The sequence below is a fragment of the Aquabacter spiritensis genome (assembly GCF_004346185.1).
Taxonomy (GTDB): domain Bacteria; phylum Pseudomonadota; class Alphaproteobacteria; order Rhizobiales; family Xanthobacteraceae; genus Aquabacter; species Aquabacter spiritensis.
On sequence record NZ_SMAI01000008.1, the window covers coordinates 113,150 to 225,535 of the forward strand.

The following is a 112,386-nucleotide window of genomic DNA, read 5'->3' on the forward strand; positions in this document are numbered from 1 at the left end:
TCGGGCGTGACGGTGACGCGGCGCGTCGTGCGGTTCAGCAGCTTGGTGCGCAGATGGGCTTCCAGCGTCTGCACATGCTTGGTGAGCGTGGGCTTGGGGATCGCCATGAGGTCCGCCGCCCGCGTGAAGGTCCCCGCCTCCACCACCCGCACAAAGGCACGCATCGCAGCAAGCTGGTCCATAATCCTGGCCTCGCCGGGGGTCCGCAGTGACTTATTATTTCCATACGTGAACAATGAAGTCACATTTGGCGGCTTTATTGTCAAAATTAGCAGAGCTATCCATGACGCACCGCACAAGGAAACGGCCTTCCCGACAGGTGTGACGATGGACATGGCATGGCGCGAGACACAGGTGGCGACAAGGCATTCCGGCCTCATGCCGCTGCGCGTCTATGGCGAAGGCGCAAGCGGGCCCGCCCGTGGCGCCGCGCGCCCCGTCGTGCTGCACCTGCATGGCGGTGCGTTCACCGGCGGCTCGCTCGATACGGGCGCTCTGATCGCCGAAATGCTCGTCGCCGCCGGTGCGGTGGTGGTGGCCGCGGCCTATCCCTGCGGGCCGGACCATCCCTTTCCCGCCCCGCTCGAAGCCGCCTATGACGCGCTCCTGTGGAGCTTCGCCGCGCGCGGGACCCTCGCGTCCAAGACGTCGCGGATCTATGTCGCCGGCGCGGAAGCGGGCGGCAACCTCGCCGCCGCGCTCGCGATGATGGCGCGCGACCAGCAGGCCCCGCCGCTGGCCGGCCAGATTCTCATCTCCCCCATGCTCGACCCGTGCCTCGCGACGCCGTCCTTGCGGATGGCGGAGGCCGGGCCGGTCGGCTGCAAATGGGCCGACGGCTGGCACGCTTATCTCGGCTCGGCGGACAAAGCGGGGCATCCCTACGCTTCGCCCGCCGCCGCGACCCGCCTCGGCCAGCTCGCTCCGGCACTGGTCATCACATCGGACGACGATCCGCTGCGCGACGAGGCGCTGGCCTATGCCACCCGGCTGCGCGCCGCCGGCACCGCCGCCCTGACGCATGTGGTGCCGGCCCCGACGGGCTGGCCCGACACGATGGAGGAGGACGGCACCTGTCCGTGCGTCACCGCCCTCCCCCCCGTGATCCGCGCCTTCTTCAGCCAAACACGAACCGGGCCTGCCAAGCGTCCGGCACCGTCCCCGACCCCCTGATCCCAGGATCGACCGCCATGACCGCCCAGACCCCATCCCCCTCCAAGCTGCGCCGGCTGATCGTTCCGGCCACCCTCGTTCTCCTGATCGGCGGGGGCCTCTCTTTGCCTTATCTTCTCCCGCTGACCCGCGCCGAAGCCGCCGACCCGGCGGCCCAGGCCGCCCCCGCCGCGGTGCCGGTCTCGGTCGCGACCGTGGAGGCGCGCGAGGCGCCGGTGTTCGACGACTTTTCGGGCCGGCTCGAAGCGGTGGAGCGCGTCGAGGTGCGCGCCCGCGTCGCCGGGGCGATCCAGTCGGTGCATTTCCGGGAAGGCGACCTGGTCCAGGCCGGCGCCCTTCTGATCACCGTCGATCCCGCGCCCTATCAGGCCGAGGTCGACCGCCTCCAGGCGCAGGTCGCCGCAGCGGAGGCGCGCCTCGCTCTGGCCAAAGCGGATCTCGACCGCGGCCAGCGCCTGTTCGACAGCCGCACCGTCTCCCAGCGCGACCTCGACGAACGGCTGAACGCCAGCAAGGAAGCGGCGGCGAACCTGAAGGCGGCCGAGGCCGCGCTCCGGGCCGCCGATCTCAGCCTGTCTTATACCGAGGTGCGTGCGCCGGTCGCCGGCCGGGTGGGCCGCCTCGAAATCACCGCCGGCAATCTGATCTCCGCCGGCCCCGGATCCCTGCCGCTGACCACCCTGGTCTCGGTGGACCCGGTCTATGCGGCCTTCAGCGCCGACGAGCAGGTGGTCACCCGCGCCCTCCGCAGCCTCGCCTCCCGCCCCGGCAAGTCCCTGCCGGTGGAGCGGATCCCGGTCGAGATGACGACCGCGATCGACGAGGACATGAGCGCCGGCCGCACCTATCAGGGTCAACTCCAGCTGATCGACAACCAGGTCGATCCCCGCACCGGCACCGTGCGGGTGCGCGCCGTGTTCGCGAATGTCGACGGGCGCCTGATCCCGGGCCAGTTCGTGCGGCTGCGCATGGGGCGCACCGATACCGCCAAAGCGCTGCTGATCACGGAACGCGCCGTCGGCACCGATCAGGACAAGAAGTTCGTCCTCGTCGTCGACGGCGACAACAAGGCCGCCTATCGCGAGGTTTCGCTGGGCGCCACGGTGAACGGGCTGCGCATCGTCAAAGCCGGCCTGCGGGCCGGTGAGCGGATCGTCGTCAACGGACTGCACCGGGTCAAGCCGGGTGCCACCCTCGATCCGCAGATGGTGGCGATGGAACCGATCCGCACCGCCGACGCGGCGCGCTGATCCCCCGCATTCCCCCGCTTTCGCGCGCCGCGCCGACCGCGCGCTTCGATCGCCTTCCCGCCGCGCCCGGATTGGGGCGCGGGCCTGTCTGCGCGCGCCGGGCGACCCATGGGGGCGTCGGGCGGGCCCGGCCCCACATGCCCCGCGAGGGGAGGATGCCATGAACATTTCGCGTTTCTTCATCGACCGGCCGATCTTTGCCGGTGTTCTCTCGACCCTGATCTTCCTCGCCGGCCTGTTGGCGCTGCGCATCATGCCGATCTCGGAATATCCGGAAGTCGTGCCGCCCCAGATCGTGGTGCGGGCGCAATATCCCGGCGCCAATCCCAAGGTCATCGCCGAGACGCTGGCGACGCCGATCGAGGAAGCGATCAACGGCGTCGAGGGCATGCTCTACATGTCGAGCCAGGCCACAACCGATGGCCTGATGACGCTCACCGTCACCTTCCGCCTCGGCACCGATCCGGACAAGGCCCAGCAACTGGTCCAGAACCGCGTCTCGCAGGCCGAGCCGCGTTTGCCCGAGGCGACCCGCCAGCTCGGCGTGACCACCGTGAAGTCGTCGCCCGACCTCATGCTGGTGGTCCACCTGCTCTCGCCCAATGGGCGTTACGACATGACCTATCTGCGCAATTACGCGGTCCTCAACGTCCGCGACCGGCTGGCGCGCATCGACGGGGTCGGACAGGTGCAGCTGTTCGGTTCGGGCGATTATTCCATGCGCGTCTGGCTCGACCCCCAGAAGGTCGCCGAGCACGGCCTCTCCGCCGCCGACGTGGTGAGCGAGATCCGCGCGCAGAACGTCCAGGCCGCGGCCGGCGTGGTCGGCGCCTCTCCCGGGCTTCCCGGCGTCGACCTCCAGCTCTCGGTGAACGCCCAAGGGCGGCTCCAGAGCGAGGAGGAGTTCGGCGACATCGTCGTCAAGAGCGGCGCCAATGGCGAAGTGGTGCGTCTGCGCGACGTCGCGCGGATCGAGCTCGGCGCGGCGGACTATGCGCTGCGTTCGCTGCTCGACAACAAATCGGCGGTCGCCGTTCCGGTGTTCCAGGCGCCCGGCTCCAACGCCATCCGCATCGCCGACGAAGTCCGCAGCGTGATGGCCGAGATCAAGCAGAACATGCCGGAGGGGGTCGATTACGAGATCGTCTACGACACCACCCAGTTCGTGCGCGCCTCGATCGACGCCGTCGTCCACACCTTGCTGGAGGCGGTCCTGCTGGTCGTCCTGGTGGTGATCCTATTCCTCCAGACCTGGCGCGCCTCGATCATCCCGCTTCTCGCCGTCCCGGTCTCGGTCGTCGGCACGTTCGCGGTGATGTATGTGTTCGGCTTCTCGATCAATGCTTTGACCTTGTTCGGTCTGGTCCTCGCCATCGGCATCGTGGTCGACGACGCGATCGTCGTGGTCGAGAATGTCGAGCGCAACATCGAGGGCGGGCTCTCGGCGCGCGACGCCACCTACAAGGCCATGCAGGAGGTGTCGGGGCCGATCGTCGCGATCGCTCTGGTGCTGGTCGCGGTGTTCGTGCCGCTCGCCTTCATCAGCGGCCTGACCGGCCAGTTCTACCGCCAATTCGCCCTCACCATCGCCATTTCCACGGTGATTTCGGCGATCAATTCTCTCACCTTGTCCCCCGCTTTGGCCGCGCTCCTCCTGAAGGGGCACGACGCGCCCAAGGACCGGCTGACCCGCGCCATGGACTTCAGCCTCGGCTGGCTGTTCCGCGGCTTCAATGCCGGCTTCGGCCTGGGCACCGCGGTTTATAGCGCCGGCCTGAAGGGCGTGGTCGGCCGCAAGGCGATGATGATGGTGGTCTATGTCGGCTTGCTGGCGCTGACCGGGGTCCTGTTCCGCAACGTGCCGCCGGGCTTCGTGCCGGCGCAGGACAAGCAATATCTGGTCGGCTTCGCACAATTGCCGGACGGCGCGACCCTCGACCGTACCGAGGCGGTGATCCGCCGGATGAGCGAGATCGCCCTCAAGCAGGAGGGCGTCGCCACCGCCATCGCCTTCCCCGGTTTGTCGATCAACGGCTTCACCAATTCCTCCAATTCCGGAATCGTCTTCGTCACGCTGAAGCCGTTCGAGGAGCGCACCCGCCCCGACCTCGCCGGCGGCGCCATCGCCATGCAGCTGAACGGCAAGTTCGCCGCGATCGAGGATGCGATGATCGCCATGTTCCCGCCGCCGCCGGTCCAGGGGCTCGGCACGATCGGCGGCTTCAAGCTGCAGATCGAGGACCGCGCCGGCCTCGGCTACGACGCGCTGAACGAGGCCACCCGCGCCTTCCTCGCCAAAGCGGCCCAGGCGCCGGAGCTCGCGGGCCTGTTCTCATCCTATCAGGTGAACGTGCCGCAGCTTTATGCCGATATCGACCGCACCAAAGCGCGCCAGCTCGGGGTTGCGGTGACCGACGTCTTCGACACGATGCAGATCTATCTCGGATCGATATATGTCAACGATTTCAATAAGTTCGGTCGCACCTACACGGTGCGGGTCCAGGCCGATGCGCCCTACCGCGCGCGCGCCGAGGATGTCGGCGTGCTCCAGGTCCGCTCAAGCAGCGGGGAAATGGTGCCGCTCTCCGCGCTGCTGAAGGTGCGGGAGGTGGCGGGGCCGGAACGCGCCATGCGCTATAATGGCTTTCTCACCGCGGACGTGAATGGCGGACCGGCGCCGGGCTATTCCTCCGGCGAGGCGCAGGCGGCGGTCGAACGCGTGGCCGCCGAAAGCCTGCCCAAGGGCTTCGCCTTCGAATGGACCGAGCTGACCTATCAGGACATTCTGGCGGGGAATTCGGGGGTGTGGGTCTTCCCGCTCGCGCTGTTCCTGGTCTTCCTGGTTCTGGCGGCACTCTATGAGAGCCTCGTTTTGCCGCTGTCGATCATCATGATCGTGCCCATGGGCCTTTTGGCGGCGATGACCGGCGTCTGGCTCACCGGCGGGGACAACAACGTCTTCACCCAGATCGGGCTCGTCGTGCTGGTCGGGCTCTCCGCCAAGAACGCCATCCTGATCGTGGAATTTGCACGCGAACTGGAATTCGCCGGCCGGACGCCGCTTCAGGCGGCGCTCGAGGCGAGCCGGCTGCGCCTGCGGCCGATCCTCATGACCTCGCTCGCCTTCATCATGGGCGTGGTGCCCCTGGTCGTGTCCGAGGGCGCCGGTGCCGAGATGCGCCACGCCATGGGCGTCGCCGTGTTTGCCGGCATGCTCGGCGTGACCGCCTTCGGCATCTTCCTGACGCCGGTCTTCTATGTCCTGCTGCGCCAGCTCTCGGGCAACCGGCCGCTGGCCCAGCACGGGGCACACGCCGCCACACCGGAGGCGGCGCGGCCCGACGTCGCGTGACGGGCGGACCCCGGCGCGGTCAGCGGACCGCGCCGGACGGCGGAGCCATGAACGGCAGGCGGGACAGGCGGCGCGGCGCGCCGCCGGTGCGCGAGGCCGCCGCGGCGCGGAGCACCGCGCTCAACGCGTCGCGATCGGCCGCTCCATCGCCGGATGCCAAGGCGGCGAGCGGCGCAAGGGGATCGGTCGCCGACCGTCCGGCCGCGGCGAACGCGGTCACGCCCGCGATCACCTGCGCACCGAAGCCAGCCGGATCCGCTTCCGCCCAGATCAAAGCAACCGTGCCGCGGGGGTCTTCATCATAGCCCGTCACCTCCGCCTTGCGGGGCGACAGGAGCAGATCCAGCACGGGGCGATGCGCCGCCAAGTCCGAGAGGCTCGGCCGACCTTTCGAACCGCGCCCCACGAAGCCCTTCAGAACAAGGTTGGACGGGCGCGGCGACGCGTCCGGTGCATCGAGAACGAAGGAGAGGCCGACGCAGTCCGCCCGGAAAAGGGTGTCCAAGAGGCCGGCGAGGATGGCGATGAGCGATCCGTCCCACCCCATGTCCACAAGGCCGACGCGAATGCCGGGCCGGACGCCCATACGATCCAGCCCCCGCATCAGGGCCCCGCGCGCGGCTTGACCCGATCGCAGGATCTGCCACCGGCAGACATGCAGCAGGCGATGCAGAAGGGCTCGATCCTGGAGCGTCAGCGCGCGGTCGTCCGGCAGGCCGAGATCGGCCATCACATGTTCGGCCGGGACCGGCACATTCAAGCGGAGAAGCACGTCCGCCGCACTCAGCCCTTCGAAATGGCCGGCAAAGGCATCGAGCCGCCGCGCGACGGTTCGGAAGTCGACCTCGGCGAGCGCACCGGTCATGCCGGTGACCGGGAGCTGGGCGTGGCGCGCGGCGGACCGCGGGGCGCCGGTCCGCAGCAGCGGCTCCAGGAGCGTGCAGGCCGGCGTCAGGAACAGAAGGAGATCCAGCGAGTCCCTGCGCGCCTCCTCCTCGATCCAGCGCAGATACGCGTCGGCGGCCGGACCAGCACAGGTTTCGCCGAGCCGAAACCCGAGCGCCCGCACGGCCTCCGCGTCCAGCGTTCCCGGGGGAGGAGCGTGCCCGCCGGCGTCGCCGTCCTGCATCGTCCGGCTCATCCCGGCACCCGGAACGTCATGTCGTTGGGATGCAGGTTCGGGCTGTAGAAAGGATCGCGCAGGTAGAAGTTCGGATGGGCCAGATCGAGGCGGCGCTTCTCCGCCTTCAGACGCGCGAATTTCTCGGCGCTCTTCAAATCGTCGCCCCGGCTCAGCGATTCGTGGTGCAGCAGTTCGACCGAGGAGCACACGACGTTGAACAGGCCCACTTCGACGAGGCGGAAGCACAGTTCAACATCGTTATAGGCCACCGGGAATGTTTCGTCGAAGCCGCCGATCCGCTCGAACTTCGCACGTTCGATCATCAGGCAGGCACCGGTCACGGCAATCCAGTTGTGCTCGACGAGATTGCGGGCGAAATAACCCGGCTCCCGCGCCTCGCAGTTCAAGAACGCATGGTTCGGGCCATCCGAGAGATTGAGCACACCACCGTGCTGGACCCGCAGCGTATCGGGATAGAGAAGTTTGGCACCGACCGCCCCGATATGGTCGCGCTGCGCGAATCCGCCCATGCGCTCCAGCCAGTCCGGCGAACGAACCTCGGTGTCGTCGTTCAGAAACAGCAGCAGCTCACCCTCGGCGTGGCGCACGCCGACATTGTTCAGCTCGGAGAAATTGAACGGCTTGTCGTGCCGGACCACCGTGATGCCCGGCAGGCGCCGCATCCGTTCGAGCGCGGAAAGCGTCGCCGGCTGCGAGGATCCGTTGTCGAGAATGACGATTTCGTAGCGGCGATAGGTGCTGCGGCCCCGGATTGATGCGATGCAGCGATCGAGCACCGCCTCATTGTCCTTCGTGGGAATGATGATGGAGACGAGCGGGGTGCCGACGAGGTCGTAGCGGACCCGGAAATAGCCCGGCAGGTCTTCGACCGGCTCGAGATCGCCGGCAAGCCCGCGACGTCTGAGGGCATCGAGACGCAGGGCGCGCGAGGCGGTCAGCGCGGCCGGCTTGGCATTGAAATCGGCCGCGGCCGAACTCGGAATCATCCGCCAGTGATACAGGATCTTCGGAATGTGCGCGATTTTGCGCGCCTGTTCGGTGATCCGGAGCACGAGATCCCAATCCTGCGACCCGTCATATTCGGATCGCAGCAGGCCGACTTCGTCCAGCAAGGCCCGCCGCACGCAGGAGACGTGGCACGTATACATCGTGCTCATCATCGTGTCGGGCGACCAGTCCGGCTTGAACAAGGGGGACACGAAGGCGCCGTCGGGGGCGATCTTGTCTTCGTCGCTATAGAGATAATCGGGGGACTCGCGGTGGATGCAGCGGGCGAGTTCGTAGAGACAATCCTCGGTCAGTTCGTCGTCATGGTCCAGAAAGACCACGTAATCGCCCTGCGCCACGGCGATGCCGGCATTGGTCGCGCCGGCAATGCCGCGATTGTCGTCGAGTTGGAGCTTAAGGATGCGCGGGTCGGAAAGCCGCGCCATCTCCGTCCGGACCTCGGGCTGCGGGCTCTTGTCGTCGACGAGGATCAGTTCCCAGTCGGGATACCATTGCGCATCGACCGAGGCGACGAGGCGACGGAACAGGTCCGGCGGCGTGTTGTAGAGCGGCACCACGATCGAAAACCGCGGCGGCGACGCCAGGTCCGCGCGCCAATCGTCGAAATCCTGCGGCTTGCGCGGTGGAACATAGGTATAGCCGGCGGGATCGATGGCGATTTCGTACCGTCCTGCCCGTGACGCCAAAGGCGCTCCCTCGGAGCGTGGAGAGGGTCGGAACGCCAGATAGCTGTCTGCGAACGCGCCGCGGCTCAGTGCGAAATAAGTCGCTGCGGCCCGGCGCACGGCTTGCGTATCTGCCGTCGCGCTGGTCCCGACCAGTCGGCGCAAGGTCCGCGTCCAGCGCGGACCGTCCGCACGCATGCGCGCCTTCCCGGCACCGGCTTGCGCCGCGAGGAAGTGCGCGAGCGGGGAGCCATCTGCTTCCAGATCCGGGTGGGCGGCCCGATAGGCGGCCGGGTCAAAGGCCGCATTGGGGCGGCGCCCCTCGGCCTCGCCGGCGAGGATATAATGCACCAGAGGGTTTTCTCCGCCGCGCGCAATGTCCTCGTACGTGCGCAGATAGAACCCGGAATCGAAGAACGGGTTCGGCTTGCATCCCTCGAACCCACCACGCAGCAGATAGTCGACGACCGGCTCGACCTGGGGGTTGTCGGGATGCTCGCGCCGGTAAAAGTCGCGGTCAAAAAAGCCCGACGCCTCCAAGAGGCGGCAGCGGATCGCCAGTTCGTCCGTGCTGTAACGGCGCAGGAGAAGGGCAAAAATGCCGCGCAAGCCGCGCCGAGCGGCGAGGAAGCGATGTTGCGCGAACCGCGTGACCACCGCGCGCCGGGCACGCTCCGTACTGGCCTCGGCGACGGCTTGGGCGAGCCGGCGCGACAGCGCCTCGCGTTCGGCCAGGTGCCAGGCATCGAAGGCCGCGCGCTCGGCCGCAAACTGTTCTTCCGCCGCGCGCAGGCCCTCCCGCAGCGCGGACAAGTCCTCTGCTGCCGAGGACGCGGACATTTCCGTCCCGTTTTGCGGCTTATCGAGCGCGCCCGCCGGTTGTTTCGAAGTCGTCGCCATCGCCCCCGCACCCGCCCGTCAACAACCGCCGGCCCGGAGAAGCCTGCCCGGGCGGTGCGGGGCGCGCAAAGAGAGGGCGCCGATGCGGAACGCGGTCGTCCCGGCCCTGTCCGCGCGACAGATGCGGTCTGTCACGCGGCGGCGGTGCCCTGCGAGTCGCATTTGTCGGCCCGTCGAATGCGATCCGCACTCATCCGCGGTGGTCATGTGTCCCGCCCATCCGGCAACAGATGCTCATAGTCATTCCGCAAAAACATTAACGCCCGCCGAAGCGGGCGTCTGCCGAATGGGTGCTGCGCCGCGTCACGCCTGGGGCTGAGGCTCGATGCTGCCGGCCGGACCGCCGGGGCGCGGCCGGTTCTTGCCGGCGGTGGGGATCGCGGAGCCCCGCGGATTGGCCGGCTCGATCACCGTGTCGCGCACCGGCGGCTTGCCGCCGAGCAGGTCGACGATCTCGTCACCGGACAGGGTCTCGTATTCCAGCAGACCGCGGGCCAGGGCCTCGAGCTCCTCGCGCTTCTCGTTGAGAATGCGGGTGGCCTCGGCATAGCCCTCGTCGACCAGGCGGCGGACCTCCTTGTCGATCATCTGCGCGGTCGATTCCGACACGTTCTGGTGGCGCTGCACCGACATGCCGAGGAACACCTCGTCCTGGTTCTCGCCATAGGCGACCGTGCCGAGCTCGGACGAGAAGCCCCAGCGCGTCACCATCATCCGGGCCAGGCGCGTGGCCTGCTCGATGTCGGAGGCGGCGCCGGAGGTCACCTTGTCATGGCCGAACACCAGTTCCTCGGCGACCCGCCCGCCCATCATGATGGCGAGGCGGGACGTCATCTGCTCGTAGGACATGCTGAGCTTGTCCCGCTCGGGCAGCTGCATGACCATGCCCAGCGCGCGGCCGCGCGGGATGATCGTCGCCTTGTGCACCGGATCGGTCGCCGGAACGCTGAGGGCGACGATGGCATGGCCGCCCTCGTGATAGGCGGTCAGCATCTTCTCTTCCTCGGTCATGACCAGGGAACGGCGCTCCGCCCCCATCATGACCTTGTCCTTGGCGTCCTCGAACTCGCTCATGGTGACCATGCGCTTGTTGCGCCGGGCGGCCATGAGCGCGGCCTCGTTGCAGAGATTGGCGAGGTCGGCACCGGAGAAGCCGGGCGTGCCGCGGGCGATCACCTTCAGATTGACGTCCGGGGCGATCGGGATCTTGCGGGCATGGACCTTCAGGATCTGCTCGCGGCCGACCACGTCGGGATTCGGCACGATCACCTGCCGGTCGAACCGGCCGGGACGCAGCAGAGCGGGATCGAGCACGTCCGGGCGGTTGGTCGCGGCGATGAGGATGATGCCCTCGTTCGCCTCGAAGCCGTCCATCTCGACCAGCAATTGGTTGAGGGTCTGTTCGCGCTCGTCATTGCCGCCGCCGAGGCCGGCGCCGCGATGGCGGCCGACCGCGTCGATTTCGTCGATGAAGATGATGCAGGGCGCATTCTTCTTCGCCTGCTCGAACATGTCGCGCACCCGGCTCGCGCCGACGCCCACGAACATCTCGACGAAGTCGGAGCCCGAGATCGTGAAGAAGGGCACGTTGGCCTCGCCGGCGATGGCGCGCGCCAGCAGGGTCTTACCCGTGCCGGGCGGGCCGACCAGCAGCACACCGCGCGGGATCCGGCCGCCGAGCCGCTGGAACTTCTGCGGATCGCGCAGGAATTCCACGATCTCGGTCAGATCGCTCTTGGCTTCGTCGATGCCGGCCACGTCCTCGAAGGTGACGCGGCCATGGGCCTCGGTGAGCAGCTTGGCGCGGCTCTTGCCGAACCCCATCGCCTTGCCGCCCGCGCCCTGCATCTGCCGCGAGAGAAAGATCCAGACGCCGATCAGGGCGATGAAGGGCAGCCAGGAAACCAAGAGGCTCACGAACCAGGGCACATTGTCGGACGGGGCGCGCGCGGTGATCGCGACGCCCTTGCCGTAGAGACGCTGCACCAGCGACGGATCGTTGGGCGCATAGGTCTGGAACTGCCGGCCGTCGGTGAAGGTGCCGGAAATGTTGGGGCCCTCGATCAACACGTCCCGCACCCGCCCCTGGTCGACGTCCGACAGGAGCTGAGAGAAGGAGATTTCGTTCGCGCTGGTGCGCTGCCCCGGGCTCTGGAAGAGCGAGAACAGCGCGAGAAGCAGCAGAACGATGATCACCCAGAGGGCGAAATTGCGTAAATTGGCGTTCATTGATCCCTCACGGGGACCACATCGGCCGCGCCTTCGTTCGATTTCCGCCGTCCTCGGCGGGTTTCGCGCGATGCCGCTCCCGTTGCGTCCGTGGCCTAATCTAGGTGCCGGGTGGTTGCTTGCCAAGGATGCGTGTCGACATCACGGCGAATTTGAGAGCCGGAGCATTTTTCGCGCGGCGGCGCCGGCCGCACCCGGATCGTGCCGGCGGCATGGGTGATCTGCGCCCCCGCGAGGGTTCGACCGAACCGCGCGCCCCGGCCGAGGGCCGCCAGCAGCCCGGCATGCAGGCGTTCGGCCTTGCCCAGCTCAGGCTCGCCTTCGGTCGCCTGGGCGCGAACGGCATCTAGAAGCACGCGCAGGGAAATCTCCTCCGGGAGCGCGGCAAAACCGGCGCCGTCGAAGGCGAGCGTGCCGTCGGGCCGCATCGCGCGGCAGCGTGCGGCCGCCTCTTCGGCGAGGGTGGCGAGGGCGGCGTCGGCCCGTGCGGCGCGGCGCGCGAACGCCGCCAGCCGCGGGGCGTCGAGCCCTTCCGCCGCCAGAGCCGCGGCAATCGCCCGCAGGCGCGGCCGCGTGAACCGCGGATCGCGATTGCCGGGATCCTCCGCGAAATCGACCCCGGCGCGCCGGACCTCCGCCACCAGCCGGGCCTTGGGAATGTCCAGGAAGGGTCGCACCAGAGCGAGCGCCCCCATGCGGGACACGGGGCGCATCGCCGCGAGGCCGGCGAGGCCGGAGCCCCGTGCCAGGCGCAGCAGCACCGTCTCGGCCTGATCGTCGCGGGTATGGGCCAAGGCCAGCGCCGTGGCGCCGCGCGACGCGGCATGGCGCGCGAGGAGGCCGTACCGCGCCGCCCGCGCCGCCGCCGGGATGCCGCTGCGCGGCTTTTCGCCCATCCAGTCCAGCACCGCGTGAGACAGGCCCAAACGGCGGCACACCGCGCCCACAGATCGCGCCTCCGCAGCGGATTCGGGGCGCAGGCGATGGTCGACGGTCGCGACGCTCAAGTCCGGCCCCGCCGCCCGGCCGGCGCGCCAGGCATGCGCGAGAAGCAGCAAGGCCGTGGAATCCGGGCCGCCGGAGACTGCGAGAAGAACGCGCGCGTGACATTGGAAGGGCAGAAAGAGCCGGTCCAGCTCCTCGCCCCCAAAGGGCAGCTGTGCGTCAGCAGCCCGCACGCTTCTGCTCGCGCTCGACCGCCTGGCGCAGCGAGGAACTGGCGCGGGGATATTTGCGGTCGACTTCGCCGAGCGTCGCGCAGGCGGCCTCGCGCTCGTTCAGCGCCGCGAGCGACTGGCCAAGACGCAGCAGCGCCTCGGGGGCGCGGGGGGCATTGGGGAATTTGGTCGAGACCTGGAGAAAATTCTCGGCGGCGTCCTTGTAGTTCTGCCGCATGAACTGGCTCTCGCCGAGCAGATAGGTCGCCTCCGGCACCAGGCGGTCGCTGGGATAGGTCTGCAGAAACTGCCGGAAGGTCTGGTCCGCCGCGCCGTAATCCTGGCGCTGGATATAGCCGTTGCCGAGGTCGAACAGGTCCCGCGGCGTGTTGGCGGGCGGCAGGGCGGCCACCTGACTGCCCGCGCGCGCGCCGCCAGGCGGGGCGATGTCGGTCGGCGCGCCAATCGATGCGGCCCCGCTGGTCGGCGAGCCGAGCGGCTGGGGCGCGCCGGGCGCCTCGGGGGCGGCGTTGGGATCGAAGGAATCGGAGCGCCGGCTCGGCGCTGCGGTGGTGCCGGGCGGGGGGGCGAGCGGCGCGCTCGCCGGGACGGAGACCGGCGCACGGTTCGCGGTCGGCGGCGGCATGGTGCCAGCGGCCGGAGCGCCGGAGCGCCCGCCGCCCGCCTCGAGCTGCTGAACGCGAAACTGCAATTGCTCGACCTGGCCGGTGAGCTGGCGCACCGTATTTTCCAGCCGGTCCATCCGCAGGACCATTTCGGACAACGCGGCCGCGGCCGGATCCGGCTGCTGCGGCACCGCGCCCGGCGGCTTGAACAGATCGGTGAAGATGTTGCCGCTCGACTGCGCCAGCGCCGGCCCGGCAAAAAGCAGGCCGAGCAGGCAGGCGATCAGGCGGCCGCGCCGCATCGCAAGCCGCGGGACCGGCAGGAATGAGATCGGAAGGGAAAAGATCGGACGGGGCATGATCCGCTTCGGCCGGGGGGAGGGGCGCTGCCGGCCCGCCGAAGCGGCCCGGCTCGGCACGCACCTTAGGGGAGGGAACGCGTCCAAAGTGTGACCCGCCGCCGCCGCGTGCCCCGTCGCAGGGTAGGAGAAGCCGGCCCGCCGGGCGCCGTGCGGCGCCGGCGGGCCGAAGGCGGAATTCAGGCCCCGCCGGTGTTCAGGACGGTGACCGCCCGGCGGTTCTGCGACCAGCACGAAATGTCGTTGCACACCGCCACCGGCCGTTCTTTGCCGTAGGAAATGGTGCGCATGCGGGCCGGATCGATGCCCCGCGACGCCAGATAGTCCCGCACGTTCTGGGCGCGCCTGGCGCCGAGCGCGATGTTGTATTCGCGCGTGCCCCGCTCGTCCGCATGGCCTTCGATGGTGAAGGTGTAGCGGTTGTACTGCTGGAGCCACTGCGCCTGCCGTTCGAGCGTCGCCTGGGCCTGCGGCGAGAGGTCGGTCTGGTCGGTATCGAAGAATACGCGGTCGCCCACCGCAACGACGAATTCCTGGGGCGACCCCGGCGGCCCACCGGCGCCTGCCCCTGCCGTATTGGGATCGGGCGTGGCGGCGCAAGCCGCCAGCAAGAACGCGAACCCAAACAGGGCGGCGAACCGGAAGCCGCGCACTGAATCAAAGTTGAGCATCCGGCACTCCCTTCTCGACGCGAACCGGAGAGGACTTTTAGCAGGGGCTTCGTTAAGCGAACGTTCCGGAAGCCGAAGGCCCGGTCGCCGCCCTCCCCGCTTGCCCGTTCCAGTCCCGAACTCGCGCCATCTATGGTTTACGAATGGTGAATGTGCGGACTTTGTGCTGACGGCCGGTGGCGGCATGATGGCGAAGAGGTGGGCGGGGAAAGGCGGCCGCACGCCGGCGCCCATTGTGGCCGAATGGCAACAGGGGCCGCACCCCGCTGCCGGAAACCGGGTCAGTTGCGCTGGAAATGGCCGGGCCTATAGGTCCAGACCGTCAAGCCCGTGATCGTCCATTTGCGCGCCACCCAGCGCGGATTGAACGGCGCGGCCGCGTCGGCGGCCGGCGCCTTGGCCCCCGCCTTCGACATATCCGCCTCGGACAGATCCGACTTGGCGGCCGGCGCGGGCCGCGCCGCGGTCTCGCGCGTCGGATCGGCCAGAGCGGCGCCCGGGGCCGCGATCGCCGCCAAGACCGCGATTAAGGTCATCGTCCGCATATGAGGTCTCCCCAACCCGCCGTCGCGCCGCAATCCTACCCGCGCATCCGCGCCAGCGCCGCCGAAAACGGCGGACGGCGCGCGATCGTGACCTCACCCGTCCTTTCCGGGCTCCCGCACCCCGGAAATCAGCATTATGCCGAGCGCGAAGAAAACGAGCAGAACTGCGACGCCGGCCTTCTGGCTGCCGGAGAGTGTGGTGACGATGGCGACCAGCGTCGGCGCGGCGAACGACGTCAGTTTGCCGGACAGAGCGAACAGGCCGAAATATTCCGCGATGCTCTCGGCCGGCGCGAGCCGCACCAGCAAACTGCGCGAGGCCGCCTGGAGCGGACCCGCCACGCTGCCGATGAAGATGCCGAGCCCGAGATAGATCTTTTCGGGAAGGGTCGCGAAGAGCCCCTGTGCGGGCGCCGTCGGCACCAGGCCGAACAGGAGGCTGTCGCGGTCCAGGCCGAGAATGCCGAGGCTGGCGAGAAACAGCACCGCGAGCGACCCGGTAATGACGGCCCGCGCACCGAACGCGTCGTCGAGACGCCCGCCGACCAGCGCGCCCACCGTCCCGAAAATGGTGAGCAGGATGCCGAAAATACCGATCTCCAGCGATCCCCACCCGAACGTGCCGGCGGCATAGATGCCGCCGAAGGCGAACAGGGCGACCAAACCGTCGGCATAGACCATGTTGGCGATCAGGAAGCGGGCGAGGTTGCGCCGCGTCCGCAGGCGGCCGAACAGACCGGACACCTCTTTCAAACCGACCCGCATCGCCGCCCGCAGCGGGAGCTTGGCCGGCGTGTCCGGAACGAAGAAAAACAGCGGCGCGGCAAACAGCAGGAACCAAAGCGCCGTGAAGGGGCCGCTGATCCGGTCCCCCTCCCGCGCCGCCGCATCGAGCCCGAGCGCCGGGGGCGTGCCGAGCAGCGTGAGGCCGGTCTCCGGGCTGGTGGAGAAGAACACCAGCATGATGGCGAGCGAAATCAGCCCGCCGGCATAGCCGCACCCCCACCCGGCCCCCGAGAGCCGGCCCATATGGCTCGGCGGGACCAGGCTCGGCATCATCGCATTGTTGAAGACCGTGGCGAACTCGGCGCCGATCGTGGCGATGGCAAAGGCGAGGAGGATCAGCGGAATGCGGCTCTCTTCGCCCGGGGCCGCGAACCAGAGCAGCGCCGATCCCAGGACGAGCATGGCGCCGAAGCCGGCGATCCAGGGCTTGCGCTGGCCCGCGGCGTCCGCCACCGCGCCGAGAAGCGGCGAGCAAAGTGCGATGAAGAGGCCGGCCGCCCCCGTCGCATAGCCCCACAAGGCCTGCCCCCGCGCCGGATCGCCCACCACCGCCGACACGAAATAGGGCGCGAAGATGAAGGTCGTGACGAGGGTGAAGAAAGGCTGGCAGGCCGGGTCGAACAGGACCCAGGCGACGAGGGCGCGGCGCGGGGCGCGGGGGGAATCGGCGGTGACCATCGGCGGCCACCATCGCACCCGCGCCGCGCCCTGGAAAGGCCGCCCCACGGCGCCCGCGGGCAGACCGCTGCGAATTCGCCGCCACTTACCGTTGCGGTATCTTAACGCCGCCCAAGGGAGAGGCTAAGCTGGGTTGTGGGCGCGCTCGGGGGTGTGAGGCGGGGACCATGGTGAGTTTGTCTCGGAAGACGTCTCGGGCGCTGGCTGTGCTGCGCTGGCGCTATTTGGCGCGCGGCGCCCCTCGCGCCGAATCCGGCGCGGAGCGTTGTTTTCTCGGGCCCGTCGGTGGCTGCGACGCCCATGGCCTTCGCCCCGCCATCATGGTGCATGCCCATCGCCGCTCGGGCACGCATTTTCTCATCGATACGCTGCGCAGCCGGTTCGACGTCGACCGGGACTGGTTTCATCTGGAAGAGGACTTCTTCGCGCGGCTCGTCCGCGCGCCCGTGGTGATCAAGGGACACGAGCGCTTCTGGGGCGAGAAGATCCGCGGGCGCGACTGTTGGCACTCTTATCTGCACTGGGTCGCCGCGGCCGCCTGCTATTCCGGGGCGCGCCACATCCACATCCTGCGCGACCCGCGCGCGGTCCTGCGCTCGCAATTCTATTTCGATCTCAAGGGGCACGAGCCCGCCTTCCGGCTGAAACCGGGCACCAGTTTTCAATCCTATCTGCGCGCGCCGTCCGCCCGCGACCCGGACCGGCGCGTGAACCAGATTGCCTATTGGTGCGCCCATGTCGCGGCCTGGCTCGAGCGGGACGATGTGCTGCATCTGCGCTACGAGGATCTGCTCGCGGCACCCGAGGCCGAACTTGCGCGCATCGGCGGGTTTCTCGGCATGCCGGTCCGCCCGGCGCAGCGGCGCGCGAGTTCGGCCATCGGGCGCAAGACCAGCACCCGCCAGGCTGCGGTGGCGCCCGCGGTCTGGAGCGAGCGCGAGGAGGCTCTGCTCATGGAAGTGTGGCGGGCGTTCGGCTTGCCCGATCTCGGCTATGAGATCGGCCGCGTGCCCGCTTTCGGCGCGGCGCCTGATCCGGATCGAAGCTGGGAGGCCGAGGAGGCAGCCGAAGACCCAATCGACGCGCCGCGGGCGCTGGGCGCTTTTTGAAGGGCGCCCGGCCCGGCGCACCGCCGGGCCGGGCGCTGTCGGTCACGCCCGCGCGATGTCCGAAAGCAGGCTCGCCGCCAGCGTCAGCTTGGAGAGCGTGAGGCCGGAGGCGACGATGTCCTGCACCGTCGCGCGCGTGCGCTCCACTTCCTTGCGCCGGCCGGCGACCCAGGCTTCCACCGCCTCCGTCCCGCTGGCCGGGCCATTCAGCATCTCGACGCTCACCTGCCGGACGAAGCTCTCGATCTGGCCGAGCGCCCGGTCCATGGCGAGCCGGTCGTAATAATCCGGCGCCAGGATCGACCCCGCCGCGGACAGCACGCTGTCCACCCCGAAATAAAGGCCCGCGGCAAAGAAAGTCCGCGCCGCCTCCGGAACCGACCGGCCGGTGGTCTGCGACAGCAAAGCGATATCGGTGCCCGCCGCGAGCGGCCGAAGCCCGGCGATCTTGAGCGCCAGCGGTGCGGGCACCCCGGCATCCGTGAATTCGGCGGCCTTGCGGTCGCGCCAGGCCCGCCAATTCTCCGGCAGGCTGTCATCGAGCACTTCGGCGAGCGCCTCGATGTCGGTGCGATAGCGCGCCACGACCGGCCCGATTCCGGACTGGAGGCTGACATTGCGCAGGAACCAGATGGTGCGCGCGAGGCTGAGATTCTGAACCTCGGCATAGAGCCGCAACTGCATGTCGCCGGGAATTTTGCTGTCCAGCGCATCGATCGCGGCATTGAGGGCCGGCAGGCCGAAACTGTCCCGCACCGCCGCGAAGGCCCGCACGATCGCCGCCGCGTCGGCGCCGGACTGGTCGGCGATGCGGGCGATGGTGGCCGGGCCGCCTTGGTTGATGACGGCATTGGCGAGACCGGTGGCGATGATCTCGCGCCGCAGCCGGTGCGCCTGGATGGCATCGGGGAAGCGGCTCTGGAGCGCGTGCGGGAAATAATGCACCAGCTCGTCGGCGAGATAAATGTCGTCCGGGACGTCCGTGGTCAGCATCTCGGCATAGAGCGAGAGCTTCGCATAAGCGAGCAGCACCGCCAGTTCCGGCCGGGTCAGGGCTTCCCCGCGCGAGCGGCGCTCCTGGATCTCGGCGTCGCTCGGCAGATATTCCACCGCCCGGTCCAGTTCGCCGCGCAGTTCCAGCATCTGCATCAGCCGTTGCTGGAAGGCCATGTCCTCGGTGCCGCTGCGCTGGGCGAGCGAGAGCGCGAGGGTCTGGAGATAATTGTTGCGCAGGACGAGATGCGCGACCTCGTCGGTCATGGTGCCGAGCAGCGCCGCCCGGTCCGGCGCGGAGAGCACGCCCTCCGCCACCGGGATCGACAGGGCGATCTTGATGTTCACCTCGACGTCCGACGTGTTCACGCCGGCCGAATTGTCGATCGCGTCGGTGTTGAGGCGCACCCCGCGGCGCGCCGCCTCGATGCGGCCGCGCTGGGTCATGCCGAGATTGGCCCCCTCGCCCACCACCTTCACCCGAAGGTCGCCGGCGGGAATGCGGATCGCGTCATTGGCGCGGTCGCCCGCCTGCGCGTCGGTCTCGGTCGAGGCGCGCACATAGGTGCCGATGCCGCCGAACCAGAGCAGGTCCACCTGGGCCTTCAGGATCGCGTTCATCACCTCGTTCGGCGTCGCCTCGAGCTTTTCGAGGCCGATCACGGCGCGCACTTCCGGGGAGAGCGGAATGCTCTTGGCGGTGCGCGAGAATACCCCGCCGCCCTTGGAGATGAGCGCGGCGTCGTAGTCGGCCCAGGAGGAGCGCGGCAAAGCGAACAGACGCTGGCGCTCGGCGAAGGCCGCGGCCGGATCGGGATCGGGATCGAGGAAGATGTGGCGATGGTCGAACGCCGCCACCAGCTTCAGGACGGTCGACAGCAGCATGCCATTGCCGAACACGTCGCCCGACATGTCGCCCACCCCGACCACCTGGATCGGCGTGGTCTGGATGTCGATGTCGATCTCGCGGAAATGCCGCTTCACGGCCTCCCAGGCGCCGCGCGCGGTGATGCCCATGGCCTTGTGGTCGTAGCCGACCGAGCCGCCGGAGGCGAAGGCGTCGTCGAGCCAGAAGCCGTGCTCCTGCGAGATGCCGTTCGCGGTGTCGGAGAAGGTCGCGGTGCCCTTGTCCGCCGCCACGACCAGATACGGATCGTCGCCGTCGATCCGGACCACGTTCGGCGGATAGACGAGCTGTCCGGCCTTCAGATTGTCGGTGATGTCGAGCAGGCTGGAGACGAAGAGCTTATAGGCCGCGATGCCCTCGGCCATGAAGGCCTCGCGGTTGCCGCCTGACGGCAGGCGCTTGGGGACGAAGCCGCCCTTCGCGCCGACCGGCACGATCACCGCATTCTTCACCTGCTGCGCCTTGACGAGGCCGAGGACCTCGGTACGGAAGTCCTGCGGCCGGTCCGACCAGCGCAGGCCGCCGCGCGCGACATGGCCGAAGCGCAGATGCACGCCCTCGACCCGCGGCGAATAGACGAACACCTCGTAGAGCGGACGCGGCAGCGGCAGACCCTCGACCTTGGCGCTCTCATACTTGATCGAGATCGCGCCCTTCGGCCGTCCGTCCGCCTCCACTTGATAGAAGGTGGTGCGCAGCGCGGCGTCGACGAGGTTCACGAAGCGCCGCAGGATGGTGTCCTCGTCGAGCGACGACACCTCCGCGAGCGCGGCCTCGATCTCGCGGCGCAGCGGCTCCTCCCGCGCGGCACGCGCCTGCGCTGCGGGATCGAGACGGGGATCGAAGCGCATGTGGAACAATTGGACGATGTGGGCGGCGACATCCGCATGGCCGACCAGCGTCGCCCAGAGATAATCCTGGCTGTAGGGAATGCCGGCCTGGCGCAGATAGCGGGCGAGAGCGCGAGCCAGCGCGACGTCGCGCCAGGCGAGGCCGGTATCGAGCACGAGCGCGTTGAAGCCGTCATTCTCGGCCTCCCCGCGCAGCACCGCCGTCAGCAGATCCTCCATCCGCTCGGCCGCGCCGGACACTTCGATCGTGCCGCCGGTGCAGCGCTCGAGCGTCATGTCGTGGATCCAGGCGAGGCTGGTCTCGGCGCGGTCCGGGGCGATCCGGTAGGTGCGCTCGTTGATCGCCTTCAGGCCCATATTCTCCAGCATCGGCACCCGCTCCGAGAGCGGCAGCGGCCGGCCGTAGGACAGCAGCCGCAGCGAGATGCGGGTCGCGAGGTCGTCCTCGCGGCGATAGAAGTCGAGCGCGATCGGCCGATCCGCCGAAAGCCGCTCCAGCCGCTCGATGTCGGCCACCGCCGTCTGCACCCCATAGGCCGCCGAATAGCCCGCGCCGAACGCGCTGCCATAGCGCTCGAACAGCACCAAAGCGTCATGGGCGCCATGCGCGGCCCGCAGCGCGTCGCGCAGCCGGTCGCTCCAGGACAGCACGTCGTCCGCCACCGCCCGCTCCAGCTCCGGACGGTCGACGGCCGGAACCCGGCCGCCGCTGCGGCCGATGGTGAAATGAACGCGGGTCAGCGGAACGTCGGCGAGGAAGGCCGGCGTGAAAGAGGCGACGCGGCCGTCGAACGTCGCGGCGAGCCGGCGCCCGATGCGCTCGCGCAGCGCGCTGTCGAACCGCTCGCGCGGCACATAGACCAGCACGGACACGAACCGCCCGAACAGATCGGGGCGCGGCAGGACGCGCACCCGCGGCCGGTCGTAAAGCGAGAGAATGTCGAGGGCGTAGGTGGCGAGCGTGTCGACGTCGATCTGGAACAAGTCGTCGCGCGGATAGGTCTCGAGCACCGTCGAGAGCGCCTTGCCGGAATGGCTTTCCCGCTCGAAGCCGGCGCGCGCGGCGACCGCTTCGGCCTTCAGGCGCAGATAGGGGATTTCGCGCACCGAATGGGTATAGGCCGTGGATGTGAACAGGCCGATGATGCGCAGTTCGCCAGCCGGGGCGCCGTCGGCATCGTGCAGCGTCAGGCCGACGAAATCCATATAGGCGCGGCGGTGCACGCGCGACCACAGGCTCGATTTGGCGATCAGGAGCGGCTTGTCGCCCGGCACGGCGGGAGCGCCGTCGGCCGCCAGCGTGCTCTCGGCAAATTCCCGCACGGCGGGGTCGCGCAGCACGCCGAGACCGGTCTCGGCCTCCAGCAGGCCGTCGCCGGCGCGCCGATAGCGCCGCACGCCGAGAAAGATGAAATTGTTGCCCACGAGCCAGGAGATGAAGTCGGCGGCCTCGTCCCGGTCGGTCTCGGCATAAGGCAGAGCGGCGCCCGGCCAGGCCTTGGCGAGCCCGTCGACCGCATCGCGCATCGCGATGAAATCGCCGGTGGCGGCGCGCACGTCGTCGAGCGTCCGGTCGAGCGCCTGCTTCAGCGCCGCGCGCGCTTCCTCGCTCTCCAGCGGCTGAATGTGGAGATGGATCAGGCTCTCATGCGGCAGGCCGCGGGTCGCGGCGCCGTGCAGGTCGCCCGATACCGATTCGATCGCGCCCGACGCATCGCGCTTCACCGCCAGGATCGGGTGGGAGGTGAGCTTCAGTTCGAGATTGCGGTCGGCCAGTTCACCGGCCACCGAGTCGAACAGGAAGGCCATGTCGTCGTTCGCCGCCTCGATCACGGTGATCGCAGGGGCGCCGGGCCATTCGGGATTGTAGACGCGCACGTCGTGCCGGCCGGGCGGGCGGGCGGCCAGATGGGCGAACGCCTCTTCGGTCAGCCGCGCGAGCGCGTCCGGAAACAGGGTCTCGACGTCCTCGGGCGCCGCGCCGGTCAGCAAGGCACGGGAGAACGCCTCCGGCACCGGTCCGGCCTTCAGCAGATCGAGGGCCGCATCGATCCGCGCATGCGCATCGAAATCCGCCTCGCCGCCTTGCACTCCGTGAACATTCATGGCCTTTCCCCCCTATCGGCCCAGCGCGTCGGCGCGCAAGAGCCTCATTATCGTCCGTCTGCATCTGCGGTTTCGCACACAGGCACGTTGAAACGATGACGAGATCCGAACGAGGGCACACCATGACTTCGGCAAAGAAGACAGGCAAGCCAAAGAAGACGGCCCGCAAGGCGCCCCCGGACGTCGCCGCGGGGTTGAGAGAGGCCGCGCACGGCCCCCCCGAAATGTCCTCCGAAGCTCCGCCGCGACGCGACGACGCGCCCGTGATCGCGCTCGACCTCCCGGCCGCCCAGCTCGACCCGCCGACCAAGGCCTATTTCGGCAAGTGCCTGGAAAAGATCGGTTTCGTTCCCAATGTGCTGCAAGCCTACGGGTTCGACCTCGCCAAATTCGGCGCCTTCGCCACCATGTACAACGATTTGATGCTCGCCCCGTCCGGCCTTTCCAAGCTGGAGCGGGAAATGATCGCGGTGGCGGTGTCGAGCGTGAACCGCTGCTATTATTGCCTGACCGCCCATGGTGCCGCGGTGCGCCAGCTGTCGGGGGATCCGATCCTGGGCGAGCAGATGGTCATGAACTATCGCGCCGCCCGCCTCGACCCGCGGCAGCGGGCCGTCCTCGACTTCGCGGTCAAGCTGACCGAACGCCCGCACGAGGTCGAGGAGGCCGACCGCGCCGAGCTGCGCGCCGTCGGCCTGTCGGACCGCGACATCTGGGACGTCGCGGCGGTCACTGCCTTTTTCAACATGTCCAATCGCATCGCCGCCGCCACCGACATGCGCCCGAACATCGAATACCACGCCCAGGCCCGCTGAACGGCGCCTCGGGCAGCCGGAGATCGCAGCCGGACTGGCAGCCGGACTTGCCAGCCGGACTTGGCGGTGATCGCGGCCTGCGACGGGCGTAGGGTTCGACGTGCAACCCGGCCCGTTCGCGTCGCGCGCGGCGATACCGCCAGCCGGCGCCTCGGCCGCCGCGTCACCCGGCGCCGATGCGCGCATTTTCCGCCGTTCGCAGGCGGCAGGTGGGGACGGAATCTATCAAGCGTTCAAATTTGCCTTTCGACCATATTGACGTCGGGCGCGGCTGCCGTGATACCGTGCCGGCAAGATCAAAAAGCGTCGAACGATGATCGCTCATCGGATGAGATGCGGTCCGGAGGATTGCCGGGGGCGGTTCGAGCTCCCCTCGGCGAACAGCGAGGGTTTGAAGCGCGATCATGGACACCGTCTCCGACGTGCCCTACATCGTTGAAGCGCGTGGTCTCACCAAGGAATTCAAAGGTTTCGCGGCGGTCAAAGACGTCGACCTGAGAATTCGGCGCCACACCATTCACGCCCTGATCGGGCCGAACGGTGCCGGCAAGACCACCTGCTTCAACCTGATAACCAAATTCCTGGAGCCGACGCGCGGCACCATCCGGCTGAACGGGCGGGACATCACCCGCGCGCAGCCCGCCGACGTGGCGCGGCTCGGCATGGTGCGCTCGTTCCAGATCTCCGCGACGTTCGGCCATCTGAGCGTGCTGGAAAATGTGCGGGTGGCGCTGCAGCGCCCGCTCGGCACGTCGTTCCACTTCTGGTCCTCCGAGACGTCGCTCGACGTGCTGAACGACCGGGCCATGCTGCTGCTCGAAGAGGTCGGGCTGTCCTCTTATGCGCAGAACCTGGCGGTCGAGCTGCCGTACGGCCGCAAGCGGGCACTGGAGATCGCGACCACTTTGGCGCTCGATCCGGAAATGCTGCTGCTCGACGAGCCGACCTCCGGAATGGGGCGCGAGGACATCGCCCGCACCTCGGACCTGATCCGGCGCGTCTCGGAAAACCGCACCATCCTGATGGTCGAGCATAATCTCTCGGTGGTCGCGAACCTCTCCGACACGATCACCGTTCTGGCCCGCGGCGAGATCCTCACGGAGGGTCCCTACGCCGAGGTGTCGAAGAACCCGCAAGTCATCGAGGCCTATATGGGAACGGGGCACGGTCATGGCTGATGCGCTGCTCAGCGTGAGCGACCTGCACGGCCATTATGGCGAAAGCCATGTCCTGCACGGCATGACGTTCGAGGTGAAGGCCGGCGAAGTGGTCACCCTGCTCGGGCGCAACGGCGCCGGCAAGACCACCACCATGCGGGCGATCATGGGCCTGCTGCAGAAGCGGGCCGGCTCGATCCGGTATGAAGGCAAGGAGACGGTGGCGCTGGCACCGAACCAGATCGCGCGGCTCGGGATCGCCTATTGCCCCGAAGAGCGCGGCATTTTCGCCAGCCTCAACGTGCGGGAAAATCTCCTTCTGCCGCCGGTGGTGAAGCCGGGCGGCCTGTCGCTCGACGAGGTCCACGCTTTGTTCCCGCGCCTGGAAGAGCGGCGCTACAGCCAGGGCACCAAGCTGTCGGGCGGCGAGCAGCAGATGCTCGCGATCGCGCGCATTCTGCGAACCGGGGCGAAACTCCTGCTGCTCGACGAACCCACCGAAGGCCTCGCCCCGGTGATCGTCCAGCACATCGGGGCGATCATCCGGACGCTGAAGACCAAGGGTTTCACCGTGCTGCTCGTCGAGCAGAACTTCCATTTCGCCTCCACCGTGGCCGACCGCCATTACGTGGTCGAGCACGGTCGCGTGGTGGACATGGTGGAGAACGACAAGATCGCGGAGAACGCGGCGCGTCTTGAAACACTCCTCGGTGTCTGAGCCGAGGCTTTCGTGACATCGCGGCCGGCCGCGCCGGCAGGAGGAAACACATGCGTTTCGCAGCCATGCTCATGGCGGCAGCCAGCGTCTTCGCTGTCACCGCCGCCAACGCCCAATCGCCCGTCAAGGTGAAGATCGGCGTGCTCAACGACATGTCGAGCCTGTATTCGGACCTGTCCGGACCCGGCTCGGTGTGGGCCGCCAAGAAGGCCGTCGAGGATTTCGGCGCTGCGGCGAAAGGCCTGCAGGTCGAAGTGATCGCCGCCGACCATCAGAACAAGGCCGATGTCGGCACCTCCGTCGCCCGTCAATGGTATGACGTCGAGGGCGTCGACATGATCGTCGACACGCCGAATTCCGGCGTCGCCCTCGCGGTGAACACCGTGACGCGCGAAAAGAACAAGGTGTTCATCAATTCCGGCGCGGCGACCTCGGATCTGACCGGCAAGGCCTGCTCGCCCAACACGGTCCATTGGACCTACGACACCTGGGCGCTCGCCAACGGTACCGGCAAGGCGGTGACCAAGAATGGCGGCGACACCTGGTTCTTCCTCACCGCGGACTATGCGTTCGGCCACGCGCTCGAACGCGACACGTCGGAAGTGGTGAAGGCGAACGGCGGCAAAGTGGTCGGCACGGTCCGCGTGCCGCTCAACACGTCGGACTTCTCGTCCTTCCTGCTTCAGGCGCAGGGCTCCAAGGCCAAGATCATCGGTCTCGCCAATGCCGGCGGCGACACGATCAACTCGATCAAGCAGGCCTCGGAATACGGCATCACATCGAGCGGCCAGAAGCTCGCCGGGCTGCTGATCTTCCTGACCGACATCAATTCGATCGGCCTGAAGACCGCGCAGGGGCTGAACCTGACCTCCGCCTGGTACTGGGACATGACGGACGCCAACCGCGCCTTCGCCAAGGAATTCTCGGCGGCGAACGGCGGCAAGTATCCGACCATGGTGCAGGCCGGCGTCTATTCCGGCGTGACGCATTACCTGAAGTCGGTCGCGGCGCTGAAGTCCGCCAAGGACGGCGCGGCCGTGGTCGCCGAAATGAAGAAGATGCCCACCGACGACAAGCTGTTCGGCAAGGGCGAGGTCCGCGCGGACGGACGCCAGATCCATCCGATGTTCCTGTTCGAGGTCAAGAAGCCCTCCGAATCCAAGGGGCCCTACGACTTCTACACCCTGAAGGCGACCATCCCCGCGAACGAGGCGTTCCGCCCGATCGGCGAGGGTGACTGCCCGCTGGTCAAGAAGACCTGATCCCACCGGGTCCGGCCGGGGCGCGCCCGGCCGGACCCGCCTTTTCTCTCAGAGACACGGCTGCCATGTTCGAGCTCCTGGGCATTTCGCCACCGGCCTTGTTCGGCCAGCTTCTGCTGGGCCTCATCAACGGCGCGTTCTACGCCATGCTGAGCCTCGGGCTGGCGGTCATATTCGGGCTGCTCAACGTCATCAATTTCACCCACGGCGCGCAATATATGATGGGCGCGTTCGGCGCCTGGATGCTGCTGAACTATGCCGGCATTCCGTTCTGGGGCGCGCTGATCCTCTCGCCCATCGTGGTCGCCGCGATCGGCATGGTGATCGAGCGGACCCTGCTGCGGCGGCTCTACCATCTCGACCATCTCTACGGCCTGCTGCTCACCTTCGGCCTCGCGCTGATCATCGAGGGCCTGTTCCGGCGGCAATACGGCGCCTCCGGCCTGCCCTACAACAATCCCCTGCCGGGCGGCACCAATCTCGGCTTCATGTTCCTGCCGAATTATCGCGGCTTCATCGTCGTCGCCTCACTTGTGGTGTGCTTCGCCACCTGGTTCGTGATCGAGCGCACCAAGCTCGGCTCCTATCTGCGCGCCGCGACCGAGAAGCCGGACCTGGTGCAGGCGTTCGGGATCGACGTGCCGCGCATGATCACCCTCACCTACGGCTTCGGCGTCGGCCTCGCCGCGCTCGCCGGGGTGCTCGCCGCCCCCGCCTATCAGGTGAGCCCGACCATGGGCTCGAACCTCATCATCGTGGTGTTCGCCGTGGTGGTGATCGGCGGCATGGGATCGATCATGGGCGCGATCGTCACCGGCTTCGGGCTCGGCGTCGTCGAGGGCCTCACCAAGGTCTTCTATCCCGAGGCGTCCTCAACCGTGATCTTCGTCATCATGGCCATCGTGCTCATGGTGAAGCCCGCCGGCCTGTTCGGCACGGCCAAGTGAACTCCGCGAAATGAGAAGGGCGACACCATGACAAGCGCCACGTCCCCCATGGCCGCCCCCCGGGAAGGCTACTCGCCGCTCCGCCTCCTCATCGCCCTGGTGGTGCTGGCGGCGCTGATCGCGGCCCCGTTCCTGGTCTATCCCATCTTCCTCATGAAGGTGCTGTGCTTCGCGCTGTTCGCCTGCGCCTTCAACCTCCTGCTCGGCTATGCCGGGCTGCTCTCCTTCGGCCACGCGATGTTCTTCGGCGGCGCCGCTTATATCAGCGCGCACACCGTCAAGGTGCTCGGCTTCACGCCCGAGATCGGCATCATCGCCGGCACCCTCTCCGCCGCGCTGCTCGGCCTCGTCACCGGGCTCCTCGCGATCCGCCGGCTCGGCATTTATTTCGCCATGGTGACGCTGGCCCTGGCGCAGATGTTCTTCTTCTTCTGCCTCCAGGCGCCGTTCACCGGCGGCGAGGACGGGCTCCAGGCGGTGCCGCGCCGCGCCTTTTTCGGCATCATCGACATCACCAAGGACGTGAACCTCTATTACGTCGTGCTCGCCATCTTCGTGATCGGCTTCGCGATCATCTACCGGGCGGTGCATTCGCCGTTCGGGCAGGTGCTGAAGGCGATTCGCGAGAACGAGCCGCGCGCGGTCTCGCTCGGCTATCGGGTGAACCAGTACAAGCTGCTGGCCTTCGTCCTGTCGGCGGCGCTGGCGGGTCTCGCCGGCGCGACGAAATCGATCGTGTTCCAGCTCGCCTCGCTCACCGACGTCGCCTGGCAGATGTCCGGCGAGGTGATCCTGATGACCCTGGTCGGCGGCATGGGCACCATGCTCGGCCCGATCGTCGGCGCGGCGATCATCGTCACGATGCAGAATTATCTCGCCTCGCTCGGCGAATGGGTGCTGGTCATCCAGGGCGTGATCTTTGTCCTCGCCGTCTCGCTGTTCCGCCGCGGCGTGGTCGGCGAAGTCCTCGCCTTCGTCCAGGCGCGCAAGGAAAAGGCGGCGGCGCGCGACGCCGCGCCCTGATCCTTCCTCCCCGACCCGCGCCCGCCGACCCGGCGCGGCGCGCCTGTGCGGCACGCACGGAGACGGCCATGTCCGGCGAGACCGAAGCGGAACGTGAAGGTGTGGCGGAGCGCGCGGATCTGGCGGAGCGCGGCCCGGCCCCGCTGATGGCCGGATTCCGGCTCGTCGACGTCGCCGTCGGCGGCCTCACCCTGCGCGCCGCGATCGCCGGCGACGGCCCGCCCCTCCTTCTGCTGCACGGCCACCCCCAGACCCATGTCACGTGGCGCAAGATCGCGCCCGCGCTCGCCCGCCGCTTCACCGTGGTGGCGGCGGATCTGCGCGGCTATGGCGACAGTTCCAAGCCCGCCGGCGGCCCCGACCACATCGCTTATTCCAAGCGCGAAATGGCCAAGGACCAGGTGGCCCTGATGGCCCGGCTGGGGTTCGACCGTTTCGCTCTGGTCGGGCACGACCGCGGCGGGCGGGTGGCGCACCGGCTCGCGCTCGATTGGCCGGAGGCGGTGGAAAAGCTCTGCGTCATCGACATCGCGCCCACCGCGACCATGTATGCGATGACCGACAAGGCGTTCGCGACCCGCTATTTCTGGTGGTTCTTCCTGATCCAGCCTTATCCCCTGCCGGAGCGCATGATCGGCGCGGACCCGGATTATTTCCTGCGCCATCACCTCGCTGGACAGACCCGCACCCCCGGGGCGACCGAGCCGGAGGCGTTCGCCGAATATCTGCGCTGCTATCTCGATCCGGCGGCGCGCCACGCCATCTGCGAGGATTATCGCGCCGCCGCCGGCATCGACCTCGTCCACGACGCAGCCGACCGCGAGACCCGGATCGCCGCGCCTTTGCTCGCTTTGTGGGGGGCAAAGGGCGTGGTCGGCGATCTCTACGACGTGCTCGAAACCTGGCGCGAAAAGGCCCGCGACGTGCGCGGGCACGCCCTCGATTGCGGCCATCTGGTCCAGGAAGAGCGGCCCGAGGAGACTTTGGCGGCGCTGCTGGCCTTCCTCTGATCAGATCGGACCGTCGAAGGCCGTCTGCACCGCCTCCGGGCTGCTAATGCCATTGGCGAGCAGGACCTGGAGCAGCACCCGCGCCTTGGCCGGATTCGCGAAGCCCGCGGCGGCGAAGCCGCAGGCGTCGTCCGCCACCTCGATGTTGCGCATCACCGGTCCTGAGCCCGTCCGGCTGGCCCGCACCACGGCGACCCCCTGCATAACGGCGTCCGCCAGCGCCGCGATCGCGTCCCGGGACGCATTGCCGTCGCCCACGCCGGCGAGCACGATGCCTTTCGCGCCGGCCGCGACGGCGGCGCGGACGTCGGTCGCGTCCATGCCCGCATGGGCATAGATGATCGCGACGCGCGGCAGCGGCGGGGCGGGCGGCAGTTTGTAGGCCGGCGCGCGCGGCCCCGCGGGGCGGAAGAACACGACGCCGTTGGGCGAGACGAAGCCGGCGGGTCCGAAATTCGGCGAGCGGAAGGCCTGAACCTCGGTCGTGCTGGTCTTGGTCACGTCCCGCGCCCCGTGGATCGTGTCGTTCAGCACCACGAGGGGGCCACGCCCGGCCGCCTCGGGCGACAGCGCGACCAGGACCGCTTCGAGCAGATTGAGCGGGCCGTCCGCGCTCATCGCCGTCGCCGGGCGCATCGCGCCGACCAGGACCACCGGCTTCGAAGTGCCGACGATCAGATCCAGGAAGAACGCAGTCTCCTCCATCGTATCGGTGCCGTGGGTCACGACAATCCCGTCGACGTCGCCGTCGACATCGCCCTGGGCGGCGAGCGCGTCGATGCGCTCTGCCAGCTTGAACCAGACCGCCTCGTTCATGTCCTGGCTGCCGATCGCGGCAATCTGCTCCGTGCCGATCCGGGCCAGCGTTTCGAGCCCCGGCACGGCCGCCACCAGCTGCGCGGCCGAAATCTGGCCGGCATTGTATCCGGCGTGCGAGCGGGCATCGGCCGCGCCCGCAATGGTGCCACCGGTGGCCAGAATGACGATGCGCGGCAAGGCGGCGGCTCCGAGGGGCGTGAGGAGAAGGGCAGGACCGGCGAGACCGCCGGTCACGGCGATGGCGAAACCATGCCGCAGGCGAAGCGGTCGGTGCAAGCAAAGTGATGCCATGCGGGGAACTCGCTGCAGTCGAAGGGGTTTTTACCCGTCTCGCAAGAGCCGGTCCGCGGCCGGATCCGGGTTGGCCTCGCGCAATGGCGCCGCCTTGACGTTACGCGCCCGCGGCCGGACCATGCGGCCAGCTCAAAAGACAGGCAATTCATGTTTGATTCCATGAAGATCGAGCGTCGACTCGCCAAATCGGACTTCAAGGCGCTGGAGCCGAAGCTCCATGAGGACCTGCTCGATCGGCAGGCCGAGTTGATCGCCGGCCGCGCCCGCAGCATCCTTGTCCTTGTGAACGGCGCCGACGGGGCCGGCAAGGGTGCGGTGCTGAATCAGCTCTATGGCTGGCTCGACGTCCGCAAGCTGCGGACCCTCACCTATGGCGCGCCGACCGACGAGGAGCGCGCCCGCCCGGGCATTTGGCGCTATTGGCGCGACATGCCGGCGGCGGGCGAGATCGGCATCGTGCTCGGCTCCTGGTATCACGACGTGCTCGCAGACCATGTTTTGAACGGCGAGACCGACGCGCTCTTCACCCAGCGGCTCGATGAGATCCGACGGTTGGAAGCGATGCTCAGGCGCGAGGGCGTCTTCCTCCTCAAGCTCTGGCTCTATCTGGAGCCGCAAGAGGCGCTGGCGCGGTTGAAAGCTTTGAAGCGCAACCCGTTCGACCGGCCGCTGGTGCGCGAATGGTCGGCGATCAAGAGCAAAAAGCAGCGGCGCCATTTGGAGGAATCGGCCGTGGAGGCGTTCCGGCTCACCTCGACGCCCGAGGCGCCGTGGATCGTCGTCCCCTCGGAGGACGGGCGCTTTCGGGACGCCATGGTGGGCGGCGCACTCCTCGAAACCCTCGGACGCGCCATCGCCTCGCAGCCGCGGGCGGGCGCCGAAGCCGACGCGTCCGCGGGCGCGGCTCCACCGCGCGAGACGGAGACGGACGAGACCATCGCGTCCCTGCTGCCAAAGGCCAGCATCCTGTCCACGGTCGATCTTACGCGCACCCTGGAGGAAGAGGACTACCGCGCGGAGCTGGAGACCCAGCAGACCCGCATCAGCCGCCTTACCCAGTCCAGCGCCTTCCAGCGCCGGGGACTGGTCTGCGTATTCGAAGGCAGCGACGCCGCCGGCAAGAGCAGCACCATCATGCGCCTGCGGCAGGCGCTCGACCCGCGCTGCTTCCGCGTCCATCCGATCGCCGCGCCGACCGACGAAGAGCGGGCGCGGCCCTATCTCTGGCGGTTCTGGCGCTCCGTCCCCGCCCGCGGGCACATCGCCGTGTTCGACCGGTCCTGGTATGGACGGGTGCTCGTGGAGCGGGTGGAAAAGCTGGCGCAGCCGGAGGATTGGGGCCGCGCCTATGACGAAATCAACGATTTCGAACACCGCCTCGACGAAGCCGGCTACATCGTCGTGAAATTCTGGCTCGCGATCAGCCAGGAGGAGCAGGCACGCCGCTTCGAGGCGCGTGAGCGCGTGGCCTACAAGAGGTTCAAGCTGACCCCGGAAGACTGGCGCAATCGCGAGAAATGGCCGCTCTATGAAGAGGCCGTCACCGATATGGTCGACCGAACCAGCACCTTCTATGCGCCCTGGACCTTGGTCTCGGCCGAGGACAAGAGATGGTGCCGGGTGGCGGTGCTCTCCACCATCGCCGATCGGCTCGACGCCGCGCTGAAGTGAATCCGGAGCGCGCGGCGGGTCCGCGTGTCCCTCTTTCTCCCGCTTGCAACCCCTCTGCGCCACGCTAAGGTGCAGCCCCCGCATCGCCGGAGGCGTCCGCCCGAGGCCGCGCAGGACAAGCGCGGCGCGGCCCGCGCGACCGGACGGAGAGACCCATGCCACGCTACCGGATTGCGACGATTCCCGGGGACGGGATCGGCATGGAGGTGGTGCCGGAGGGAATCCGGGTTCTGGAGGCGGTGGGCCGGCGCTTCGACATCGAATTCCAATGGGATCATTTCGACTGGAGCTGCGCCCATTACCGCACCCATGGCGAGATGATGCCGGATGACGGCCTCGCGCGCATCCGCCACCACGATGCGATCTTTCTCGGCGCGGTCGGCTTTCCCGGCGTGCCGGACCACGTGTCGCTCTGGGGCCTGCTCATCCCGATCCGCCGGCAGTTCCGGCAATATATTGCGTTGCGCCCGGTGCGGCTGCTGCGCGGCATGACTAGCCCGCTGGCGGGGCGCACCGCCAAGGACATCGATTTCTACGTCGTGCGGGAGAACAACGAGGGCGAATATTCCGAGGTCGGTGGACGGCTGTTCCGCGGCACCGAACGCGAGATGGCGATGCAGGAGGCGGTGTTCACCCGGACCGGCACCGACGCCGTCATGCGCTACGCCTTCGAACTGGCGCGCAAGCGGCCCCGCAAGCACGTCACCTCGGCCACCAAGTCGAACGGCATCGTCCATACCATGCCGTTCTGGGACGAACGGTTCGCGTCGGTCAAGCAGGCCTATCCGGACGTCTCGGCGGACCAGTATCACATCGACATTCTCGCCGCGCATTTCGTGATGAATCCCGACCGGTTCGACGTGGTCGTGGCCTCCAATCTGTTCGGCGACATCCTGTCGGACCTCGGTCCTGCGGTGGCCGGCTCGCTCGGCATCGCGCCCGGCGCCAACATCAATCCGGAGCGCGAATTCCCCTCCATGTTCGAGCCGGTCCACGGCTCCGCGCCGGACATTGCCGGCCAGGGCATCGCCAATCCGATCGGCCAGATCTGGTCGGGCGCCATGATGCTGGAGCATCTCGGCCACGCAGACGCCGCCAAAGCGGTGGTCGATGCGATCGAAACCGTGCTCGGCGATCCCGCTTCGTGCACCCGCGATCTCGGTGGAACGGCGAGCACGCGGGAGTGCGGCGCCGCGATCGCCATCGCGGCCGCCGCGTGACGCGACCCGCCGTGGCCTGAAAAGCCGGCGCGCTCATGATCGTCACCCGGCTCGCCGGCGGACTCGGCAATCAGATGTTCCAATATGCCGCCGGGCGTGCCCTCGCTTTGCGGCGGGGAACCGAGCTGCGGCTCGACCTCTCCGGCCTCGATGCGCCGGGCGCGCGCGCCTATGGCCTTGGCGCCTTCCGACTGACGGCCCCGGCGGCGGCGGCCGGCGATCTGCCCCCCGCACGACGGTCCTGGGCCGATCGCCTTCTGGGCCGGCCCCGGAGGCGGCTGGTCGAGGCCTCGCTGCGCTTCGATCCTGCGGTGATCGCGGCCCCCGATGGCACCTGTCTCGACGGCTATTGGCAGAGCGAACGCTATTTTCTCGACCAGGACGCGCCGATCCGCGCCGACTTCACCCTGCGCGCGCCCCCCGACGAAGCCAATGCCGCGCTCCTCGACCGGATCGCCGGCACGACCGGCATCTGCGTCCATGTGCGGCGCGGCGACTATGCCGCCGATCCGCAGGTGCGGGCGGTTCACGGCACCTGCGGCCCCGATTATTACCGCGCCGCGCTCGGCCTTTTGATCGACCGGCTCGGCGGCGATCTCACCGCCTTCGTGTTTTCGGACGATCCCGACTGGACGCGCGCGCACATCGCGCTGCCGGTCCCGACGGTCTATGTCACGCACAATGCCGCCGACCGGCCGCACGAGGACCTGCGGCTGATGCAGGCCTGCCGGCATCATGTGATCGCGAACAGCACCCTGTCCTGGTGGGGCGCATGGCTGGGGGAAAAGCCGGGCACTCTCGCGGTCGCGCCGACGCGCTGGTTCGCATCGCCCGACCGCGACGCCCGCGACATCGTCCCGGAGCGCTGGCTCAGGATCTGAACAGCGCGTGGCGGATCGGCCGCCAGACCTCGCGCAGGCGGTCCGGGACGAAATCCGCGAGCCGCCGCCGCTCGCTGCGCGGCGGGTGGGCGAACAGCGTCTTGAAATAGGCCGCGACGGCCGGCGACGGCGCGCCGAGCCGTCCGATCTGCCGGGCACTGCGGATCCGGTTCGCCCGCAGCGTCCGCCACCAGAACACCGCCACGTCGGGATCATCGGCGAGCTGGTCGAGCGCCTTCTCGAACATCAGCAGCGCCTCGCGGGCCTGGAGGGCGGTGTCGTGGCGCAACGTCGCCGAAATCTGGTGCGGCCCGTTCGAGGTGACCACGAGCGGCTCGGCGGCGAAGGCGACGCGGGGATTCTGGCGCAGCGCCCGCATGTAGAAATCGACGTCCACGAGCCAGCGCAGGCGCGGGTCGTAGTCCAGGGCCAGCGCGCGCCGGTAGATCGTCGCGCTCGGCCCGCCCACGACATTGCCGAGCAGCAGGCGCTCGGGCCGGCGCTTCAGATCGGCGAGCTGCGCGGCATCGGCGGCATGGACCCATTCCCGCCCGCCGGGCAGATCCTCCACCCGGCTCGCGCAGAAGCCGAAGGCGCAGTCCGGATGGGCCTGCATGAGCGCGACGAAGCGGCCGAGGGCGTCGGCATGGGCGAACCGGTCGTCCTGGTGCAGCAGCTTGACCAGCGGGGCGCGCGCGCTCGCCACCGCCTCGTTCCAGTTTCGCGGCGCGCCCAGGGCATGGGGATTGCGGAAATAATGCATCCGGCCACCGAAATCATAGGACCGGATCAGGTCCTCGACGGCGGCGTCCGGGGTGTCGTCGGCGACGATCACCTCATAATCCGTGAAGCGCTGCATCACGACCGAATCGAGCGCCTTTTCGAGCAAGGCGATCTCGCGATAGGCCGGAATGCAGATCGAAACGGCAAGCAAAGCAGGGGCCCCTACAAATCCGAAAGCGCCATTCTCGCGGCCCGGCGCCGCGCGATCAAGGCGGGCGATCCCGCCCTTTCGGGCGCTATTCCCGGGCCGCGCGCGCCAGCAGATCGTGCCAGCGGGCGAGCGCGATGCGCCGGTCGAACCGCGCGTCGAACGCCGTCCGCGCCGCCGCCCCCATCTTGAGACACAGATCGGGCTGCAAGGCGAGCCGGGAAATCGCGGCGGCGAGCGCCGCACCGTCGCCGGCGGCGACCGTCAGCCCGCAGGCATGCCGGGCCAGAAGCCGGGCGATCTCCCCGTCCGGCGCGCCGATGAACACAGTCGGCCGGCCGGCCGCGGCGATGCCGTAGAATTTGCTCGGGACGATGAGGCCTTCGAGTTCAGGGCGCAGCGAGACGAGGTGCACGTCCGGCACCGAGAGGCTCTGCGCCAGCCGCGCACGCGGCTGATAGGGCTGGAAGCGGGCGCAGGACAGGCCGCGCCGCGCCACCTCCGCCTTCAGACCGGCATGATGCGCACCGCCGCCGACGAACAGAAACCGCACCGCGCACGTCCCTCCCGCCGGCGACCCCAGCCGCTCCATCGCCTCCAAGAGCGTCTCGACCTCGTGCGCCCGGCCGAGATTGCCGGAATAGCCCACGACGAACGCCGCTTCGAGATCCCAGTCGCGGCGCAGCGGGTTCGCGCTGGGCGCCACGGGGTGGATCAGCGCCCCGTCCGCCCAGTTGGGCACGATCGCGATCCGCCCGGCCGGCACCCCCATGGCCGCGACCCGCGCCGCCATCCCCTCGCCCAGCACCACATTCTGCCGCGCCCCGCGCACGGAGCGGTCGCGCAGCCAACGCAGCGCCGCGAAGGCCGGCGCGGCGCCGCCCGCGCCCAGCCCCAGCGCCTGCGCGGTCTCCGGGAAGATGTCCTGGTGCCAGTTGACCAAACGTGCCCCGCGCAGCCGGCAGACCGGCCCCGCCATCACCGAGAGCATCGGCGGATCGGTCTTGGCGACCACCACGTCGCCGCGCCGCGCCGTGCGCCACAGCTGCCAGGCGGCCGAGACGTAGAAGGTCAGATAGTCCACCGCGCGGCCGGCCAACCCCGCGCGGCCGAAGCGGGACGTCCAGACCCGCGATACGGCGACGCCGTTGACGATCTCCCGCGGCGGGAGCGCGGCCGCGGCCGCGTCATAGCGCAGGCGGCTCGCGATCACCGCCACCGCCTCGCCCCGCGCCGCGAGGTCGAAGGCGAGGTCCGAGAGCATCTGGCTGGTCGCCGAATGGTCGGGATGGAAGAAGCGGTTGAGGAAGATCAGCGCCATCAGCGCCGGCATCCGGCCGGTTGCGGCATGCGGGTGCTCATCGGCCGCCGCGCGCCATTGCCATCTTGGCGTCGATCATCACCTCATAGGACATGCGCATCAACGCATAGAGATAGCCGGCTCTGCCGTCGAGAAAGCCCATCCTGAGGACATAGAGATAGACGAAGACGACCAGGGGGCGCGCCGGCATTCGGTAAAGCCAAGCCTTCAAAACCCTCCGGCGGGCCGCCGGGTCGCGCGTGAAGGCCAATCCCAGCGGCGGGAGGGAAACCGCTTGCTCCGCCATCAATCGGTGCGCCTCCATGGCAGAATAGCGGTTGTGCCGCTCGAACCACCAATCGATTCCCTTGGCGAAGGGGTGGTGAAGAATGTGCCCGGATAAGTGCACCACCTCGCCGTCGGCAATATAGTCCTCATTGATCTCCCGCTCGACACGGACGCGTCCGCGGCGGATCAAACGAGGAAACCAAGTGGGATAGCCGGAGGACCGGCGGAGCCAGCGATCAAATAAAATGTCTTTGCGGCGAACCCGTGCCATCGCGACACCGGCTCCCACCTCGGCGAGAAGCCCGTCGATTTCCTCTGCCAACTCTGGCGTCACCCGCTCGTCGGCGTCGAGCATGACCACCCAGTCATGACGGAAGGGCAGTGCGAGTCCGGCCATGCGTTGGTCCGCATAGTTCGTGAACGCGCGCTCGTGCACGGCGGCGCCCAAATCCTCAGCGAGGCGGCGGGTTTGATCCGTGCTGAGAGAATCGAGGACGTGAACGTCATCGCGCCACTTCAGCGAGCGGATGCAGTCGGCAATATTTGCTTCCTCGTTGTAGGTTAGGATCAAGACGGAGCAAGACATAACGACACCTTACCCTCGATGGCTTCAGCGTCGGCTTACAACACGGGCCGGATTGCCCGCGACGACGGTCGCCGCCGCCACGTCTTTCACGACCACTGCGCGGGCGCCCACGACCGCGCGCGTGCCGATTGTCACGCCAGGCCCCACGAACGCGTCCGCCGCCACCCAGGCGCCGGCCGCGATGCGAATTTCACCTGTCACAAGCGGAAAGGCGGGATCCCGGAAGTCGTGCGACGCCGCGCACAGATGCGCCCCCTGGCTGACGACGGCGTCGGCGCCCAGCGTCACGCGCACCACATTGTAGCAGACGACCCGCGGTCCGAGACAGGCATTGGAGCCGGCTTCGAGATTCCACGGCGCCCAGATGCGCGCAGTCGGATAGGAGTGAAACCCGGCCCCCACGCGGGCCCCGAACAGCCGCAGGATCTGCCGGCGCCATCCGTGGAAGAGGGTCGGAGACCAGCGATAGAGCGTGCCTTCAACCGCTGCCCATAGCAGCCGCGAGAGCTTGTTCCTCACGCCGGGAGGCGACACCTTCGACAATTTCGCCCGCTCGCTCACTCCGGCACCTCGAACGCCGTTAGAGCCCGCGCCGATCGGTCTGCATCATGCGGCTGATCGGATCAGGCTCTGGTTTCTAAAGTATCACACTGGCCGGCCTGTCACCGGCGCCGGCGCACCAGCGATAGACCGCGATCAGATCGCGCGCGGTCCGGTCCCAGGAAAAATCCGCCGCCATCCAGCGGCGCCCGCGCGCGCCCATTTCCGCCAGCGCCGCGGGCGGCATCCCCATCGCATCCTCCAGCGCGGCGACGAGCGGCGCAACGCCGTGATCGATCCACCAGCCGCAGCCGTGCTCCGCGAGGCCCGGCCAGGGCGCGCCCCTGGTGCAGACCACCGGCACGCCGCACGCCAATGCCTCGGCGACGACGAAACCGAAATTCTCGTTCAAGCTCGGCAGAACGAACACATCGGCCGCGGCATAGGCCGCAAGCTTGTCGGCGCCGTAGAGACCGTCCTCGAACGCGATCCGACGGGCGCCGAGCGCCTGCGCCTGGCGCCTCAATTCCTCCGCATGCCCGCGCTCCGACGGCCCGGTGATGCGCAGGTCCCAGTCGGGATGCCGATCCTCCACCTGCGCCCAGGCCGCGACAAGCCGGTCGAGGCCCTTCTTGGGATGCACCCGGCCCAGGCTGAGCAAGGTTCGGCGGGGTCCGGCGAGATAGGGTGCAGCCGGCGGCACGTCGATCCCGAGCGGCACGAGCGCAATGGGCGCAGCAATTCCGAAATCCCGTAGCTCCTCGAATTCCTGCGTGCTGGTGACATGCCAGCAGGCCGCACGCGAGAGAGCCGGTCCTTGCGCGAGCGCCCAGAACACCTGCTTCTTCCTCGAGGAAAAACGCAGCGCCGCCGGAGCGAGCATGCCGTGGGGGGAGACGACGAGCGGGCTTCGATGCCGGCGCGCGCTCCACCCCGCATAGAGATTGCAGGCGAGCCAGAGGCCGTGGGTGTGGAGCACGGTCCCCTCCCGCGCCAGGACGTCCACCGCCCGTGCGAGCCCCTGCGAGGCCGAAAGCCGCCGCAGCACCGGCAGATCGCCGAAATCTTGTGAAAATGTCTCGTATCGGACACCGGCGCGGTCGGCTCTTTCCGTCTCTCCGACGCTGAGGATCGCGACATCGAGCCCGCACGCCGCCTGCGCATCGGCCAGGCGGGTGACCGCAAGCGTGACCCCGGACGCGGCTGGCGTCAGCGCAGCAAGAATTTGGCCCACCGCCAGACGCGATGTCATGCATCGCCCTCCGGGCCAAGACAGGCCTCGAGTTCGCGGTGATAGCGCGCACCATAGGCGCTCCAGCTCAGAAGCGCGCGATCGCTCTCCGAGAGCGGCACGAGACCGCCGGGACGATCGGCCAAGGTGAGCGCGTCGTCGAGGGCGCGCGCGATCGCCTCGACCTCCGGCGCCGCCACGAAGATGCGGGCGGCGAGCCCCGGCGAGAGCGCGAGATCCGCGCCGCCCGTCCGATCGGTGCAGACGAGCGCGAGCCCGCTCGCCAGAGCCTGAACCTGAACCATCGCCAACCCTTCCTCACGGGAGGCCAGAGCGAACACCCGTGCCCGCGCATACTGCTCCTTGAGCGTCCATTGCGGCACCGGATCGACATGCTCGAAGCGTCGATCCGCGCGCGGGAACGGGACATCGCCGAGGGCGCCGACATGGAGAAGACCCACATCTCCGCGGCGCCGGACGGCGTCGACCAGCAGATCGACACCCTTGCGCTTGTTCCAGCCGCCGACGAACAAGACCCGCCGCGCTGGTACATCCGCACCCGGCTTCGCCGGCGGAAACTGGTCGAGATCGACCCCATAGGGATTGACGAAGAGTTTGGCGAGCAGATCGGGATCGCACGCCGCGAAGCTCTCCGCCACCTGGCGGGACGGAACGACGATCCGGTCAGCCAATGCATAGCCTTCCAGTTCGCGGCGAACGCCGAAATCGCTTGGAAGACCGCTCACGCCAGCTTGGCGCAGTATTTCGAGCTGAGAGCGGATATGGCGGCTGCCGCGCTCGAGCCAGACCTTCGCCCCGAAACGACGCTTCGCAAAGCGGGCCGCCTCCAGATAGAGGCCGGACATGCAGATGAAGGCGTCGCAGGGTTCCAGACGGGCAATGACCGCGGCGTTCAAGGCATGAACAAAAGCCCGTTCTTGAAGTCGCGGCAGCAGGCGCGGCGCCAGAATGTGCCATCCGACCGCCGGGGCAGCGAGTGTAGCGAGGCCGCGATAGCATCGTTCCGGCAATCCGAACCGCAGCGCCCGCTTCCGCGGCACGCAGGAATAGAACCGGACCTCCGCGCCCAGGCCGTCCAATTCGCGGGCCAGATCCAGCACGTGGAACCGGCCGAATGTGGCGATGCCGATTTTCATTCCCCAGCCCCCAGGCGACACGCCCCCGGCGAGAAGCGCCACGCCCCGAGGGCATGGGCTTGATCCGGTGCGCCCCGCTTACACTATCTTGGAGCCTGCCGCGGAGGCGTGGGCGAGAGCCGCGTTCTCCCAGGCAGAAGCACGAAATACTGGGCCAGAAAGGCGATCGGAAGCATCCGAATGAGCGACGTAAGGACCACACCGAGATCTGTGGGAAGCAAGGCCAAAGGCATGGCGACGCTGAAATAGACGATTAGGCCGCCCGGCCCCGCCCGGCCCACCCCCTCGAAAATGACCGCCTGCAGGATGCCGATGCAGAAGAAGCCCAAGAGCACCCCGGTCAAGCCCCCGACCAAATAGAGATAGGCCACCGGCCCCATGCCGACCGCCGTACGGCTGTCATACCAGCTTCCGCGAACATGCTGGTTGAACCAGACTCCGGTCGAATAGCTCGGCTTGTCCGGCCAGAAAGCCCGCGGCAGAAAGGCGAGGATGGGGGAGAGATAGATGGCCTCCGCCATCCATTCCGCGATCGTGGGATCGAGCCGGCCGGCATCGACATAGTCGATCGCCACTGCGGTCTGCCCGAGTACATCCAAACGAGAAGTGATCGAGAGCAGAACCGGCGTCTCCGCCCTCTGATATCGATCCCGTTCACCGTAGGATTTTTGAAGGACGTCGACCATCTCTGAAACGCTATCCGGCTGAACATTCGGATTGCGCCCGAGATAGGATCTGAACGGCTCAATGATGCTATAAGCAACAATCAAAGCCAAAATTCCATAAATTATGTATTGATATTTTATTCTTTTCAGTACGACAAATGCAGCTGCCGCAATGACAATGAACGGAACGGCAAGCTGAGATTTAAACCCGGAAAAGGCACCGACACAGACCATTACCGCGGCCATGACCAGGGTCATCGCCCCCATTGCGGCCGCCTTTCCGCCAGATTTTCGCAGCTGAAAATAACTTAAGGCCAAAAGGAACAGGGCAAAAGTTCCCGCCCCAATCGCCAAATTCAAAAACTCCATCGCAGATACGTTTTCTTCAATTCGTATTTTATTTGCCGAAAAACCAAATATTCCATTCTTTATAGAATATAAAACACCGAATATATAAATTAACTGAAGAAAAAATATAGAAATCATATTTGGATGCAAATTCTTGCGAATAAACTGAGATTGAATTAATGAATTCCTAAGTCCACTAGCTATTTTTGATCCAATATAATATCCACGCCACATCACAAAGCATGCGCCAAAGCAAATAAAAATACTATAAAGGAACGATTCATAGAAATCGTAAAACAGAAACATATAATCCATTCTGAATTTTTCATCGAATATCATTACAGATGACTGAAGTGTGTAACTTGCAAAAAATACAAAAAATGACGACAGGACTGCCGGAGATAATGCGGACAGACTGTCGCTACTTAAAATAAGCCGCCTAGATTCTAAATATAAATAAATCGAGAAAGCAGAACAGGCCAGATTAAGTTGAATTTCGGAGAATTTTTCGGCAAGAAAACATTGCGCGAAACAGAAAATGGCGGCGCCGATATAGACGACGCCCAGTGCGCCGACCACGAGGCGCCGGGAATCGGCAGGAAGATGCCGGGGGCTGCCCACGGAGATGGTCGTCACACCGCTTCCTCCCTTCCAGGGTGACCCGCCAGAGATGCAGCGTCGTCGCAACCACTAGGATGCAATGGCCGCCAGATGCCTTCATAGCGCATTGCCCCGCCCCCTCGCCAGATGTTGCCCTCCGGCAGAGAAGCCGGCCTCGAACTCAGGGCGAGGATCGCCGCTCGAGCAGTTCCGGAATCAATCGATCGAGATCGAAAGGGACGAAGCGCGTCCTGCGGAAGGTCATCGCAGCGCGAAGAAGGCGACGATCGCGCCAGATCTGCACGAGATCGGCTGGCGTCATGGTCTTGAAAATGGCAGCAAACGCCGCGATGAGGTCGGCCACCGGGGCCTCCCGCCTCAGGATACCACGACCCAGCTTGCGCACCGCGCGCTCGGCCTCCATCCGGACCCAACCATTGGCGAGCCGCCTCAGGCCTTGCTCCGGCCGAGCCTTCAGATAGGCCGTCGAGTTTGCGGTCCGCTCCAGCCACAGAAGCGCGGTCTCGGTTGCGGAATCTTGCTTCCCGTGAGATTCGCACACGAGCGTGCCCGGCGGCAGGATGACAGTATCGCCGTGCGCCGCGGTGATCGCGCCGATCACGAAGTCGGCCGACATCGTACTCCGCCAGATCGCGGGATCGCCCATGATCGCGGCCCGGCGCAGCAGGATCTGGGAGGGAGACCCCAGGAGCCAGCCGAAATAGAAGCACGCCTCCTGCACGTGCCGCGAGGTGAGCCGGTGCGGCCGTGTCGTGTGATAGAATTCCCACATCCGTCCATCCGCCTCGTTCTTGTAGAGCGGGCAGCCGAACACGATCGAGACCCCCTCGTCCACCGCCGCGGCGAAGGCGGCGAGGCCGCCGGGAAGAAGATAATCGTCGGCCTGGATGAACTTGATCCAGGGCCGGCGTGCCATGTGGAGTGCGGCGAGGTGGTTTTCCCACAGGCCGAGATTGCGGTCGTTCTCGCGCACGATCAGCCGCGGATCCGAATAGGCGGCGAGCCGCTCGATCGTGCCGTCGCGACCGTGATCGTCGAGAACGATGATCTCCCCCGCCCCGCTCGCCAAAGCGGAGTCCACCGCCCGCACGACCTTGTCGCGGTACCGGTAGGTCGGGATCAGGATCGAAATATCGGATTCGGCGATCACCATGCTCTATCCCCGCCCTCCCGTGTGCCGATCGACGGCCGCAAGGGCGCGCATCAGCCCGTCCGCGCTCTCGCGGTAGCTCCAGCGGGCGATGCGCGCGAGACTGTGCGCCCCGCAGCGGCGGCGATGGTCCGCATCCGCGAGAAGCGGGCGCAACGCCGCGGCGAGGCCGGCGAGATCGCGCGCGCGAAACGTTGCGCCGGTGACCCCGGTCTCGACCAGATCCGGAACGCACCCCACTTCGTCCGAGGCGACGATCGCGAGGCCGGCGCACATCGCCTCGTTGACGGCCAGCCCCCAGGGCTCGTTCTCCGCCGGCAGAACGAAAATGTCCGACACGCCGTAAATCGCCGGCAATGCGCTCTGATTGGCGAAGCCGTGGAAGACCACGTCCGCAATGCCGCTCTGCGCGACCAGAGCGCGCAGATCCGGCTCGGTCTCGCCCGATCCGACGAGCAGCACTTGCCCTGCGATCCCCTCCCGTTGCAGCCCGGCCATCGCCCGCACCAGATCCTCGGGCCGCTTGCGCGGCTCGAACTTCGCCGCAAAGAGCACGACCGGGAGATCGGGCTTGAGGCCGAGGCGCCGGCGCAGATCGGCCCGCTCCTCCGGCGCGAGGCGCGCGCCCGCCATGAAGCGCGCATTGTCCACCGCGAACGGCATGATGTGGATGCGCTCGGGCGGTACGCCCATCGCCCTGTAATAGAGCGCATTGGCGGTGCCGACCGCCAGCACGCCGTCGAAGGCCCGGTACCAGGCGCAAAGGACGGCGCGCCGCGCCTGCGACCGCCATCTGGGCCTGTGCAGCCCGAGATGCGTGTCCCCCCGCGCGAACACCGCCGTGCCGGAGGTCTTCGCTGCAGCGAGCGCGACATGATGCGCGGCTAGGTTGTGGCCGTGGATGATCACAGCATCGAAAGCGCCCCTCCGGATCGCCGGCCACAATTCCGGGCCGACCATGGAGAAGAAGCCGCCGACCTCCCGCCGCCTGGCGGCCTCGCCCATGAACCGCGCCTCATAGCCGGCGAGAAGGTCGACGTCCCAGGCCACAGGCTGCCCGAATCCGGCATCCCGCGCGCCGCGAAGCGAGACGTCGGAAAGGTATAGCGCCGTGACTGAGATGCGGTGTTTCGCGCCGAGATACGCATAGAGCGGGGCGAAATACTGGATTGGATGTGTGTTAACAAACGCCACCCGATAGGCCGGCGACGGCACATCGACGGGTCGCGGCGCGGGGCTCATCCGATCGCCTCGAGGAACCTGTCCTTGAAGGCGCCATAGCGAAAATGCGCCTGCCAGCGCGCGCGACCGGCGGCCCCCATCGCGACGAGCCGGTCCGGCGACGTGAGCAGCAAGCGAAGCCGGTCGGTCAGGTCGCCCGGCCGGTCGAGGTCGACATTATAGCCCGTGACACCGTCGAGATTGATCTCCTGGCCGGCATCCTGCCGGGAGGCGATGACCGGCACGCCATGGCGCATCGCCTCCGCATAAACGAGGCCGAACCCCTCGCCGCGGCTCGGCATCGCGAAGACGTGCGCTCCGTTCCAGATCCCGGGCATCTCCGCTTCAGGGACGAACCCCTTGATTTCAATCGCATCGCGGGCGGGCGAGGCGCGCACGAGGCGGTGCAGATCGGGCATGGCGGTCCCGTCGCCGACAATCACGAGGCGCGCATCCGGAACCGTGGAGATGAGAGCCGGCCATGCCGCCACCACTTCCTGATGGCCCTTATAGAAGGTCCCGCGGTCGACGCGGCCGACCATGAGGACGGTCGGCCGACCCGTAGCCCGGGCCGCCGGCACCGGGGCTGCCGCATCCTCTTCGGTCGCCAGCCAGCAGACGCGCGCGTTCGGCAGGGGCCCGTGAAGCTCCTCCACGCGGGCGAGCGTGTAATGAGAATTCACCAGAACCAAGTCTGCCCCGCGCAGCGCCCGCATCCGATCCGGAGGAAGAGGACACCACACCTCGACACCATGGATCCACACCGCATATGGCCGCCTAAAGCCGGGAATCCGCGCATGCGCGCGCGCGATTCCGATGGAATCATAGAGGAATGCCGCGTGGGTCAGAGCGGCGGCATAAGATCGGCCGACGAACCGCACTTTGCTCCCGCGGGCCGTGGTGGACGCCCGTCCGTCGATCCGAATCGGCGCGTCGTCGAGGAGGGACAGCAGGCTCACGTCGACCCCGTGCTGTGCCAGGGCCCGCGCGGTGGCGCGGGCGACGCGCGCAATGCCGCCTCGGCCAGCCGCCAAGACAGCCGCCCCGAGGAAAACGCGCTGGCCCGATCTGATGATCAACACCATCCCTCTCGTCCCGCCATGCAGGCGCCGGGCAGCGGCCGGCCCCATCTCGTTCCTGCGGCACGTCGCCGATGAGCAAGATTTTCCTTGAGGGCGCAATACCAGAGTGCCGATGACGGGTTGAAAATGGCGGCGGTGCTCGTTTGAGCCCTCCAGTCAAGGATGCGGTGCAAAGATGCCCCGAACCATCCTCGTGCATCCCCGAAAACATGCCGAGCCATCACGGCCGGCAGGAGGCGATCATCGCGGTCAAAGGTTTGCCTCCGAGCAGCAGCATGTCTCCCGACAATCCGCCGTTCGATAGGATCCAGGCCTTGATGTCATCGGGATAGAAGCCCCACAGAAACTGCGTTGCGTCGGAATTGACCACGGGCGCACCGTCCTGCCCAGGCTTCCAGGCCGTGTGGAAACCGAACAAAGCGCGCCACGTCACACAAATGCGATCACGCGGCATGATCCCGAGAATGAGCGTACAGGCCGACAGACAGGGCCCATCGACGACCACCCGGCGCCCGGCTTTACGCCATGACTTCATTTTCTGGATATAGGGGCCGATCTGGCCCCCTACATCGAATTCTATGCGCTCGACATCCGCGCCGATGGCCGGAGCGGTCAGGCACATCGCCAGAGCGAGCATCGCCGCCGTAGAAGCAACGCGCGCCCTTTGTGGCAGCTCAAGACTGTCCCTGCCGATCGCCGACCGAATACACCACACCGAGATCGCGCCAAGCCTCGATGATCGCGTCATGCCTCACCTGCTCTCCGAGGACCAGCATACGGACCGTGCCGAAAACGATCGCCACATCGAGAAGCAAAGAAATATTGTTCGCATACCAGATATCCAGAGCCGCCTTGTCGGTGGTGGAAATCCGCCGCCCCCCCTTGATCTGCGCCCAGCCCGTAAGGCCGGGCCGCACCTGGAGACGGCCGGCATGCTCGACCGTCTGGTCCGAAGAGAGCAAGGGGCGCGGGCCGACGAAGGACATTTCGCCCCTCAGAATGTTGACCAATTGCGGCAGCTCGTCGAGCCGTGTGCGGCGGAGGAAGGATCCGAGGCGTGAGGCGCGCTCTTCGTCGCTGCGGCGCCGGCCTTGGGCATCATAGGCGGCCGCCATCGTGCGGAACTTGAAGAGCTTGAACGGCCGCCCGTTCAAGCCCGGACGCTGCTGCCAGAACAGGACCGGAAGGCCGAGATCAAGCACCACGACGAGGGCGACGAGGAACATAACCGGCCATAGCAACATGAGGAGGATTGCGGCACCGACCCCGTCCATGACCCGCTTGAGCGCATGATAGGAGGGGCGTGGCGCATGAACGAGCAGCCGGAGATAAGACTCCGCGTCGCCATGGACTGCCCGCTCGACCAAGTGTGCCTCGCTCTCTGCAGCGGCTTTGTCGAGCGGAGGCACCAGCCGATCGGCGAGATATTCCACTTGCAGGGGCCGCTCGGCCTGAGCCCGGACCAAGGCGGCCCGCGCCTCGGGCGAGAGACTCTCCACCGTCCCGGCGACCAGCACGCAATCGACAGTCACGCCATGAATTTCCAATTGCCGCAAAGCCTCGTCCAAGGCTTCCGGCGTTCCGATGACGGGATATGACAGCACCGACAGGCCGACGCGCTCGCGCTCCGCGAGGAGGCCGGCAATCCGGATTCGTCCCTTAGCGAACTCCCCGACGCACTGCAGATAAAGTTCGGTGAAGCGGTTCAATCCAATGATCACGCCAGTCTGAGCGTGCGGGTGGTGGGGCATGGTCACCGCGTCGACGGCCCCGCGCCGCGCCCCCAACCAGGCCCGCAGACCCGAAAGCAGGAAGATGATCAGCATGCCCTGAATGATCGGCAACGAGCGCGCGACATCGTCGAGCCGGGTGCCGATGAAGCCGATGGTGACAGACGCGGCCACAATGATCACAGCGGCGGCAACGATGCGCAAATGATCCCCTGCCGACGCGAACTGCCAGGATGATCGGCTGATTCCGAGAGCGGGAAGAACGCCGCAAGAGACCAGCAGCGTTATCCCGATATAGGGCGCAAAGTTCGCCAGGCGATCCCAGCTGACGTCAAAATTATCTCTTAAAATCAAGGCACTTACGGTGCCCAGAGAAATCAGGAATAGATCGAGGGCAAGGGATCTGGCCGAACGCATGATCGCATAAACCCCACTTCCTCATACAATCCTAGCGGATGCGATTTCAGATCGCAACCGCTAATGGATTCCTTCGAATACTATCGGAAAGTGGGTGGCCCGATGGGACTATTCGCGGCCCGGAGACGGCCAATCGCCGACGCCGCCGTCAGGAAAAGTCGCGGTCCAGAGGCGGAGATCGCTCTGGCCTTTGGCGGGGCCGGGCCTCTTCCGTCGAGTCCGGCCAAACAATGTTGGGAGGGCGGGGCATGACGGGTCCTGCGGCGGCCGCGGCAGGGCGGCCGAGCGCCTGCGGAGAGCGGCGCGTGGTCCCGCCGTCGCCGCGCTCCAGCGGCCGGTCGCGCGACCGAAGGCGGCGGGCGGAATTTTCTTCGGGGGCTTCGACGAGGAAAGCGCAGGCCATCGCCATAACGCTCATTACCGCGCTGGTCCTCAAAGGGTAGTCGACCACAGAATGCGCCGCGAGGAGCAGCAGGAGCAGGATTGCGGCCCGCGCGAGCGACCCGTCAATGTCCTCTTGGCCCCAGGCGACGCGCGGGTTCCAAACCGTGAGCAACTTGAAAGCCAGCCAACCGGCCCAAGCGGCGACGAGGGCCGCGGAGAGCACGCCGCCCTCGAGCCAGAATTCGAGCAAATCATTGTGGGCGTGATTGACGAAAACGTTGGCGATCAGGTCCGCCGGCTGCTCGACGCCAGCATAGACCGGTACGAAGCTTCCGACACCGGTTCCAAACGGCAGGTTCGCCCAGGCCGCTTCGATCGTGGTGCGGGCATAGCGAAGGCGGCCGTCTTCGACCGGATCTGCCGCAAATCGCGCAATTATGCCGTGGAAGACGACCTGCGATGACAGCGCTCCGGCGGCGAGGACGACACTGAGGACCAATCGTGACGGCGTTAGCCACGCCCCGGCCTTCGGGCGAGCGAAAAAGAGGGCGGATGCACCTGCAATGGCGAAGACCGTCAGGCCCAGACCGGCGCGCGAACGGGTCATCAATTGGACGCATATCAGCACCGTCAGCACCGTCGCAGCGGCGATGAGCAGGACCAGGCCTTCGGTGGTCGGCCGACGCGCCTTGCGGCTTTGCTGGATGCGTCCGGCCGCATCCAGGGCCCAGGCCACTGCGAAGACGACCCCACTGTAAAGTAAGGCGGCGAAGTGGTTGCGGTTTGCGAAAAACCCCACGGGATCCGCGACATTGGTGAAGGCGAAGAAGCGCAGCGCGCTCGAGGGGCCTTGGGCGAGCTGCAGGAGGCCGAGAACGGCGCTGAAGAAAGCTGCCGCAAGAAAGACCAGGCTCAGGAGACGCCGCTCCGGATATGTGAGGAGGAGGGTGCCGAGAAACACTGCCAAAGGTGGCACCAGGCCGAGAAGGGCAAGCCAGGTCCCCGCCGGCGACAGGCTGATCGGCATCCATCCAAGGTCGTGTCCGGCAAGGCCGAACGCCTCGACGGCAGCGGCACGCCCCGGTAGCGCGCTCCAGATCGCCGGCGGCAGCGGCACGAGTTGGAGCAGCGGAAGAAAAAGAACCGCACCGACCAGCCAGAGCACGCACCGCCGGTCCTGTGATTTCGGCAGATCGCACAGGCGCCAGAGAGCGGTCACGAGAAGCGGCAAAGACAGAAACTGCAGAACGGTATCCGAGAGGAAGCCGCCCCGTGTCCCGCCGCCCAGCATCAAGCAGAGAATAAAGGTGACGGAGGCAAGATAAAAAAAGCCGCCATGCGCATGGGCAATGGCGGCTCCAAAAATCCGCGGCATCCGGGCTTCGGCGCTTCCCACGGCGCCAAGCTCGGGATCAGGGACTGACTTGCAGCGTATTGGTGAACGTCTTGCCGGGCGACTGCGTTCCCGCCACCACCAAGGCACCGATCGACAGGCCCCCGACCACCGTCGTGGTGACGATGGTGGCCGTGGTGAGCCCCGCAACCGTGGAACCGGGCAGCGTCGCCCCTACGATCGGTGCGACTTGCGCTTGGGCAAAGCTCTGACAGGGCGACTCGTCGGCGATCGTGACCACGGCACCAGGCACAACTTTCACTTCGCAGCCGTCCCCATACATGACGACCGCCGCCGAACCTGGAGCAGCCATCACGGCATCTCCCACATCGAGGGTCGCAACCCCTGGCAAGGACTGAAAGCCTTCCCCATGATTGATGGAGACTTCACCCGAGACGAGTTGGACTGTGGCGGCGAGCGCCGATCCGGCCGTCAGAACGGAGCAGGCAATCAAAAACGATGCCGCGGCGCGCATGGTGTTCCCCCACTGTTCCTAAGTTTAAAAGTACCACACGCGGCGAGGTGAGAAAAGCCAGCATCGCCCCGCTCAGCCCGAAAAGAGGAGAATATTTTTCCTGCGCAATCTCGACGGGTGCCGCGTGGCGCAATACCGCCATGTTTCAAGGCCAGAGACGGCGACGGCGACACGGCAGCGAATCCGGCCTCTGCACAAGCGAAAGTGGGGCGCATGATCGACTTGCACAGCCACATTCTCCCGGGGGTGGACGACGGAGCGGCCGATCTCTCCACCGCCGTCGCGATGGCGCGCGCCTATGTTGCCGACGGCGTAACGACTGTGGCCTGTACACCCCACATCTTGCCGGGACTTTACAACAATTCAGGTCCGGCGATCCGAGACGCCGTCCGCAGCCTGCAGTCCACCCTCGATTCCGAGGGCTTACCCTTGCAGCTCCTGTCCGGGGCCGACAACCACATCGTTCCCGACTTCGCCGCGGGCTTGAGGAGTGGCCGCCTCTTGGCCCTGGGCGATAGCCATTACGTGCTGGTCGAACCGCCGCACCATGTCGCCCCCCAGCGTCTCCCGGAATTTTTCTTTGAACTTCTGGTTGCAGGTTATACACCAATCCTGACACACCCGGAAAGGTTGTCGTGGATCGAAACGCAGTATGAGACCATTCGCAGCCTGATCCGGTCCGGCGTGTGGATGCAGGTCACCGCGGGCTCGCTCGCTGGCGCTTTCGGGCGGAGTGCGCGATACTGGGCGGAGAGAATGCTGGACGAAGGCGGGGTCCATATTCTTGCAACCGATGCGCACGACGTTCAACGCCGTCCGCCCGATCTTTCGAGGGGCCGCGAGCTGGCGGCCAGGCGGGTCGGGGACGAAGAGGCCAGCCTTCTGGTGTCCCGCCGCCCTCATTGGATCGTCAAGGATGAACCTGCCGCGAATGTTCCACTGCCTGCAGGGAGTGCTCCCCGCTCCGGGATGCAGGCGCGCCTGCTCGATGCGGAGACGAGCGGCCGGAGCGAGGAAGGTGCTGCTTCTCTGCGCCGTCTTGGCGCTCAGCGGTGGATTTCTCGCCGCCTGCGGCAATTCCTCGAATAGCCGGACCACCGAGGCCGCGAATGCGGATGCGCCGTCGGCCGGATCGAACACCATACCCGCCAACAGCTTCGCGCCGATCGACGCAGGGGCTTCCGAAACGGCCCCGCGCGCGCCGTCTCAACTCGCCTATCACATCGGCACGCTGGACGTGCTCGAAATCACGGTCTTCAAGGTGCCGGACCTGACGACCAGCGTCCAGGTCGCGCCGACCGGAACGATCAATCTGCCGCTGGTCGGCGAAATCAAGGCGGCCGGCCTGACGTCGCAGCAGCTCGAGCGCGAACTGACCCGGAAGCTCGGCGACAAATACTTGCAGAACCCGCAGGTCACGGTCTTCGTCAAGGAATATAACAGCCAGCGCGTGGTGGTCGAAGGCGCTGTGCGGCGCCCGGGCGTCTATCCTCTGAAGGGCGCAGGCACCCTGCTTCAGGTGATCGCCCAGGCGGAGGGCCTCGAGACCCGCGCCGACAGCCAGGTGATCGTCCTGCGGCAGGAGGGCGGCAGACGCTATGCGGCGCGCTTCGACCTCCAATCGATCAAGGACGGCCAATTGGAGGATCCCGAGATCAAGGCCGGCGACACGGTGGTGGTCGGCACATCGGCAATCAAGGAAGGATTCGAAAATCTGATGAGAGCCGTACCCGTGATCGGCCTCTTCACGCTCCTATGACCCTCGAACCCAGCTTTCCACCATGAACTTTCATGCATCGGACATGGACCAGCAGCCAGCCAAGGGGGCGCTCGCCGCGCCCATACAGACGGCACCCGCGAGGTCCCAGCCGTATCGCCCTTATGGCGATTACGGAGCGGGGATGGTCGATGACGCCCCGTCGTCCGGGCAGCAGATCCTGCGGTATGTGCGCATCCTTCTGAAGCGCAAATGGTTGATCCTCGCCATCACTCTGGCATTCGGCGTGATCGGGGCGGTCCGCACCATGATGGAAACCCCGCTTTATACGTCGAGCGTGCGGCTGCAAATCGACCGTAACGTCGCCAAGGTGGTCGAGGGCGGAAACGTCACCCCGGTTGAAGGCTTCGACTTCGATTTCCTGCGGACCCAGAACGAATTGCTGCAAAGCCGCGCAATCGCGGAACGCGTCGCTTCCGCCCTGAAGCTCGGCAACGATCCGGATTTCCTCTCCTCCCGCTCTTTCTCTCTTCTCGGCGGCATCGAAGGCCTGTTCTCGACGCCCCAGCCGGCCTCGACCCCGGACAAAGCCGCGCTCGAACGGGCGGCGGCCGGAAGGGTGCTGGCGAACCGGACCGTCCGGCCGGTGTCGGGCGCGCGGCTCGTGGACATTTCCTATACGGATCCGTCCCCGGTGCGCGCGCAACGCATTGCCGCGGCATTCGGCGACGCCTTCATCGCCTCGAACCTCGACAAACGTTTTCAAGCGAATGCCTATGCCAAGGCCTTCCTGGAAGATCAGGTCCGCCAAGTGAAGCTACGCCTGGAAGACTCCGAACAGCGGCTTCTGGAGTTTGCCCAAAAGCAACAAATCGTGGGGACGGCGACGGAAAAATCCTCCATCGCTGAAAGCAACTTCGCCGCCGCCAATGCTGCGCTCGGAATTCTGGTCTCCGAGCGCATCCGAAACGAGCAGCAATGGCGTCAGATCGAATCCTCCGGCACCATCAATCTTCCCCAGATTTTATCCAACACCGTCGTGGATGGGTTGCGCGCCCGGCGCAATGCCCTGGCCGTGGACTATCAGGAGAAGCTTGAGACCTACAAGCCGAGCTATCCGTCCATGGTGGAGATCAGCAATCGGATCAAGGAACTGGACCGGCAATTGGCGTCCGAGATCCAAGCGATCCGCAGCTCCTACAAGGCCGCCTACGAGGCCTCGGTGGCGCAGGAAAACGACATGAAAGCGCGGATCGAAGTTCTGCGCCGCGAGGTCCTGGACCTGCAAGAGCGCTCGATCCAGTACAACACTCTGAAGCGCGAAGTGGACACGAATCGCGATCTGTATGCGAGCCTGCTGCAACGTTGGAAGGAAGTGGACGTCGCGGGCGGAGCGGGAGTGAACAATGTTTTCGTTGTCGACAATGCGATCGTTCCGGGCGGCCCGTCTTCGCCGAACGTTCCTCGCGCATTGATGATCGCCCTCAGCCTCGGCCTGGTTGTCGGGGTTGCCGCCGCGGTCGGGCTCGACCATTTCGACGACAAGATCAGATCCGCCGAAGAACTCGAACGGGCATCCGGCCTGCCGACCCTCGGGATTCTTCCCAAGGTGCGCGGTGCTGTCGAGCCGATCGCGGCACTCAAAGACCCTCGATCCGCATTGTCGGAGGCCTATCGCTCGCTCTGTACTGCGCTTCAGTTCTCGACCGAAAACGGCCTCCCGAGCAATCTGGTGGTGACCAGCGCCGTCCCCGCCGAAGGCAAATCTCTGACCGCGATCGCCATCGCCCGCCATTTCGCGACTCTCGGCTTGAAGGTGCTTCTCATCGATGCGGATCTGAGAAATCCCAGCCTCCACATCAAGACCGGCCTCAGCAACACCGTGGGCTTCAGCAATTACCTGACGGGGGCCTGTACGCCCCCTGAGGCCATGCAGGGCACCGATCTTCCGAATCTGACATTCATGTCATCCGGCCCCCTCCCTCCCAACGCCGCCGACCTCCTGGGCGGAACGCGCGTCTTCTCGCTGCTCTCGGTCGGCCGCGAGGTGTTCGACTTGATCGTTCTGGATGGACCGCCGGTCATGGGGCTTGCCGATGCCCCCCTTCTCTCGAGCGCGGCGAGCGCGGTCGTGTTCATATCTGCGGCCGGCGAATCGCGCGCCGGCACCGTAAAGGGCGCGCTGCGCCGGCTGCAATTGTCGCGCAGTCCCCTCATCGGCACGGCTCTGACCAAATTCGACGCAAAGGCCCACGGCTACGGCTATGGCCATGGCTACGGCCATGCCTATGGCTATGGCGGGGCGAGCGCCTTCACCTATGGCGGCGCCGCAGGGGAGCCGCCCCCGGCTCAGCTTGGCGCAGATCGTCCGCGTGCGTGATGGAGCCCGGCGTCCTCAAGGTCGCGCTCGATTTGGCCCACATGCCCGCGCGTGTCCGGCTCGTGCGGCGCGGACCGCTGCCGGACGGCATCCCGCAGCTTCTTCGGGTCGCGACCGCCGATGGGGATGCGCTCGATGAGGCCGCGCGGACCTACGGCCGCACCCCAGAAGTGGTCCGGCACGCGGCCGACTTCTTCATCGAACAGGTTCTCTTCAGTCCAGACGCCGACAGTTACCGCGTGCTGGGATGCGAACGCGGGGCGACGCCCGGCGAGTTGCGCCAGAACATGGCGCTTCTGGTCCGCTGGCTCCATGCGGAACCCGACGGGGTTCGGGACCGATCGGTCTTCTTCCCGCGGGTGACGCTGGCCTGGAACGACCTCAAGACGCAGGATCGGCGTTCGGCCTACGACCTTGCGGCGCCCCCGGTCGCCCCAGCGCCGGTGCGCAAACGGGAGTCCGGCGGCAAAAAGCGGGTCGACGGCAAGTCTCGGAGCCGGAACGGCGGCACGGGTCACTCGCGCGGCCATACCGCGCAGCCGGGCTTCTGGACCCGACTCTGGCTGACCCTGTTCGGTCGGCGCTCAAACCGCAGAGGCTGAGGTGAGGCATTCCGCTCCGAAGACGGCGCGCCGCCACAGATCGACCGTCTTGCAGAGACTCTGGCGGCGGGTCGAGGATCGAAGCCGCACCCTTTGGAGCGTCCTTCGCGGCCGGTCTCTTCGGCCGCTGATCGGGCTCTTGCGCGCGCATCCCTGGCGCGCCGGAATACTCGGCGGCCTATGTGCTCTTCTGGTCTGGCAAATCGGCACGCGCAGCCTCCCCGCGGCGCTCGCGACCTCCGCTCCAACGGCCGCGTTGGCGCTGCGCCTGGACACCCCATCCGCCATGCTGGAAGTGACTGGCAGCGAAGTCGTCGCCCTCGTGCAGCCGCCCGACGAGGCGGCGAATCCGGCGGTGCCCGACCCGCAGACCCTGGCGCGGTTGAAAGACGAGGTGGCGCGCATTCTTCTCGCCGAGCCGCTCAGCGGCACCGCACGGCGCCTGCTCGGCGTCCTTACCCAGATCGAAGGCAACACGGCAGACACCGAACGGCTCATGATCGCAGCCGTGCGGCGGACGCTTCACGAAGCCCCGGCCGCGCTCTGGCTGATGGACCATTACCTGCGGACGAAGACCTTCAAAGACGCGGTTCGCTATGCCGACATCGTCGCGCGCACCTACCTCGAACTCATTCCGCTCGTCATGCCGCTTTTGGTGCGCGCCCTCGACGATCCGGAGGGCCGCGCCGCCGTCGGCGAGGAATTGGCGGCCAACCCACCGTGGCGTGCGTCCTTCTTCGCCTATCTCCCGCATTTCACGACCGACGCCACGACGCCCCTCGCCCTCGCGCAGGACCTCGCAAAGCACGGCTCTCCGCCGACAGAGACGGAGCTCGCGCCGTGGCTCAATCTCCTCCTCGCGAAGAAGCTCTACGATGTCGCCTATTACACATGGCTCCAGTTCCTGCCGCCGGATGAACTGGCCGCGGCAGGCTATCTCTTCAATGGGGATTTCGCTTTTCCTTTGACGAGTGTCGCCTTCAACTGGGTGCTTGGGCCGGGCTCGGGCGTGACGGTCGAAACGGTCCGCCAGCCGCTCGCGAACGGCGACCGCGGATTGTTTGTCGAGTTCGGGCAAGGGCGCGTCGAATTCGGCGAAGTCTATCAGGTGGTCTTGCTGCAGCCCGGCACCTACACTTTCAGCGGGCGGTACAAAGGCAACCCGCTCGGATCACGCGGCCTTCAGTGGCGTGTTCTGTGCTATGGGGAAGACAAGGTGCTGGCTGCGAGCCAGCTTTTCAACGCACCCGTTCCCGATTGGCGGAACTTTTCATTCACCTTCTCGGTCCCGAAAGCCGGATGCCGCGCCCAAAGGGTGCAACTGCATCTGCCCGCCCGCATCGCGTCCGAGCAGTTCATGTCCGGTGTCCTCTGGTACGGCGAGCTGAAGATCACCCGGACGCCGGAAAGGCGCTCATGAAGGCGCGTCGCGTGCGTGTCCGGGGGCAGCGATACGGAGGACGGACGACTGGGTGACACCCCGGGACATCCGAGCCGCAGCCCCCCGCTCTTGACCTTCTCCTCCCCTGCCGTCATGGCTGTCAGATCGTCGAGGGAGCCGCGTACATGGTTGAAAGGCCCAGGATTCTGGTCACGGGCGGGGCGGGATTTCTCGGCTCCCACCTGTGCGAAAGCCTACTCGCCGGCGGCGCGGAAATTCTCTGCCTTGACAATTTCTTCACCGGCCAGCGCGCCAACATCTTGCATCTTCTCGATCACAAGAATTTTGAGTTGATGCGGCACGACATCAGCCAACCCCTCTATGTGGAATGCGACGAGATCTATAATCTCGCGTGTCCCGCCTCGCCCGTTCATTATCAGTTCGATCCGGTCCAGACGACGAAGACGAGCGTGCTGGGGGCGATCAACGTGCTCGGCCTCGCCAAACGTCTGCACGCCAAGGTGCTCCAGGCCTCCACCTCCGAGGTCTATGGCGATCCTGCAATTCACCCGCAGCCGGAAAGCTATTGGGGCAATGTCAACCCGATCGGCAGCCGGGCCTGTTACGACGAGGGCAAGCGGTGCGCGGAGACGCTGTTCTTCGATTACTGGCGCCAGCACCGCGCGCGGATCAAAGTGGTGCGGATCTTCAACACGTACGGTCCCCGCATGAAGCTCAATGATGGGCGCGTCGTGTCGAACTTCATCGTCCAAGCCCTTCGCGGGGAGCCGATCACCATTTACGGCGACGGCAGCCAGACCCGCTCCTTCTGCTATGTCGACGATCTCGTGGCCGGGATCGCCCGCCTGATGGCGACCCCCGACGAGGTGACGGGACCTGTCAATCTCGGAAATCCAAGCGAATTCACGATTCTCGAATTGGCCGAGATGATCCTCACCATTACCGGCTCCAAATCGCAGATTCTGCGCAAGCCCCTGCCCGAGGACGATCCGAAGCAGCGCAAACCCGATATCGCCCTCGCGCGGCAAACCCTCGGCTGGGAGCCGACGGTGCCGCTGCGCGAAGGACTGATCCGCACCATCGCCTATTTCGACACCGAACTCGCCAGAGGCGCCGCGACGCAGTGATCGGGCCCCGGCCTCAGCCGCAGTTTGACACCGGCGGCAGCGGCCGTCCTGCCTGCCGCAGCAGCGCCGCCAGCGCGCGGGCCAGTTCGGTGCGGTGATACGGCTTGTTCGGCCGCGCGGGGCCGAAGGCCGCTCCGGCGTCCTCTTTGAAGCCCGAGACGAGAAGCACAGGAAGGTCGGGACCCGGACCCCGCAGCGTGGCGGCACGGTGCGGGGTCCGCTCTCGTTGCCGATCGAGAATCGGCGATGTCCAACCGAACGCGACGAAAAGGGGCGGCCAACGCCGGGCCGCCCCTCGATGCGATCGTTTTGTGGAGACGAAAACGGGTCCGATCGGAGGTCCCGGCCTCGTCGCCACGGCGCCTCACATGGCGGTCGCGCCGCCATCGACCCTGAGGCTCGAGCCGGTCACGAGCCGCGCAGCGGGCGAGGCGAGGTAGAGCACCGCACCGGCAACGTCTTCCGGCTGCAAGACCTCCTTCAAGGGGATGCTCGCCAGCGCCGCCTCGCGATAGGCGGGATCCTTGAAGAAAGGGGCGGTCATCGGCGTTTCGACCACGGTGGGGGCCACCGCATTGACCCGGATCGCATGCGGCGCGAGGTCGATGGCCATCGATTTGGTCATTCCCTCGATCGCGTGCTTGGTCATGGAATAGACCGTGCGGCGCGGTCCGCCGACATGGCCGACCTGGGACGAGATGTTGACGATCGAGCCGCCGCCGCCTTGCGCCACCATTGCGGCCGCAGCCGCCTGCGCCACCTTGAAGGCGGCACGGATATTGAGGGCGATCAGCATGTCGAGCGTCGCGTCGTCGACATCGAGGACGTACTGGAGCCGGTTCGTGCCGGCATTGTTGACCAGCACGTCGAGCCGCGGCAACGCCTTGATACGAGAGGGCAAAGCGTCACCCGTGACATCCTCGATCCAGGGCTCGATCGCGCCCGGCGCCTCCGCCGCGAGCGCCTCCAGATCGGCGGGGGTCCGGGACACTGCGATGACCCTGGCGCCCGCCCCCGCGAGCGCCAGGGCGCAGGCGCGCCCGATCCCCTTCCCCGCCCCTGTCACGAGGGCGGTGCGGCCATCGAGCACGCCGCTCATTTGATCGCCTGCGGATTGATCGGCGAGCCGGTGCCGCCCGTGATCACCAGCGGCGGGCCGCAGAACATGAACTCATAAACCCCGTCGGCAGCGCAGTCCTCGGCCAGTTCCTTCAGATAGAAGATCTCGCCCATGGTGAGGCCCATGGCCGGGATCACCACCCAGTGCCAGGGCTGGAACACTTCGGAGGTCTCGTTCGGCCGCACCTCGACACCCCACGTGTCGGAGCAGATGGCGGCGATTTCCTTCTCCTGCGACCAGTAGCAATTCTCGAACTTGACCCCGGGCGCGTCGCCGCCGGCATAGCCGCCCCACTCTCCGGTCTTCAGGCGCTGCTCCATCTGGCCGGTGCGGATGATGACGAAATCGCCCTTGCGGATCTCGACGCCCTGCGCCTTCGCCACCGCATCGAGCTCGTCGTTAGGAATGCCGTAGCCGTCTTCGAGATAGTCGACCTTCTTGTAGCGCGCGACGTCGAGGAGCACGCCGCGGCCGATCATCTTGTTGCGGGTGTGCTCGATGCCGTTCTTGTGCACGCCGCCGGAATCCACCAGCTTCGCCTCGAAGCCGTTATACATCTTGTCTTCGTAGAAGATGTGCCCGAGCGAATCCCAATGGGTCGCGGCCTGGACGGGCATGTTCAGGGCATCGTCCGCATAGCGGATCTTGTTGGTCTCGTCGAACCGCCCCGCAATCGCGTCGGTGCCGGTCGCGAGCATGGTGTGGATGGGGTTCCAGCGCCCGCCGAACAGGCCGTTCTGCGGTCCCGAGGCGCCGAGCGGAATGCCGAGCGCGAACGCCTTGCCCTTCTTCACCAGCTTGGTGGCTTCGACGATATGTTCGGGGGTGACGTGGTTGAGCGTGCCGATCTCGTCGTCCTTGCCCCAGCGCCCCCAATTGGAGAGCTTCTGCGAAGCCTCCGCGATCGCGGCCTTGCCCACTTTGATGTCCATGGCGTCCTCCAGGTGAAAGTCGGATTTTTATCCGAGTAGAAGCTTTGGAAAGAACAGGCTGATCTGCGGAAAGATGACGATCAGCGCGAGTGCGACGAACAGCATCGCGAAGAACGGGGCGACACCGATAAAGATGTCCTCGATCTTCACGTCCGCAGGGAGCGAGGCCTTCATGGCGAAGATCACCATGCCGAAGGGCGGCGTCAGGAGGCCGATCTCGATCGTGAGGATCGCGATCATGCCAAACCACACCTTGTCGTAGCCGAAGGTCGCCGCCAAAGGGACCATGATCGGCATGGTCAGCAGCATGATCGAGACGGAATCGATGATGCAGCCGAGGATCAGCAGCACCAGAATGAAGCTCAAAATGATGACGATCCCCGGCACTTCGAGCGCCGAGGCCCATTCCGTCAGCGCCTCGGGCAGGCGGGACAGGGTGAGCATGCGGCTGTACATCTGGGCGGTGATGAGCAGGAAGAAGATGCTGGCGCACGCCTTGCCGGTCTCGAGCAGGATCTCGACCACCCCGCCGCCGCTGAAGCGCCCGCGCAGGACCATGAGGACGAGCGCCCCCAAGGCGCCGATCGCCCCCGCCTCGGTCGGCGTGAACAGCCCGCCATAGATGCCGCCGAGGACCAGGCCGATGAGCGCGAAGATCGGCCAGATCTTGAGGATGATCGAGAGGCGCGGCTCCCGCGCCCGCGCAGCGACATGCCCTTCCTGCCCCGCGAGCGCGGGGTTGAGCCGGACCATGAGCAGGATGGTCGCCGACAAGGTGCCCGCCACCAGAAGGCCCGGCCCGATGCCCGCCGCGAACAGCCGGCCGATCGATTCCTCGGTGATGACGCCGTAGACGATCATCAGAATCGAAGGCGGGATCAGCATCCCGAGCAGGGCGCTGGAGGCGACGATGCCGAGGCCGAAGCGCCTGTTGTAGCCGAGACGGTCCATCTCCGGAATCGCGAGCTTCGAGAACACCGCAGCGGAGGCCACCGAAACCCCGGTGATCGCTGCGAAGATCGCATTCGCCATCACGGTCGCGACGCCGATGCCGCCGCGCACGCGCCGCATCAGGCTTTCGGCGGCATCGAACAGATCGCGGGTCGCCCCCGCCTGCGTCGCGAACAGGCCCATCACGACGAAAAGCGGGATGACGGCGAAGATGTAATCGTTGACACCGTTGAAGGCGGTGGTCTGGAGGATGCTGGCCGCCACCCGGAACTTGCCCGTGATGAGATAGACCCCGGCGAAGCTCATCGCACCGAGGGCGATGCCGACATGGAATCCCGCGAGGATCAGGACGAAGATGGCGACCACGGACAGGGCGCCGACGGTGACGGGATCCATCATGGCCGCGTGCCCTTCTCGCGGGCCACGAGTTCGGCCTCGGGCAATTCCGCCGACGATGGGCCGGACACCGCATAGCGGACCGCGTCGAGTGCGAACTGGACCAGGGTGGCGACGGCGCCGAACACCAGAATCGCCCAGATCGGCCAAACCGGAATGCGCACGGGATACTCGCCTTCGAAGGCGCCGATGTCGTAGCTCTTCGCCATCTCGATCGTACCGAGCCAGGCGATCATGGCGAACATGCCGATCCCGACCAGCGCATTGAGCACGAGCACGAGCCGCTGGCCGCCCCGCGGCAGCATCGCGAGCACCAGCGTGGTTCGCAGGTGATTGCCGCTGCGCAAGACATAGGCCATCTGCAGCCACACCATGCCGACGATGGAGAATTTCACGATCTCCGGCACGCCGGACAGCGGCGCATTGAAGAGCGAGCGGGCCAAGACGTCGGTCGAGATCAGCCCGACCAGGAACAGAACCCACAGGCTCGCAAGGCCGTTCATGCCGGCCAGAAGCCCACCGAACAGACGGGTCACGACGCTTACCTCGCAGGAAGGGGCGGGAATCCGGGACGACGCCCGGCGGCGGTCGCGGCGGCGGATCCGGAGTACGGCAGGGGACTGATGATGTCCGAAGCCGAGCCTGGGTCCGCCGCTTACCTCAGAGAGCTGGGCGCCAATGCGCCCGGCCCGTCAGCGCTCCGCTTCCCAATCGCGGGGAAACTGATGTCCGGCAGCCTTCAGCGCCTTGATGTAGGTGTAGATCACCTCTCCGGGCAGGTTCGCCTTGTTGATTTCCTCGAACCTTTGCTTGGGAATGTTCGGAAGCGCCTTCGCCCAAGCCTGCTTTGTGGCCATGTCGGCCTGACGCACGTCGAGCCCGAGCTCCTTCATCTTGGCAAGGGCATCCTGCTGCTTCTGCCAGGTGACCCGCCCGGTATAGGCGTTCCATTCCTTGCCCACTTCGATGAATATCTTCTGGACCGCCGGCGGAAGATCGTTCCAGGTGTCTTTGTTCATGCTGAGAAGCGGGGTGTGGATGCAGCCGAAGTCCATGTCGACATATTGCTTCGTCACTTCGTTGAGTTTGAAGCTGACGATCGCGTCCGGGAACATCACCCAGCCTTCATAAACACCGGTCTGAAACGACGTATAGGCCTCGTTGAGGTTCGACTGGACGCCGACCACGCCGGTGCCCTGGAGCCAAGGCAGGTTCGGACCTGCCGCGGCGATCTTATGGCCCTTCAGGTCGCCGACATCGGTCCATTTGAAGCTGGTCACGAGGCCGTAATTGCCGATCACCCCCGCCCCGAGGAAGACCTGATTGTATCGGGTCTCCAGGACTTTCTTCAGCGCCGGCGTCGCCTCGTAGACATCGAGCACGGCTTTGGCCGCCACACGCGGGTCGGGCGTGCCGAACGGCGCGAAATAGGTGAAATTGTGGGCGAGAAGCTTCGCCGGATCGAACGGGGTCTGCAATTCTCCGATGTCGAGAAGCCCGGATTCCACAGCCTCCAGGCATTCGCCGAGCTTACAGACCGATCCACCCCAGGCCTCTGTCCAGACGATCTTGTCGCCGGTGGCCTTGGCCACGCGCTCGGCCACCTGCGGCATGAAGAAGTCGCGGATGGCGCCGATCCACACCGATCCGGCGGGATGGCCGGCCCCGATCTTGAGGGAATAGGTCGCGGCATGCCCTGCCAGCGTACTCGCGAGCAGCAGACCGGCCGCACAAAGGCCCGTCCGTAAGCCTTTCGTCATATGTGCCATATCGTTCTCCTCCCAAGTCGACCGTCCGTTCTGATGCGGCGGCCTTATGCTTATTGGGTCGGCGCACGGGCGCCCCGGGAGCGGTCACGCGGGCGCGCGGCACCGCGATCGTGCTCTCGACTCATCGCGTCCGGCGCGCGCGCCGTCGGAACACGGCTGTTTCGATGCGTGGGGCGGAACGGCACGCACATGCGCCGTTCCGCTGGACCGAATTAGATCGCGGTCTTGTCCGCGCCCTTCAGGTCGAGGATCACACGCGCTTCGTCGGGCGTCGCGAGTTCCAGCCCGAGCCCCTCGACGATCTTGCGGGCGAGCAATACCTGGTCGGCGTTGGACGTCGCCAGCTTGCCCGGCCCGGCCCAGAGCGAATCTTCGAGCCCGACGCGGATATTGCTTCCCATGGCGCAGGCCATCGCGGCGATCGGCAGCTGGTTGCGCCCGGCGCCGAGGACCGACCAGCGATACTGATCGCCGAACAGCCGGTCGCAAGTCCGCTTCATGTGCATCACGTCCTCGGGATGCGGGCCGATGCCGCCGAGCAGGCCGAACACCGACTGCACGAACAAAGGCGGCTTCACCAGCCCCCGCTCGAGGAAATGCGCCAGATTGTAGAGATGCGCGATGTCGTAGCATTCGAACTCGAAACGGGTCCCGTTATCGTAGCAGGTGTGCAGGATATATTCGATATCCTTGAACGTATTCCGAAATACGAGATCGCGCGTGTTTTCGAGATGCTGACGCTCCCAGTCGTATTTGAATTCTTTATACTTATCGAGAAGGTGATAGAGGCCGAAATTCATCGACCCCATATTGAGGGACGCCACTTCCGGCTTGAACGTGGCCGCAGGGAGGACGCGTTCCTCCACCCGCATATAGGGGCTGCCGCCGGACGTGATGTTGATGACGGCGTTCGTCGCCTGCTTGATGCGCGGCAAGAACGGCGCGAACGCCTCGGGGCGCTGGTCCGGCTTGCCGTTCTCCGGATCGCGGGCATGCAGATGCAGGATCGCCGCGCCGGCTTCCGCCGCAGCCAGGGCATCGGTCACGATCTCGTCCGGCGTGATCGGGATATGCGGCGACATGGTCGGGGTGTGGATCGCGCCGGTGACGGCGCAGGTGATGATCACCTTGCGGGATTTGGCCAACGTTCTCTCCCTTTCGGCAGCTGTTCTCGCCGCCTTATTGATCAAAGACTCAATTCATATTGAGCGGATTGTCAATAGGCTTTCAGGGCGATACAGGATCGAAGGCCGCCCCGAAGCGCGGCGCGCGGAGTGGTCATTTGAAAAAGCAGAGCCAAGTGCGGGAGCGCGAGACCCCCGCCCGGGCGAAATCCCCGCCTCGCCCCGCCGGCGCGAAGCGCCCGTCCGTGCGCACCCGCCTCGACCCGACCGTGCGCGAGCGCATGATTCTCGAAGCCGCGGTCGAGTTTTTCGCCGAGCATGGCTTCGAGGCGCAGACCAAAGAACTGGCGGAGCGGATCGGGGTCTCCCAGGGCCTGATCTTCCGCTATTTCGGCACGAAGCAGAATCTGGTCGAGCAGGTCTATCAGAAGGTCTTTCTCAGCCGCTGGTCGCAGGCGTGGGAACTGGGCCTGCGCGACCGATCCGTGCCCTTTCCCGACCGTCTCGAGCGATTCTATCTGTCGTATTTCGACGCCGTCGACGAATCGACGTGGATCCGGGTCTCACTCTACGCAAGCTTGGCCGGTCACGACATTACGGCGCGCTACGTCCAGACCCATGTCAACCGCCTCCTCGAAATCGTCCTGAGCGAGCTGCAGGTCTATCGCGGCCTGCCGGACGATTCGTCGGTGGATCCGATCGAATTCGAGCTGGTGTGGCACCTGCATTCGACGTTCATTTACTTCCTGGTCCGGAAATATATTCACCGGCTGCCGGTGGCTGAGGACAAGCCGATGGTCGTTGCGCGCATCGTCGCAAACTTCCTCAACGAATTCATATCCGTGGCCCCGGCATCTGACGCGCCTCCCCGCAAGCGGCGCGCCGCTGCCGCCGCGCCGGGCAAGCGGCCGCAGCGGCTCTGACCGGTCAGTCCACCCAGAGGCGCAGGGTACCGGCGCTGTGGGCTCCGTGCACGCGCACCGTTTCTCCCGCGGAGAAGGTCCGCGCGCCGGAAAACGGATAGAACAGGCAAGCCCACGCCGAGTGCCACCCGCGCCCCGGTGCGTTCTCGTACACGCCGCTCTCGTCCATTTGGAGCCGCAGCCATTGCACGATGCCGTCGGCGGCTCCGCCCTCCGCGGTCAGATCGACGTCCGCCGCGTTAGGATAAGGTCCGCCGGATTCGAAATCGAAATCGAACAGAGCCGCAACCGTGCTGCGCAATTCCAGGCCAGGCTCTCCGGCGGGAAGGCGGATGGGCCGCTGCAGGAGCGGATTGAACCCCGAGAGATCGAAGCCGGAAACTTCCCCCAGCAGGCTTTTCTCGAGGTCCGGCCAAGCGCACAGGGCGACCTGCGCCGCAGCCGACCGCGGGATGGCGACGCCGCCCGGCTTCAGGAACTGGCGAACCGCGTGCTCCATCGCCGGAAGAACGTCTTCCCCGACCACATTGTTGGCGACGATTTCCTGGACCAAAATATCGACCCGCCCACCGAGATCGGCCTCGGCGTCGAGGTCCTTCGAATGTTTCGGGATGATGCGCACACGCTCGGCGAGCCCGTTCTGCGCGACGATGTGGGCGGCAGCCGCTGCGACCGGGGCGTTCATTTCACAGGACGCCACCTCCGCGGCGCCGGCGCGCGCCGCCATCATCCCGAGCAGGCCCGTCCCCGCCCCGATATCGAGAACTCGGCTGTCCGGGCGCACGGCACGGCGCAGCGCCGCCTCGTAACTGTCGTTCCGATGGGTGTCGCGGACGATCCGGAAATGCCAGGAGGGGACGCCCGCGGACAGGCAGATGTCCGTCATGGAGCGCACGTCGGGATCGTCGGGCGCGAGGGCACGGGCGCGCATCGCCAGGTCGTACACCCGGTGCACGGGCCCGTTCTTCGCAGCGAGTTGCGCGAGTGCCGCGAGCTTTCGGGCATCGCAATCCGCTTGCGCGACGAAGCTGTCGAATGCCTTCCGAAGCATCTCGGTGTGTGCGGGTCCCCCATCCATGTCACGCCCTCCAGCCCCGTCGATCAACGCAGAGTTGCCGTTTCTGTCAAGGCGGCGCCTCCGCCTCGCGACGCTCGCCCCTTGGCCGGATGAAGCTGGCGGCGTATCCAGGCATCGGTCGGCACGTCGCGGCCTGCTTGAGCGTCAGGGACATGAAAATCTTGGTGACCGGCACGGCCGGCTTCATTGGTTACCATACGGCGCGCGCGCTCCTCGCACGCGGGGACGACGTCATCGGCCTTGATGCGGTGAACGCGTATTACGACGTCACCCTGAAGGAGGCGCGGCTCGCCGAGCTGGCCCGCGCCGCGCAGGAAAGTGCCGGCACCTATCGTTTTGTGCGTGGCGATCTCGCCGATCCCACGGCGCTGGCGGCGTGTTTCGGCGCAGGCGGGGTGGACCGGGTCATCCATCTCGCCGCACAAGCGGGCGTGCGGCATTCCATCACCCACCCCGAAGATTACGTGGCGTCGAATTTGGTCGGCTTCAGCGCCATCCTCGAAGCCTGTCGCCGGCACGCGGTCGCACATCTCACATATGCGTCGACATCGAGCGTCTACGGGGCGAACACGCGGCTGCCCTTCTCCGAGCATGCGGGCGCCGATCATCCACTGCAGTTTTACGCCGCCACCAAGCGCGCCAACGAACTGATGGCGCACTCTTACAGTCACCTGTTCCGGCTGCCGACCACGGGCTTGCGGTTCTTCACCGTCTATGGCCCCTGGGGGCGGCCCGACATGGCCCTGTTCCTGTTCACGCGACGGATTCTCGCGGGCGAGCCCATCGAGGTGTTCAATCACGGCCACCATACCCGAGACTTCACCTTCGTCGACGATATCGTCGAGGGCGTGGTGCGGGCGAGCGACCAGGTCGCGCAACCCGATCCGGACTGGAATTCGGACCGTCCCGATCCCGCGGCTTCCAATGCTCCGTTCCGGATCTTCAATATCGGCAACGACTCGCCGGTCCACCTGATCGACTATATCGAGGTGCTCGAGGACTGCCTCGGGCGCAAGGCGATCAAGCAGATGATGCCGGCCCAACCCGGCGACGTGCCGGACACGCGGGCCGATGTTTCCGCGCTGATGGCCGCGGTGGGCTACCGGCCGAAGACTCCCGTCCGGGACGGGGTGGCGCGCTTCGTCGCGTGGTACCGCAGCTATTACGGTGCGTGAGGATCGACGCGGCCCGATGCGGCCAGGACCTCGCCGCGCCGGGTTCGAATGAAGCGGCGGTAGCGATTGCGCACATCGTCGAGATCGTCCGCATTGGACACGCTGCGCTCGGCGTCGGCCAAGACCAGACCCGCATGGCGGGACAGCGTGGCGAGGCGGTGGGGCGCGGTTTCGCAACTGGCGATAGCGGCGAGCACCTCCAGCTGCCGGACGAGTACCGTCGCACTGCCGCGGGCATTCTGCCGGATCAGGTGGAACATGGAATCGGCGAGCCCGTCATAATCGACGTTGCGGACCACCAGGACCGGCTTGCCCTGCCGCATCACCACGCCACTGCGCAGATGGAACGGCCCGATGTCGCACAAGGCGGCGCCAAGCCGGTCCAGCACGCTCAGTGCGGTGTAGGGATCATTGATGCCCGGGGACAAAGCCCGCACGGCGACCTCGACCAGCTGACGCACGGCGAATTCGAGGTCTGCCGAAGACATGCGCTTCGAGCCGAGCGCGGTGGCCGCGCGGACCGCCTCTTGCGCCCCCTCGGTTTCCGGCGTCACCACCGCGATGGGCGAGCCCGGGAAGACATGATCGCCCGGACGGACGAGAAGGAGGATCTGCGCGTCCCTCTCCGCCGCCCAATCGGCGAGGCCGTCTGTGTCGAGCTCTTGCAGATATCCGCGCCGCGGATCGCACACCACCTGCCCATCGGACCAGATCGACGCATCCGGTGCCTCCGGTTGCGGCTCCTTGGTCGTGAGGCGCTGGATCGCGGCGCGCAGATCCTCTCCGACCAGGTCGATCACCGTATCGACATTGATGCGCGAGGCGATATGAGCCACGAAATAGACCAAGGTCGCGACGCAGATCATAGCGAGGAACAGCCCAGCGCTGAGCGCCAGATGCGGGACGAACTCCCCCTCGTCCTGGGTGCGGATGCTGCGCAGGACCATCAAGGCATAAGCGAAAGTGCCGAGAAAGATTCCGAGGGTGAGCTGGTTGCCCCGGTCGCGCGTGAAGTTGCGCAAAAGCCGGGGCCCCATCTGGCCCGCCGCGAGCGACAAGGCTGCGATGGTGATCGAGAAAACCGTGCCTGCGACGCCGATCGCGGACGACGCGATGGCGCCGAGCAGGGTCCGGGCGCCGGTGCCGCCGCCGTCATAGAGCCAGGTCTTGCGAAGCCCGTCCGTCAGGGAGTCGGTGCGATCCACATGGACGAGGCCCAAGGCCAGAAGAATGCCCGCTGCCACGGCCAGGCCGGGCACGACCCAGAAGGTCTCGCCGAGATCGTTGAACAGCTTTCGAATTCGAGCCTTCACGGCGTCCCCCGTCGACGCCGGCGCCTCGGCGGAAAGAACGGTGCTGGTGCACCTGTGCGCAGGGAGTGAACCGCACGGCCGCGCCTGCGGTTCCGCACCGCCTGTCGCGATCAGGCACCGATGGCGCGGGCGATGATGATCTTCTGAATGTCGGACGTGCCTTCGTAGATCTGGCAGACCCGGACGTCGCGATAGATCCGCTCGACCGGAAAATCGGCGAGATAGCCATAGCCGCCGAAGGTCTGCAGCGCGCGCGAAACGATCCGCTCGGCGGCCTCGGAGGCGAACAGTTTCGCAATGGCGGCCTCGGTGAGGCAGGGAATGCCGGCATCCTTCAGCCGCGCCGCGCTGAGGACGAGCTGTGTCGCGGCCTCGAGGTCGGCCCGCATCTCGGCGAGGCGGAATGCCACCGCCTGATGGTCGAAGATCGCCTTGCCGAACGCCCGCCTCTCCTTGGCATAAGCGAGGGCCGCCGTGTAGGCGGAGCGCGCCATGCCGACGCTCTGCGCGGCGATTCCGATCCGCCCGGTTTCGAGCGAGGAGAGGGCGATGCGATAGCCCTCCCCCTCCTCCCCGATGCGGAATTCGGATGGCACTTCGAGATCCTCGAAGCGCAGCGAACAGGTGTCGGAGGCCCTTTGGCCGAGCTTGTCCTCGACCTTGGCGACGACATAGCCCTTGGCCGAGGTCGGCACCAGAAAGGCGGTGATGGGGCTCTTGGTCGCCGCCCCCTCGACCCGCGCGAACAGGATGATCCAGCCGCCGATGGCGCCGGACGTGATGAATTCCTTGCCGCCATTCAGCACATAGCGGTCGTTGTGCCGCACGGCGCGGGTGGCGAGCGCGCCGGCATCGGACCCGGCCTCGGCCTCGGTCAGGCCGAACGCGCCGATAAAGTTGCCGCGCGCCGCCGGTCGCAGCACCTGCGCTTTCTGGTCCGGCGTGCCGTAGCGCTCCAGAATGGCGTTGAAGGGGGCATTGTGGACGCTCATGACGGTGGAGACCGCTCCGTCGCCGGCCGCCACTTCGATGAGGGCGAGCGCGTAGCTGACATAATCGGCGCCGGCCCCGTCATGCTCCGGCGCCACCGTCATGCCCATGAAGCCGAGCTCGGCGAGGCTGCGGAACACCTCCGGCTCGATCCGCTTCTCGCGGTCGCGCCGCGCGGCGCCGGGCGCCAGCACCGCGCGCGAGAAGGCGGCGGCGGTCTCCTGGATCAGGCGCTGTTCTTCGGTCACGTCCGCCCCTCCTCTTTCGGTTCGCGCCGGTCGGGCGCTATCGCGGCGGCATGCGCAGCGCGCCGTCGAGCCGGATGACCTCGCCGTTGAGCATGGGATTGCCGACGATATGGAGCACCAGATCGGCATATTCCTCCGGCCGGCCGAGCCGCGAGGGAAACGGCACGCTGGCGCCGAGACTGTCCTGCACCGCCTGCGGCAGGCCCCGCAGCATCGCCGTCTCGAAGATGCCGGGCGCAATGGTCATGGCGCGGATGCCGGCGCCTGCGAGTTCGCGGGCCACCGGAAGCGTGAGCCCGGCCACGCCGGCTTTGGAGGCGGCATAGGCCGCCTGCCCGATCTGCCCATCGAAAGCGGCGATCGAGGCGGTCGACACGATCACCCCCCGCTCTCCTCCTGCCAGAGGGTCGAGCGCCGCCGCTCCGGCGGCGAACAGGCGGATCATGTTGAAGGTGCCGATGAGATTGATCTCGATCACGCGCCGGAAGGCGTCGAGGTCGAGCGGGCCATTGCGGCCCACGACTTTCCCGGCATCCGCCACACCGGCGCAGTTCACCAGGATGCGCGCCGGACCGTGCGCGGCAGCGGCCGCTTCGACGGCGGCCACAGCGCTCTCGGCGCGCGCGACGTCGCAGCCGAAGGCGGCGCCACCGATCTCTTCGGCGACGGCGCGGGCCCCTGCCTCGTTGAAATCGAGCAGCGCCACTTTCGCGCCGGCCGCCGAAAGTGCCCGCGCGGTGGCCGCGCCGAGCCCCGAAGCGGCCCCCGTGATCAGAGCGGCGTGTCCTTGAACCTGCATGACGATCGTCCCGATTGGTCCCGCACGGAAGGCCCCGCCCGGGTTCGTGTCAATCCGCGCCCCCGCCGGGCGGGTGGCCGCCGTCCCGGCAGCCGGCATTTTCGCCTCAGGCGCAAATCTACTGGCCGATCAGCCCCCCGGCGGCGAAGCCACCATCGACCCCCAGGGTCTGGCCCGTGACGAAGCCGGATTTGGTCCCGTCGAGGAGAAACGCGATCGCGCCGGCGACCTCGCCCGGCGCCGCATAGCGCTTCATCGGCACCGTCCGCATCCAAGCCGCGCGGGCCTCATTGGTATGCAACGCCTTGACGAGGGGCGTTTCGATCGGCCCCGGCGCGACGGCATTCACCCGCACATTGTCGGCGGCGAGTTCCACCGCCATCACCTGGGTCAGGAGGATAACCCCGGCCTTGGAGGAGCCATAGGCCGAGCGGCCGAGATTGCCCCTCTGGCCGGACACAGAGGCGATATTGACGATCGAACCGCCGCCATTCGCCTTCATCGCCCGCGCCGCCTCCCGCGCCACGACAAAGGTGCCGACCAGATTGACGTCGAGGATCTTGCGGAACAGGTCGGCCGACGTGTCGAGGGCCGGAACGTCGCGGGCGATGCCCGCGCAATTCACGACGCCGCGCAGCGGCCCGAAGTCGCGGTCGACAGCCGCGACCGTCTCGACCACAGCCGGCTCGTCCGTGACATCGAGCTGAAGAACCCGCAGCGCATTGCCGTGACCTGCGAGCGCGGCCTGGGTCGCAGCGAGATTCGCCTCGGAGACGTCGGCGGCGACGACCCGCCAACCCGCCTTCAGCAAGTCCTCCACCAGCGCGAGACCGATCCCCGAGGCCCCTCCCGTTACCAGGACGCTTCCATGATCCGGCACGCTCTTCTCCCATGTCCGAAGTTTCTTATGCGCCTGTGCGCGGCTTTAGCTGTCACCCGCGATCCATTCCTCGAGCGCGAGTTCGAAGGTGACGCAGACCGGATTGCGCCCGGCGAGAAAGCGCCCGCCATAGACCCGGCCCTGCGCATCCGACACCGTGCCGAACAGGCAGGCCTCAAGAGTGCCGTCGATGGTGCGGACCTCGCCGGAAAGGCTCAGCGTCTCGACCGCGGCACCGCGCACGTGAACCTCCGCCCCTCCGGCGGCTTGGAGCCAAGCCTCCGTCAGGCTGCCCAGGCTGGCGCGCACCAGGGCGGCTGCAAAGCCGTTCTCCGCACACACCGCTTCCACGGCGCCGACCAGATCCTCGTTCGGGCGGATGCGCGCATAAAGCAGCCGCCCCGTGCGGCCCACTTCCAGCCGGATCTCAGACGGCATGAGCGCGCTCCACCGGAACGGGATGGAACACCGACATGGCGGTCTCGGGGTCGGGCCTCTGCGCGATCCAGACCGCCGCGAACATGCGGGCATGGACGACGGGGGGATCGTCTCCCACGATCGCCGCATGCGGCAGGACATGGCCGCCGAACACCGAACCCTGCGCATCGCAGAAGAGGGCGTGGCAATGAACCAGCGGGAGCCCGCCGGCATCCCGCCCGAGCGCGCCGCCGCCGCCGATCGCCGCCGCAGGTCCGGCCTCGATCGGATCGGAATAGCGCGCGACCTGCGGCCCCTCGGGATTGGGCGCGGCGATGCAATAGCTCAGCCGGGAGAAGGCGCCGCCCTGCAGCGTGAACACGGCCGAAGCGACGCCGTTTTGGCCGAGCGCCGCGACCAGACACGCATGCAGCGACCGGCCGGGAAGCAGGTGGAACCGCACCGCCCGCCCGCGCGCCTCGGCGCGGCTCTCGCGGCGGTTCGGCGCGACGGGCCCGGGATGACGCAGCAGGCGCGGCATGGTGGTCACGCCGACCGCTCCAGAACGGCCGCGATCGGCAGGTCGCCGCGCGCCTCAAGCGCCTCCCGCACCATTTTTTTGGTGATCTTGCCATAGGCCGATTTCGGCAGCGCGTCCCACAGGAAGACACGGCGGGGCAGCTTGTAGCGCGCCACCTTGCCGTCGAGAAAGGCGAGCAATTCGGCCTCGCTCACCGTAGCCTCGGGGCGCGGCACGCACACCGCCACACCGACCTCCCCCCACACCGGATCGGGAACGCCGAGGATCGCCACCTCCGCCAAGGCGGGATGCGCCAGAAGCTTCTCCTCGACCTCGCGGGGATAGACGTTCGAACCGCCCGATATGTACATGTCGGAGGCCCGGCCCGTAATGTAGACGAAGCCCTGCGCGTCCATGTGGCCGAGATCGCCGGTGCGGAACCAGCCGTTGCGGAAGGCGGCCGCATTGGCTTCGGGATTGTTGTAATAGCCGGCGAACACCGCGAGACCTGCGACGCAGATCTCGCCGGTCTCGAACGGCGCCCGCTCCCGCCCCGACTCGTCCTGGATCTGCACCTGCATGCCGGTGCGCTCGAAACCGCAGGTGCCGAGCTTGAGGTTCGGGCCGTCCTCCGGCTCGTGATCGGCGGGGGGCAGGACGGTGATGTTGCCGGTCACTTCGCCGAGGCCGAAATATTGCACCAGCACCTTGCCGAGCTTGGCGAGGGCGCGCTTCTGATCCTCCCGGTACATCGGCGCGCCGGCATAGATCACGTAGCGCAGGCTGGAATGGTCGTAGGCGTCGACGCTCGGATGTTCGACCAGAAGCTTGGTGATGGTCGGGACGGTGAAGAGATTGGTGACGCGCCAGGTCTCGACCAGCCGCCACGCCTCCGCGACGTCGAACTTTTCCGCCGCGAGAAGGATGGTCTTGGCCGCCCGCGCGGTTTGGACCAATTGGTGGATGCCGGCGCCGTGCGACAGCGGGGCGACCACCAGGGAGGCGTCCGCATGGGTCGTTCCCGGCATCAGGTCGCAGAGATGATTGGTGATGACGAAGCCCATCTGGCCATGGGTCAGCACCGCCGCCTTGGGGCGCCCGGTCGTGCCGGAGGTGAAGAAGAACCAGCAGGGATCGTCGTGCTCGACATCCGCCGGCACCACGGCGGCACCGCGATGGGCGGCGACCACCGACTGATACGTCGGCCCGAACGGGGCCGCACCGATTGCGATCACCGTTGTGATCGCGGGCGCTTCGCGCCGGACCGCCGCCACATGGTCGGGAAAGTCGGCATGGCAGATCATCGCCCGCGCACCGGAGGCGGTGGCGAGATAGGCCACCTCGTCGGGGGTCTGGCGGAAATTGGTCGGCACCCAGACCGCACCGAGCCGGAAACAGGCGAACATGCTCTCGAACATTTCGAGGCAATTCTTGGACTGGACCAGAACCCGGTCGCCCTTGGCGATGCCGCGCGCGGCAAGGCCGGCGGTCATGGCATCGACGCGGGCGTCCATTTCCGCCCAGGTGACGGTGGTGTCCCCGTGGACGAAGCCGACGGCCTCGGGGAACCGCCGCGCCGCCTGGCGCAGGACGTGGGAGAGATTCATGACACGCTTGGTACAGGGGACGATGCCGCCCCGCGGCGCCGCGGATCCGGCGCGTCCTTCCCCATGATCCATGCAATGGACCTTATACTTAAGTTGCGTTAGAGACCCGACGACAAGTTCGGGGCGAGACTGTATCTCTCGGCCATCGCCCCTCACAAGGGGCGGACAAGAACCGGCCCCGAAGCGGGCCCGCGAGGAAGCCGGCCCGCCGGGCCGCCAAGGAGGAGGTCGTCATGGGTCTGAGCCGTCGCAGCCTGTTGAAGGCGGGCGCCGCCACCGCATTCGTGGGCGGAATCGCAGCGCCGTTCGTCGCCCGCGCCCAGAGCGCGGAATTCTCCTACAAATACGCCAACAATCTTCCGGTCACGCACCCCATGAACGTGCGGGCCAACGAGATGGTGGAGGCGATCCGCAAGGAGACCAACGGGCGGGTCGAGATCAAGGTATTCCCCTCCAGCCAGCTCGGCGGCGACACCGACATGCTGAGCCAGCTGCGCTCGGGCGGCATCGAATTCTTCACCCTCTCCCCGCTCATCCTCTCAACGCTCGTCCCCAACGCCTCGATCAGCGGGATCGGCTTTGCCTTCCCGAACTACGATACGGTCTGGAAGGCGATGGATGGCGAGCTCGGCGCCTATGTGCGGGGCCAGATCGGCAAGTTCGGCCTCGTGGCGATGGACAAGATCTGGGACAACGGCTTCCGCCAGACCACCACCTCGACCAAGCCGATCGAGAGCGCGGCCGATTTCAAGGGCCTGAAGATCCGGGTTCCGGTCTCGCCGCTCTGGACTTCGATGTTCAAGGCGTTCGATTCCGCCCCGGCCTCGATCAATTTCGCCGAGGTCTATACCGCGCTCCAGACCAAGGTGGTCGACGCCCAGGAGAACCCGCTCGCCATCATCGCCACGGCGAAGCTGTTCGAGGTGCAGAAATATTGCTCCCTCACCAACCATATGTGGGACGGCTTCTGGTTCCTCGCGAACCGCCGCGCCTTCGAGCGGCTGCCGGAGGATCTGCGCGCCATCGTCGCGAAGAACGTCAATGCCGCCGGGGAGAAGGAGCGCGCCGACGTCGCTGCGCTCAACGCCTCGCTGCGCAAGGAGCTGACCGACAAGGGCATGGTGTTCAACGAGACCAAGCCCGACAGCTTCCGCGACAAGCTCCGCTCCGCCGGCTTCTATGCCGAGTGGAAGGGCAAATATGGCGACGAAGCCTGGTCGCTGCTGGAGAAATATTCCGGCCAGCTGTCCTGATCACGCCATTTCCCGATCACCTGCGGGGGCGCGGCGCGCCCCTGCCTCTTCGAGGGACCGGACCGACATGGCGTCAGCCGACGATACGTTGCCCCTCGTCGCCGAGACCGAGGCGCCCCGCGCGGGGTCGCGTTTCATGCGCCCTGTGGAGGCCGTCGCCTCGGCGCTGCTGGTCGTCGTCGTCGGGTTGCTGCTGACCGGGGCGATCTCGCGGTATTTCTTCTCGCTCCCCGTCGTCTGGATCGACGAGGTGTCGTCCATCTCGTTCATCTGGCTGGCGATGCTCGGGTCGCTGATCGCGCTCGACCGCAACGAGCATCTGCGTCTGACGCTGGTCCTGCGGGTGCTTCCCGACCGGGCGAAGGGCTTCGTCGAGACGCTGGCGCTGCTGCTGGTGGCGGCCTTCCTGCTCGCGCTCGCCTATCCCGCGTTCGATTATATGATGGAGGAGCGGTTCATCACCACGCCGGCGCTGAACATCGCCGGCAGCTACCGGGCGGCGGCGCTGCCGTTCGGGATCTGCGCCATGGCCGCGCTCGCGGTGGCGCAGGCGGTGAAGCGCGGCACGCTGCGTGACCTTGTCGTCAGCCTGGCCATCATCGGCGCGGTGCTCGGTCTGCTCTGGCTGGCCTCGCCGGCGCTGATCCATGCCGGGAATGTCACGATCCTGTTGTTTCTGGTGGTGTTCGTCGCCCTGTGTCTCGCCGGGGGCGTGCCGATCGCCTTCTGTTTCGGCATCGGGACGGTGACCTATCTCGCCTTCGCCACGCGCGTCCCGGTCTTCGTCATGATCGGCCGCATGGACGAGGGCATGTCGAGCCTCATCCTCTTGTCCGTGCCGGTGTTCGTGCTGCTCGGCTGCATCCTCGATTCGACCGGGATGGGGAAGGCGATCGTCGATTTCCTCGCCTCGCTGCTCGGCCATGTGAAGGCCGGCATGTCCTATGTCCTGCTCGGCTCGCTGTTCGTGGTATCGGGGATTTCCGGCTCGAAGGTCTCCGACATGGCGACGGTGGCGCCGGCGCTGTTTCCGGAGATGAAGCGGCGCGGCCACAGGCCGAAGGACATGATCGCCCTGCTGGCGACCGGGGCCGCCATGGCGGACACGGTACCACCGTCCATCGTCTTGATCGTGCTGGGTTCTGTGGCGGGGGTGTCGATCGCCGGGCTGTTCACGGCCGGCTTCGTGGTGGCGCTGGTTCTGCTCGCGGCGCTGGCGGCGCTGGCGCGCTTTCTGGCGCGGGACGAGAAGATGGACGGGGTCCGCCGCGCCTCTCCCGGCCTGATCTGGCGCACCCTTCTGGTCGCGGCGCCGGCTTTGGTCCTGCCCTTCCTGATCCGCAGCGCGGTCTCCGGCGGCATGGCGACGGCGACCGAAGTCTCCACCTTCGCAGTGGTTTATGCCCTGTTCATCGGGATGGTGCTGTATGGCGGCATCTCGCGGCGCACCTTTTATGCCATGCTGGTGGAGACCGCGGCGCTGACCGGCACGATCCTGATGATCCTCGCCTGCGCGGTCGCCATGGCCTGGGCGATCACCCAGGCCGGCATCGCCCAGGATCTCGCGACCCTCATGGCCGGCCTTCCGGGCGGCTGGATCGGCTTCATGGCGGTGTCGATCGCGCTGTTTCTGGTGCTCGGCTGTATCCTGGAAGGGCTGCCTGCTATCGTCCTAATGGCGCCGTTAATGTACCCGATAGCCCGTAAACTCGGCATCAACGACATTCATTATTCCATGGTCGTCGTCACCGCGATGAATATCGGGCTGATGACCCCGCCGATCGGCATCGGCTTCTACCTCGCCTGCAAGATCGGCAACGTCTCCCCCGACGAGGCGATCGGCGCGATCTGGCCCTACCTCCTCGCCCTCTTCGCCGGCCTCGTCCTGGTCGCCGCGGTGCCGGCGATCTCGGGGGCGTGAGGGGGGAGTCGTGACCTCGCTGTCAATCGATCTGCAACGCCGATAAAGGCTGTCCCCGGACACGGACAGATCCAATGGTCTGCAGCAAGCGGAAGGTCCAGAAATTCCCCCTTTAACGCGCCTGGCCAATGCTCAATAGCGCAGCTTCAGGCGTAATGAACCGACTCAGCAACTCCGGCCCGGGCATTAGGGGCAATGTTGGATCAAGGTATTCGACTTCGATTTCCTTATATCGGCTGCTCAGACCCTTTGATGCAGGATCGAGCTCCTCGACAATCAGGAGCCCAGTTGGATTAGTAGCAGCCAGGGTTAGCTTCAGGTCGGGTCGATACTTCGTAAGGCAATCCACTATTCGCCACACATCCCCGGTCCAAGCTCCACCATGCGGCTGTCGGACAGCCTCGCTCTCACTCCGGGGTCGGACATCGTCAAATACAACTATACTTCGACGATTACAGTACGACTCCGTGTTGATAAAGTCACGCAATGCAAATTCGAAGTTATGCCAACCATCTATAAACGCTAAATCAATTTTACGAGAACCTAAAACATCTGACAGCTTCTTAGTTGCAAAAAAGTCATCGCTTTTTTCTTGAAACAGGTGCGCATCTTCGCACAGTGGATTCTCAATTAGATATGACGGATCCACACCTATTGCAGTTCTCCGAGCTAGGGTCATGGATGCACCCCGTCGGACACCGATTTCAAAGTAAACTTCTGGATCAAACCGATCATGCAGAGCTTTTAGAAATTTTAGGTAATGCATAAGCTCGACTCCATCCAGTTATGAGCGTTTATTAGGCACCTTCATTTTTAATTCATGAATTCGTTTACATGCGGAATATCATTATCAAATCAAATTTAAAATTTGATAGAAATCATATAATCGGAACATGCAGCCAATGACGAGATGTTCCAGAATATGAGAGACCGAATCTTGGCTCGTCGATCAAGAACGTGGCCGCTTTCGCATAAACTTCGCCGCCCCTCGAATTTGCGACGTCTTGCGCATACATTTGGATTACCTTTTTTCCATTTTTATCAATCCAATTCCAATCATCCCCACAGACCATTGCATCTGGAAATACCGTGTTCACAAAATCGAACTCGTCTCGCTCCTTCATTGCGTCGATGAAAACCATGTCCGGACGCAAGCTCGACACTACATCACACTCTTGAATTCGACTTCTTATCAAAGTCACGCGGTCCCGGTAATCCCACAAGTTGTTCTGCACAACAGGCAAGGTCCCATATTTTTGCAACAGACTAGCGTATCTAATTAAGTTTTCGTCTCCATAATTTACCGCCCATGGCGCTCCGACCATCGTTTTGATGTAATTATACATCGTATCAGCCCATGGATCGACACAAACCAGATGCATTTTCGGATTTTTTATTAACCATTGCAATGCGGAGCCCCCAAGAAGAGACCCAATCTCGATCATGAGCGACGGTCGAAGCTGGTCAAAGGCCTGGGTGAGAATGTCCCTGCCCCCACCATCCAAAGAAAAACTGAATGCGTCATCCGCCGAAAGCGGCCGTTCGGCCGGCCACGGATAAGCGGCTTTGATTTCATCGAGCATTTTCGCCCCTCAGTTGGGAATGAAGGAAGTGCACAAACAGCCGCCCCCGCGTACATCGCCTGAGGGCATATTTTTACATTCAGAATATCGTCGTAGAATTCAACACATGCTGAGGCTCTTGGATCTGCGCGGTCTGTATTTGAAGGATCTCAGGCGCACCTCTCGCCCCTCAGAGCCGCAATCATACGATTTGCATTAAGTAGATTCCAACACACGCCCCATTCACGAATGCATCAAGGATTCGCCGAGAAACCAAACCTACCTCGTAGCGCCGGCGCATCTTCCAATATCACTCTTACGCCTTTCAATAGTACGGCATTTTCAAGATTATGGTTATGCACAACCGAACACCACATGGGATATGTTGACCGTATATAGATTGACCGCGGCACATGCGCTAGAAAATCAATATGCATTCTTGAAAATACCGTCTTTAGTCTATCCCAGGCTTCCACAACTTCTACGTACCCAATAAAAGGGTTGTCAGCATAGCCTAAGAAACTGAATTGGTCGAGCGCTGCTTCGTAAACGGCACCCCCCGGAAAACTAATTCCGAAATTCGACGTATCCCCCTCGGAGTGCAACACTGCTGCGATGCGAGAAAAGAAATCTGATGCTATGACATCATCAGAATCGAGTCGTACTGTGCACAATCTCAGAGGAAGCGAGAACTCGTCGGCGAGCGCAACCGCTATTGATTTCGATACGGGTACGCCACGACTGCATGGAACCAATTTGACAGGAACCTGAGCCTTAGTGACGACACCCTCCAATCGAGCAAAAAATTCCGGCGTATGCGGCCCTACTAGGAGTATCCAACAGTCAGGCTTCACGTCCAGATTTTGAATGCTCGGCAGAGTATAGCGGGCTAGCAAATCAAGCCGCACTTCGAGCCAAGCGTCATAGGCCTCGGGCGGGCTATCGTCCCACACGGGATAAGGCACACTGAACCGAGTGAGAAGCGCCGTAAGAGTTTGCATTATTCAACCGCCATTAGTTTCGGAACTTCCTCGACCGCGAGCACATGCGAGACATCTAAATTTTGCACTGCATGCAACATCATATGTTGCTGAATTTATTCACGTTCAAAAGCGGATAAACCGTAACCAACTCGTCCGCAGCGACCAACACCCACCCACCTCAGAATATACAATCATCAAAAGCGGGTGGGGAATCTTCGACTATTTATTCAAAAAACAACATTGGAGTGACGATTTATGAATTGAGTCTGAATGAAAACCCGAAACTACCTATGTCCGCGCCTTCACTGAATTTTTCGTAATCACCAAATTGGAGATTGAGCGACTTACAAATCGCCTCGTAATCATGATTAAAGCAGTGCCATTTCGGGTCGAACCTTGTACCCTTCTTAGGCCAAAATCGATGAACAACCGAAATGACTCGGACCTGCTTGCAAACACGAGCGAGTTCGGACATGGAGTGCTCGATGTTCTCGAAAGGCACATGCATTAAAACATGCGCAGCTATTCCAACATCGAACTCCCCGGCCATAAATGGAAGGGGCGCGAGGGGAGTATCTAAATAGAAGGCTTCAACCGAGATTCCAACGTTAAGGGCGGCATCTTTGGCTCGATCCGCGTAATTTCTCGAAAGATCAACAGTCGCAACTCGAGGTACATTCTTGTAAAGAGGAAATAGTCGGCCTACCCCAGGGCCAAGCTCCAATACAGATTTAGCCTCCTCTAAAATGGGGGTGATAAATTGTCTATCGTGAACATTAATGTCGGGAGCAGCCGCTGTGTTCGGGTGTTCTCGCATATTCCAATACTCAGCAGGGTTATAAGTTTCCGAACTCATTTACACCCCCAATAGTAAGACTGGCCTAACGGTTATAGGTTGACCTTAACTTATTTGAACAGGCCTATATCCTTTGAATTTTGGAAAGTATTTTACAACCGGCAAATATGGCACCATTTTAATGATGCTCTAGCCCCTTGTAAAACCTCAATCATACGGATTCCCAAACGGCACCTTCTCCAGGTCACGGAACCCATGCTGCCATTTCGGCCAATGGACCTTGCCGTCGGCATAGGACCAGGGACGGTATTTGATTTCCGTATTCCTCAGCCGGTTGTTGATCATCACGAGATCAACCAAAGCGAGCTGGCCGTAATAATAGGCATTGTCGCAGATATCGAAGATCCTGAAGCCCAGCTTTTCGAGCAGGGCCGCGCGGGAGCACATGTCCTGGCGCCCGATGGAGGTCTCGATGATGATGAAGGAGGCGCCCTTCAGCACGGCGGCGCCGCCGGCGATGATCCGCTCCTCGACACCGTCGACATCGAGCTTGACGATGTAGGACAGGTCCTCCAGCGGGTTCTCCGCGAACGCGGTATCGAGGCGCCGTGTCGCGACCTCCTCGATCTTCACCAGATGCTGCATGCCTTCGTCGCGCTCCGGCCTGATCTGGGCGTGCGTCACGCGGCCGGAGCCGTCATTGCTTGTATTGTGCAAATACAAAACGCCGTCGGAATCGCTCAAGGCGATCTTGTGCAATGTAAAATCTATGCCCTTGTCTCGGTAATTCTTCTCGAGCTGCGGATGGTAGAGCGTCGTCGGCTCGAACAGATGGTGATGGCGGTCGGGAAAAACCTCCATCAGGAAGTCCGTCTTCACCTGAACGCCCACATCGACGATCTGCCGGGTCGCGGCAGGAGAGATTTCCCGGACCAGGCGGAGGCATTGGGTCAAAACCGGGTATCGCAAGACGGTCACCCCTTCTCACGCGAAGCCATCGACGCGCGGCCGGCGGGCGCGCCGTCCGCCATCGCGTCCGCGATCAAATCTCCATACCCTTGCGGGCCCACCATCGCAAACAAAGCCGCAAGGGCGCGCTGGCGGTCGCGGACTTCGGCGACCGACATGGCGCGGGCCCGCGCCAGCGCGTCGCGGTAGCCGCGGACACTGTCTTCCGCGATGAGGCAGGTCCGCTCCCACAGCGCCGGGTCGCCGGCGAGGCCGAGCTCGCGCGTCAGGATGATCGGGATCGAGCCCACCGCCAGCGCCTCGTAGATGCGGATCGAATTGGGGCCGGAGCCCGAGGGGCAGAGGGTGAAGAGGGAATCCCGCATGGCCTGCAGGTATTCCGCCTTGTGCGCCGCCTCGAGCCGCAGGCGCGCCGCGTCTGCGGGCACGCCCTTCATCTGCTCGGAATAGACCGCCCGGTCGAAGTGCCACGCCTCGCGGCGCACGATCAGGAGATCGGGCGCGGCGTCCCGGTCGGCGAAGATCTGCTCCCGCACATCGGTGAGATAGACCCTGGGATTGTAGGCGCCGATGAAGTTCGCGACATAGCGGCGCGCGCGGTGGGGATCCCCCGCTTCGCGGCCGTCCGGGGTCTGCGCCGGAAACAGCGGAAAGGGATGGAGCGCGATCCCGTCGATCTCGGCCTGGCCGACGCGGGCGTGCGACCAGAACAGGTCCGTCACGCCCAGGGCCTTGAAGAGGTCGACGAACTTGTCGGCATTGATGTGCTGCGCCACCGTCGCGCGGCGGCGCCCTTCGCCCTCCAGGCGCGCGCGCAGCGCCGCCAGATTGCGCAGGAGATCCCAGGTCTGCGGCGCGTCGTTGCGCAGGCCGTCGATCACCGTCGCCCAGGGAAACCCGACATAGACGAAGTCTCCCGCCTCGCCGCGCACGGACATCGCCGCGAAGGCGGCCTTCTCCGTCGCGGCCGGGACCTGCCAATGATGCGGGAACGCCACCAGCCCGCGGCGCGCGACCATGCCGTCGGCGACATGGTCTTCGAGCAGTTGCGGGTGCGATCCGGAGGTCATGCGGTCAGGTCCCAAAATGCGCCATCATTGCGGCCCGGGCATCGAGAAGCCCCGCCTTCAGCTCGCTCGCCTCGCCGGCCCGCACCGCCTGCCGCAGAGCGCGGCCGCCGTGCCGCAGCAGCGGATTTTCGAACGTCGCGACGGGCAGGAAGAGGTTCGCGGCGAGAAGATCCATGGCGTCCCCGACACTGTTGCGATGGAACACGGGCTCCGGGAAATAGCCCTTGATGAGATAGAAATACTGCCGCTGGAATTCCGCGGCGGCGTGCGCTGGAACATCCCCGCGCGGCACGGCGCGAAACGCCACCCGCTCGTTGCGGGCGATCGCGAAGAACAGATTGCGCACGAAGAAATCGGCGACGGACCGGTAGGCCCGGCCGGTCGTGTAGATCTGGCCGTGCGGCAGTACGATCTCGCAGAACCGGAACACCAGGGGGAGAAGGAGCTTCACGCCGACCTCGTCCGCCGGGTCGCCGGCGAGCCCGGGGCCGCGCCACCGGCCGAACACGTCGATCTGGCCGACGGCCTCGTCGGACACCGTGATTTCCGCGCTGTCGGCGGCGAGGCGGACGGCGAGCGACCCGCGCGCCTCCACGCACCGATACAGGAGATCGCGGAACGCCTCGGGCTTTTCTTCCGCGCGAAACAAAGCGGGAAACGGGATCTCGATCCTCATGCCGCGAGATCCTTGCCGAAAAACGCCGCGCGCCAATCCGGCTTGCGGCGGGTCAGCCAGTCGAGGCAGCGCGCGATCTGCACGTCGTTCAGGCCGCGTTCGACATTGGTGGCCATCAGCGTCCCGGCCCGCATCGTGGGCGTGTAGCGATGGTACCAGTCGCTCTTGTGGCTGAGCGCGGTCGCCATGGTCGGAATCGCCCGCGCCAGCGCGCAGACCTTCAGCCAGATGTCGTCGGCGTACGGCGCCAAGGCGAGGATGTCCTCGATCCGCGTCACCGCCGGATCGGACAGGAAGCCGGGCGGGTAAAGCACGCCGCCCGCCCCCGTGGGCATCAGGCGGAAACTCGGCGCCGGCAGCCGAACCTCACGCTGCCAGAGGCGATAGGGCGCGATCGCCCCCTCTTCGATGCCCATGCTGTGACAGCGATTGCCGATGACGGCATGGGGATGCAGCCGGTGCATCTCGCACAGATGCGCGAGCGCCTCGGGGGGATAGATCACGTCGTCGTCCACGATGACGAAGGGCGCGGCGGCATTCAGCGCGGCATTGTGCAGAAACTTGTCGTACTGGTGGAAGGTGCGTGGTGCGAAATGGATCTGGAGACCCCGCTCCTCCAGATCGCGCAGCCGCCGAGGCAGCCAGTTCTTGCCCGGAATCTCGTCGCGCCCGAGCCAGAGATGGATCTCCTTCGGCGGGCAGGTCTGCTCGAACAGCGACGCGATGGCGAAGCTCACGGTCTTGATCCGCGCCGGAAAGGACGTCAGAGACACGATCAGATCGGACGGTCGCGCCGGCGCCGCGAGGACGCCGCCCCGGATCTTCGAAATCCGCGCCGTCTCCTCGGCTTCGAACTTGCTCGCGTCATAGTCGAGCTGACGCCGGGCCTCCGCACGCTCCGCGAGCATTTCGGCACGGCGGCGCTGGGTGAAGACCAGACGCCGGACCTCGCCCGCGCCGCCGTCCTCGGCGAGCACGATCGCCAGCGCCGCATCGAGCAGGCGCGCGCTCAAAGCGGGCGCGAGCGTCCCCGACTGACGCTGGAAGAGCGTGTCGAGAACCATGCGCGCGAGATGCCGCGACAGCGGGGGCTGCGCGGTTTGCAGACGCGCGAGGATCGCCTCGGGCTCGGCGCATGTGCGGCGAAATGCGAGGATCTGGTCGGCATCCGCCTCGGTCAGTTCGGGATATTCCTCGACCAAGGTGTGGCGGATCGAGCGGCCGCTGCGTTCCAGGTCGGCGGAGATTCCCGGTTCCCCGCCGCGGATCGCAAGCACCTGAGGAACGATCGCGATGCGGGCGCCCTTGGCATACAGGCGCGCGAGCTGCAGCGTGTCGCTGTCGGTCTTGAACGCGCGTTCGTCGAACGGTTCATCCACCAGGAGCGAACGCCGGACATAGAGCGCCTGATGGCAGAAGCCGAGGCTCGCGAGCTTGAACGCCTCGCCCTCGGTCCAGGAGGTCCAGAACTGGTCCTTCAACTCGCCCCAGCCGAGGACCCCGTCGAGGTCGCGATCGGTGAGAATCCCGGCGACGCGCTCCAACACGTCCGGGTCGGCGAACACGTCGCTGGCATTGAGCAGGCACACGAAGCGGCCACGGGCCATGCGCAGGCCCTTGTTCATGCCGTTATAGACCCCGGTGTCAGGTTCGCTGACGGCGCCGGTGACGAGCCCCTGATTCTGCCAGAACTCCACCAGACGCTGCGACTTGTCCGTCGAGGCCCCATCGACGACGAGATATTCGAAATCCCGGAAGCTCTGCTCGAAGACGGAGCGCATCGTCTTCATGAGCGACCACGCGTCGTTCCGTGCGACCGTCACGATCGAGAAGAAGGGGGCATTTTTCATAGGAACCCAGCGAATGCCTAATCTTTAAGAAGGTCGCATCGTTTTGCTCACGTCCCGAGCTCGTACCCTAGCCGACCGAGCAAAGCCCCGAACGCGTCGGAAGCCGCGGCCTCTTGCGCCAATTCGTCGCGATGGCTGCGGCGCGCGCGCGGCGCGATGAAGCTTCCCTTTCGACCACTGTCGCCCGACAGCTTGATTGCCGAAAAGGTGTGAAGGAAATCGGAATCGTAGGCTAGAGCAAGAACGCTACAGATCCTCTGCATTTGTCCCGCGGGGTCGGCGACAAAGTCCTCATACCGCACACATTCGAGGCCTTGGTAATGGTCGAGAAAGGCATGATAACGGACCGCATATTCGTGAAGTGTCTGCGGTGAGAAATGCAGCCAGCCGTTATTCTTCAGGCTGAGGAAGGAATCGAAGGGATGGCGGACGGTGAGGACGGAACGCACCGGAAACGCCTCGACCACGATGTCTCGCAAGGAGCTGCGTGCCGGAAGCGCAGGGCCGTATGAGAAATGGCTGTGCGAATGATCCCGCAGGACGAGGTCGTGGCCTCTTCCGCGGGCATCCTCGTACAGCACAGAAAGGCCCGACAGGAATATCTTGACCAGAACGTCCGCGTCCGGTGGGCGCGAGCCGCGCTGCGCCAGTGCGATCAAGTCCGAGGGTACGAATGATTGCTGCTGGCGCATGGGGCTGAGCGGATCGACCTCGCTCAACACTTGAACGTTCGGTTGCGCGGCGATGCACCGGCTGATGAGCGTTCCTCCCGTGCAAGCGAGGTGATGAATGGTCCGAACCGGAGGACGCTCCTGCGCCTCGATCTCCCGCATCAGATCACGGCATTGCTCGAACAGGCTAGGCAGAGCCTCCGGGCGATCCGACGCGCCGGCATCGGCCACGGCCAGATCGCCATGGTCGCGCAGAAGCGCCAGAGCCCCTTCGATGGCGTCATGAAAATCGTGCCGCGTCACCCGCCGGCTCATCGGCGCTTCGCCGTCTTATCGGCGAGCGCGCCGCGAAACTTTCCTTTGCGTCCGACTCTCTTGCGCGGCACGACTGCGTCCTCGCCCTCCCGGGTCTCGGAAGGGATGGCGTTGCGGAATGTGCCTTGGGTCGGGTCGGCTTCGATCTGGTACATATACTGGGCTGCGACCGTGAGACGCTGGGTCAGCCGACGCAAAAGCATTTCCTGCTTTTCCTTGGCTTCCAGCAAATGGGCGTAGCGGGACTGAAGGTCCCGGAGGTCCGCCTCTCGCATGGCATGCAAGCGGAGCGCGAGCGCATTGTCCGATTTCGCGGCCTTCAGCTCGCCGTCCATCGCCGCCAACTGTTGCGTATGTGCCGCCGCTTTCGCCTCAGCGTCCGCCTTGAGCTCTTTTTCACGCGTCTCCGCCGCGGCGAGCGACGATTTTGCGCCTGCCAAGCCGGCCTCCAGCGCCGAAATTTTCTGCGCGGCTTGCGCGCTTTCCGCCGCCGCGCGCTGCCGCGCCTCCGCCAACTGCGCTTCGAGCCCCGCACGCACCGCCTCGGCCTGTGCCGTGGCTGCGTTGCGCTCCTGCGTCAGCCGGGCATTGTGTGCCACCTGGGCGTCCAGCGCCGCTTTCGCTTCCGTCGCGCGGCCTTCGGCCTCGGAGAGCGCCGATCGGATCGACGCCAGATCCGTCTCCAGCGCCGAAATTTTCTGCGCGGCTTGCGCGCCTTCCGCCGCCGCGCGCTGCCGCGCCTCCGCCAACTGCGCTTCGAGCCCCGCACGCACCGCCTCGGCCTGTGCCGTGGCTGCGTTGCGCTCCTGCGTCAGCCGGGCATTGTCCGCGAGCTGGGCGTCCAGCGCCGCTTTCGTTTCCGTCGCACGGCCTTCGGTCTCGGAGAGCGCCGATCGGATCGACGCCAGATCCGTCTCCAGCGCCGCAATTTTCTGCGCGGCTTGCGCACCTTCCGCCGCCGCGCGCTGCCGCGCGTCCTCCGCCTGCGCCGCGGCGGCCGCCTGAAGGTCCTTCTCGCGAACCGCAGCCGCATCGAGTGCAGCCAAAGCCCTCGCCAATTCGCTTTGCCTTGCCTGGACCGTTTGTTGGAGCTGCGTCACCTTGGCATCCGCGGTCTCGCAGACTTCGACCAAACGCGCCTCCAGCGTTGCCCGCGCCGCTTCGGCAGCCGAGGCCTCGGCTTGCCGCTCCACCGCCAAACGCGCAGCCAAAGCCGTCTGCTCCTCGAGCTCGGCGCTCAAGCCCCTTACCCGTTCCTCTGCCGCAAAGAGAGCCGCATTCCCTGCATCGCACTCCTGCTTCAGCGCCTGAATCTGTTGCCTGAGACTGGTGGATTCCGCCTCCGCGATTTGCCGTGCCTCCAGATAACGCGTCTCGGCGGCAACCTGCGCGGCGGCGAGCTCTGCCGCGACGTGGGCGCGCGCCTCGTCGGCCAGCCTGGTCGCCAGCAAGACCTGCTCATCCAATTGCGCCCTGAGGCCCTTCTCACGCGCCTCGGCGGCGGAGAGCGCATTGGCCCGGACTTCCAGATCGCCCTCGAGAGCTTCAATCCGGTCCGCAGCCAGGGCCGTACCGGCCTCCGCGCTCCGCCGCGCCTCTTCCAAGCCCGACTCGGCGGCCGCCCGCGCCGCATTGGCCGCATCGAGGGCTGCCCGGAGTGCGGCCCTCTCGTCGCGCGCCGCGTGAAGCGCCCGTAAGCGCTCCTCTCCTTCTTCTTCGACCCCCTTAAGTGCTGCTTCCAAGGCCAACAGCCGGCTCTGCGCATCCGCGCCGACCTCGTTTGCAACAGAAAGTTCGCTCTCCCGTTCGGCCAAGCGACACGCGAGGGCTTCGCGCTCCAGCTCGGCACGGACGAGGCTCTCGCCCAGTTGCTCTTGTTGAATCGTCTGCAGCGCCAAACTGGACCTGAGCGCCGCCACCTCCTCCTTGAGGCGGCGCGCTTCCAGGAGGCCTCTTCCGCCGCGCACGCACCAGACGGGGATGTCGGGATCGGTCTCGTCGACAAGCTCGACGTCATAGCCGGAGGACGTGAATGCGCCGAGAATCTCCTCGCCGGCCACCCCGCCTTCAAAGAGCGGGGCGCGGCCACAATGCAGGATTATTTCGGAGAACAGGAACGTCTGTCCTGTCTCCAGCAGATCGTGCACAAGATCACCTTCCATGCCCGGCGTATCGATCACCAGCGCATTGACCTCGTCGGGGGCCACCTGAAGTTCTGAAATCAGCCGGCGCAGCGGCAGGGTCTCGACCGGGATCTCGCGCCGAACCGCCAGGCCCGGGAAGATGGCAAAAAGCCCGGTCGGGGGCTTGAGACTGGACATCGCCGCGACATTGAAGACGCACAGGACCGATGGCCGCGCCTCGACAGCGACCGCCGCCTCAATGACCGTCACCCTCGGGTCCCCGGAAAATCGCGCGGCCAGGGCGGAAGCCAGCACCGGGTTGGCCTCGACCAAGACAATTCTGCGGGCGTTTGCGCCCGCTAGATAAGAGTCGAGATCGTCGCCTGCGCCTGCACCCAGATAGAGGAGGATGCCGGTCACCCGCCCCGATTTTAGGCGTCTTTCCATTCCGGAGTCCTGTTGGCGCCCGTGCATCGAAAATCCTGGATATGAGTTCACGCAGTCGCGGCGGGCTCACGACCGGCGCGTCCCTCGCCCGGGCCTGGCGAGGCCAAGGCGACGGCCTCGCGCAGGCCTCTCTTCAGTACGGCTTCCCGAGACAGATCCGTTCGGCCAGTGCGCAATGGTCCCGGTCCGCGCCGCGTCGCGCCGGGGCGCTGGGCCTGTTCGATCGCGTCAAGCTCACCGCGAAGTTCGAGGCGCATCTGATTGGCCATCGCCAGCGCTGCCGAAAGTTCGCGGAGCTTTTCTTCCGCTGCCGTCATCTCGCGCCCCTGGAGAGCCAACGCCGCCTCCAGCCGCGCAGCTGCGGCTCTTGCCTGGATGGCGTCGGCAGCCGCAACGGCGTTCGCGCCGAGGTCACCTTCCAGCATCTCGACCCGCTGTGCGTGGCGCGCTGCCTCGTCCTGAGCCTGCTGCACCGCCTGCGCACGGGATTCGCACAGCTCCTGCAGTTCGGCAATCTGTTGTTTTGCGTGGCTCAGAGCCCCCGTCGCGGCCTCCAAAGCGTCGGCGAGGGTCTCTGCCCGGGCAACCGCACCCCTGTCGGACAACAGACCGTCCCAGGCCGCAACCAGATCCTCGAGGCGGAAGGTCGGCTCCGCCGCCGTCGTCCCTTTCGAGGCCGCCTCGATCTGGCCGGCCGCGCCGGAAAGGCCGATATCGGCTTCGACGATCGCCTTTGCCAGCAGAGTGGAGATGGCATCGGGCGGCTCCGCCGACCAAGCCTGGCCCGGCAGATCGATGGACAGACCCAGAGCCTCCGCAAGCCTGGCGGGGCTTCCCAAAACGGAGGCGTGGACCATCGTGATTCGCGTTCGCGCGGACCGGAACAGCGCAAGCAGGTCCTTGATGGACCTGTGGCAATCATCGAGCGCATCGACGACCCCGGCCCCGGCTTTCAGGGAGAGGGCCACCTCTTCGACCGGCTGAAGATAGAAGGCCACCACATGCGAAGCCGGGTCTCGCGCCAGATGCTCTTTCAGGCGCGACATCGCGAAATCCGACCGCAGGACAACGACGCATGCGCCCTCGCCAATCGCCCACGACCCCACGGTGAAATCCCTGCATTCCGCAACCGCTGCGGGAAGGCGTTCGAGCCAAGGCGCCAAGTCATCGGTGGACTTTGCAAATACGCCATCGAAATAGTCGCGGACCGAATTGGCGAGAAAGAGAGGCGCCTTCAGAAGGATGAGTCTCATTTTCCCTGGCCTCGCCCGCCCCGGTGCACGGCCAAGATTCCATCCGCACGCACCCTGCGTCAATGTCTCGATGCTTAGCCCACGGATTGGGGGATAACGAGAGGGCGTCCGAATTGCGGCCGGACGGCCCCATCCGCCTGGAGGACGTCGCTTGAGCCCTGCGGCGCCTTTGCTTGACCCCCTGCGGCTCCATGTGCATTTTCGCTCACGCAACAGACTTTCGGGAGGGTGAGGGGATCGATCCCGATCCCAGCAGGGTGACCCTCTAGGGCCGGAGCGCCAGTCTCTAAATTCATCGATTGAGAACCTTGGATCGTCTCGACGGTCCCGGCCCTTCAATGTACCGCGGAATGGTCCTCATGATTTCTGTGATCGTCTATGGTCGCAACGACAGCCGCGGTTACGGAATGGCGAAGCGGGTTGCAATCAGCCTGAACGTCCTCGCCACGCAGATCGACCAGGGGGCGGGAGAGATCCTGTTCGTCGACTACAATACGCCCGATCATCTTCCCACCCTTCCCGAACTGATCTGGGACACCTTGACCGCGCAAACGCTCGGTCGACTGCGCGTCTTGCGGGTGCGCCCCGCGCATCATGCGCGGTTTGCATCCTTGACGCCGTTGCCCGTTATCGAATCCATCGCGCGCAACGTGGCGCTGCGCCGGTCCGATCCGCGCAATCGCTGGATTCTGTCGACCAACACCGACGCCCTCGTCGCCCCCCGAGGCGACCGCCCGCTGTGCGCGGTCGTCGCCGACCTGCCGGACGGGCTGTACGGTCTGCCGCGCTTCGAACTTTCCGAGCGCAGCTGGGAAGGGTTCAACCGAACCGATCCCGAGGAATGCGTGTCCCTGGCGGCGGCATGGGCCGACGAGGCCTGCCTGCGCGAGACCGTCTATGGGGTGGATGAGGTTCTTTTCGACAATCCCGGGGATTTTCAGCTCGCACCACGCGCGACCCTCATCGAGATCGGCGGCTTCGAAGAGGAAATGCTGCTCGGCTGGCACGTCGACCACAACCTCGCCAAGCGCCTCTCCTTCCGGCTCGGCGCCGTGCGCAGCCTCGCGGAGCATTTCGATCTCTACCATCTCGGTCATTCGAGGAATGTCGTGGACACCCATTCCCGACATCGGCTTCAGAACAGCACTTTCCGTTTCGTCGCTTCTGTCGAAGCGGCAGACGCGATGCACGACCGCGCACGCTGGGGCCTGGAACGGGAGGCGGTCGAAGAGATCCGGTTCGACGTCGTCCCGGGCGAGCAGGTGCGGACCGTCTGCCGGGCGATCATGGCGCCGCTCGACGGCGCTCGTCCCGCGAGCCGCTACACCCCGGATAGCTTCGATACGTTTCACTACGACGCCAGACCCGCTTCAGCCCATCTTCTGGACCTGCTGAGCTGTCATTCGACCGGCACCGTCCTCGCTTATTCCGGCGCGCGGCGCGGCGTTCTCGACCTGCTTCGCAAGGGCTTGTCGGCCCTCGGATTTACCAAGAAGCTGCTCGTGCCCAGCAGCATCGCGGACCATCTCGGGGCGGACGGCCTTCCCGAAATCCAGGTCGGAGACGACGTCGCGGTTCTGCGCACCGCCGACGTTCTGATCTTCGAGTTCGGCCTGGATGCGGAAACGCCGGCTTCCGACCCTGCCGCGGTCCGCGCGCTCGACACCGTCGCGCAATTGCTGGCGGAGGCGGCGCAGGGCGAATCATCGCGCGCTCCGGAAGGCCCGGCCCGACTCTTCATCGCCGTGAACTCGGTCCATACCCGCTTCGAGCACCTCGTCGATGAAACCATCGCCGTTGGCACCAGCCCCTTCGCGACGCGGCTGCGCTACGGCCCGCCGCACCGTCCGGTGGGTGCCGGGACGACGGCTCCGCTGCGGGCGCATCCGGAGGAGCAAGCCCATGCGCGCGGTCTGCTGAGGGTCTTGGCCGATGGGAAAGCCCCGTCCGCCGACATGCGGCTCGACATCGCCGCCCATGCCACATTGATCCTCGAAGCGATCCGGAGTTCGGCTGACCAAGGCGAAGCGTGGGCCGATCTGGACCGCCTCACGGAGCGGCTCAGCGCGGTGGTCCACCCGCCTGCAGACCTGGCCGGCCTCGCGTTCGAGCCGGGGCCATCCCCGCCGACGCTGTCCGGCCCTGCGCGGATCGCGTCCTGGAACGAAGGGGAATGGGCCTCGGTCGCCAGATATTTCTCGCGCGTTCGAAGCGGCTGGACGTGGGAGCGCGCGCAGATATTGGACGGGATCGCCACCTGCTTTTCCAGCGGCCGGTACGCCCGGGCGCTGGTGGTGAGCGAGCATGAGGACCAAATCGTCAATGCCGTCGCGGCGCGGTTCGGATCCATCGACGTGATGGATGTCCGCGAGCTTTTCGGTGAACCTGCGGTGCTGACGAGCGAGCGCCGCTTCGCGCCCGAACTGCACCCTGCCTATAAGGTCCGGCGGGTGACGCTCGGCTCGGTCCAGCCGCGGATGTACGACGTGATCGTGCTGCCCCATGCGAGCGCGTTCAAGGGCGGGGTGGGCCGCCTCGATGAAGTGGCGGCTCCCTTGAGCGCGGCGCTGTCGCCGAAGGGCCTGCTGGTGGTCGGAGGCGAGGTCTCGCTGCTGGGGCGCACCGACGCAATGCGCCCTGCCCTGTCGGCAGCGGGGAAGGACGGCTTCGCCGACACCTTCCATCGCTTCGCCGGGCTCCGATTGAAAGATCCCGGGCGCCTGGCGCTCGGCAAGGAGGACCTTGCACTCGTCGGCACGCGCGACCAACGGGACCGCGGGCTTCCCGTCCTCGGCATCTGCGAGGATGGTGACGTCCTGTGGCCGTATGTCTGGTTCTTCGAAAAGCTGTCCTCGGAGCCTCCGCAGCCCTCCGCGCGCAGCTTCAAGTCTGCACTGCGCGACCTTCGGCTGGGCGAGCAGATCGCCAACCTGCACCTGGGCGCCGGCGCGGAGCGGAACGGCCCGCGTATCGTCGCAGGACGGACCATGGCGGAAGGGCACGCGATCTACGGCCCCTTCCTGGCTCTCGAAGGCGGAGATTACAGGGTCACGCTCGCCTTTTCGCGGCTTGCGGGGCGTAGGGGAGCGCCGAAGACCACCCGTGCCGTCGTCGAGGTCAGCGCGGGGGACGAGATTCTCGTTCAGGAGACGATCGGGCTCGCGCAATCAGTCCAGCCCGACCGCACGGCGCTGGCTCTCGACTTCACCCTCACGGCGGATCCGAAGCCTTTGGAAATCCGCCTTTGGACCAATGGCCACGTCGATTTCGAGTTGGAATCGGCAAAGATCGCGCGCAGATAGTCCAAACGCCGATCGGCCCGCGGCGGCTGGCCGGCCTGTGGACCGGATTTGGCTTAGGCCGCGGTGGTGCCAAGCCGCGCAATTGTGGGGCGGATCCTGCCCGGGGTCCCAGATTTATTGGTAGAGAATGACCAAAAAAGCGCTCATCACAGGGGTCACAGGCCAGGACGGCTCCTATCTCGCCGAGCTTCTGCTCGACAAGGGATACGAAGTGCATGGCATCAAGCGCCGCGCGTCGCTGTTCAACACCCAGCGGGTGGACCACATCTACGAGGATCCCCATCTCGCCCCCCAGCGCTTCAAGCTGCACTATGGCGACCTCACCGACACGTCGAACCTCATCCGCATCCTCAGCGAGGTCATGCCGGACGAGGTCTACAATCTGGGCGCGCAATCGCATGTGGCGGTGAGTTTCGAGGCCCCGGAATATACCGCCGACGTGGACGCGATCGGCACCCTCCGGCTTCTCGAAGGCATCCGCTTTCTCGGCCTCGAGCGGCGCACGCGCTTCTACCAGGCGTCGACGTCGGAACTGTACGGTCTGGTGCAGGAATCCCCGCAACGGGAGACCACGCCGTTTTATCCCCGCTCGCCTTATGCCGTGGCGAAGCTCTACGCCTATTGGATCACGGTCAATTACCGCGAAGCCTATGGGCTCTACGCGTGCAACGGCATCCTGTTCAACCATGAAAGCCCGCGCCGCGGCGAGACGTTCGTCACGCGCAAGATCACCCGGGGGCTGGCAAACATCGCCCAGGGGCTGGAAGCCTGCCTCTATATGGGGAACATCGATGCGCTGCGCGATTGGGGCCATGCGCGCGACTATGTCCGCATGCAATGGATGATGCTGCAGCAGGACACCGCCGAGGATTATGTCATCGCGACCGGGCAGCAATATTCCGTGCGCCAATTCATCCTCTGGACGGCCGAGGAGCTGGGCATCGAGTTGGCATTCCACGGAGAAGGGGTCGATGAGGTGGCGACCGTCGTGCGCGTCACGTCCGATCGGGCACCCGCCGTGAAGCCGGGACAAGTGGTGCTGCGGATCGATCCGCGCTATTTCCGGCCGGCCGAGGTGGAGACGCTTCTCGGCGACCCGTCGAAGGCCAAGCTGAAACTCGGATGGGAGCCGCTCATCACGGCGCGGGACATGTGCGCGGAAATGGTGGAGGCCGATTTGCGGGTGGCGCGACGCCATGCTCTTCTCAACCAACACGGACTCTCAATGTCGGTCTCTCTGGAGAACTGACGGCTCGGGCGCGGGTCGGGGTGCCACAGGACATCGGGTTTTCGTGAGCGAGCAGGGCGGGCAGATGGCCGATACCGAAGAAGCCCTCGGGGAACGAGACCGGTCCCGGTCTGGGGACGGTGAGATCCTCATCCTCGATGCCACCGGTCCGGATGGTCCTGCTTGCCTGGCGGGCCTCCTCGCCGACACGGCCGCCGCCCCCGTCCTGGTGTTTTATTCCCCTGCCCGGACCTGGATCGCGCGCGAGATCGTCGACGGGCGGTTGCCATCGGCGGGCCTCGCGTCCTGGAAGGCCTATGCGGGCGCCCTCCTCGTGTGCCACCGCCGAAGCCGGCGGACCGTGACGTTCGTCTCCGCCTCCGCCTTCGCACGAGATCCGTCCCTCGTGTTCGACCTGCTCGCCGCGCGCTCGGTCAGGCTCGATCCGGAAATGGCCTCCCTGCCGGCTTTGAGGGAGGCGTCACCGGTCACCAGATGGCAAGTGCTGGTCGCGGCGAGGGCCTGCGAGGCCGATCCCTCGGCCGTCCTTCTCGATGGCGAACTCGAAGCTGCAGCGCTCCCTCTGCAGGACGTGTCCGTCGATGCCGACGCTGCCTTCCTCGAAATTTCGCAGTCCGAGGCCGAGCGACATCGCGAACGGGAGGCCGAACGCGAGGCGCGCTCCGCGATGGCGTCGCGCGCGCGGGCGCGGGAAGCCATGGCGGATGCGCGGTCAGGCTCGCGCGATGAGCGGCATCGGATGACCGAGGCGGAAAGAGCCCTTCTGCTGCCTCAGCTTGCCGATCTGCGGGCAGATATAACGGACCACCTGCGCACCCAGATGCGCCATGCGGCATCCATTGCGGAGGCGGAAACCGCACTTGCCGCGGCCAGAGGGCAGATTGCAGATCTGCAGGATCGCTTGGAGCAAGAGCGCGCCAAGGCGGCAGATCTTGCGGCGCAGCTGGCGCAGGCCGAAGGGAGGATTGAAACGGACGCGCAGAGTGTACGCGAAGCGAAGGAAGCGATCCTTCTATCACAGATTGTGGAACTTCGCGACGAGTTGCACGATCAGGTCCGCCAAGGCGAGAGCGCGGTGCGCCTCGTGGCGACGCTCAGAGCGCAATTGGCGGCGCAAATGCAGCGGGCGGAGGAACTCAGCCGGGAGGTGTCCGACCTGCGCACGTCGCGCGGCACCGACACCGCCAGCGGCGAAGGGCCTTCCTCAGAGGCCCCTGCGGCGGGTCCGTTGCGGTCGATTCGTCAGTTGCTCGCGATGAGCCCGCGGCGCCAGTGACGCGCGGGTCGAAGGGTCTGCAGGCCGGCAGAGTATGCCCCGCCCTCCGGCATAATCAGCAACCCGCCGGCCTTCGACATGCCGTCTCAATCCGGCCCGTGCTTCCTTCGAAGCTTCCAACCCGGCACGGCTTCGCTGGTCCCCGCCGTCACAGCGACGCATAGATGCTGATGGCGAAATCGACGTCTTCGAAGACGCGTCCGCGCCCGCTCTTCAGCACCAGGGCCTTGTTGCAATATTCTCGGATGGTGTTGACGTCGTGGCTGATCAGGATCATCGATTGATCCTTGCGTTTTACGAACAGTTCTTCGTGGCACCGGCGGTGAAAACGTTGATCACCCACCGCGATGACCTCGTCGATCAGGATGCATTCAAAATCGATGCCGAGCGTCAGCGCGAACATGAGCCGCGCCCGCATGCCCGTCGAATAGGTACGGACCGGCAGTTTGAGATAGTTTCCGAGTTCAGCGAAATCGTCGACATAATCGATCATGTCCGGGATCGACTTGTCGTAAAGCCGGGCGATGAAACGGATATTGTCGTAGCCGCTCATCGACAGATCGAAGCCGCCGCCGAACGCCACCGGCCACGACATTTTCATGCCGATATCGATGGTGCCGCTGGTCGGCGGCTCGACGCCGCCGATCAATTTGACCAAAGTGGACTTGCCGGCGCCGTTGCGGCCGAGAACGCCGATCTTCTCGCCATAGGCGATATCGAAGGTGATCCCGTCGATCACGCGCTTCATCCCGAACTGGGTATGAAACTCCTTCACCACATTGACGAGGCGGATCCGGCGGTCGCTTCCGTGCGCATTGGGCGCAGCCAGGGGGCGTGCGCCATCGGGCGGCAAAAACGCGGGCGGCGTGGCCGCCGCGGGCGCGAGGTCCGCACTCATCGCAAATGTTCCAGCGTCAGGTCCAACATGACCCGCACAATCCAATACAGGCCGCCGCACACAGCCACGACCACCATCAGGATCAGCAGGCGGCGGGGATGCTCGGGCCGGTCGGCGATATTTGGCTCGACGATCCGCTCGAGATAGAGGCGACGGGCGACTGCCTCCTGGCGCGCCCGTTCCAGCGACGCCATCGCGGCCGTAAGCGCCTTGAAATAGAGCTCCTTTTCCAGCACCAGCTTCTCGTAATCCGCGAGCTTCCCCGCAAGCGAGGAGCTTTCGCCGACCACAAGGCGGCTCTGGCGGTCGATCTCACCCTTCAGCGCCGCCCGGCGCGAGCGCAGATCGTTCAATTGCGGGCTGCGCGGATTGCTCTGAAGCAGACCCGCTATCTTGGTGTCGACCTGCGCGAGTTCGAGCGCAAGCCGCGTGCTGAGATCGAGCGCGACGGACGTCTGGCGCCCCGGATCCACAACGAGCTCCCGGTTGCGGTATTCCGTGAGCTTCTCCTGGATCACACCGACCCTGGCCTCGTAGCGCTGCACCACCTCTTCCGCGAACTGAATGGAATCGGCGCTCACCCGCGCATTGAGGCGGTTCACCAGCGCTTCGGCATGATCGAGAATGCCGACCGCGAGAGCCTGCGCGTCGGCGGCATGGAACGCCTTGACCTTGAGCGTGCTGATGCCCGTCGACTTGTCGATCGACAGATCGATGAAACTGGAGAACCACTTGTATAGGGATTCCTGGGTCTGGGGCCGCCAGAAGGTCGAGAAGGCGGTGACGAAATCGGCCTCCGACCGGTCGAGGCGGCCGAGGAGATCATTCTGCTTCGCCAGACGCTCGACAAGATCCCGGGACTCCACGAACGCCTTCACCGCATGGCTGCCCTCGCTGGTCGTCTCGATCCCGCTGGATTGCAGCACCGCCCCCATGGAATCGCTGAACGCATCCGGATTTCCGCCCTGCCGCACCAGGAAGCGCGTCTCCGACACATAGAGGTCGGAAGCGATGAAGCCGAAATAGATCGTGGCAACCAGGACCGGGACGGCCACGCAGACGATGAATGCGATCCGCCGATAAAACTGGCGCGCCTCGTCGACGAGATGGCGCATCGCCGGCGGCGGCTGCCGCGATCCGTCGACCGGGAGATGATGCTCGGGCGCCGTGGTGACCGAGGCGTCGTCGACCAGGGGCAGCAGGGTCAATTGCCGCGTTTCCGCCGGCACGCTCGGATTGCCGCTCATCACGTCTCCCCCCGCCTGCGGACCGCACGCCCGGTCGACGCGGGCGGCCCGCCGCACCCCTTACGTTTCGACATCGGCATGCTCCCGCGCACCGACCAGCAGGAGCCACATCGTGCCGTAGGCAAATCCGCCGAACAGCAAAACGGTGGCGATGATCTTCCACGCTTTGGGTTCGGTCGGTTCATCGGGAAAACTCGGCTGGGCGACGGTTTCGATATAGATCTGTTGCTGGCGCGCCTCCTGGCGCGCGCGTTCAATGGCGGTCGAAGCCGCCGCCAGGGCGCGGTCGGCGAAATTCCGCTCCAGAACGAGGCGCTCATATTCCGCCATTTTTGCGGACAGGGACGTGTCGCTGCCGACGACGCCGGCGCGCTGCTCCTCGATCTGCTGCTGCAACGCGGCGGCGCGGGTTTCCAGGACGCCCAGAGACGGACTGCGCGGCGCGCGTTCCCGCATCTCCTGAAGCTGGACGTTGACGGTGGCGAGTTCCGTGGTGAGCGCGCCGATCAGCTTGACCGAGCTGCCGAACGTGCTGTTGGGATCAAACAGGAGTTCGCGGTTGCGGAATGCCGACAATGCCGCCTGCGCGGCGATGATGCGCTGCTCCGCCTCGCCCAGGAGCTTTTCGGCATGGGCGATGCTGTCGCGATGCGCCCGGTCGTTCATCCGGTTCACGACCTCCTCGCCGAGTTCCAGAAGCGCGCGGGCGACGTCGAAGCTGTCCTGGGCGCGGAACGTCTGGACCTGAAGGGTGGAGATGCCGGTCTGGGGATCGTAGATGATCCGGACATACCGCTCATATTGCCGGTAGAGCGCTTCGACCGTGCGATTTTCCCACAAATTTCCGTAGCCGGACCAAAAGTCCGCTTCCGGACGGTTCAAGATCTCGGCGAGCGGAAGCCGTTTCGACAGATCGATCACCGCATCGCGGGATTCCATGTAATCGATAATGGCGAACGTATCGTCCTGGACACTGCCGATCCCGAAGGTCCGGAACATCATCGCGAGCCCGGAGGCGTTCGTGCTGGAGGAGCCGCGCACCATGAAGCGCGCCTCGGACACGTAGCGCTCGGTCACGATCAGCAGGGAATACACCGAGAAGACAAGCAGCGGAATCAGCAGCGTGCAGCAGAACAGCACCCGGTTCCAAGACACCCATCCCGGCAGGCGGCGCTTCGCACCGGCCAGAGCGAGAGCTCCCGAATGCCCCGTCTGGGGAGGTGGCAGCCTGAATTGTTGATTCATGCGGTCCTACATTGCCGACATGCGATACCGCCCGCGGATCTGCTCGCCCGTCCCGGCCATTCTACCCGAATCGGCAGAACATGCCATTCACCGCACGCCGATGATCAGAATATGGCATGGTAAACAATATCCTTCTGCGCCCTTTCAAAAAGAGACAATAAACCTGGAGGAAAGAGCGGGATGAGAGTATCGGGAGTGCAATCTAATCCTGGGAACACCATTAATACCTCCGACCCACGCCGGCGATCACGACAGGTCAGCGTGACGCAGTGTGACCCACCTGCATCAATTTGCGCGCAGGTGCGAATTTTCCCTACAATCCTACCCGAAGGCCCTTGCGCCGCAAATGTGGCATTGGTTAGGTAGTCTTACGCTCACCCCTGACCCTGAAGGTTCAATGGCCGCGCCGGTCTTCTTCGATGCCTCCTATCTGATCGCGCGGGCGACATACCCGCGCGCGGACGGGTTCACGAACGTGACTTTGGCGTATGCGCGGCATTTCGTCGACCAGGCGCGGGGCTTCTTCGTCCGCAACGGGCCGTCGGATCCGGTCGTGCTCGAGCGGCACCATGCGCATCGCATCCTGAAGACGCTGGACCAGACGATGTCCTCCCGTCCTTCCGCCCTGGGTGGGGTGCGGGACTGGCTCGCCGGCGGCGCGCCTCCCCCATCGCAGGTGCGGGCTTCGGGTTTGCGCACGGCGGCCTCCCGATTCGTCGGAGACCGGGTGGCCAAGGTCCAATGTTCCTACATCGCGCGTGCCCGCGCCAGCGGCCGGATCGCCGAGGGGGCCGTGTACCTCAACGTCGCGCAATATGCCTATAGCGATTGCGAAGCCTATCGCTGGCTGGACCGGCGACCGGACGTGCGCCCGGTCTTCCTCGTGCACGATCTGCTTCCGCTGGACTATCCGGAGTTCTTCGTCCCCGGCGAAGGGGAGCGTTTCGCGCGCCGCATCTCCATGGCCCTGACTCGCGGCCGCGGCCTGATCGTGACCAGCGAGGACGTTCGCGCACGCGTGCAGGATGAGATGGCGCGTCGCGGACACGCCCGCCTGCCGGTCCTCGTCGCGCCATTCCCCTCGCCGCTGACTTGCCCGGCTCCGAACCCGATCGACGAAGATCTGTCCGCCCACCCTTATTTCGTCATGGTGGCGACCATCGAGCCCCGCAAGAACCACCTGCTGATGCTCTCGATTTGGCGCGAGCTGGCAAAGGCCGCCGCCGCCGAAGGCAAGGCGGTGCCGAAGTTGATTCTGGTTGGACGGCGGGGGCGGGAGAACGAGCAGATCGTGGATGTGCTCGATCGCGGGCGTCTGACGCAGCCGCACGTGCTCGAAATTCCATTTCTCGCGCCCACCGACCTGTCGCGGCTGATCGCCAATGCGCGGGGACTGCTCATGCCTTCTTTCGCCGAGGGCTATGGCCTTCCCTTGGTGGAGGCGCTCGCGATGGGGACGCCGGTGGTCGCCACCGACGCGCCGGTCTTCCGCGAAGTGACGCAGGGCCTGGCCCTTTATCGTTCGCCGATCGACGGGTTCGGATGGCAGAATGCCATTCTGGGACTGTCGGATCGGCGGTCGCCGGAAGCCGAGGCCGCACGAAGTTCGGCGAAAAGGTTTGTTGCACCGACCTGGGCAGGCTATTTCGACAGTGTGCAACACTTCCTGAAATCCGTGTGAGTCCAAAGGCGTGCCCTCATGCTCCTAATGCTCGCTTTCGGACTGGTCACATTCGCTGTGGCGATCTACGCGGTCTTCGAAGCGCGCATCCTCCTCGGCTTCTGGCATAAGGCGCGGCACGGACGCGCTGGGCAAATTCTGCCGAAGCCGAAGAAGAAGCGGACCAATAAGCCCGCGCCCGACGTCACGGTCCAATTGCCCATCTACAATGAAGGGGCGGTGGCGCTCGACCTGATCCGCGCGGTCAGCCGGCTCGACTATCCGCGTGACCGCCTGCACATCCAGGTTCTGGACGATTCCACCGATGGGACCTCCGCGCTGATCGCGCCCGAGGTCAACCGGCTTGCCAAGCTGGGCCTGGACATCGCCCATATGTGCCGCGACGATCGCGAGGGATGGAAGGCAGGCGCGCTGGCGGCGGGCCTTGCCGTCTCGGACAGCGAATTCGTCGCCATGTTCGATGCCGACTTCCTCCCGCCCCCGAACTATCTGCGCAGTGTCCTGGTGGAGGGATCGGCGTTCGACGATCCTCAGGTCGCCTTCATCCAAGGCCGCTGGACCTATTCGAACGAACGCCAGAACCTTCTCACGCGCGCGCAGGCCATTTTGCTGGACCGGCACTTCGTGATCCAGAAGCCGTTCCAGATGGCGGGCGAGCGAACGATCCTGTTCAACGGCTCCGCCGGAATCTGGCGGCGCGCCGCGATCGATTCGGTCGGGGGCTGGTCGGCCGATACACTGTGCGAGGATATGGACCTCAGCTATCGCTGTGCCCTGAAGGGGTGGATCGGCACCTACGAGGAAAGCCTCGTCTGCCCGAGCGAGATCCCCGCCAGCCTCTTCGCCTTCAAGCTCCAGCAGCGCCGCTGGGCCAAAGGCAGCGCGCAGTGCGTGCGCAAGCTCGCCGTCGACATCATTCGCTCGAAGCAGCTGCGGCACAGATGGGACGATCTGTACGCGGCCCTCGGCTATGTCCTGCACCCTTTGCTGCTCTCCTATACGCTCCTGTGGCCCTGGGTGGTACTGGACGAGGGTGTCTGGGCGGTCACGTTCGCCGGTCAGATGAGCCTCACCGCCGCAAACCTGATCGGCATCCTCGGCTTTGCTCTCACGTCGCTCATTTCCCGCAGGGGGGCCGGGTTCCGGTCCCTGCGCGACATCGGCTTCGCGCTGATGCTCGGCGCCTCGCTGATGATCAACAACACCTTCGCCTTCATCGTCGGCTGTTTCGAGCGGGCGAGCGTGTTCGAGCGCACGCCGAAGCAGGGGAAGGCGCGTCGTCCGTCGCGCGCCGGGTTCACCGTCGCCAAATGGTGTGTCACCTTCGAGCTGGCTTTCTCAACCTATCTGCTGGGCCTGGCGTGGTACATGATCGGAAAGGGCTTCTATGCGGAAGCCGTGCCGTGCGTGGCGCTGGGGTTCGGGATGGCGGGCGCGGTGCTCTACCAATATTTCGAACTGCCGGCCGCCAGCGAGCGTGCCCCGCTTCGGCGGTCCATCCCCGCACGGGTGCGCCTCGCGCTCCGCCGCAACACGGCCGAGTGACGCGCGGGGCCCGTCCCGGATGCCGTCCTATGCTTTTCGAGGCGCGGCTTTTCCCATTTCGCCCTGCAGACCGCAAAACCCTCCGATGACGGCCTGGTGGATGCACCCACCCGATGGCCAAAGCCGGAGAGTTCAAGCGCGAGCTCGGCCCAACTCGGCAGAACGGCCCCTCGGCGCGAGAAATCCATCCTCCGCGCAAGAGGGTCGAACCCAGAGGGTGGACCCGGACAAGGAAGCCGCCGGACACCGTCGATACTGGCTTGCCGACCAGCCGGAAGATACCACCGCGAGTGGGAAAATTTATCCAAGGGATGGTAAGAGGAACGAGGGACGGCGCCGAAATGGGCGGTCCAAGCAGGGGGCAGCATGATTGCAGGCCAAGACCCTTCCGGAGCGGGGGCGACCGAGGCGGATTGGTCGCCGTTGGAAGCGCGTGTCGTCGCGCTGATCCGAAGCGAGATCGAAGACAAGTCGGCGGTCCTGGCGCGCGGCACGACCCGCGACGCGGTGGCGATCGATTCCATCGACATCGTCCATGTCGTATTCGCCCTCGAAGAGCAGTACGGGGCGGTGGTCGATCTGAAGCCCGGAATGAAGTTCGACACGGTCGGCGATCTGGTCGATGCCCTCGTCTCTTTCATCCCCGAACACCGCCGCTGAGGGCATTGTGCGCCGCGCTTGCGCGGTGACGGGCCGAGGCGCCGTCTCGGCTCTCGGCCAGAGCGCATCCGCATTCGTGCGGGCGGTGCTTTCCGGCGAAGCGGCCATCGCTCCCCTGGAACACCGCCCGGCCGGTCTGAGGCTGACCGCTGGCGCCCCCATCCGTGGCTTTGTCGCGTCGGACCATTTTTCCGAGCGCGACATGTCTCAAATCGACCGGTTCACGCAGTTTGCCGCCGTCGCCGCCCGCGAGGCCTGGCGGGAAGCGGGGCTGGCCGGGCAGATCGAGGATCCCAGCCGGATCGGCGTGTTCGTCGGAACAGCCAATGGCGGAATCGATGCTCTGGAGCATAATTTTGCGCGCATCCTGGTGGAGAAGGTCAGCCCGCGCCCGCTGACCGTGCCGCAGGTCATGTCGAATGCGCCCGCCGTCCGGATTGCCGCCGACATCGGGGCCTGCGGTCCGGTTTTCGGCCTTGCCAGCGCGTGCGCTTCCGGGGCGCACGCGATCCTGGTCGGCGCCACTTTCCTCCGCGCCGGGCTGATCGATATCGCGGTCGTCGGCGGCACGGATTCCTGCTTCTCGGAAGGGGTCCTGAGAGCCTGGGACGCGCTGAGAGCCGTTTCGACGACCACTTGCCGCCCGTTTTCGGCGGGCCGCGACGGGATGGTGCTCGGAGAAGGCGCCGGCATTCTCGTCCTCGAACGGCCGGAAAGGGCTTTACGGCGCGGCGCTCGGATCCGGGGTCTGCTGCGCGGCGGCGGAATGGCGACCCGCGCCTCTGGGCTCCTCGCCTCGGATGCCGGAGGCATGGCGGACGCGATGCGGCTGGCGCTGGCGGACGCCGATCTTTCCCCCGAGGCCGTCGGCTATGTCAATGCCCATGGCACCGGGACGGAATCGAATGATCTGGCGGAGGCCACCGCCATCCGGGCCGTCTTTGGCAGCCACGCCGTTCCGGTGTCCTCAACCAAATCGATGATCGGCCACGCCTTGGGTGCCGCCGGCGCGCTGGAAGCGATCGCCACCATCGCCGCGCTGGAGCAAGGCACCCTTCCGCCGACGCTGAATTTTCTCGCCATGGATCCTGCCATCGGCTTCGATCCGATCTCCGGCGGCCCCCGGCGCACGGCGGTCGAAACGGCGCTCTCCAATTCCTTCGCCTTTGGCGGAGCCAATGTCTGCCTTGCCTTCAGTCGCCACGTCGGATGACCTCGCGCCCGCTACGCGGCGGGTCGGATCGCCCCCCTTTCCCTTCTCACTCCCTCGCCGCGAGCCGCGGCCACACGGTCGCGCGCGCACGGGCATACATCGCCTCGTCGTCGATTTCGGCCCAGACGAGATCGTCGATGCGCCGGAGCGGGAGCGGCACGCGGGTGGCGGCCGCGATCAGCCAGTCCTCGTAATCGCCCTTCGGGTCGGAGGTAAAAAATCTGTCCTCGGTGGCCAACAGAGCGGCGCGGAATGCGGCCCCGATTCGCGTGATGCCGACCAGTTCGCCGAAGGGCGGCCCCCGGCGCGTGGCGCACCGCTTCGACATGAAATCGAGGACCGGGCGCGGCGTGCCGCTTTGGGCCCAGATCCAGACCTCGTCGCCGCCGCCCGTCGGACCGGAAGCGAGAAGCAGCGAAGGATAGGTCTTGCGAAGCACGGCGGTGAGCGCCGCCTTCTCCCATATCGCATCGGCCTCGAGGAGCAGGAGCGGCCCCTCGGTCGCCGCGAGTCCGACCGCGAGGCTACGCGCAGACCCGCTCTCCGCGAAGTCCGGATTGTGGACCGTGCGAACGCCCGGCAGCCGGCGCGCCAACGCGTCGTAATGCGCGTGCAAATGCCCTGTGACGATGGTCACATCTCGGATTCCGGCGGCATTGAGGAGACCCACGGCGCGCTCGATGAGGCTGGTTCCGCCGACTTCCAAGAAGCCCTTGGGAATCTCGCGCCCGCGCGGCCCGAGCCGTACGCCGCGCCCCGCCGCGAGGAACACCGCCTGATCCACCCGCGCCATCCACCCCGTCCCGCTTTATCGGAGGCCCGGCCCGTGCCGGCCACGGCCTTTGCAACTTCATCTGGGGAGCTATTCTAGAACCGGATCCTTTCAAGTGGAAACAAGCGCGCTGTCCGAGAGCCTGTGCGCACGCCATGCCGTTTGAAGCGACGCGAAAGAAGACCCCGCAGGGCGCAATTTATTCCACGCCGCGAGGCGGTCGTCGGATCTGCCGGTCCGCATGCCTCTCACGCGGATCCGCGACGGTGCGACGGGCGCACACTTCGCCGACGGAGCACTCATCAAAGCGCGTCGCCCCATGAGGTGATTCGCGCCGGCGGCCGAGATGACCTACTTTAATACCTACATTAAACCGGACGTACCCTGCACACGTAACGCTCAACTGAATTTTTACAACCAACGAGACAGATGAACAATCACACTCGAATACCTATATGCCCGGAATTTTCTTATAATTTATGTATAATTTTTATCGAATTACATTTTACTTGATTGTAATAAGTGTTCAATTTTATTTTATATGTCACTTTTTGATAGAATCATATATGTAAGAAATGTATGACGTTTTTTACATTTCTAAAATTTTCCTTCACTAAAATATAGTGGACTAATAAATAGTTTTTACTTTCACCGCTGCTCTACCGCATGGATTCGTGCTTTACGAGCGGAGAGATTTTCATTTAGGCTTCGCTACAAATTTTCATGACTGGATCGTGGTGTCTCAATTTTCAGAGGCACAGGCCTGTCGGCGGCGCGATCTGGAAGGGGGCGGCTTTGACGCGGTTGCCAGTGCATTCCTGCCGGACCACTGGATTGGCGCGTCCCGCTCAGCCGGGTGCGTGGAGTTCTCGTCTGATCCTCCCGCGCTTGCTCAAAGCCAGCCTCGCCATGACCACCGCGCTCACTCCGCCGCGGTCTATTCCCCGGTCCAGGGTTATGGCCGGGATGGTCGGCCTCGCTTTGCTCGGGAGCACAGCCGTCCGCGCCGATAACTACATGGTCGAAACCCAGGTCGAGTTCGACGCCGCCCTTGCCGCTGCGGCTGCGAGCAGCACCTCGAATACGATCACCGTCGAGGGCGCTAACGGAATCGTGGCCCCCGCCGGCCTCAGTCTGCCCGGCAACGGACAGCCGCTCATCCTGACCTTCGCCCAAACCTCCGGCAGCCCCCGCTTCGATGTCGGCGCAGGGACCGGCAACATCTCTGCCCTGACCCTCGCCGACGGCGCCGAAATCAATTTCAACGTTTCCGCCGTCGCCCTCGGCATGAGGGTCGGGTACAACGGAGGAACCGGCACGGTCACCATGACCGGCGGCGCGATCACGATGAATGACGCCGCCTCCGCAGGTTATGGCGTGTTGTCGGTCGGCTATGGCGCAGACTCCACCGGCACCTTCACGCAGAGCGGTGGCGAAGTTGCCACCGGAGGTGCGCTCAATCTCGGCGTCGCAGGTGCGACCGGAAACTACACGCTCAGCGGCGGCAGCCTGCACCAGGGCACACGGGCCGGAACCCACGTCTATATCGGCGATGGGGCCGGCGGCATGGGCACGCTGACGATCTCAGGGACCGGCGCCTTCACCGCCGACGCCGGCAGTTATGTGGATGTCGGGACGGATTCCGGCACCGGCACCATCATCCAGCAGGCTGGCACCGCGACCTTCAACGGCGACTTCGTCGCGTTCGGCAGTGGCTCCGGCGGGACAGCCGGAACCGGCACGTACCAATTGGAAGGCGGCCAGCTCCTTATCAACAGCGGATTCTTCTATTTCGGCAATGGCGCCAGTGGCACGGGAGCCCTGGTTCAGACCGGCGGCACGCTCATCGCCAACACCGCCAGTAGCGGCCAGATCGCGTTCGGATCGACGGGTGCGGGCGCGGCGGGCAGCTACACCATCAGCGGCGGCACCGCGACCTTCTCGCAGGGTTTCACCCTCGCCGCGTCCGGGACCGAAGGCACCGTGAACCAGACTGGGGGCACGGTCTCGATCACCGGAGGGAGCCTGTCCTTCGGCAATGGAACCGGCACCTACAATCTCGACGGCGGCACGCTCGAGGTCGGCGGCGCGAACGGCATTCGCAGCGCCGCCGTCGCGACCACCCGTTTGAACCTGGGCGGGGGAACGCTCGGGGTCGTCGCCGCGAACCTGACCACCGACAGCAATTTCTCGACCTTCCTCGTCAGTGGAGAGACCTCCACCATCGACACCGGCGGCTTCGATGCCACCTGGAACAGCACCATCACCGGCGGCGGCAGCGATACGGTGTTCCGCAAACAGGGCACCGGCATTCTGACGCTGGCCGTCGCCAATGCCCTGTCGGCCGACATCGACATCGCGGCCGGCACGCTGGCGCTGACCAATATTGCTGCGCTCGCCACGGCCTCCCCTCTGACCGTCTTCAACGACGTGGCCGTCGGAAGTGGCGCCGTCTTCGACATCAGCGGCATCCCGGCGACGTCCCCCAATCCCTATTCCATCGTCACGATCGGCGTGCTTTCCGGCACCGGAACCGTCGATGTGGGCGCCAACGCGCTGGTCACCGTCATCGGCACCGGCGTCACCTCGGCCTTCGGCGGTGCATTCACAGCCGACGTCATTGCAGCGGACAGCGACGGGCTGGAAGCCTCATTGGTGAAAGCCGGCGACGGCACCCTCGTCATCGACGGCATGTCGATGACGAAGGGCAATTTCTACGTCATCGGCGGCACGCTCTCCCAGACCGCGGGTACCACCAGCCTCACCTATCTCGCCCTTGGCGAGGGCCTCACCAACAGCGTCCCCAACCCGGGCATACTGGACGTGACGGGGGGCGCGTTGACGATCGGCACGACGGTGCAGATCGGCGACTGGGGCGGCACCGGCGTCGTGAACCAGTCCGGCGGCACCGTCTCGCTCACCCCGACCTGCGGGGTCACGGGCGATTGCGTGGCCATGAATATCGGCAACCAGGGCGGCACCGGCACCTACAATCTCAGCGGCGGGCAATTGCTGATCGCCGGCGGCAGCCATTCGATCGGCCGCAATGCCACCAGCCGCCCCGCCAGCACCGGAACGCTCAATGTCAGCGGCACGGGCCTCTTGGAAATCAGCCCCAATGGCGCCTATGGCGAAGGCTTTCTCGTCATCGGCGACCGCGACCCGGGCACCCAGACGAACAGCACGGGTACACTCAACCAGAGTGGCGGGACCATGCGCTTCGTCGGCGCATCCTCGCTGTATCTCGGCGGCTACGGCGCAGGGACCTATAATTTCACCGCCGGCACGTTGGAGATCGGCGGTTCCAGCCTGAAGGGGTTGTATGGCGGGGGCGGGGGGACAGGGTCCTACCTGTTCAATTTCGGCAACGGCACAATCAAGGTCATCGGCTCCGCCCTGACCACCAGCGTCGCCGCCACGCTGACGGCCGGCACCACGCCGACCATCGACACCAACGACCTCGGCGCCACCTGGAACGGCGTGCTGTCGGGCGCGGGAAATCTGCTGAAGACCGGCGGGGGCACACTGACTCTGGGGGGGGCGAACAGCGGCTTTACCGGGGACGTGACGGTCGCGGCCGGGGGGCTGGCGCTGGGCCATGTCGCGGCGCTGAGCGCAGCCAACGACGTCACGCTCCAGTCCGCGACCTTGGCGACGACCGGGTTGGGCACGGGGATCGTGAGCATCGGGGCGCTCAACGGCACCGGCACGATCAATCTCGGCAATGCGCGCCTGCAGGTGAACGTCGCGACCGCGGCGGCGTTCTCGGGCACGATCACCGCGAACTTCACCAGCAATAGCGGCAACAATTACGGCCGCTTCGACAAGACCGGTGCCGGCACGCTGACCATCAACGACACCGTCATGACCGATCCCGTGGTCGGCTCGGGCGGCGAGTTCTACGTCACGCAGGGCACGCTGGCGCTGACCGCGGGGACGACCGCGATCCCCTATCTGGATGTCGGCTCGGGCACCAGTTCGGGCAATCCCAATGTCGGCCGCATGACCATCTCCGGAGGCTCGCTGACGGTCCAGCGCACCTTCTCGATCGGCGCCTGGGGCGGCACCGGCACGGTCGACCAGAGCGCCGGGACCGTCTTCATCCCCGACCCGGGCAGCTGCGTCAGCTGTGGCGGGCTCTATATCGGCAACCAGGCGGGAACCGGGACCTATAATCTCACCGGCGGCACGCTCGACTTCACCGGCGGCGTGCTCAATCTCGGCCGCACCAATTCCGCCAGCTCGCCCGCCTTCACCGGCCGGCTGAACCTGTCCGGCACCGGCGAGATCATCGTCCGCGACGGCGGTATCATTCTCGGCAATTGGCTGGTGAACGCCTCCGCCGGCGGTTTGACGACGGTCGGCATCGGCGACGGCATCTTCACCCAGGACGGCGGCACCCTCCGGATCGAGAATGCCGCCGACTTCTATCTGGCGGCGCGCGGCGACGGCACGTACAATTTCAACGGCGGCCTGCTGCAGATCGGCGGCACCTCGCTGCATGCCCTGTATGCCAATGGCGGGGGCACCCAGACCTTCAATTTCGCCGGCGGGACGATCCAGGTGCTCGACACCGCCCTGGTCACCGACGCGGCCATGTCGGTCAATCTGGTCGATCCGCTCACCAGGCCCCTCGGCTCGGTCATCGACACCAACGGCCTCGGCGCCACCTGGACCGGCGCCATTACCGGCGCGGGCATCCTGACCAAGGCCGGTGCCGGCACGCTCACCCTCGGCAATATCGCCACAACCGGCTATCTCAACCTCACCGGCGGCACCGTCAGCTCGACGGGCGCGACCAATTCCGTCGCCTTGCTGGTCGCCGTATCCGGCGGCACCTACGGCCTCGACGTGGCCAGCGGGAAAACCCTGAACCTGCTCGGCGATGCCGCCAGCGGATCGGCGGCGATTGTCTACGGCAACTCCACCCTGAACCTCGGCGGCAGCGGCACCTTGAAGGTCGCCGAGGGAAGCTTCGTGGTCGGCTATCCCACCGGCACGGCGCCGACGCTGGTGGCCTCCTCCGGCACCGTCGCCATGAGCGGCGCCAGCAAGCTGGACCTCACCTCCGCCGACACCACCCTGCTCTATGTCGGCGTCGGCGGGGGGGTCGCGGGCGTCACCGGCACCTTCACCCAGAACGACACCAGCCGGGTGACGATCGGCAGCAATCTGATCATTGGCGGCGACGGCGCCGTCGCCTCTTATGTCCTCAACGATTCCGCCACCCTGGTCACCGGGGGCACCAGCTTCGTCTTCATCGGCCTCAACGAGGCCGTCCGCACCGCCGGCACCAGCGGCACCCTGACGCTGAACGACAGCGCCGCATTCACCCTGACGTCGGACTATCTGTTCCTGGGCATGGCGACCACCGGGTCCGGCGGCGGGAGCGGCGACTTCGCCGGCGACGGCAAGATCATCCAGAACGACACCTCCGTCGTTTCGCTCGGCGGCAGCAGCGTCGCCATCGGCTTCGATGCCGGCGGCACCGGCACCTATGAGTTGAACGGCGGTACGCTGACCATCGACACCGCCGGCAATGGCGGCTTCGTGGTGGGCTCCAATGCCGGGGCCATCGGCCTTCTGTCGCAGGCGGGCGGTACCCTCACCGCCAATGAGAGCGTCACCATAGGCCGGGCCGGCACCGGCACCTATAATGTGAGCGGCGGCACCGCCAGCTTCGCCGCCGGCCTTCGGATCGCCGATGTGGCCGGCTCGACCGGCACGGTCAACCAGACCGGCGGCGCGGTCGCCATCACCGGGGGAAGCCTGAGCTTCGGGGCGGGCGCGGGCAGCTATAATCTCGACGGCGGCACGCTGACGGTCCAGGGCCTCAACGCCATCACCGCCAGCGCCGCCGGGGGCGACACGCTGAACTTCCGCGGCGGCACGCTGCGCGCCGGCGCCACTCTCAGCGCCAGCGCCCTGTTTTCCACCGTGATCGCAGCGGACGAGACGGCGATCTTCGACACCAACGGCTTTGCGATCACCTGGAACAGCGCCATATCCGGCGATGGCGGCCTCCAGAAGACCGGCACCGGCACGCTGACCTTGGCCGCCGCCGACAGCTTCACCGGCGCGGTCGCCGTCGATGCCGGAACGCTGGCTTTGAGCCATGCCGCGGCCCTCGGCGCCGCCAATGCCGTCAGCATCGGCGCCGGCGCCACCCTCGACGTCTCCGGCGTGGCCGGCGTCGCGATCATCGGCGCCCTCAGCGGCGCCGGCTCCGTCGCGCTCGGCACCGGCTTCCTGCTCGTCGACGTGGCCGCAGACCGGACCACCGCCTTCTCCGGCGACATCGCGGCCGGCTTCGTCAGCAATTCGTCCTATGGCCGCTTCGCCAAGCTCGGCGCCGGCACGCTGCTGATCAACGGCGCCACCATGGCCCGGTCGGGCGTCGGCACCGGCGAGTTCTATGTCGCTGCCGGAACTCTGGCGCAGAGCGCGGGCGAGACCGCGATTTCCTATCTCGACGTCGGCACCGGCACCACGAGCGGCGTGCCCAATTCCGCCGCGCTGGACCTGTCCGGCGGCGAACTGACCGTGGTCTCGACCCTGTCCATCGGCGCCTGGGGCGGTTCGGGCCAGGTCACCCAGACCGGCGGCACGCTGACGATCCCCGATCCCGACGGGTGCGATTCCTGCGGCGGCCTGCATATCGGCAACCAGGGCGGCACCGGCACCTATACCCTCTCGAACGGGACCCTCGACTTTTCAGGCGGCACCTTCAGTCTCGGCCGGGTCTCCAGTTCCGACAATGGCGTGTCCACCGGGACGCTCACCATCGCCGGCGGCACCGTCAACATCCATTCCGGCAATCTCATTCTCGGCAATTGGCTGATCGGGACCACCGGAATCGGCCACGGCACCATCACCCAGACCGCCGGGCTGCTGCATGTCGGCGCCGCGGGCGAGCTGTATCTCGGCGCCAAGGGCAGCGGCACCTACAATCTGAGCGGCGGCACGCTGGAGATCGGTGGCGCCAGCCTGCTCGGGCTCTACCAGAATGGCGGCGGCGCCGGCACCTACGCCTTCAATCTCGGCGGCGGCACGATCAAGGTCGTCGGATCGGCCCTCGCCACCAGCGTCGCCGCGACCCTGGTCGCCGACACCACCAGCACCCTCGACACCACCGCCTTCGACGCAAGCTGGAGCGGCGTGCTGAGCGGAACCGGCGCGCTCGCCAAAGTGGGGGGGAATACCCTCACCCTCTCCGGCGCCAACACCTATTCCGGCGGCACCACCCTCTCGGGCGGCACCCTCGCCCTCGGCCATGCCACCGCCCTCGGCGCCGGCCGGGTCTCCGTCACCGAAACCGCCACCCTCGCCTTCGGCGGCGCCTACAGCATCGGCAATGCCATCGCCCTGGCCGAGGGCCAGGTGGCGACCCTCGCATCAGGGGCAAACGCGGTCACGCTCTCCGGCGTCATCGACGGGGCGGGCGGTCTCGCCAAGACCGGCACCGGCACGCTGACGCTCACGGGCGACAACCTCTATTCCGGCGGGACGCGCCTCGCCGCGGGCGCGATCGCGCTCGGCAGCGAGACCGGCCTCGGGACGGGCACGCTCTCCTTCGCCGGCAGCGCGACCCTCGCGCTCCTCGCCGATCTGTCGGTCGGCAATGCGCTGATCCTGGACGAAGCCACCACCGCCACCCTCGACACCGGCGTGCACGCCGTCACCCTGAGCGGCGCCGTTTCGGGCGGCGGCAGTCTGGTCAAGACCGGCGCAGGCACGCTGACTTTGTCCGGCAGCAATGCCTATAGCGGGGCGACGAACGTCTCGGGCGGGACGCTGGCGGTGACCGGGACGCTGAGCGCCAGCGCCGTGACGGTCGGCGCCGGCGGCACCCTCGCCGGCACCGGCGCCATTGCCGGGGCGGTCGCGGTCGCGGCCGGCGGCACCCTTTCCGGCACCGCCGGGAGCGTCCTGACGCTGGGATCGCTGGTGCTCGACGCCGGCGCGTCGATCGCTGCAAACTTCGCCGGCCCCGCGACCGCCGCCCTGTTCGGCGTCACCGGCGACCTCACCCTCGACGGCACCGTCGACATTACCGGCCCGGCTTTGGAGATCGGCGTCTACCGCCTGTTCAGC

Annotated in this window: 88 protein-coding genes (1 of these 88 running past the window's edge); 32 read left to right on the plus strand and 56 right to left on the minus strand. The window is 66.0% G+C overall.

What is annotated here, in order from left to right:
- Positions 1 to 182, minus strand: the 5' end (the start) of a protein-coding gene (locus tag EDC64_RS13705) for a LysR family transcriptional regulator (RefSeq protein WP_132032236.1). Its footprint begins 766 nt before the window's first position; the window shows 182 of its 948 coding nt (coding positions 1–182); the start codon lies at positions 180 to 182; its stop codon lies off the left edge, out of view.
- A gap of 172 nt (positions 183 to 354) precedes the next feature.
- Between EDC64_RS13705 and EDC64_RS13710 the strand changes: the two genes are divergently transcribed.
- From EDC64_RS13710 to EDC64_RS13720, 3 genes are all read left to right on the plus strand, one after another.
- Positions 355 to 1,173, plus strand: coding sequence for an alpha/beta hydrolase fold domain-containing protein (locus EDC64_RS13710; RefSeq protein ID WP_245504698.1), 819 nt, complete (start codon positions 355 to 357; stop codon positions 1,171 to 1,173).
- 17 nt (positions 1,174 to 1,190) lie between these two features.
- On the plus strand, positions 1,191 to 2,423 hold the full coding sequence (locus tag EDC64_RS13715; RefSeq protein WP_132032240.1) for an efflux RND transporter periplasmic adaptor subunit: 1,233 nt from the start codon (positions 1,191 to 1,193) through the stop codon (positions 2,421 to 2,423).
- 160 nt (positions 2,424 to 2,583) lie between these two features.
- Entirely contained in the window at positions 2,584 to 5,775 is a 3,192-nt protein-coding gene (locus tag EDC64_RS13720) for an efflux RND transporter permease subunit (protein ID WP_132032242.1), read from the plus strand.
- 19 nt (positions 5,776 to 5,794) lie between these two features.
- Here the strand turns inward: EDC64_RS13720 and EDC64_RS13725 are convergent, their stop codons facing one another.
- The 8 genes from EDC64_RS13725 to EDC64_RS13760 all read right to left on the minus strand — a co-directional run bounded on the left by EDC64_RS13725 (position 5,795) and on the right by EDC64_RS13760 (position 16,543).
- The gene (locus tag EDC64_RS13725; protein ID WP_132032244.1) at positions 5,795 to 6,916 is read right to left on the minus strand and encodes a hypothetical protein; all 1,122 of its coding nucleotides are present in this window, start codon (positions 6,914 to 6,916) and stop codon (positions 5,795 to 5,797) included.
- Positions 6,913 to 9,432, minus strand: coding sequence for a glycosyltransferase family 2 protein (locus tag EDC64_RS13730; RefSeq protein ID WP_207916068.1), 2,520 nt, complete (start codon positions 9,430 to 9,432; stop codon positions 6,913 to 6,915). The genes EDC64_RS13725 and EDC64_RS13730 overlap by 4 nt, the downstream gene beginning before the upstream one ends.
- A gap of 363 nt (positions 9,433 to 9,795) precedes the next feature.
- The gene (gene ftsH, locus EDC64_RS13735) at positions 9,796 to 11,721 is read right to left on the minus strand and encodes an ATP-dependent zinc metalloprotease FtsH (protein ID WP_132032248.1); all 1,926 of its coding nucleotides are present in this window, start codon (positions 11,719 to 11,721) and stop codon (positions 9,796 to 9,798) included.
- Positions 11,722 to 11,816: 95 nt separating this feature from the next.
- On the minus strand, positions 11,817 to 12,899 hold the full coding sequence (gene tilS, locus EDC64_RS13740; protein WP_132032250.1) for a tRNA lysidine(34) synthetase TilS: 1,083 nt from the start codon (positions 12,897 to 12,899) through the stop codon (positions 11,817 to 11,819).
- Positions 12,886 to 13,863, minus strand: coding sequence for a tol-pal system protein YbgF (gene ybgF, locus EDC64_RS13745; protein ID WP_245504700.1), 978 nt, complete (start codon positions 13,861 to 13,863; stop codon positions 12,886 to 12,888). Before ybgF ends, tilS begins: the two co-directional genes overlap by 14 nt.
- Positions 13,864 to 14,042: 179 nt before the next feature.
- Positions 14,043 to 14,534 carry a peptidoglycan-associated lipoprotein Pal gene (gene pal, locus EDC64_RS13750; protein WP_132032252.1) on the minus strand — a complete coding sequence of 164 codons (492 nt, stop codon included), beginning with the start codon at positions 14,532 to 14,534 and terminating at the stop codon, positions 14,043 to 14,045.
- A 281-nt stretch (positions 14,535 to 14,815) separates the two neighbouring features.
- Positions 14,816 to 15,079 (minus strand): hypothetical protein, encoded by a 264-nt coding sequence (locus tag EDC64_RS13755; protein WP_132032254.1) that lies wholly within the window; start codon positions 15,077 to 15,079, stop codon positions 14,816 to 14,818.
- Between the two features lie 93 nt (positions 15,080 to 15,172).
- Positions 15,173 to 16,543, minus strand: coding sequence for an MFS transporter (locus EDC64_RS13760; protein ID WP_132032256.1), 1,371 nt, complete (start codon positions 16,541 to 16,543; stop codon positions 15,173 to 15,175).
- Positions 16,544 to 16,863: 320 nt separating this feature from the next.
- Here EDC64_RS13760 and EDC64_RS13765 point away from each other — a divergent pair, with 320 nt between their 5' ends.
- Positions 16,864 to 17,652 carry a sulfotransferase gene (locus EDC64_RS13765; RefSeq protein WP_165933769.1) on the plus strand — a complete coding sequence of 263 codons (789 nt, stop codon included), beginning with the start codon at positions 16,864 to 16,866 and terminating at the stop codon, positions 17,650 to 17,652.
- 42 nt (positions 17,653 to 17,694) lie between these two features.
- Here EDC64_RS13765 and EDC64_RS13770 read toward each other — a convergent pair whose 3' ends face one another.
- Positions 17,695 to 22,509, minus strand: coding sequence for an NAD-glutamate dehydrogenase (locus tag EDC64_RS13770; protein ID WP_132032260.1), 4,815 nt, complete (start codon positions 22,507 to 22,509; stop codon positions 17,695 to 17,697).
- Between the two features lie 224 nt (positions 22,510 to 22,733).
- Here EDC64_RS13770 and EDC64_RS13775 point away from each other — a divergent pair, with 224 nt between their 5' ends.
- Positions 22,734 to 23,324, plus strand: a complete 591-nt coding sequence (locus tag EDC64_RS13775) for a peroxidase-related enzyme (RefSeq protein ID WP_132032428.1) — start codon at positions 22,734 to 22,736, stop codon at positions 23,322 to 23,324.
- Positions 23,325 to 23,487: 163 nt separating this feature from the next.
- On the opposite strand, the gene EDC64_RS23580 is transcribed toward EDC64_RS13775, so the two are convergent.
- Positions 23,488 to 23,730 carry a hypothetical protein gene (locus EDC64_RS23580; protein ID WP_165933770.1) on the minus strand — a complete coding sequence of 81 codons (243 nt, stop codon included), beginning with the start codon at positions 23,728 to 23,730 and terminating at the stop codon, positions 23,488 to 23,490.
- Here EDC64_RS23580 and EDC64_RS13780 point away from each other — a divergent pair.
- The 6 genes from EDC64_RS13780 (at position 23,729) to EDC64_RS13805 (ending at position 29,441) form a co-directional block, all read left to right on the plus strand.
- Positions 23,729 to 24,502 (plus strand): ABC transporter ATP-binding protein, encoded by a 774-nt coding sequence (locus EDC64_RS13780; RefSeq protein WP_132032262.1) that lies wholly within the window; start codon positions 23,729 to 23,731, stop codon positions 24,500 to 24,502. The genes EDC64_RS23580 and EDC64_RS13780 overlap by 2 nt on opposite strands.
- Positions 24,495 to 25,199 (plus strand): ABC transporter ATP-binding protein, encoded by a 705-nt coding sequence (locus EDC64_RS13785; RefSeq protein ID WP_132032264.1) that lies wholly within the window; start codon positions 24,495 to 24,497, stop codon positions 25,197 to 25,199. The genes EDC64_RS13780 and EDC64_RS13785 overlap by 8 nt, the downstream gene beginning before the upstream one ends.
- A gap of 50 nt (positions 25,200 to 25,249) precedes the next feature.
- Positions 25,250 to 26,461 carry an ABC transporter substrate-binding protein gene (locus EDC64_RS13790; RefSeq protein WP_132032266.1) on the plus strand — a complete coding sequence of 404 codons (1,212 nt, stop codon included), beginning with the start codon at positions 25,250 to 25,252 and terminating at the stop codon, positions 26,459 to 26,461.
- 65 nt (positions 26,462 to 26,526) lie between these two features.
- The gene (locus tag EDC64_RS13795) at positions 26,527 to 27,408 is read left to right on the plus strand and encodes a branched-chain amino acid ABC transporter permease (RefSeq protein WP_132032268.1); all 882 of its coding nucleotides are present in this window, start codon (positions 26,527 to 26,529) and stop codon (positions 27,406 to 27,408) included.
- Positions 27,409 to 27,435: 27 nt separating this feature from the next.
- A complete protein-coding gene (locus EDC64_RS13800) occupies positions 27,436 to 28,431 on the plus strand; it encodes a branched-chain amino acid ABC transporter permease (RefSeq protein WP_132032270.1) in 996 nt (331 codons plus the stop codon).
- Positions 28,432 to 28,577: 146 nt separating this feature from the next.
- Positions 28,578 to 29,441 (plus strand): alpha/beta fold hydrolase, encoded by an 864-nt coding sequence (locus EDC64_RS13805; protein WP_207916085.1) that lies wholly within the window; start codon positions 28,578 to 28,580, stop codon positions 29,439 to 29,441.
- On the opposite strand, the gene EDC64_RS13810 is transcribed toward EDC64_RS13805, so the two are convergent.
- Positions 29,442 to 30,551, minus strand: coding sequence for a type II asparaginase (locus EDC64_RS13810; protein WP_132032274.1), 1,110 nt, complete (start codon positions 30,549 to 30,551; stop codon positions 29,442 to 29,444).
- A 150-nt stretch (positions 30,552 to 30,701) separates the two neighbouring features.
- On the opposite strand from EDC64_RS13810, the gene pap reads away from it, so the two are divergent.
- The 3 genes from pap to EDC64_RS13825 all read left to right on the plus strand — a co-directional run bounded on the left by pap (position 30,702) and on the right by EDC64_RS13825 (position 34,326).
- Positions 30,702 to 32,225: a polyphosphate:AMP phosphotransferase gene (gene pap, locus EDC64_RS13815; protein WP_132032276.1), complete on the plus strand. Its 1,524-nt coding sequence runs from the start codon at positions 30,702 to 30,704 to the stop codon at positions 32,223 to 32,225.
- Between the two features lie 155 nt (positions 32,226 to 32,380).
- Positions 32,381 to 33,445 (plus strand): tartrate dehydrogenase, encoded by a 1,065-nt coding sequence (locus EDC64_RS13820; RefSeq protein WP_132032278.1) that lies wholly within the window; start codon positions 32,381 to 32,383, stop codon positions 33,443 to 33,445.
- Positions 33,446 to 33,480: 35 nt separating this feature from the next.
- Positions 33,481 to 34,326, plus strand: a complete 846-nt coding sequence (locus tag EDC64_RS13825) for an alpha-1,2-fucosyltransferase (RefSeq protein ID WP_132032280.1) — start codon at positions 33,481 to 33,483, stop codon at positions 34,324 to 34,326.
- On the opposite strand, the gene EDC64_RS13830 is transcribed toward EDC64_RS13825, so the two are convergent.
- The 14 genes from EDC64_RS13830 to EDC64_RS13895 all read right to left on the minus strand — a co-directional run bounded on the left by EDC64_RS13830 (position 34,316) and on the right by EDC64_RS13895 (position 49,683).
- Positions 34,316 to 35,260 carry a glycosyltransferase family 2 protein gene (locus tag EDC64_RS13830; protein ID WP_165933771.1) on the minus strand — a complete coding sequence of 315 codons (945 nt, stop codon included), beginning with the start codon at positions 35,258 to 35,260 and terminating at the stop codon, positions 34,316 to 34,318. The genes EDC64_RS13825 and EDC64_RS13830 overlap by 11 nt on opposite strands.
- Before the next feature lie 85 nt (positions 35,261 to 35,345).
- Positions 35,346 to 36,578, minus strand: coding sequence for a glycosyltransferase family 4 protein (locus EDC64_RS13835; protein WP_132032284.1), 1,233 nt, complete (start codon positions 36,576 to 36,578; stop codon positions 35,346 to 35,348).
- Positions 36,579 to 36,615: 37 nt separating this feature from the next.
- Complete coding sequence (locus EDC64_RS13840; protein WP_132032286.1) at positions 36,616 to 37,431, minus strand: glycosyltransferase family 2 protein; 816 nt, start codon at positions 37,429 to 37,431, stop codon at positions 36,616 to 36,618.
- A gap of 24 nt (positions 37,432 to 37,455) precedes the next feature.
- Positions 37,456 to 37,992 carry an LbetaH domain-containing protein gene (locus tag EDC64_RS13845; protein ID WP_207916070.1) on the minus strand — a complete coding sequence of 179 codons (537 nt, stop codon included), beginning with the start codon at positions 37,990 to 37,992 and terminating at the stop codon, positions 37,456 to 37,458.
- 76 nt (positions 37,993 to 38,068) lie between these two features.
- Positions 38,069 to 39,223, minus strand: a complete 1,155-nt coding sequence (locus tag EDC64_RS13850) for a glycosyltransferase (RefSeq protein ID WP_132032288.1) — start codon at positions 39,221 to 39,223, stop codon at positions 38,069 to 38,071.
- Complete coding sequence (locus EDC64_RS13855) at positions 39,220 to 40,359, minus strand: glycosyltransferase family 4 protein (protein ID WP_132032290.1); 1,140 nt, start codon at positions 40,357 to 40,359, stop codon at positions 39,220 to 39,222. Before EDC64_RS13855 ends, EDC64_RS13850 begins: the two co-directional genes overlap by 4 nt.
- An 83-nt stretch (positions 40,360 to 40,442) precedes the next feature.
- Positions 40,443 to 42,008: a hypothetical protein gene (locus EDC64_RS13860; RefSeq protein WP_132032292.1), complete on the minus strand. Its 1,566-nt coding sequence runs from the start codon at positions 42,006 to 42,008 to the stop codon at positions 40,443 to 40,445.
- A 145-nt stretch (positions 42,009 to 42,153) separates the two neighbouring features.
- Complete coding sequence (locus EDC64_RS13865; protein WP_132032294.1) at positions 42,154 to 43,146, minus strand: glycosyltransferase family 2 protein; 993 nt, start codon at positions 43,144 to 43,146, stop codon at positions 42,154 to 42,156.
- Between the two features lie 3 nt (positions 43,147 to 43,149).
- Positions 43,150 to 44,385, minus strand: coding sequence for a glycosyltransferase family 4 protein (locus EDC64_RS13870; protein ID WP_132032296.1), 1,236 nt, complete (start codon positions 44,383 to 44,385; stop codon positions 43,150 to 43,152).
- Positions 44,382 to 45,398 (minus strand): glycosyltransferase family 4 protein, encoded by a 1,017-nt coding sequence (locus EDC64_RS13875; protein WP_207916072.1) that lies wholly within the window; start codon positions 45,396 to 45,398, stop codon positions 44,382 to 44,384. Before EDC64_RS13875 ends, EDC64_RS13870 begins: the two co-directional genes overlap by 4 nt.
- Before the next feature lie 268 nt (positions 45,399 to 45,666).
- Positions 45,667 to 46,083, minus strand: a complete 417-nt coding sequence (locus tag EDC64_RS13880; RefSeq protein WP_132032300.1) for a hypothetical protein — start codon at positions 46,081 to 46,083, stop codon at positions 45,667 to 45,669.
- 37 nt (positions 46,084 to 46,120) lie between these two features.
- Complete coding sequence (locus tag EDC64_RS23715; protein ID WP_207916074.1) at positions 46,121 to 47,593, minus strand: sugar transferase; 1,473 nt, start codon at positions 47,591 to 47,593, stop codon at positions 46,121 to 46,123.
- Between the two features lie 148 nt (positions 47,594 to 47,741).
- A complete protein-coding gene (locus EDC64_RS13890; RefSeq protein WP_132032302.1) occupies positions 47,742 to 49,352 on the minus strand; it encodes an O-antigen ligase family protein in 1,611 nt (536 codons plus the stop codon).
- A gap of 37 nt (positions 49,353 to 49,389) precedes the next feature.
- Positions 49,390 to 49,683 carry a hypothetical protein gene (locus EDC64_RS13895; protein WP_132032304.1) on the minus strand — a complete coding sequence of 98 codons (294 nt, stop codon included), beginning with the start codon at positions 49,681 to 49,683 and terminating at the stop codon, positions 49,390 to 49,392.
- 375 nt (positions 49,684 to 50,058) lie between these two features.
- On the opposite strand from EDC64_RS13895, the gene EDC64_RS13900 reads away from it, so the two are divergent.
- The 6 genes from EDC64_RS13900 (at position 50,059) to EDC64_RS13925 (ending at position 57,073) form a co-directional block, all read left to right on the plus strand.
- Positions 50,059 to 50,934: a tyrosine-protein phosphatase gene (locus tag EDC64_RS13900; RefSeq protein ID WP_207916076.1), complete on the plus strand. Its 876-nt coding sequence runs from the start codon at positions 50,059 to 50,061 to the stop codon at positions 50,932 to 50,934.
- A complete protein-coding gene (locus EDC64_RS13905) occupies positions 50,864 to 51,604 on the plus strand; it encodes a polysaccharide biosynthesis/export family protein (protein WP_245504701.1) in 741 nt (246 codons plus the stop codon). The genes EDC64_RS13900 and EDC64_RS13905 overlap by 71 nt, the downstream gene beginning before the upstream one ends.
- A 142-nt stretch (positions 51,605 to 51,746) precedes the next feature.
- Positions 51,747 to 53,942 (plus strand): GumC family protein, encoded by a 2,196-nt coding sequence (locus EDC64_RS13910; RefSeq protein WP_245504702.1) that lies wholly within the window; start codon positions 51,747 to 51,749, stop codon positions 53,940 to 53,942.
- The gene (locus tag EDC64_RS13915) at positions 53,942 to 54,544 is read left to right on the plus strand and encodes a hypothetical protein (protein WP_132032310.1); all 603 of its coding nucleotides are present in this window, start codon (positions 53,942 to 53,944) and stop codon (positions 54,542 to 54,544) included. The genes EDC64_RS13910 and EDC64_RS13915 overlap by 1 nt, the downstream gene beginning before the upstream one ends.
- Before the next feature lie 286 nt (positions 54,545 to 54,830).
- On the plus strand, positions 54,831 to 55,964 hold the full coding sequence (locus EDC64_RS13920) for a carbohydrate binding domain-containing protein (RefSeq protein WP_132032312.1): 1,134 nt from the start codon (positions 54,831 to 54,833) through the stop codon (positions 55,962 to 55,964).
- Positions 55,965 to 56,110: 146 nt separating this feature from the next.
- Positions 56,111 to 57,073: a UDP-glucuronic acid decarboxylase family protein gene (locus EDC64_RS13925; RefSeq protein ID WP_132032314.1), complete on the plus strand. Its 963-nt coding sequence runs from the start codon at positions 56,111 to 56,113 to the stop codon at positions 57,071 to 57,073.
- Between the two features lie 13 nt (positions 57,074 to 57,086).
- On the opposite strand, the gene EDC64_RS23585 is transcribed toward EDC64_RS13925, so the two are convergent.
- The 7 genes from EDC64_RS23585 to kce form a co-directional block, all read right to left on the minus strand.
- Entirely contained in the window at positions 57,087 to 57,242 is a 156-nt protein-coding gene (locus EDC64_RS23585) for a hypothetical protein (protein WP_165933772.1), read from the minus strand.
- Between the two features lie 195 nt (positions 57,243 to 57,437).
- Positions 57,438 to 58,172, minus strand: coding sequence for an SDR family NAD(P)-dependent oxidoreductase (locus tag EDC64_RS13930; RefSeq protein ID WP_132032316.1), 735 nt, complete (start codon positions 58,170 to 58,172; stop codon positions 57,438 to 57,440).
- A complete protein-coding gene (locus EDC64_RS13935; RefSeq protein ID WP_245504703.1) occupies positions 58,169 to 59,125 on the minus strand; it encodes a cyclase family protein in 957 nt (318 codons plus the stop codon). Before EDC64_RS13935 ends, EDC64_RS13930 begins: the two co-directional genes overlap by 4 nt.
- 27 nt (positions 59,126 to 59,152) lie before the next feature.
- Positions 59,153 to 60,475, minus strand: coding sequence for a TRAP transporter large permease (locus tag EDC64_RS13940; RefSeq protein WP_132032318.1), 1,323 nt, complete (start codon positions 60,473 to 60,475; stop codon positions 59,153 to 59,155).
- Complete coding sequence (locus EDC64_RS13945) at positions 60,472 to 61,008, minus strand: TRAP transporter small permease (protein ID WP_132032320.1); 537 nt, start codon at positions 61,006 to 61,008, stop codon at positions 60,472 to 60,474. Before EDC64_RS13945 ends, EDC64_RS13940 begins: the two co-directional genes overlap by 4 nt.
- A gap of 156 nt (positions 61,009 to 61,164) precedes the next feature.
- Complete coding sequence (locus EDC64_RS13950; protein ID WP_132032322.1) at positions 61,165 to 62,241, minus strand: C4-dicarboxylate TRAP transporter substrate-binding protein; 1,077 nt, start codon at positions 62,239 to 62,241, stop codon at positions 61,165 to 61,167.
- A 212-nt stretch (positions 62,242 to 62,453) separates the two neighbouring features.
- A complete protein-coding gene (gene kce, locus EDC64_RS13955) occupies positions 62,454 to 63,386 on the minus strand; it encodes a 3,5-dioxohexanoate:acetyl-CoA acetone transferase (protein ID WP_132032324.1) in 933 nt (310 codons plus the stop codon).
- Between the two features lie 137 nt (positions 63,387 to 63,523).
- Here kce and EDC64_RS13960 point away from each other — a divergent pair, with 137 nt between their 5' ends.
- Complete coding sequence (locus tag EDC64_RS13960; protein ID WP_132032326.1) at positions 63,524 to 64,288, plus strand: TetR/AcrR family transcriptional regulator; 765 nt, start codon at positions 63,524 to 63,526, stop codon at positions 64,286 to 64,288.
- Positions 64,289 to 64,292: 4 nt separating this feature from the next.
- On the opposite strand, the gene EDC64_RS13965 is transcribed toward EDC64_RS13960, so the two are convergent.
- Positions 64,293 to 65,366: a 50S ribosomal protein L11 methyltransferase gene (locus EDC64_RS13965; RefSeq protein WP_132032328.1), complete on the minus strand. Its 1,074-nt coding sequence runs from the start codon at positions 65,364 to 65,366 to the stop codon at positions 64,293 to 64,295.
- Between the two features lie 152 nt (positions 65,367 to 65,518).
- Between EDC64_RS13965 and EDC64_RS13970 the strand changes: the two genes are divergently transcribed.
- Positions 65,519 to 66,541, plus strand: a complete 1,023-nt coding sequence (locus EDC64_RS13970; RefSeq protein ID WP_132032330.1) for an NAD-dependent epimerase — start codon at positions 65,519 to 65,521, stop codon at positions 66,539 to 66,541.
- Here EDC64_RS13970 and EDC64_RS13975 read toward each other — a convergent pair.
- The 7 genes from EDC64_RS13975 to EDC64_RS14005 form a co-directional block, all read right to left on the minus strand.
- A complete protein-coding gene (locus EDC64_RS13975; protein ID WP_132032332.1) occupies positions 66,529 to 67,854 on the minus strand; it encodes a DUF2254 domain-containing protein in 1,326 nt (441 codons plus the stop codon). The two genes, EDC64_RS13970 and EDC64_RS13975, sit on opposite strands and share 13 nt — an antisense overlap.
- A 110-nt stretch (positions 67,855 to 67,964) precedes the next feature.
- Positions 67,965 to 69,092, minus strand: coding sequence for an acyl-CoA dehydrogenase family protein (locus EDC64_RS13980; RefSeq protein ID WP_245504704.1), 1,128 nt, complete (start codon positions 69,090 to 69,092; stop codon positions 67,965 to 67,967).
- 37 nt (positions 69,093 to 69,129) lie between these two features.
- Positions 69,130 to 69,891, minus strand: coding sequence for an SDR family NAD(P)-dependent oxidoreductase (locus tag EDC64_RS13985; protein ID WP_132032336.1), 762 nt, complete (start codon positions 69,889 to 69,891; stop codon positions 69,130 to 69,132).
- 118 nt (positions 69,892 to 70,009) lie between these two features.
- The gene (locus tag EDC64_RS13990; protein ID WP_132032338.1) at positions 70,010 to 70,771 is read right to left on the minus strand and encodes an SDR family NAD(P)-dependent oxidoreductase; all 762 of its coding nucleotides are present in this window, start codon (positions 70,769 to 70,771) and stop codon (positions 70,010 to 70,012) included.
- A 45-nt stretch (positions 70,772 to 70,816) separates the two neighbouring features.
- Positions 70,817 to 71,209 carry a PCC domain-containing protein gene (locus EDC64_RS13995; RefSeq protein ID WP_132032340.1) on the minus strand — a complete coding sequence of 131 codons (393 nt, stop codon included), beginning with the start codon at positions 71,207 to 71,209 and terminating at the stop codon, positions 70,817 to 70,819.
- A complete protein-coding gene (locus EDC64_RS14000) occupies positions 71,199 to 71,729 on the minus strand; it encodes a PCC domain-containing protein (protein WP_245504708.1) in 531 nt (176 codons plus the stop codon). The genes EDC64_RS13995 and EDC64_RS14000 overlap by 11 nt, the downstream gene beginning before the upstream one ends.
- Positions 71,730 to 71,734: 5 nt before the next feature.
- Positions 71,735 to 73,315: an acyl-CoA synthetase gene (locus EDC64_RS14005; protein WP_245504705.1), complete on the minus strand. Its 1,581-nt coding sequence runs from the start codon at positions 73,313 to 73,315 to the stop codon at positions 71,735 to 71,737.
- A gap of 233 nt (positions 73,316 to 73,548) precedes the next feature.
- Between EDC64_RS14005 and EDC64_RS14010 the strand changes: the two genes are divergently transcribed.
- Both EDC64_RS14010 and EDC64_RS14015 read left to right on the plus strand, forming a co-directional pair.
- On the plus strand, positions 73,549 to 74,568 hold the full coding sequence (locus EDC64_RS14010; RefSeq protein WP_132032347.1) for a TRAP transporter substrate-binding protein: 1,020 nt from the start codon (positions 73,549 to 73,551) through the stop codon (positions 74,566 to 74,568).
- A 67-nt stretch (positions 74,569 to 74,635) separates the two neighbouring features.
- Positions 74,636 to 76,489, plus strand: coding sequence for a TRAP transporter large permease subunit (locus EDC64_RS14015; protein ID WP_132032349.1), 1,854 nt, complete (start codon positions 74,636 to 74,638; stop codon positions 76,487 to 76,489).
- A gap of 112 nt (positions 76,490 to 76,601) precedes the next feature.
- On the opposite strand, the gene EDC64_RS14020 is transcribed toward EDC64_RS14015, so the two are convergent.
- From EDC64_RS14020 to EDC64_RS14070, 11 genes are all read right to left on the minus strand, one after another.
- Positions 76,602 to 77,255 (minus strand): class I SAM-dependent methyltransferase, encoded by a 654-nt coding sequence (locus EDC64_RS14020; RefSeq protein WP_132032351.1) that lies wholly within the window; start codon positions 77,253 to 77,255, stop codon positions 76,602 to 76,604.
- A gap of 112 nt (positions 77,256 to 77,367) precedes the next feature.
- On the minus strand, positions 77,368 to 78,072 hold the full coding sequence (locus EDC64_RS14025) for a hypothetical protein (protein ID WP_132032353.1): 705 nt from the start codon (positions 78,070 to 78,072) through the stop codon (positions 77,368 to 77,370).
- A gap of 233 nt (positions 78,073 to 78,305) precedes the next feature.
- The gene (locus EDC64_RS24110; RefSeq protein WP_132032355.1) at positions 78,306 to 79,052 is read right to left on the minus strand and encodes a glycosyltransferase; all 747 of its coding nucleotides are present in this window, start codon (positions 79,050 to 79,052) and stop codon (positions 78,306 to 78,308) included.
- 235 nt (positions 79,053 to 79,287) lie between these two features.
- On the minus strand, positions 79,288 to 79,890 hold the full coding sequence (locus EDC64_RS14035; protein WP_132032357.1) for a class I SAM-dependent methyltransferase: 603 nt from the start codon (positions 79,888 to 79,890) through the stop codon (positions 79,288 to 79,290).
- A 147-nt stretch (positions 79,891 to 80,037) separates the two neighbouring features.
- The gene (locus EDC64_RS14040) at positions 80,038 to 80,808 is read right to left on the minus strand and encodes an FkbM family methyltransferase (protein ID WP_132032359.1); all 771 of its coding nucleotides are present in this window, start codon (positions 80,806 to 80,808) and stop codon (positions 80,038 to 80,040) included.
- Positions 80,805 to 81,869 (minus strand): exostosin domain-containing protein, encoded by a 1,065-nt coding sequence (locus tag EDC64_RS14045; RefSeq protein WP_132032361.1) that lies wholly within the window; start codon positions 81,867 to 81,869, stop codon positions 80,805 to 80,807. The genes EDC64_RS14040 and EDC64_RS14045 overlap by 4 nt, the downstream gene beginning before the upstream one ends.
- 4 nt (positions 81,870 to 81,873) lie before the next feature.
- On the minus strand, positions 81,874 to 82,545 hold the full coding sequence (locus EDC64_RS14050; protein ID WP_132032363.1) for a hypothetical protein: 672 nt from the start codon (positions 82,543 to 82,545) through the stop codon (positions 81,874 to 81,876).
- Positions 82,542 to 84,395, minus strand: coding sequence for a glycosyltransferase (locus EDC64_RS14055; RefSeq protein ID WP_132032365.1), 1,854 nt, complete (start codon positions 84,393 to 84,395; stop codon positions 82,542 to 82,544). Before EDC64_RS14055 ends, EDC64_RS14050 begins: the two co-directional genes overlap by 4 nt.
- 47 nt (positions 84,396 to 84,442) lie before the next feature.
- Complete coding sequence (locus tag EDC64_RS14060) at positions 84,443 to 85,297, minus strand: sulfotransferase (protein ID WP_207916078.1); 855 nt, start codon at positions 85,295 to 85,297, stop codon at positions 84,443 to 84,445.
- An 80-nt stretch (positions 85,298 to 85,377) separates the two neighbouring features.
- On the minus strand, positions 85,378 to 87,924 hold the full coding sequence (locus EDC64_RS14065) for a hypothetical protein (protein WP_165933774.1): 2,547 nt from the start codon (positions 87,922 to 87,924) through the stop codon (positions 85,378 to 85,380).
- Between the two features lie 74 nt (positions 87,925 to 87,998).
- Complete coding sequence (locus tag EDC64_RS14070; protein WP_132032371.1) at positions 87,999 to 89,204, minus strand: hypothetical protein; 1,206 nt, start codon at positions 89,202 to 89,204, stop codon at positions 87,999 to 88,001.
- Positions 89,205 to 89,563: 359 nt separating this feature from the next.
- Between EDC64_RS14070 and EDC64_RS14075 the strand changes: the two genes are divergently transcribed.
- The 3 genes from EDC64_RS14075 (at position 89,564) to EDC64_RS14085 (ending at position 95,031) form a co-directional block, all read left to right on the plus strand.
- The gene (locus tag EDC64_RS14075) at positions 89,564 to 92,506 is read left to right on the plus strand and encodes a hypothetical protein (protein WP_132032373.1); all 2,943 of its coding nucleotides are present in this window, start codon (positions 89,564 to 89,566) and stop codon (positions 92,504 to 92,506) included.
- 127 nt (positions 92,507 to 92,633) lie between these two features.
- Positions 92,634 to 93,755: a GDP-mannose 4,6-dehydratase gene (gene gmd / locus EDC64_RS14080; RefSeq protein WP_132032375.1), complete on the plus strand. Its 1,122-nt coding sequence runs from the start codon at positions 92,634 to 92,636 to the stop codon at positions 93,753 to 93,755.
- 43 nt (positions 93,756 to 93,798) lie between these two features.
- Positions 93,799 to 95,031 (plus strand): coiled-coil domain-containing protein, encoded by a 1,233-nt coding sequence (locus tag EDC64_RS14085; RefSeq protein ID WP_132032377.1) that lies wholly within the window; start codon positions 93,799 to 93,801, stop codon positions 95,029 to 95,031.
- Positions 95,032 to 95,179: 148 nt separating this feature from the next.
- Here EDC64_RS14085 and EDC64_RS14090 read toward each other — a convergent pair whose 3' ends face one another.
- The 3 genes from EDC64_RS14090 to EDC64_RS14100 are packed head-to-tail and all read right to left on the minus strand — an operon-like array spanning position 95,180 to position 98,421.
- On the minus strand, positions 95,180 to 95,929 hold the full coding sequence (locus EDC64_RS14090; protein WP_132032379.1) for an ABC transporter ATP-binding protein: 750 nt from the start codon (positions 95,927 to 95,929) through the stop codon (positions 95,180 to 95,182).
- Positions 95,926 to 97,176, minus strand: a complete 1,251-nt coding sequence (locus EDC64_RS14095) for a KpsE/RkpR family capsule polysaccharide export protein (protein ID WP_132032381.1) — start codon at positions 97,174 to 97,176, stop codon at positions 95,926 to 95,928. The genes EDC64_RS14090 and EDC64_RS14095 overlap by 4 nt, the downstream gene beginning before the upstream one ends.
- Before the next feature lie 60 nt (positions 97,177 to 97,236).
- Positions 97,237 to 98,421 (minus strand): KpsE/RkpR family capsule polysaccharide export protein, encoded by a 1,185-nt coding sequence (locus EDC64_RS14100; protein WP_132032383.1) that lies wholly within the window; start codon positions 98,419 to 98,421, stop codon positions 97,237 to 97,239.
- A 271-nt stretch (positions 98,422 to 98,692) separates the two neighbouring features.
- Between EDC64_RS14100 and EDC64_RS14105 the strand changes: the two genes are divergently transcribed.
- From EDC64_RS14105 to EDC64_RS14120, 4 genes are all read left to right on the plus strand, one after another.
- Positions 98,693 to 100,102: a glycosyltransferase family 4 protein gene (locus EDC64_RS14105; protein ID WP_132032385.1), complete on the plus strand. Its 1,410-nt coding sequence runs from the start codon at positions 98,693 to 98,695 to the stop codon at positions 100,100 to 100,102.
- 18 nt (positions 100,103 to 100,120) lie between these two features.
- Positions 100,121 to 101,647, plus strand: a complete 1,527-nt coding sequence (locus EDC64_RS14110) for a glycosyltransferase family 2 protein (RefSeq protein WP_132032387.1) — start codon at positions 100,121 to 100,123, stop codon at positions 101,645 to 101,647.
- Between the two features lie 366 nt (positions 101,648 to 102,013).
- Entirely contained in the window at positions 102,014 to 102,307 is a 294-nt protein-coding gene (locus EDC64_RS14115) for an acyl carrier protein (RefSeq protein WP_132032389.1), read from the plus strand.
- Positions 102,270 to 103,520 (plus strand): beta-ketoacyl-[acyl-carrier-protein] synthase family protein, encoded by a 1,251-nt coding sequence (locus EDC64_RS14120; RefSeq protein WP_132032391.1) that lies wholly within the window; start codon positions 102,270 to 102,272, stop codon positions 103,518 to 103,520. The genes EDC64_RS14115 and EDC64_RS14120 overlap by 38 nt, the downstream gene beginning before the upstream one ends.
- Positions 103,521 to 103,566: 46 nt before the next feature.
- Here the strand turns inward: EDC64_RS14120 and EDC64_RS14125 are convergent, their stop codons facing one another.
- On the minus strand, positions 103,567 to 104,313 hold the full coding sequence (locus EDC64_RS14125; RefSeq protein WP_132032393.1) for a phosphocholine cytidylyltransferase family protein: 747 nt from the start codon (positions 104,311 to 104,313) through the stop codon (positions 103,567 to 103,569).
- 996 nt (positions 104,314 to 105,309) lie between these two features.
- On the opposite strand from EDC64_RS14125, the gene EDC64_RS14130 reads away from it, so the two are divergent.
- On the plus strand, positions 105,310 to 112,386 hold a 7,077-nt coding region (locus EDC64_RS14130; protein WP_207916082.1), incomplete at its 3' end, for a beta strand repeat-containing protein.

Excerpts from the sequence above, each read along its gene's own strand:
- EDC64_RS13805 (WP_207916085.1), top strand. The coding sequence starts at position 28,578 with ATGGCCGGATTCCGGCTCGTCGACGTCGCCGTCGGCGGCCTCACCCTG.
- EDC64_RS13935 (WP_245504703.1), bottom strand. The coding sequence starts at position 59,125 with ATGGACATCAAAGTGGGCAAGGCCGCGATCGCGGAGGCTTCGCAGAAG.
- EDC64_RS14025 (WP_132032353.1), bottom strand. The coding sequence starts at position 78,072 with ATGCTCGATGAAATCAAAGCCGCTTATCCGTGGCCGGCCGAACGGCCG.
- EDC64_RS14015 (WP_132032349.1), top strand. The coding sequence starts at position 74,636 with ATGGCGTCAGCCGACGATACGTTGCCCCTCGTCGCCGAGACCGAGGCG.
- EDC64_RS23580 (WP_165933770.1), bottom strand. The coding sequence starts at position 23,730 with ATGATCGCGCTTCAAACCCTCGCTGTTCGCCGAGGGGAGCTCGAACCG.
- EDC64_RS13840 (WP_132032286.1), bottom strand. The coding sequence starts at position 37,431 with ATGTCTTGCTCCGTCTTGATCCTAACCTACAACGAGGAAGCAAATATT.
- EDC64_RS13855 (WP_132032290.1), bottom strand. The coding sequence starts at position 40,359 with ATGAAAATCGGCATCGCCACATTCGGCCGGTTCCACGTGCTGGATCTG.
- EDC64_RS13760 (WP_132032256.1), bottom strand. The coding sequence starts at position 16,543 with ATGGTCACCGCCGATTCCCCCCGCGCCCCGCGCCGCGCCCTCGTCGCC.
- EDC64_RS23715 (WP_207916074.1), bottom strand. The coding sequence starts at position 47,593 with ATGCGTTCGGCCAGATCCCTTGCCCTCGATCTATTCCTGATTTCTCTG.
- EDC64_RS13915 (WP_132032310.1), top strand. The coding sequence starts at position 53,942 with ATGGAGCCCGGCGTCCTCAAGGTCGCGCTCGATTTGGCCCACATGCCC.
- EDC64_RS13895 (WP_132032304.1), bottom strand. The coding sequence starts at position 49,683 with ATGGCTGCTCCAGGTTCGGCGGCGGTCGTCATGTATGGGGACGGCTGC.
- EDC64_RS13715 (WP_132032240.1), top strand. The coding sequence starts at position 1,191 with ATGACCGCCCAGACCCCATCCCCCTCCAAGCTGCGCCGGCTGATCGTT.
- EDC64_RS14050 (WP_132032363.1), bottom strand. The coding sequence starts at position 82,545 with ATGAGGATCGAGATCCCGTTTCCCGCTTTGTTTCGCGCGGAAGAAAAG.
- EDC64_RS13850 (WP_132032288.1), bottom strand. The coding sequence starts at position 39,223 with ATGACATCGCGTCTGGCGGTGGGCCAAATTCTTGCTGCGCTGACGCCA.
- EDC64_RS13790 (WP_132032266.1), top strand. The coding sequence starts at position 25,250 with ATGCGTTTCGCAGCCATGCTCATGGCGGCAGCCAGCGTCTTCGCTGTC.
- EDC64_RS13870 (WP_132032296.1), bottom strand. The coding sequence starts at position 44,385 with ATGAGCCCCGCGCCGCGACCCGTCGATGTGCCGTCGCCGGCCTATCGG.
- EDC64_RS14035 (WP_132032357.1), bottom strand. The coding sequence starts at position 79,890 with ATGAGTTCGGAAACTTATAACCCTGCTGAGTATTGGAATATGCGAGAA.
- EDC64_RS13880 (WP_132032300.1), bottom strand. The coding sequence starts at position 46,083 with ATGCTCGCTCTGGCGATGTGCCTGACCGCTCCGGCCATCGGCGCGGAT.
- EDC64_RS13775 (WP_132032428.1), top strand. The coding sequence starts at position 22,734 with ATGTCCTCCGAAGCTCCGCCGCGACGCGACGACGCGCCCGTGATCGCG.
- EDC64_RS13900 (WP_207916076.1), top strand. The coding sequence starts at position 50,059 with ATGATCGACTTGCACAGCCACATTCTCCCGGGGGTGGACGACGGAGCG.
- EDC64_RS14075 (WP_132032373.1), top strand. The coding sequence starts at position 89,564 with ATGATTTCTGTGATCGTCTATGGTCGCAACGACAGCCGCGGTTACGGA.
- EDC64_RS14115 (WP_132032389.1), top strand. The coding sequence starts at position 102,014 with ATGATTGCAGGCCAAGACCCTTCCGGAGCGGGGGCGACCGAGGCGGAT.
- EDC64_RS13770 (WP_132032260.1), bottom strand. The coding sequence starts at position 22,509 with ATGAATGTTCACGGAGTGCAAGGCGGCGAGGCGGATTTCGATGCGCAT.
- EDC64_RS13970 (WP_132032330.1), top strand. The coding sequence starts at position 65,519 with ATGAAAATCTTGGTGACCGGCACGGCCGGCTTCATTGGTTACCATACG.
- EDC64_RS14045 (WP_132032361.1), bottom strand. The coding sequence starts at position 81,869 with ATGACCTCCGGATCGCACCCGCAACTGCTCGAAGACCATGTCGCCGAC.
- EDC64_RS14110 (WP_132032387.1), top strand. The coding sequence starts at position 100,121 with ATGCTCCTAATGCTCGCTTTCGGACTGGTCACATTCGCTGTGGCGATC.
- EDC64_RS14070 (WP_132032371.1), bottom strand. The coding sequence starts at position 89,204 with ATGAGACTCATCCTTCTGAAGGCGCCTCTCTTTCTCGCCAATTCGGTC.
- EDC64_RS13780 (WP_132032262.1), top strand. The coding sequence starts at position 23,729 with ATGGACACCGTCTCCGACGTGCCCTACATCGTTGAAGCGCGTGGTCTC.
- EDC64_RS13785 (WP_132032264.1), top strand. The coding sequence starts at position 24,495 with ATGGCTGATGCGCTGCTCAGCGTGAGCGACCTGCACGGCCATTATGGC.
- EDC64_RS14020 (WP_132032351.1), bottom strand. The coding sequence starts at position 77,255 with ATGCATTACCTAAAATTTCTAAAAGCTCTGCATGATCGGTTTGATCCA.
- EDC64_RS13800 (WP_132032270.1), top strand. The coding sequence starts at position 27,436 with ATGACAAGCGCCACGTCCCCCATGGCCGCCCCCCGGGAAGGCTACTCG.
- EDC64_RS24110 (WP_132032355.1), bottom strand. The coding sequence starts at position 79,052 with ATGCAAACTCTTACGGCGCTTCTCACTCGGTTCAGTGTGCCTTATCCC.
- EDC64_RS14000 (WP_245504708.1), bottom strand. The coding sequence starts at position 71,729 with ATGCCGCGCCTGCTGCGTCATCCCGGGCCCGTCGCGCCGAACCGCCGC.
- EDC64_RS13755 (WP_132032254.1), bottom strand. The coding sequence starts at position 15,079 with ATGCGGACGATGACCTTAATCGCGGTCTTGGCGGCGATCGCGGCCCCG.
- pal (WP_132032252.1), bottom strand. The coding sequence starts at position 14,534 with ATGCTCAACTTTGATTCAGTGCGCGGCTTCCGGTTCGCCGCCCTGTTT.
- EDC64_RS14010 (WP_132032347.1), top strand. The coding sequence starts at position 73,549 with ATGGGTCTGAGCCGTCGCAGCCTGTTGAAGGCGGGCGCCGCCACCGCA.
- EDC64_RS14125 (WP_132032393.1), bottom strand. The coding sequence starts at position 104,313 with ATGGCGCGGGTGGATCAGGCGGTGTTCCTCGCGGCGGGGCGCGGCGTA.
- EDC64_RS14055 (WP_132032365.1), bottom strand. The coding sequence starts at position 84,395 with ATGAAAAATGCCCCCTTCTTCTCGATCGTGACGGTCGCACGGAACGAC.
- EDC64_RS13720 (WP_132032242.1), top strand. The coding sequence starts at position 2,584 with ATGAACATTTCGCGTTTCTTCATCGACCGGCCGATCTTTGCCGGTGTT.
- EDC64_RS13825 (WP_132032280.1), top strand. The coding sequence starts at position 33,481 with ATGATCGTCACCCGGCTCGCCGGCGGACTCGGCAATCAGATGTTCCAA.
- EDC64_RS14090 (WP_132032379.1), bottom strand. The coding sequence starts at position 95,929 with ATGAGTGCGGACCTCGCGCCCGCGGCGGCCACGCCGCCCGCGTTTTTG.
- EDC64_RS13810 (WP_132032274.1), bottom strand. The coding sequence starts at position 30,551 with ATGGCATCACTTTGCTTGCACCGACCGCTTCGCCTGCGGCATGGTTTC.
- ftsH (WP_132032248.1), bottom strand. The coding sequence starts at position 11,721 with ATGAACGCCAATTTACGCAATTTCGCCCTCTGGGTGATCATCGTTCTG.
- EDC64_RS13835 (WP_132032284.1), bottom strand. The coding sequence starts at position 36,578 with ATGGCGCTGATCTTCCTCAACCGCTTCTTCCATCCCGACCATTCGGCG.
- EDC64_RS13995 (WP_132032340.1), bottom strand. The coding sequence starts at position 71,209 with ATGCCGTCTGAGATCCGGCTGGAAGTGGGCCGCACGGGGCGGCTGCTT.
- EDC64_RS13890 (WP_132032302.1), bottom strand. The coding sequence starts at position 49,352 with ATGCCGCGGATTTTTGGAGCCGCCATTGCCCATGCGCATGGCGGCTTT.
- EDC64_RS13985 (WP_132032336.1), bottom strand. The coding sequence starts at position 69,891 with ATGCAGGTTCAAGGACACGCCGCTCTGATCACGGGGGCCGCTTCGGGG.
- EDC64_RS13765 (WP_165933769.1), top strand. The coding sequence starts at position 16,864 with ATGGTGCATGCCCATCGCCGCTCGGGCACGCATTTTCTCATCGATACG.
- EDC64_RS14095 (WP_132032381.1), bottom strand. The coding sequence starts at position 97,176 with ATGAGCGGCAATCCGAGCGTGCCGGCGGAAACGCGGCAATTGACCCTG.
- EDC64_RS13865 (WP_132032294.1), bottom strand. The coding sequence starts at position 43,146 with ATGGTGATCGCCGAATCCGATATTTCGATCCTGATCCCGACCTACCGG.
- EDC64_RS14120 (WP_132032391.1), top strand. The coding sequence starts at position 102,270 with ATGCCCTCGTCTCTTTCATCCCCGAACACCGCCGCTGAGGGCATTGTG.
- EDC64_RS13930 (WP_132032316.1), bottom strand. The coding sequence starts at position 58,172 with ATGAGCGGCGTGCTCGATGGCCGCACCGCCCTCGTGACAGGGGCGGGG.
- EDC64_RS14005 (WP_245504705.1), bottom strand. The coding sequence starts at position 73,315 with ATGAATCTCTCCCACGTCCTGCGCCAGGCGGCGCGGCGGTTCCCCGAG.
- EDC64_RS13730 (WP_207916068.1), bottom strand. The coding sequence starts at position 9,432 with ATGTCCGCGTCCTCGGCAGCAGAGGACTTGTCCGCGCTGCGGGAGGGC.
- EDC64_RS13950 (WP_132032322.1), bottom strand. The coding sequence starts at position 62,241 with ATGGCACATATGACGAAAGGCTTACGGACGGGCCTTTGTGCGGCCGGT.
- EDC64_RS13940 (WP_132032318.1), bottom strand. The coding sequence starts at position 60,475 with ATGATGGATCCCGTCACCGTCGGCGCCCTGTCCGTGGTCGCCATCTTC.
- gmd (WP_132032375.1), top strand. The coding sequence starts at position 92,634 with ATGACCAAAAAAGCGCTCATCACAGGGGTCACAGGCCAGGACGGCTCC.
- EDC64_RS13725 (WP_132032244.1), bottom strand. The coding sequence starts at position 6,916 with ATGAGCCGGACGATGCAGGACGGCGACGCCGGCGGGCACGCTCCTCCC.
- pap (WP_132032276.1), top strand. The coding sequence starts at position 30,702 with ATGTTTGATTCCATGAAGATCGAGCGTCGACTCGCCAAATCGGACTTC.
- EDC64_RS13820 (WP_132032278.1), top strand. The coding sequence starts at position 32,381 with ATGCCACGCTACCGGATTGCGACGATTCCCGGGGACGGGATCGGCATG.
- EDC64_RS13925 (WP_132032314.1), top strand. The coding sequence starts at position 56,111 with ATGGTTGAAAGGCCCAGGATTCTGGTCACGGGCGGGGCGGGATTTCTC.
- EDC64_RS13965 (WP_132032328.1), bottom strand. The coding sequence starts at position 65,366 with ATGGATGGGGGACCCGCACACACCGAGATGCTTCGGAAGGCATTCGAC.
- EDC64_RS13795 (WP_132032268.1), top strand. The coding sequence starts at position 26,527 with ATGTTCGAGCTCCTGGGCATTTCGCCACCGGCCTTGTTCGGCCAGCTT.
- ybgF (WP_245504700.1), bottom strand. The coding sequence starts at position 13,863 with ATGCCCCGTCCGATCTTTTCCCTTCCGATCTCATTCCTGCCGGTCCCG.
- EDC64_RS13910 (WP_245504702.1), top strand. The coding sequence starts at position 51,747 with ATGGTCGATGACGCCCCGTCGTCCGGGCAGCAGATCCTGCGGTATGTG.
- EDC64_RS13920 (WP_132032312.1), top strand. The coding sequence starts at position 54,831 with ATGCTGGAAGTGACTGGCAGCGAAGTCGTCGCCCTCGTGCAGCCGCCC.
- EDC64_RS14100 (WP_132032383.1), bottom strand. The coding sequence starts at position 98,421 with ATGAATCAACAATTCAGGCTGCCACCTCCCCAGACGGGGCATTCGGGA.